The 101,142-nt window shown below is 44.3% G+C and carries 74 protein-coding genes, 1 pseudogene and 1 riboswitch; of the genes and pseudogenes, 24 read left to right on the top strand and 51 right to left on the bottom strand.

What is annotated here, in order from left to right; translation table 11 throughout:
* Positions 1 to 374 precede the first annotated feature (374 nt).
* Positions 375 to 698 (top strand): hypothetical protein, encoded by a 324-nt coding sequence (locus K4039_RS08600; RefSeq protein ID WP_265234741.1) that lies wholly within the window; start codon positions 375 to 377, stop codon positions 696 to 698.
* On the opposite strand, the gene K4039_RS08605 is transcribed toward K4039_RS08600, so the two are convergent.
* The 18 genes and pseudogenes from K4039_RS08605 to K4039_RS08695 form a co-directional block, all read right to left on the bottom strand.
* Positions 614 to 1,081, bottom strand: coding sequence for a hypothetical protein (locus K4039_RS08605; protein ID WP_265234742.1), 468 nt, complete (start codon positions 1,079 to 1,081; stop codon positions 614 to 616). The two genes, K4039_RS08600 and K4039_RS08605, sit on opposite strands and share 85 nt — an antisense overlap.
* 80 nt (positions 1,082 to 1,161) lie before the next feature.
* Positions 1,162 to 2,493: a serine/threonine-protein kinase gene (locus K4039_RS08610; protein WP_265234743.1), complete on the bottom strand. Its 1,332-nt coding sequence runs from the start codon at positions 2,491 to 2,493 to the stop codon at positions 1,162 to 1,164.
* Between the two features lie 103 nt (positions 2,494 to 2,596).
* Positions 2,597 to 3,919, bottom strand: a complete 1,323-nt coding sequence (locus K4039_RS08615) for a hypothetical protein (protein ID WP_265234744.1) — start codon at positions 3,917 to 3,919, stop codon at positions 2,597 to 2,599.
* Positions 3,920 to 4,141: 222 nt separating this feature from the next.
* A pseudogene (locus K4039_RS29925) lies at positions 4,142 to 5,511 on the bottom strand (IS4 family transposase).
* A gap of 78 nt (positions 5,512 to 5,589) precedes the next feature.
* A complete protein-coding gene (locus K4039_RS08630; protein WP_265234747.1) occupies positions 5,590 to 5,988 on the bottom strand; it encodes a hypothetical protein in 399 nt (132 codons plus the stop codon).
* Between the two features lie 330 nt (positions 5,989 to 6,318).
* Positions 6,319 to 8,526: a hypothetical protein gene (locus K4039_RS08635; protein ID WP_265234748.1), complete on the bottom strand. Its 2,208-nt coding sequence runs from the start codon at positions 8,524 to 8,526 to the stop codon at positions 6,319 to 6,321.
* Complete coding sequence (locus tag K4039_RS08640; protein WP_265234749.1) at positions 8,510 to 9,928, bottom strand: ATP-binding protein; 1,419 nt, start codon at positions 9,926 to 9,928, stop codon at positions 8,510 to 8,512. Before K4039_RS08640 ends, K4039_RS08635 begins: the two co-directional genes overlap by 17 nt.
* A 32-nt stretch (positions 9,929 to 9,960) precedes the next feature.
* The gene (locus K4039_RS08645; RefSeq protein ID WP_265234750.1) at positions 9,961 to 10,869 is read right to left on the bottom strand and encodes a hypothetical protein; all 909 of its coding nucleotides are present in this window, start codon (positions 10,867 to 10,869) and stop codon (positions 9,961 to 9,963) included.
* An 8-nt stretch (positions 10,870 to 10,877) separates the two neighbouring features.
* Entirely contained in the window at positions 10,878 to 12,086 is a 1,209-nt protein-coding gene (locus K4039_RS08650) for a caspase family protein (RefSeq protein WP_265234751.1), read from the bottom strand.
* Positions 12,087 to 12,191: 105 nt separating this feature from the next.
* Positions 12,192 to 15,836, bottom strand: coding sequence for an ATP-binding protein (locus K4039_RS08655; protein WP_265234752.1), 3,645 nt, complete (start codon positions 15,834 to 15,836; stop codon positions 12,192 to 12,194).
* Between the two features lie 157 nt (positions 15,837 to 15,993).
* On the bottom strand, positions 15,994 to 16,209 hold the full coding sequence (locus K4039_RS08660) for a hypothetical protein (RefSeq protein ID WP_265234753.1): 216 nt from the start codon (positions 16,207 to 16,209) through the stop codon (positions 15,994 to 15,996).
* A gap of 2 nt (positions 16,210 to 16,211) precedes the next feature.
* Positions 16,212 to 16,964, bottom strand: coding sequence for a hypothetical protein (locus tag K4039_RS08665; protein ID WP_265234754.1), 753 nt, complete (start codon positions 16,962 to 16,964; stop codon positions 16,212 to 16,214).
* 16 nt (positions 16,965 to 16,980) lie between these two features.
* Positions 16,981 to 17,247: a hypothetical protein gene (locus tag K4039_RS08670; RefSeq protein ID WP_265234755.1), complete on the bottom strand. Its 267-nt coding sequence runs from the start codon at positions 17,245 to 17,247 to the stop codon at positions 16,981 to 16,983.
* A gap of 151 nt (positions 17,248 to 17,398) precedes the next feature.
* Positions 17,399 to 18,304, bottom strand: a complete 906-nt coding sequence (locus tag K4039_RS08675; RefSeq protein ID WP_265234756.1) for a GIY-YIG nuclease family protein — start codon at positions 18,302 to 18,304, stop codon at positions 17,399 to 17,401.
* Positions 18,305 to 18,688: 384 nt separating this feature from the next.
* Positions 18,689 to 24,271, bottom strand: coding sequence for an AAA family ATPase (locus K4039_RS08680; RefSeq protein ID WP_321161586.1), 5,583 nt, complete (start codon positions 24,269 to 24,271; stop codon positions 18,689 to 18,691).
* A gap of 273 nt (positions 24,272 to 24,544) precedes the next feature.
* Positions 24,545 to 26,878, bottom strand: coding sequence for an NAD(P)-binding protein (locus K4039_RS08685; RefSeq protein ID WP_265234758.1), 2,334 nt, complete (start codon positions 26,876 to 26,878; stop codon positions 24,545 to 24,547).
* A gap of 131 nt (positions 26,879 to 27,009) precedes the next feature.
* Complete coding sequence (locus K4039_RS08690) at positions 27,010 to 28,263, bottom strand: acetoacetate decarboxylase family protein (protein ID WP_265234759.1); 1,254 nt, start codon at positions 28,261 to 28,263, stop codon at positions 27,010 to 27,012.
* Between the two features lie 49 nt (positions 28,264 to 28,312).
* Entirely contained in the window at positions 28,313 to 28,777 is a 465-nt protein-coding gene (locus K4039_RS08695; RefSeq protein WP_265234760.1) for a site-specific integrase, read from the bottom strand.
* Between the two features lie 842 nt (positions 28,778 to 29,619).
* Here K4039_RS08695 and K4039_RS08705 point away from each other — a divergent pair.
* Both K4039_RS08705 and K4039_RS08710 read left to right on the top strand, forming a co-directional pair.
* Complete coding sequence (locus tag K4039_RS08705) at positions 29,620 to 30,744, top strand: hypothetical protein (protein ID WP_265234761.1); 1,125 nt, start codon at positions 29,620 to 29,622, stop codon at positions 30,742 to 30,744.
* Positions 30,745 to 30,839: 95 nt separating this feature from the next.
* Positions 30,840 to 31,073, top strand: a complete 234-nt coding sequence (locus tag K4039_RS08710) for a hypothetical protein (protein ID WP_265234762.1) — start codon at positions 30,840 to 30,842, stop codon at positions 31,071 to 31,073.
* A 151-nt stretch (positions 31,074 to 31,224) separates the two neighbouring features.
* Here the strand turns inward: K4039_RS08710 and K4039_RS08715 are convergent, their stop codons facing one another.
* The 8 genes from K4039_RS08715 to hutH form a co-directional block, all read right to left on the bottom strand.
* Complete coding sequence (locus K4039_RS08715) at positions 31,225 to 31,389, bottom strand: hypothetical protein (RefSeq protein WP_265234763.1); 165 nt, start codon at positions 31,387 to 31,389, stop codon at positions 31,225 to 31,227.
* A 167-nt stretch (positions 31,390 to 31,556) separates the two neighbouring features.
* A complete protein-coding gene (locus tag K4039_RS08720) occupies positions 31,557 to 33,299 on the bottom strand; it encodes a bifunctional diguanylate cyclase/phosphodiesterase (protein WP_265234764.1) in 1,743 nt (580 codons plus the stop codon).
* 263 nt (positions 33,300 to 33,562) lie between these two features.
* Entirely contained in the window at positions 33,563 to 34,837 is a 1,275-nt protein-coding gene (locus tag K4039_RS08725; RefSeq protein WP_265234765.1) for a response regulator, read from the bottom strand.
* A 389-nt stretch (positions 34,838 to 35,226) separates the two neighbouring features.
* A complete protein-coding gene (locus K4039_RS08730) occupies positions 35,227 to 40,677 on the bottom strand; it encodes an ATP-binding sensor histidine kinase (RefSeq protein ID WP_265234766.1) in 5,451 nt (1,816 codons plus the stop codon).
* 511 nt (positions 40,678 to 41,188) lie between these two features.
* The gene (locus K4039_RS08735) at positions 41,189 to 42,361 is read right to left on the bottom strand and encodes a 3-oxoacyl-ACP synthase III family protein (RefSeq protein WP_265234767.1); all 1,173 of its coding nucleotides are present in this window, start codon (positions 42,359 to 42,361) and stop codon (positions 41,189 to 41,191) included.
* A 43-nt stretch (positions 42,362 to 42,404) separates the two neighbouring features.
* Positions 42,405 to 43,991 (bottom strand): class I adenylate-forming enzyme family protein, encoded by a 1,587-nt coding sequence (locus K4039_RS08740; RefSeq protein WP_265234768.1) that lies wholly within the window; start codon positions 43,989 to 43,991, stop codon positions 42,405 to 42,407.
* 7 nt (positions 43,992 to 43,998) lie between these two features.
* Positions 43,999 to 44,331, bottom strand: a complete 333-nt coding sequence (locus K4039_RS08745; protein WP_265234769.1) for a hypothetical protein — start codon at positions 44,329 to 44,331, stop codon at positions 43,999 to 44,001.
* 231 nt (positions 44,332 to 44,562) lie between these two features.
* Complete coding sequence (hutH, locus tag K4039_RS08750; RefSeq protein ID WP_265234770.1) at positions 44,563 to 46,200, bottom strand: histidine ammonia-lyase; 1,638 nt, start codon at positions 46,198 to 46,200, stop codon at positions 44,563 to 44,565.
* 494 nt (positions 46,201 to 46,694) lie between these two features.
* Here hutH and K4039_RS08755 point away from each other — a divergent pair, with 494 nt between their 5' ends.
* From K4039_RS08755 to K4039_RS08765, 3 genes are all read left to right on the top strand, one after another.
* Positions 46,695 to 47,066: a helix-turn-helix transcriptional regulator gene (locus K4039_RS08755; RefSeq protein WP_265234771.1), complete on the top strand. Its 372-nt coding sequence runs from the start codon at positions 46,695 to 46,697 to the stop codon at positions 47,064 to 47,066.
* 318 nt (positions 47,067 to 47,384) lie between these two features.
* Entirely contained in the window at positions 47,385 to 48,281 is an 897-nt protein-coding gene (locus tag K4039_RS08760; RefSeq protein ID WP_265234772.1) for a pirin family protein, read from the top strand.
* Between the two features lie 357 nt (positions 48,282 to 48,638).
* Positions 48,639 to 49,187, top strand: coding sequence for a transposase (locus K4039_RS08765; RefSeq protein WP_265234773.1), 549 nt, complete (start codon positions 48,639 to 48,641; stop codon positions 49,185 to 49,187).
* Between the two features lie 187 nt (positions 49,188 to 49,374).
* Here K4039_RS08765 and uca read toward each other — a convergent pair whose 3' ends face one another.
* The 6 genes from uca to K4039_RS08795 all read right to left on the bottom strand — a co-directional run bounded on the left by uca (position 49,375) and on the right by K4039_RS08795 (position 57,824).
* Complete coding sequence (gene uca, locus K4039_RS08770; RefSeq protein ID WP_265234774.1) at positions 49,375 to 53,046, bottom strand: urea carboxylase; 3,672 nt, start codon at positions 53,044 to 53,046, stop codon at positions 49,375 to 49,377.
* A gap of 82 nt (positions 53,047 to 53,128) precedes the next feature.
* Positions 53,129 to 53,770 carry an urea amidolyase associated protein UAAP2 gene (locus tag K4039_RS08775; protein WP_265234775.1) on the bottom strand — a complete coding sequence of 214 codons (642 nt, stop codon included), beginning with the start codon at positions 53,768 to 53,770 and terminating at the stop codon, positions 53,129 to 53,131.
* 191 nt (positions 53,771 to 53,961) lie between these two features.
* Positions 53,962 to 54,687: an urea amidolyase associated protein UAAP1 gene (locus K4039_RS08780; protein ID WP_265234776.1), complete on the bottom strand. Its 726-nt coding sequence runs from the start codon at positions 54,685 to 54,687 to the stop codon at positions 53,962 to 53,964.
* Positions 54,688 to 54,857: 170 nt separating this feature from the next.
* Positions 54,858 to 55,634, bottom strand: a complete 777-nt coding sequence (locus K4039_RS08785; RefSeq protein WP_265234777.1) for an ABC transporter ATP-binding protein — start codon at positions 55,632 to 55,634, stop codon at positions 54,858 to 54,860.
* A 163-nt stretch (positions 55,635 to 55,797) separates the two neighbouring features.
* Positions 55,798 to 56,649 carry an ABC transporter permease gene (locus K4039_RS08790; RefSeq protein ID WP_265234778.1) on the bottom strand — a complete coding sequence of 284 codons (852 nt, stop codon included), beginning with the start codon at positions 56,647 to 56,649 and terminating at the stop codon, positions 55,798 to 55,800.
* 107 nt (positions 56,650 to 56,756) lie between these two features.
* The gene (locus K4039_RS08795; RefSeq protein WP_265234779.1) at positions 56,757 to 57,824 is read right to left on the bottom strand and encodes an ABC transporter substrate-binding protein; all 1,068 of its coding nucleotides are present in this window, start codon (positions 57,822 to 57,824) and stop codon (positions 56,757 to 56,759) included.
* Positions 57,825 to 57,966: 142 nt separating this feature from the next.
* Positions 57,967 to 58,118, bottom strand: a riboswitch (guanidine-I (ykkC/yxkD leader).
* A 612-nt stretch (positions 58,119 to 58,730) separates the two neighbouring features.
* Between K4039_RS08795 and atzF the strand changes: the two genes are divergently transcribed.
* Positions 58,731 to 60,545, top strand: coding sequence for an allophanate hydrolase (gene atzF / locus K4039_RS08800; RefSeq protein WP_265234780.1), 1,815 nt, complete (start codon positions 58,731 to 58,733; stop codon positions 60,543 to 60,545).
* 752 nt (positions 60,546 to 61,297) lie between these two features.
* Here atzF and K4039_RS08805 read toward each other — a convergent pair.
* The 5 genes from K4039_RS08805 to K4039_RS08825 all read right to left on the bottom strand — a co-directional run bounded on the left by K4039_RS08805 (position 61,298) and on the right by K4039_RS08825 (position 64,496).
* A complete protein-coding gene (locus tag K4039_RS08805; protein WP_265234781.1) occupies positions 61,298 to 61,816 on the bottom strand; it encodes a helix-turn-helix transcriptional regulator in 519 nt (172 codons plus the stop codon).
* Positions 61,813 to 62,259, bottom strand: a complete 447-nt coding sequence (locus K4039_RS08810) for a DUF6932 family protein (protein ID WP_265234782.1) — start codon at positions 62,257 to 62,259, stop codon at positions 61,813 to 61,815. Before K4039_RS08810 ends, K4039_RS08805 begins: the two co-directional genes overlap by 4 nt.
* A 457-nt stretch (positions 62,260 to 62,716) precedes the next feature.
* Entirely contained in the window at positions 62,717 to 62,881 is a 165-nt protein-coding gene (locus K4039_RS08815) for a hypothetical protein (RefSeq protein ID WP_265234783.1), read from the bottom strand.
* Between the two features lie 186 nt (positions 62,882 to 63,067).
* Positions 63,068 to 63,646: a Uma2 family endonuclease gene (locus K4039_RS08820; RefSeq protein ID WP_265234784.1), complete on the bottom strand. Its 579-nt coding sequence runs from the start codon at positions 63,644 to 63,646 to the stop codon at positions 63,068 to 63,070.
* Positions 63,647 to 64,145: 499 nt separating this feature from the next.
* Positions 64,146 to 64,496, bottom strand: a complete 351-nt coding sequence (locus K4039_RS08825) for a hypothetical protein (RefSeq protein WP_265234785.1) — start codon at positions 64,494 to 64,496, stop codon at positions 64,146 to 64,148.
* A gap of 28 nt (positions 64,497 to 64,524) precedes the next feature.
* Here K4039_RS08825 and K4039_RS08830 point away from each other — a divergent pair, with 28 nt between their 5' ends.
* From K4039_RS08830 to K4039_RS08855, 6 genes are all read left to right on the top strand, one after another.
* The gene (locus K4039_RS08830) at positions 64,525 to 66,063 is read left to right on the top strand and encodes a class I SAM-dependent DNA methyltransferase (protein ID WP_265234786.1); all 1,539 of its coding nucleotides are present in this window, start codon (positions 64,525 to 64,527) and stop codon (positions 66,061 to 66,063) included.
* Positions 66,064 to 66,141: 78 nt separating this feature from the next.
* Positions 66,142 to 66,711 carry a Uma2 family endonuclease gene (locus K4039_RS08835; protein WP_265234787.1) on the top strand — a complete coding sequence of 190 codons (570 nt, stop codon included), beginning with the start codon at positions 66,142 to 66,144 and terminating at the stop codon, positions 66,709 to 66,711.
* A 112-nt stretch (positions 66,712 to 66,823) separates the two neighbouring features.
* Positions 66,824 to 68,047, top strand: a complete 1,224-nt coding sequence (locus tag K4039_RS08840; protein ID WP_265234788.1) for a restriction endonuclease subunit S — start codon at positions 66,824 to 66,826, stop codon at positions 68,045 to 68,047.
* A gap of 62 nt (positions 68,048 to 68,109) precedes the next feature.
* A complete protein-coding gene (locus K4039_RS08845; protein WP_265234789.1) occupies positions 68,110 to 71,538 on the top strand; it encodes a DEAD/DEAH box helicase family protein in 3,429 nt (1,142 codons plus the stop codon).
* A 29-nt stretch (positions 71,539 to 71,567) separates the two neighbouring features.
* Complete coding sequence (locus K4039_RS08850; RefSeq protein WP_265234790.1) at positions 71,568 to 71,792, top strand: hypothetical protein; 225 nt, start codon at positions 71,568 to 71,570, stop codon at positions 71,790 to 71,792.
* A 256-nt stretch (positions 71,793 to 72,048) separates the two neighbouring features.
* Positions 72,049 to 72,210 carry a DNA/RNA non-specific endonuclease gene (locus K4039_RS08855; protein ID WP_265234815.1) on the top strand — a complete coding sequence of 54 codons (162 nt, stop codon included), beginning with the start codon at positions 72,049 to 72,051 and terminating at the stop codon, positions 72,208 to 72,210.
* Positions 72,211 to 72,223: 13 nt separating this feature from the next.
* Here K4039_RS08855 and K4039_RS08860 read toward each other — a convergent pair whose 3' ends face one another.
* The 7 genes from K4039_RS08860 to K4039_RS08890 form a co-directional block, all read right to left on the bottom strand.
* Entirely contained in the window at positions 72,224 to 72,391 is a 168-nt protein-coding gene (locus tag K4039_RS08860; protein ID WP_265234791.1) for a LysM peptidoglycan-binding domain-containing protein, read from the bottom strand.
* Positions 72,392 to 72,472: 81 nt separating this feature from the next.
* Positions 72,473 to 72,871 carry a nuclease A inhibitor family protein gene (locus K4039_RS08865; RefSeq protein ID WP_265234792.1) on the bottom strand — a complete coding sequence of 133 codons (399 nt, stop codon included), beginning with the start codon at positions 72,869 to 72,871 and terminating at the stop codon, positions 72,473 to 72,475.
* A 78-nt stretch (positions 72,872 to 72,949) separates the two neighbouring features.
* The gene (locus K4039_RS08870) at positions 72,950 to 73,315 is read right to left on the bottom strand and encodes a DUF4087 domain-containing protein (RefSeq protein WP_265234793.1); all 366 of its coding nucleotides are present in this window, start codon (positions 73,313 to 73,315) and stop codon (positions 72,950 to 72,952) included.
* A 219-nt stretch (positions 73,316 to 73,534) separates the two neighbouring features.
* Positions 73,535 to 73,750, bottom strand: coding sequence for a hypothetical protein (locus K4039_RS08875; RefSeq protein WP_265234794.1), 216 nt, complete (start codon positions 73,748 to 73,750; stop codon positions 73,535 to 73,537).
* Entirely contained in the window at positions 73,747 to 74,451 is a 705-nt protein-coding gene (locus K4039_RS08880; protein ID WP_265234795.1) for a GUN4 domain-containing protein, read from the bottom strand. The genes K4039_RS08875 and K4039_RS08880 overlap by 4 nt, the downstream gene beginning before the upstream one ends.
* A gap of 198 nt (positions 74,452 to 74,649) precedes the next feature.
* Entirely contained in the window at positions 74,650 to 75,864 is a 1,215-nt protein-coding gene (locus K4039_RS08885) for a hypothetical protein (protein ID WP_265234796.1), read from the bottom strand.
* Between the two features lie 72 nt (positions 75,865 to 75,936).
* Positions 75,937 to 76,512: a hypothetical protein gene (locus tag K4039_RS08890; protein ID WP_265234797.1), complete on the bottom strand. Its 576-nt coding sequence runs from the start codon at positions 76,510 to 76,512 to the stop codon at positions 75,937 to 75,939.
* A 2,319-nt stretch (positions 76,513 to 78,831) separates the two neighbouring features.
* On the opposite strand from K4039_RS08890, the gene K4039_RS08895 reads away from it, so the two are divergent.
* Together K4039_RS08895 and K4039_RS08900 are read left to right on the top strand one after the other, a co-directional pair.
* Positions 78,832 to 79,233 carry a mobilization protein gene (locus K4039_RS08895; RefSeq protein ID WP_265234798.1) on the top strand — a complete coding sequence of 134 codons (402 nt, stop codon included), beginning with the start codon at positions 78,832 to 78,834 and terminating at the stop codon, positions 79,231 to 79,233.
* A gap of 64 nt (positions 79,234 to 79,297) precedes the next feature.
* Complete coding sequence (locus tag K4039_RS08900; RefSeq protein WP_265234799.1) at positions 79,298 to 81,031, top strand: relaxase/mobilization nuclease domain-containing protein; 1,734 nt, start codon at positions 79,298 to 79,300, stop codon at positions 81,029 to 81,031.
* A gap of 633 nt (positions 81,032 to 81,664) precedes the next feature.
* On the opposite strand, the gene K4039_RS08905 is transcribed toward K4039_RS08900, so the two are convergent.
* From K4039_RS08905 to K4039_RS08915, 3 genes are read right to left on the bottom strand one after another with little or no spacing between them, the layout of a single operon-like run.
* Positions 81,665 to 82,066, bottom strand: a complete 402-nt coding sequence (locus K4039_RS08905; protein ID WP_265234800.1) for a biopolymer transporter ExbD — start codon at positions 82,064 to 82,066, stop codon at positions 81,665 to 81,667.
* Positions 82,050 to 82,709 carry a MotA/TolQ/ExbB proton channel family protein gene (locus K4039_RS08910; protein ID WP_265234801.1) on the bottom strand — a complete coding sequence of 220 codons (660 nt, stop codon included), beginning with the start codon at positions 82,707 to 82,709 and terminating at the stop codon, positions 82,050 to 82,052. Before K4039_RS08910 ends, K4039_RS08905 begins: the two co-directional genes overlap by 17 nt.
* Positions 82,709 to 82,918 carry a hypothetical protein gene (locus K4039_RS08915; RefSeq protein ID WP_265234802.1) on the bottom strand — a complete coding sequence of 70 codons (210 nt, stop codon included), beginning with the start codon at positions 82,916 to 82,918 and terminating at the stop codon, positions 82,709 to 82,711. The genes K4039_RS08910 and K4039_RS08915 overlap by 1 nt, the downstream gene beginning before the upstream one ends.
* Before the next feature lie 422 nt (positions 82,919 to 83,340).
* Between K4039_RS08915 and K4039_RS08920 the strand changes: the two genes are divergently transcribed.
* Together K4039_RS08920 and K4039_RS08925 are read left to right on the top strand one after the other, a co-directional pair.
* Entirely contained in the window at positions 83,341 to 84,963 is a 1,623-nt protein-coding gene (locus tag K4039_RS08920) for an energy transducer TonB (protein ID WP_265234803.1), read from the top strand.
* Between the two features lie 170 nt (positions 84,964 to 85,133).
* Entirely contained in the window at positions 85,134 to 86,138 is a 1,005-nt protein-coding gene (locus tag K4039_RS08925) for a hypothetical protein (RefSeq protein ID WP_265234804.1), read from the top strand.
* A 363-nt stretch (positions 86,139 to 86,501) separates the two neighbouring features.
* Here the strand turns inward: K4039_RS08925 and K4039_RS08930 are convergent, their stop codons facing one another.
* Positions 86,502 to 87,647, bottom strand: a complete 1,146-nt coding sequence (locus K4039_RS08930; protein ID WP_265234805.1) for a PepSY domain-containing protein — start codon at positions 87,645 to 87,647, stop codon at positions 86,502 to 86,504.
* Between the two features lie 436 nt (positions 87,648 to 88,083).
* Entirely contained in the window at positions 88,084 to 90,876 is a 2,793-nt protein-coding gene (locus K4039_RS08935; protein ID WP_265234806.1) for a TonB-dependent receptor domain-containing protein, read from the bottom strand.
* A gap of 802 nt (positions 90,877 to 91,678) precedes the next feature.
* Here K4039_RS08935 and K4039_RS08940 point away from each other — a divergent pair.
* The 7 genes from K4039_RS08940 (at position 91,679) to K4039_RS08970 (ending at position 98,612) form a co-directional block, all read left to right on the top strand.
* On the top strand, positions 91,679 to 92,068 hold the full coding sequence (locus tag K4039_RS08940; RefSeq protein WP_265234807.1) for an AMP-binding protein: 390 nt from the start codon (positions 91,679 to 91,681) through the stop codon (positions 92,066 to 92,068).
* On the top strand, positions 92,040 to 92,429 hold the full coding sequence (locus K4039_RS08945; RefSeq protein WP_332970456.1) for a hypothetical protein: 390 nt from the start codon (positions 92,040 to 92,042) through the stop codon (positions 92,427 to 92,429). The genes K4039_RS08940 and K4039_RS08945 overlap by 29 nt, the downstream gene beginning before the upstream one ends.
* 404 nt (positions 92,430 to 92,833) lie before the next feature.
* A complete protein-coding gene (locus K4039_RS08950) occupies positions 92,834 to 93,253 on the top strand; it encodes a condensation domain-containing protein (protein ID WP_265234809.1) in 420 nt (139 codons plus the stop codon).
* A gap of 409 nt (positions 93,254 to 93,662) precedes the next feature.
* Entirely contained in the window at positions 93,663 to 94,241 is a 579-nt protein-coding gene (locus K4039_RS08955) for a hypothetical protein (protein WP_265234810.1), read from the top strand.
* A 382-nt stretch (positions 94,242 to 94,623) separates the two neighbouring features.
* A complete protein-coding gene (locus tag K4039_RS08960; RefSeq protein ID WP_265234811.1) occupies positions 94,624 to 95,661 on the top strand; it encodes a M20/M25/M40 family metallo-hydrolase in 1,038 nt (345 codons plus the stop codon).
* A 150-nt stretch (positions 95,662 to 95,811) separates the two neighbouring features.
* Positions 95,812 to 98,166: an FHA domain-containing protein gene (locus tag K4039_RS08965; protein WP_265234812.1), complete on the top strand. Its 2,355-nt coding sequence runs from the start codon at positions 95,812 to 95,814 to the stop codon at positions 98,164 to 98,166.
* The gene (locus tag K4039_RS08970) at positions 98,163 to 98,612 is read left to right on the top strand and encodes an EVE domain-containing protein (RefSeq protein ID WP_265234813.1); all 450 of its coding nucleotides are present in this window, start codon (positions 98,163 to 98,165) and stop codon (positions 98,610 to 98,612) included. The genes K4039_RS08965 and K4039_RS08970 overlap by 4 nt, the downstream gene beginning before the upstream one ends.
* 84 nt (positions 98,613 to 98,696) lie before the next feature.
* Here K4039_RS08970 and K4039_RS08975 read toward each other — a convergent pair whose 3' ends face one another.
* Positions 98,697 to 99,737: a glucokinase gene (locus K4039_RS08975; protein ID WP_265234814.1), complete on the bottom strand. Its 1,041-nt coding sequence runs from the start codon at positions 99,735 to 99,737 to the stop codon at positions 98,697 to 98,699.
* Positions 99,738 to 99,772: 35 nt separating this feature from the next.
* Positions 99,773 to 101,142, bottom strand: a 1,370-nt coding sequence (locus K4039_RS08980) for an amylo-alpha-1,6-glucosidase (protein WP_321161587.1), incomplete at its 5' end; no start/stop codon positions are given.

Below are 101,142 nucleotides of genomic sequence, written 5' to 3' on the forward strand. Positions count from 1 at the left end.
TCTCGACGCAAAAAGTCTTCAAGATTGGCTATTTAACCTTCTCTCTCTTGAGTTTTTGAGCAACAGCTTGCCGGATCTTCCAAGGCAGCTACTTTTAGATGCGATCGTTTTTTAGTCTAAACTCCAGTTACTCAACGCTTCCCTTACCATCATTTCACGCTCATGCCAGTGATCGCCATCCAGAACTTGGAAAGCACAGAACATTGGCTCTAGGAAAACCGGCGATAAAAACTAACACCTCCAGCCACCGCCCCCTGGTTTTTTGAGTTTGTGACTCCAGGGCTGACCGTCGCGGACTCGAAAACTTGAGAAGCCACCGCCACACAACCACTGTTAAGCTTGCTAAATTGGGAGTAGTTTAAAAAATCAACCTTATGAATTTCATCACTTTCTTGCAAAATATCAACAGCAACATCTTCAGCAGCATCGCTATTTTATTGAATTTGGTGCTGTTCGTTCAAATGATGGACGCCTGTTGCCGGGGAATTCGTCGGGGCTGGACGATCGGTGAAGCAACCACTGGCAAAATAACCGAACTCGGTTTTTACACAGCCATGCTGTTTGGTGCGTGGCAGTGGTGGCCGCACAAGTTGGTTTTGTTAACTATATTTCCTCAATGCGCGTTTGTGGTGTTTGCTGGGGGATTGGTCGGCTGTACGGTCAAGTGGGGTGTCGATCGAACGTTTTGGCGTAGCTGATAATTTAAGGATACTGCTTCACTTGCGATCGCCTCACACCGAATCGTCCATCCATCCGCACTCCGAACAATCCCAATGCACCGGGGTATTTCGTACTTGGGGAACGGATGCGAGCACTGGGGACACCGGCCGGTAAACAAAGGGTGCGCGTCCAGTAGTTCTAATTGTTCCGCTGCCGTCCACCGCAGCCTCGGTTGCGGGATGAGTTCGCCGTTGTAGTAACTCACCCCTTCTGGTTCCCACAGTTCATCGGGTGCCGTGTTCGGATCTTCACGGAAGTCCAAGCAAGTGTCGGCTGTCGGGCCCGTGGGATGGACGGCACAGATTAAGTGGGGGTTGCGGGCATAGAGGAGACAGCGATCGCACTGGGGAAGTTTGGGCATGGCGCAGCGGTTGGGTGTTGGGGGTTGGTTGAGTTTGGCTCAAAATCTGAGATGGAGGACGATCGCTGGCGTTGTGTAGCTCAGACTCCTATTAGTTTTTTTGCTCCTTCAATATAGAAAAGTCTGAGACGTTCGTTAAAAGCAGTTAAGTCAGGTTCGCCATGTAAAGGAGTTCTTAAAAGTTCCACTTTTTCTCCATTTACTTCTGCCAACAAAACAAGTTCATTACCTGTTGCATATCCTCTAAATTTAGGAAAAAAACTATCTGGTAAAAATCCGTTGGTGATCCCGTGGTTTTCTGAGAAACTTAGCTGAGTCCAATCAATGTCAATCCTATCGAAATCACGGCTTTTTAAGTATACTTTAGTGTGAACTGTACCAAAGCCTTTTCCAAGTTCGCCTGCAACAGTTCGACTCATGTTATAAAGTTCCCGATTAAGCTGTTTGGCAAGTTCTTTAAAAGACTGGCGTTGGGCATAATCAGATGAAGTTGATACTTTATTTTGGATTTGAGCAATATATTGTTCGGCATTGTGAATGTTCTGATTTGTGTCAAGGCAAGCTATCAAGGCTTGTTGTAGCTCAGGTATAGATTGCCAGCGGTAGTCGATATGAGTTGCAAAAGCTCGGTCAAAGATTCCCTTCACTTTAGCCAGCAAATCGTTAGGGTGTTTCGACAAAGCCCTTTGACTTTCCGGTCTTTGATGAGGCATTCTTCCTTCGTGGTCGAGCAAAGTGACAGGATGCGAGCCGGCGATGGTAAAAAATAATATCCCGCAGCATTGCGTAATATCAGCCCTGGGGTCACGCTGCATACTGCTATTTACCTGAAGTTCGGGAAGTGCTAAAAATCTGTTTCCCAGTTGCTGCCCAGCGGGGGTCAAAATAGTTTTGTCAGCATCAGATTCATTAAATGATATGCCAAAATCTATCACAACTGGCTCGCTAAGGTCATCGTTGCGGATGATAATGTTATCCGGCTTGATATCTCGGTGGACTATGCCAGCATTGTGACAGTATTGTACAGTCTTTAGAAGTTTCAGAACAAGATTAACAGCATCCGCAATCTCCACAGGTTGAGCGGAGTCTAGGAATTGTGAAAGTGTTTTTCCTTCAATGAACTCACCAACCATATAAAGCGGAACATCAAGACAATCAAATTGCTCGAAATTCGATTCAATCAAGCGCGGAATGCCTGGGGAATCGAGGGTTCTCAACGCAGCAACCTCTCTGTACATTCTCCTACGTCTTTCAGGAGCTTTCTGATTTTTGAGTATTTTTAAGACAAAACTCTGAGACAAAGTTGCAGAATCTTTAGGTTTGACAAGAAAAGTATCTCCCTGCCCGCCACCCCCAATAGACCTGACAATTTCCCATTTTTCATCCCAAGGTTTGTTTTTCTGTTTGACCACATTCTTTATCCTTCTTTCCAAACTTGGGTTGCTTATCTGTTTCTGATACCCGCAGTACGCTCGTTCCCTCAGAGCAAGCCAGTCGGCATCAAGCACGAGAGAGCTAAATATAGGGGTAATCAAACAGCTTTAGCAGGACAATCTCTAGGTAGCGCAGACCGAGACTCCATGCTTCCGTTCCGATTTCTTGCGAAGATCCGCATCCTTTATTATGGTGATTTTTCGGGTTGTAATGAACGATGGCGTTCCGTATTTCAGTAATCGCCTGCGGGCCATCTACCCAATTTAGTTGATTCGCTAACTTAGTCAAATTAATTAAGTCAGTGGGTAGTTTTAAGTCTATCCCCAAAGATGACAGCAAGAGTCTCACTTGATCGGCGGCTGGGAGCTTTTGAAACCCATTTTGACTGAGGCTGCGTTTATCTTGTACCAATAAGACCCATGCCAGTCGTTCTAATGCTGTTTGCTGTAAAACAATCGCACCATTTACTCCTCCAGCTTGCTTTTTACTCTCCACATACCAGTGAATAGAGTCTTGCACCAACTCCCGCCAGTTTTTATCCTGCCATCGGCGCATAAAACCGGGAAAGGCTTCAACTAGCTCGGTTGAATCTGTATCAAACCACGTATCAGTGTTTTGCCACGAGTCAGCCCGACAAGCTGACCATTCCTCAAAAACCTGCGTCCCTTCGGCATCAAAACCAGCAATCAGCATGGGAGCCAGCCACAGTCCTCTGGCAAATGAAAGGTAATAGGAAAATGCTTCTAACAGGTCGCGAGCATCGTTCATTGAGAAGGGGGTTCGATCTAACCGCTCCAGTTGACAGATATGGGTTAGACTATAGCCACCTTGAGACTGAAGCAACTCGTAAATATCCCAACTGTCGGGAAGAGTTGCTAATACTATCCGCCAATCTCCAGTCTTAAAGGCCAACTGCCCGTCAAACCTCCATTGCAACCAACCTTTTCGTTCTTCTTCTTCATCTTCATCTTCTTCATTCATTCCCAATGTGTTGAAAATGTTGAAGAACAGAAAGTTAGGTAAGTGAAACACTAAGAATGTTAATTCCTGACCCTTGCTTTTTACAATTGTTTCGCAAGAATAGCCTGATATTACAGACCTATTGTCTCCAGAATATATTGTCCTTTGTGAAATGCGAACTTTTACGCTGCTGCCAATCTCTGTCAGTATTAGGGTAATATCATTCCCATCAATCCGCGTCTCGGTGAAATGAATAAACTCAAACTTAACGCATGGAGATGGGAACCACCCAAAGGTTGCGGTTGCTTGACCTTCAATGACCTGTTCATCTTTAATCAACTCAGCAAAACCTTGGTACAGTTGTATCGGCTGATTGGGATAGTGCCCTAAATAAAGTGTGGGCTGAGGGAGATGATTGCTCGAAACCGAATTAGCAGAACTCATATAGATTTTTTCGGGAGTTTGATTTCAGTGTACTACACAATGTACGACAAACTCTAATTTGATACAACAAAATCAGTTAATCCCTTTGGGAAAGTACAAATCATCCCCCGGAAGCCGTCGCTCGATAACTTCTTGTCGATTCTCAAACAACACTGACTGATAGGTCTGAGTAAAGCGCAGATTATACTCAACCTGAGTGCAATGGCACTGAAAAAGACTTAATCACGTTCGCAGTTTAGCTTTCAAGACAGAGCGAGGTTCCTGCATTCGAGGATACGGTTTCGGTCTGCGTTTCAAAACTCGCTTGTTCAGAACGGTCGGGTCGAATCGTGAGTAAATTAGTTGCCACCTGTTCCAAAAGTAATTGACGCCATTGTCGCTGTTGACATTTTCCTGTAGTTGCCAACAGCGTCAATAACAGATTAAACTGCTGCCTGGTTGATTGGAATGAGAGTTGAAAAACTGTATTTTTTGACGAAGATACAGCCTGCCACATAATGGTACGCAACAAAGTGTAAGCTAATAAATGTGTCCAGATTTCTTTTCTCACCATCACCGGAGTTTTAGCTGTTAACATCTCCATTTTCAGCGTTGTTTTGACATAGCGTAAATTTACTTCTGCTGCCGACCAACGAAGTCCATATAAAGAAGTCAACCTTTCAACAGTATACCGTTTGGCATCCACCAATGTGGTCACTATAATAATACGCTCAGCTCGGAAGCCTCGGCGTTTAATTCGCAGGCATACTTCTCGGACGATGAAACTAGAAGGTAATGCCTCGAATTCCTCAATAGTCATATGGTTGGGACACTGCCGGGGCTTATTCCAGACGACTTTATGGTCGCCAATTCCCAACTTCTTTCCCCGTCTAAAGTCAGTTTTACGGAGATGATTTTTCCGAAAAACAGCATCGGCGCCTCGCTCTTTTACGCTTGACTAAATCGACATAATTACCATAAGCTTGATCCGCCAATATCACATCGTCGGGGACTAAATTTGCATAAATTAAACGGCTCATCACAATCTCACTGCTTGCCAAGGATGCTATGCCAGCAGATACCACAGCCCCTGTCACCAATGAAAAGAGTACCACCATTTTAGCGATGGGAAACCCACACCCTGGTTTTTGATTGCTGTGTTGCGGATACTCGGCTTGATTTTCAGGAGTATCGCTCATCAACACTGTTGTTCCATCTAGTACCCGCACTCGTCGTCCACACCATTGTTGTTCTATGGGAACTTGCGCTTCTAAAGCAAGAGCGACTATGGGTACTAACTGTTGAACGAGTTTTTCTGGTAATCGCTTACGAGCTTTACTGTATGCCCCGGTGTCAGAAGAAGGAGGCTTGAGTCCGGCCGCACTTAGCCATGTACTCATCCGCTTCACGGCTTGACTCAAGCTTTTGTCGGGATCGAGTACCTGGGATACCATCGCCCACAAGGTGACTATCGGTGTGTAGATGCTTTGGTAGTAGGTGATTTTCTGATTCGCTAGAAGCGAATGGACTAGCTCATCTGGCAGTAGCTTCTCCCAAGGTGAGGCAACGCTCTGCAAAAATTGTTGTTTGAGAATGCACGCACGATTTGGCATAATGGAGAGAGATATTTTGGTTTGTAAGGCAATGATCTATATATATATTGCCTTACAGATTTTTTTTTGCTCACTTTTTCAGTGCCATTGAACCTGAGTGCGCTTGATTTCAAATGCCACATCAGCCCGCCGTTCTATGGATTCTGCCATGCTAGCTTGGACTAAAGCTTGGGCTTTCTGATTGCCTTTGTTTGCTTGATTGAGCCAGTATGCCGTAGCTAATACAATGGGAATAGGCTTGATTAATTGAGCGTCACCTTCTACGGGAATGCTTTCAGCTTGGGTAAAGTTATAGCCGCTAAAAGGCAGAGCTAATGGTGATTTGCCATTGATAAAGCGGGTCAGCGATTGTTTTTGCTTGTCCACAGCACCCATAACGCCAATCGCATCGACTTTATAGCCGCCATCGGGGAGCTGGTAAACAACCAGCGGAATTACACCTAAAAGGATGGTGGCAGAAATAGCTTTAACTGTCATCTGTTAGTTCAAATAAATTGTAATTGCTAGAGATTAGCCCCTGTTTGACTAATTAATCAATAATACTTGTGAGCAAAGAATTTAGTTTGCGGACTACCGAACCTAGTTAGTTCGGTTTACTGCACTATGACGTTGCATAGCTCAAGCGATTGCCCGTCCGTTCGCCTGATGTTTCAAAAACTCTGCCTCGCCTCTCGTCGCGTAGGATGCTACAGTTTTGGCGATCGTACAAAAAAATTTGCCTCCGTTGAAGGTAATAGTGGAAAGCACTTTACAGGAATTGGGAAACATGAGTTCAGCAACCGGTTTTGAGCGATACCTGGAAAATATTCATGACAGCGATCGCTCTTTGAATCCATCCATGCCTTCCAACCGTAAAAAACTTATTCTATCTGAGCGTCCACCAGCAACAATGGTCACTCCATCAGGAGAAATAGCACAAGCGTTTACCTCTCCCTCACAGTCAAAGGTTGTAAGATCCTCACCACTATTTAAATCCCAAACTTTTATGGTTTTATCCCATGAACCCGAAACGACAAATCGCCCATCCGGTGTAATCGCGACTGTCTTCACCCAATAGTAGTGACCAATCAAAGTATTCAGTTCTGTTCCATTATTGATATCCCAGACCTTAAGAGTATTGTCATTAGATGCTGAAACTGCTAATTTTCCGTCTGGAGTAATGGCTACTGCATTTACTAAATCAGTATGTCCAGTAAGAGTATGCAGTTCTGTTCCACTATTGATATCCCATACCTTGAGGGTTTTATTTCGTAAAGCTGAAATAGCGAGTCGTCCATCAGGAGTAATGACAACTGCTGATGCAGACTGTTCATTTATCACACGAAGTTCTGTTCCACTATCAAAATCCCAGACTCTAAGACTTTTGTTGGGAGATTCAGAAATAATCTGTTGACCATTAGGAGTAATAGCAAGTACCTCTCCGAAATAGTATCCAGTTATAGTACGAAGTTCATTCCCACTATGTAAATCCCATATTCTAATAGTGCGATCGTCAGAAGCGGAAATAACGTGTTTGCAATCAGGAGTAATCACCACTCCATTTACATGGTCTTTATGTCCAGTTAAAGTACGTATTTCAGTTCCAGTTGCTAAATCCCATATTTTGAGAGTACGGTCTTCGGAACTGGAAACAGTAAGTCGTCCATCGGAACTAATGACGACTCTATTTATCCAGTCTTCATGCCCGATTTTACCAATATCTTCTGCTGATAAATCCCAGACTCTAAGGGTATTATCTGAGGAAGCAGAAACCGCCCATTTTCCATCATGGGTAATAGCAATTGCATTCACAATTAAGCTATGTCCAGAAAGAATTCGGAGTTCTTGCCTTGTTTGCAAATCGTAAACTTTAATAGGACTGGCATTTGAACCACAAATAGCTAGTTTTCCATCTGGAGTAATAGCTACTGAGTGGAAACGATAAGCCTCTTCTATGACAATAGATACTTCATTTTCACTACTTAAGTCCCAGACTCTGAGAGTATCATCATCAGCAGCCGAAACCACCCATTTCCCGTCTGGAGTAATAGCCACTGCTCGTACTGCGCCAGTATGTCCAGTGAGGATACGCAACTCGGTTCCTCTCTGCAAATCCCAAACTCTAAGAGTTTTATCCCATGCGCTAGAGACTGCTAGTTTACCATCAGGGGTAACGGCAACTGCATTCACCGACTCCGTATGTCCGATGAGGGTATGTACTTCGTTTCCACTATTCAAATCCCAAATTTTGAGAGTATGATCTTGTGAAGCAGAGATAATAAGTTTACCATCTAGAGTAATAGCAACTGCATTTACCCCATTTTTATGCCCTGTTAGGGTACGCAGTTCACTTCTATTATGTAAATCCCAAACTTTGAGAGTACGATCGTTGGAAGCGGAAATCGCTAATTGTCCATTAGGAGCGATCGCAACCCCATTAATCTCACCAGCGTGCCCAGTGAGGGTATACAACTCAACTCCAGTGTATAAATCCCAGACTTTGAGAGTGCGATCGTCTGAACCAGAAACAGCTATTTTTCCATCAGGGGTAACAGCAACTGCTTTCACCCAGTCACGATGTCCGGTGAGGGTGCGGACTAATGTTCCTTCTGGTGGTGTCAGATTAGATGTCAAAGGACGCAACCAGGGATATCCCAATTCCTTTGTTTGAGCAAGCATTGCTTGAAGTTCAGGCTGTTTGAAGGACAGTAAACGACCCCAGAGTTGTCCTGGTAGTTGTGCTGGATCATCAGCCAAAACATTTGCCGCTAAGTTAATTGCACTTTTAATTAATTTCAGACTAGCTTTTTTTTCATCAGATATCAGAATATCAGGTGCTAAAGCTAAATCATAATCTTCAATTAATACCTGTGGTGTTAAATCATAAACCTTAGCCTCAATGAAATCAAAATCAGTCAAAAAGCGAAATAATTTATTGTTATGACCAGCTTGTGCCATGTGAAATGGTAAGTTTTTCAAGGCATAATTTCGATTGTCATCAGATAAACTGGCTAACCAATCAAATATCTTCATCATTATCAAACAATCCTTTTGTTAAACTATTGACTATTAATTGATTTATCCCTGGGATTGTCAGCCCTGTTTCCTCTAAAATGTCCTTACGGTGCAAAAAATCCCGAAAACTGGTGTGGTAAACGCTATAGCGCTTTTGATGCTCTTTGATGAAATTGTGCAAAAACTGTTCCCACTCATTCAATACAGGTTGCACTATACGACTATCCTCTCCCGAAAAATCACAAATTTGTTGGCGAGAAACAGGTTGCTTCACCTCTCCTAGAATGTAGACAATTTTAATTTTTGCATCTGGCAAGGGATTAGCTGTCATTCCCATGCGTCGCCAGTGAAAACTATAGTAACCTTGCAGACCTTGGGGAAAGCTTTCGAGAGTTAAATCTTTATATAATCCTTTTTCAATGTCTAGCAGAACATAGCACAAGTACATGAAATTGTTTTCACTTTTATTTGCTATGTTATCAGTAAATGCAATGATTGTTTCTTGGCGTTCATCAATCTGCTGCCGCAGATTCTCACTGCCATCAACTCGGTTCTGAATGTATAGACGCACATCACGCTGGCTATCAATCTCATAGTCCAGCAAACTGATAATCTGCACGGGTGCGTAGGTTGTAAAAGGCACTTCTACACCCCGTCGCCTGGTCATTATGAAGTACACCCCATCAGGTAAGTGAGGTGGCAGGTATAAGATATTTGCATCCCTGTAACTGCCTGAGTCAACTTCATCCAAAGCATCAATAGCTATTACTACAGGTTGACCATTCCTTCTTTGGGCTACTTCGTCCAACAAATGCCCCAGAAATTCTCCATCTTGTGTTGCATTCGATGGTAAAGGGTCATAAGGAAGTTGGTAACGGGCAATCAGTTGTTTGCTGACACTTTCCAAGAATTGGTCTGCTCGATTGGGCCCTTGCAGTTGCACGTTGAAATGGGCGATGCACCCAGTATCTTGCACGTACTTTGCCAAGATTGCGCTTTTACCCTGCCCGGGGTCGCCAATAATAGTGAAGTAGCCCTTTTTGTTTTCTTGTATGAAGGTTTGGATGGCATCAAACACGTACTCGCGCCCAACGAAACCTTCTGTTTTGTCTTGGATTAGTGACTGAAACTGGCTCAAAGAAGTAAAACTTGCAGATTGTCCTGAACCTGAACGGTGAGACAGAAGAGATTGTATTATTTGTGCATCAGATCCATAAATAACAATGTTGCCATCGCCAGTCACATTGTTATTTCCTGGTACAATCTGCGAATTTGTCACATCTCCACCCACACCCACTGCTCCAGGGGCACTAGCTAGAACAAGTTTCCCTGTTTGAATTGCAGCCGCAAGCGCTTGAATATCTGTTTCATTGCGACTCCCTGCTTTTACTCGTTCAACGATTTCTTGAAGATTGTCTGACATACCTTAACTCACCTGTTCCTTTATTTGTATTTTTATAAATTCTCAAAAGTTGGCTCTGGTTCAGTGAATCCTCGCCAAAGATAATCCGTTAATGCTTGCCCCATTCGTTGTTCTTCCGTTGGATTTGTCGGTAACTTCCACCGCAATGACTTGTAGAGAGCCGTGCGATACAGGTCAAATACTGACTCCAGCAAGTCTCCATAAATGACAGCCGCATCTAGCATCCAACAATGAGCAAACCATGCTGAAACGATTCCCACTGGAATTGCCCACCACGCCCAGATGCCCCACACCAGAAATAATACACTCCAAATCCAAACCCGAACCATTGTGTTGAGTTGAGTTCGAGCCTCAGTTAGTTCTGTCTTGACTTCATTCGGTAACAGTAGCCATAATCGCGGAAAACAAACTACAGCTTCCAACCCATACTTTTCAAGCGGACGGCGCTCCGCAGCACGCAGGATATTTCCCAATCGAGTAGGCATTAAGCGATCGCTCTGCGTTGGAGTTTGCTTCAGTTGCCAATCCAACCGAACATATTCATCGGTTTCATCAGGCGTTAGCTGTTCTAACCCTTTGGCTGCCAATCCCTGAAATCGTTTCTCTGCTCTATCTTTTAGAGTTACCTGTCTTTTGACGAACCAGCGTCGCAGGGGCTGCATCCAACGGGGCCAGTAGCCTTCCAGCAGCCGCAGTACAGGTAATTCAAACTGCCGAAGTGCGATCGCAGAAACAGCCACTACCAACAAACCTGCAATCAGTTGAGCAATAGGTAAAGCCGCCGACTTTTGAGTTAGTACCTGTTCCAATTGTTTGAAGCCAAACCGCCAACCCCATGCCAGCAAACCTCCAAACCAAAAAATACAAGCTGGGGTAAGGACTTTAGCAACCCATTCCTTAGCCAGGTTGTCACCCAGACTCTCCAAAAATTTCGGTAGCATGGCAATCCTTAAGATTTGAGAACTGGTATTAACTCAACATCACGATGAATTGAACATTTAGGAATTGTCTGTCCAACAGAGCGCCGAATCCAATACATATCGCAATCTGTATGGGGACAAACGTATTTTGTAGAAGCTATTGGTTGTGCCTGTCCCGGTAATGGCTCAAAACTTTTGGCATTTCCACCCATTTCTGAATCTTTTGACTTTTCAGAATTAATGTTTCTGCCTTGTTGGACAATATTACCGCTGCCTACCACATTGCGATCGCCCGGAAGGATTGTGCTGTTGTCAGCCCTTCCTCCGATTGCCACGCTTCTTTGCCCTTCTGCATGAACAATATTATTGCCAGCAACATTTATTGGTAATTGCTTGACAGCCTCCCAACCTTCTGCCGGAAGTCCCTTGCCACCACGTAGGAGGGCGATCGGAAAATTTGTTGTCTCACCCCTAAACCAAGGTTGCTGGATTGCTGAATGTTCCTGAGATGCACTTTTCGGTACAGCCTTATCCAGATGTTTCATAATATCCGCAACACCAACCTTTGTCTCTCCCGGCAGATTTGCAGCTCCCTCCAACGCTTCAATTAGATGATAAGTATAGATGCTCATAGAGTCATCCTTACGAATCCAGGATTTTTGGCTTCCCCCACAGGATGTAAACACGGCGCGACCTTTGCCTTTAGCTAATTCATCAAGCCGCCCTTTGGCCGGAACTGCTGGCACAAAACCCGGCGGTAATTTTAGGTCAGCCTCCCCAGTCTTAGCGGCAGCCATTCCCTGAGCGTGGCAACAGTCAATTATAACTAGCAGACGCTGTGACTGTATCTCCGACAGTGCATTGGTGAAGTCAACAGCAGACAGGGCTGAGGCAGAGATGTCAAAATCAATATCGTGTGGAATTAGATAATAGCAATCTGTGGATTGGTCTAACCAACCATGACCGGAGTAATAGATTACAACTGTTGATTCTGGATGGGCAGCAACTTGTTTCTTAAGCCAAGCGAGACCGTCTAAGATGGCAGTGCGCGTTGCTCCAGCATCGTGTAGCAAGCGGATGTGCTGGTCATCATTGGGGTAAGCACAGAGGTTGGGGTCGATAAGGATCTTTCGGAGCGCCTGAACGTCTTTGACTGTAACAGGAAGCGAGTATTTTTGGTGAGCGGATTCGCCAACACCGATGAGCAAGGCATAACCAAGAGTGAATGTGTCTGACATACAAAGGGTAGATATTGTGGGTTTAAACTCAGCCATTTTAGATAGTTTATCTTTTTTTCGGAAACCTACCGAGGTAGAGGCGATCGCTATCGCGTCTGAGTATTCCTACCCGTTGCGTTCCTCAAATTCCTCACGTCCTAATTCACGTTCCAAGTCTTGCTCTAATGATTCCTTCATTTGCTTTGCAAAACTGCGAACTCGAAAGTTTTCATCTTGAAGCCAGGGAGTTATCTCTTCTAAACGCCTTCTGTTGAAGGCAGAGAATCCACCAAATATAGCCCCTGGTGTTGAGCTAATAGAACAAGAAATGGAGTCTAATACAGCCTTATCATTAGTACGGCAAATTATTTCTCGACACAAGCTGTAGAAAAGTTGACCACTTTTAAACTCCTGCAAAATTTTAGCTACCGCATGGACTTTTTGAATGTCTCCTGATTCAACCCACTCCATTAACACACTATAGAGAGGCTCTTCTAAGCTACCATTAATTTCCTTCAATACGTCAGGAGCCTCATAAAACCAAAAACCATCTCGCAGCATCCAGTCCCGCACACGGCGCAGGATATCAGGATATTCAAAACTAGAACGTATGCTTTTTGGTGCAATGGAATAAGAAAAATGGATTGCATTATAATACCCTGTCCTGCCAGAATTTTTTGCTTTATTTATGAGTCGCTGTTCGATAAAGTTTAGCAGTTGGATTGGGGAAATCTTTCCTAGCCGATTTAGACAGTTTTCGACATTATAGTTGAATGTAGAAAGGCGTTCAAATTTTTGGACAATAGCAACAAAGTCATCATTTTCTATAAACTTTAGTCCCCAATTATCTCCGCAAGATTCAAAGGATGAATACAGAACATCTGCTACACGCAGCAGTACACTTTCATTAGAGCTAGCAGCAAATAATTTTATAAGCTTAATTGCTTCCGGGGGATTATGGGGTGCAAATCGTGAGATAATTTTAAGAATTTCGCAATCAACAGATAAAGAGTGTTTGGTTGTCAGGTAGTGCAAAACTTCCCATTCTTGATTTTGGAATCGACTCCAATCCATAAAATGGTAACTTTTTGCAACAGCAAACCAGAGAACTAGATCGTCACTATCAGTCCAAGACTTGACATAAGACCAAGCTACTTCTAAATCTGATTGATACAACCCTCCAATAACATGACCAAGGTGATGCTTGATACTTAGATTTTCTGTAATTGCTTTTTCTACCAGTTGCTGTGCAAGATTGGGATATTTTTCTCCTAGCTTATAAAACAATAAATTAAGCCAATGTGTATTACTTTCGCCTGCCTGTAGACACTGTTCTACTATTTTTTCTATCTCGCAGATAACCGATTCCATTGTAGCCGGCAAAATGCCTTCTAGATACTGCTCAATTACCTCTAGCTGGCGTTTCTCAATTACTTCCCAGTCGGAATTATCGTAGTCTGAATCACCCAGCAAGCGATTGCTAATCAAGACCCGATATAGCTGATACAGCTTATTATTTTGTAAGTGCTGTTTCAATTGTTCAAATTCATCTAACTGGTAGCGACTGAAGCGAGGAGCATACCAGATCCACTCGGCTACCGCATCCAAAACAGGTAATTCTGCTTGAGGTATTACCCGATCTAATAAAAACTTAGCTGTCTTTTGGCAGTCTGATTGTAGCCACGCCCAAGTTTCAGTGGCGATGTCTTCAGCACTGATGGAACCAGGCAAAAACACGGAACCATTTAAAGCTTTAATAATCTTTAACTTATGTGACAATTGATCGGATTTATTATACGATTGGTAGAGAATTTCTAAAGCTTGTTCGCGAATTTGACGTAAAGGTTCAGAGGGTGCCAACATAAATTGTCGTATAAGAATGTGCCGGGGCTTAGTCGGGTCTATTCGAGTACCATCAAATTCCATATTGAGCATCGGTCGAATCAAGGAAAGGCTAAGCTCTAAGTTGTTGGTAAAATCATTTTCGAGCCAGACCTCTAGCTTCTTGAGAAGGGTTAGTTGCATTGCATACGGCTTATTTAATTTAAATTTACCCATCTCAACCAGCGCTTTACTTGCTTGTTCGCGTACTTGAGCATACTCTGCGACATCAAGCCGATATCCGGCAAGTTTGTGCAGATAGTCTATAGAATCGTTCAGGCTATTCCAGTAGGTATGGCTTAAAACATCTACTGCTTCACGCAATACCATTTCGTGCTTTATTTCTAAGCAATTTTGCCAAAGTAGTTGATAAGATTCAGGGGGTAATTCTTGCCCATCCACAATATCTGCTACAATCAACAGTACATCATCAGAACGCAAGTAATCTACGTCTCGTAACCATTTCAGCACTAATAGTCTGGCAATGTTTCCCCGATTATTTACTAGATCGTGCAGTTCCCGCAATTTCGGCCCTAGTAACAGACCCGCTTGACGTTCACCTTTGACTTCTGCTTGTGCCAAAGTTGTCATAATCTGTTTGGGTTTTAGTTGAAAAAATGGCTCAATAATTTTCTTTTCATAGTCTGCTTGTTTGGTCTGGAAAAAGTGGTGAATTAAAATGTGGTCAGCCAGAACTTCAGAAGTAATCTTTAGTGTCATCCAGTAGCGATCAATTAAACCAGCTTCTACCAATCGCCAAATAATACGGTCTTCATCAGGTTGTGAGATACCGACAACTAACTGTACTTTCTTTCGTAACTGCTGATTATTGAGGTCAAGCGTACCTAAAGCCGCTAAAACCTCTAGGTAGCTGATATAGCGATCGCTAAACTCAGATTCATCCAAATCGCGAATGATGTCATTCAAGTAGCGGGTAAGTACATCGTCGCGGTTAATCTTTATTATCGACTCGCCGCGCTGAACTAAACGAGCGGCAATACCAGCAATAAGCGGTTCCCCTTTAGCAAAACTGACTATGGCATGGCGGGTATATTCGTCAGTAATTTCGTAGGGTGGGGTTTGCAAGAGTTGGTCTATGTCAAGGTTTTTTAAAGCTTCAACCTCGATTTCCTTGAGCTGATAGCCAGCAGGTAGACCTAATTTATCTTTGACTGAATCTTTGAAAACGCTGCGCGTAGCAAGAACAAGCGTGATTTTGCTAGCTAATTCGGGATTAACTAATACTTCACCTAATTGGTATAAAAGTTGAAATCGATGAGCATCGTCTACAACGATTACATGATGGCTATTGGGATCTAATGAAGCAAGGTCGTACTGTACAGACTCAGCGCGGATGCGAACGTACCGCAGAGATTTTTCACTAGGAATAAGTTTGGGAAGCTCTAGTAACAAACGAGTTTTGCCAATCCCACCTGCTCCATGCAGTATGATCGCATCGGTTGGCTCAGCTAGGAAGGATTTAATCTGAACGAGCTGTTCGTCTCGTCCTACAGGAACTTCCCAATAGCCAGCCAATTTTTCGGCAGCAGCTACCGCCGATTTAGAAAATTCAGAGTGGGTGAGTAAGGCGGAAGGCTTAAAGGATTTTAGAATCTCTTGAACCATTTTGTAGATGGCTTCAGCATCGGAACCTTTATAGACGACTTGATTGTTATCGCCAATCACGTTGTTATTACCAATCACGTTGTTATTGCCAGTGATGATGATAGAATCGGCGATACTGCCATCTACAGCTATAGCCCGTTCCCCAGTAGCTAACATAATTTGTCTGGTTTCCAGAGCTTGGCATAAAATCTGGTAGTCAGCGTTGGTACAAGTCTTTGCCGCTAGTCGTTCTATGATTGCTCTGAGTTCATTAATATCTATCACAGATTTTGCCTCTTAGTTCAAAAATTAAGCATTATCCTTACTTTTGTCTGTGTCACCATACCTGATTGGGAATTGTTGGCGATCGCTACTTTCTTATCATAGCCAATTTTTGCTGCACTGCTTTTAACACATGACGTTTAGATTATTATTGCCAGCGTTAATAATGCCGCTCACTTTGCCGCCAGTAGCAGTAAAGCGATCGCCACTCGCAATAACAGAAAAGGCGGTCAATTTCTACCTGTTTACCTTGCACTTTACTTTCGATCTTGCGATCTAATAACCTTTCACCACTTAGCACGCGATCGATTATTCTGCCAGCTCTAATTACTTTTCTATTCTTCATAGAATGTAAGTCTTTGTATAGGTTATTCATAGCTATCTACTATTAAAAAAGTAGTTGATAATTTTCTGAATAAAATAGATATGAGTTTGAAAAACAGCCCAGAAAGGACATACTATGCAAAATAATAAATTTTCCATGATTTTTATGCTCTTCAACTGAATGTAGCACGATCCTATAATTGTATAAGTAAACAGAATTATTCCGAAGCCATAAACACTATTTTTAGATGTAATTATGTACAGATACTCAAAAATCACTGCCAGCAAAAATTGATAGCAATAAAGAAAAATAATAAACCAGATTGGCAAGAGAAGAGTTTTTGACCACAATCGTCTACTATTAAATTGAAGTATCATACAAATCCCTATAAGGATAATAATGAATTGGTAATAAATAATAATTAATTGATTAAATCTTACAATTATATTCCCCAAAATACTTGCTGTAATAGAAGTAATATTCCGATAAAGAAATGAAATTAAGATACTTATAAATACCCAACCGATAAGCAGAAATAAGAATGAAGTAAATTTGTAAAATCTGTTTTCTTTCGGCCTATTCGGCCTATTCGGCCTATTCAGGTGATCGATAACTTGAGCGATAACTTCAGGAGGTAAAATATAAGATATCTTGTTGTGATCGCCAGTTATGATGACGGAGTTGTTAGCATCGCCTGCAATCGCAACTGCCCTTTCTTCATATGCAAGCGCGAGCTTTTCAACATCGGCTTGACTGTAATCTTCTTTTTCGATACGTTTAAGGATGGCATCTAGCTCGTTTTGCATAGCGTAAAACACATAATTATACAGTAGTCCGTGTACGAAGTCTTGAAGTCCATTTTAGTCGAACAGCAATACCAAAACCAAAACGCTCTTGCACTAAAGCTAAATTGTTAAGGATGGCACTTTGCTGAATAAACTCTCCAGCTTCTTCTGCTAGCTGGCTTGCTTGTTCAAATAGAGTAGTGCCACCCTCTAAATCACCCTCGGACAGTAAAAGATTAGCTTCCTCTACCAAATCCACATGGTTTTTAGACGTATTATTTGATATTTTGTCAGATTTTTGCATGAAAGTTCAATTGTGTAAATTATATTTTTTAATATCTTATGTTCCGCAATAATGAGAACGAGCCAGTTTTTTGTGCGGCTCAAATGTGCTATTTTATCGATTGTTGTGGCAGACAAAGGAAACTTATTCATAATTATAACTAGATTTGATATCAGTAGCCACCGAGCGCATCCACCTCAACATCACTCAGCACCTTGGGTTCCATCTCATACAAATCATTCAAAATGAGCTTGACATTGGGAAAAACAAAATACTCGGTCAGCTTCCCAATCCGATAATTAAAAGGCTGATATCGGTGCTTAAAATACAGTTCCACATTCCCCCGGTGTTTCCACAATCCCAGCAGGTTTACCACCACATCCGAATAATGCGATCGCATATCCCGCTGCACTTCGGCGATACGTTGCTCAATCTGACGAGTAGTAACACCAATCTTGTAGAACGTTTGACCGTCAGCTTTCACCTCAAGAAAGTACAGCGAATTGATGAGAATCCGTCGAAGCTGCGATCGATAAATCTGTAAGTCAGCCAATCTCTCGCCCGCACAGGAAAGTTTAGCCGCGACCGCCACCGCCACAGAGTTCTCCAATCTCGTCAACTCCGATAGCAGCAAAGGTTCCTGAACTCGATTGAACAACGCCAGGGGAAGCGCACCCACCGGGATTTTTCCGAGATGAGTGAACTGATAAGTGCGAACGCCCTCCGACTCCACCAACCCTTTGAGTTCCCACCGAAAGCTGATTAAATCTTTGGGAATAGCGTAATCCCGTGCACCGTATTCTTTCCACAGCACTTTTAATTGTTCGAGTTCATCACCCTTGAGTTGCACATGAAAGTTGTCATAGAGGGGCAGCGCGGGAAATGTTTTGGTCTTGATTCTCTGAGTGACCGGTTTGCAAGTTTCCTGTGTGTGAGAAAAGTGATGCTCTTTCACAGAGCCTTTTTTTGCCGTGAGGAAACCGCCACAGTAGAGACACGCGAGGTTAGTTTTTCCGCGCGCAACATCATCTATGCCCGCCAACTCGCCGCTGGGAGCAACACCGTATTTTAGCCACATCGCTCTTGAATTCTCCTAAAAGCAGGTTTTTGTAGGTGCACCCACTCAATGATTAGAAATTCTCACAAATCAGGGCTCAAAGACCTTTGTCTTTGCTCATTAAACTAAGTATGAGCCAAAAACAAGCGAACCATAGTGTTTTTCTCGCAGTCAGTCAGCCATTATTCGGCTACTTTTTGACTACGGTGATTCGTCTTGTAGAGATTCTTTGCTTTGAAACTGGGGTCGTCAATCTCAGCCCAATGTAGATGATTTTTCGTTCAACTAGCTTCATATTCTGCCTTCTTCTTTGCCCGACGACGATCGGCTGAACGTTTGCCGTTAATCATCTACACCGCATAGATATGTAAAGTTTAAGCTAGTTTTGTGCAGAAAATCAACTAACTATTCTATACTCTGTGACAGCGGAATCTCCATAACAAACTCAGCTCCCCGCCTCGGTGCTGAAATGCACGTTAGCTTGCCACCGTGTTTTTGTACAATAATTGAGTGCGAAACAGACAAGCCCAGACCAGTCCCCGAACCTACAGGCTTAGTTGTAAAGAAGGGGTCAAATACCCGCAGGCGGACTGATTCATTCATTCCAAGTCCATTGTCCGCAATTGAGACGATCGCGCTAGTGCCTTTTACCTCTGTGCGAATCCGAATCGCAGGTGTTGGGCACTGTTGGTTATCCAGCAGTGCCAGCGCATCGATCGCATTGCCTAGAATATTCATAAACACCTGATTGAGTTCACCTGCATAACACTCGACCAAAGGCAGGTTCCCATATTCTTTAATAACTTGAATTTCTCTATCCGTAATGCCGACAACCTCACCGCGCTCGTCTCCATCTTCCAACTGTACCGTTGGATGCAAGCGGTGTTGCAAAATCAGCAGCGTACTCTCAATCCCTTCGTGAATGTCAACCTGCTTCATCTCGCTCTCGGAAAGGCGCGAAAAATTCCGCAAACCTATCACAATATTGCGGATGCGCTCAACTCCCACCTTCATGGACTTCAAAATTTTAACCAAGTCTTGTTGGAGGAAATCAAGTTCAATTTCCTCTGTTACTGCTGCCAATTCAGGAGTAAGATTCGGGTAGGTTCGCTGATAAATATTGATTATTTGCAGCAAATATTGCATATATTCAGTTGCGTGAGTAAGATTGCCATAAATGAAATTAATCGGATTATTAATTTCATGAGCAATTCCTGCAACTAGCTGTCCCAAACTTGACATTTTTTCAGTTTGAATCATTTGAGCCTGAGTCTGCTGCAATTCGATCAGAGCAATTTCTAGCTGAACTGCTTGTTCTTTTAACTGCACTTCTGACTGCCTCAAAGCCGATTCAGTAGAAATACGCTCCCTAATTTCCTGCTTGAGGAGCGCATTTTTTTCTGTAACTTCCCGCGTTCTCTCTTGCACTTTCACCTCTAAAGTCTCGCTGTACTCCTGCAAGTTTTCATTAGCTACCGACAAACTTTTATAAAGAAAAGCATTTTCTAAAGAAATTGCAGCCTGAGTAGAAAGAAGCTTTAAAACTTCCTGCCGTTCTTCTGTAAAAGCACCCGTTACCAGATTATTTTCCAAATAAAGCAGAGCGATTAAACTGCCGCGATTAATGATAGGAACACATAAAAGAGACTGGGGATTATTTTTGACAATGTAAATATCATTTTTAAATAATTCATCCTTCCCGGCATTATTTAAAACAACATCTTTTTTCGTTCGTGCTACATAATTTATTACAGATAGGGGCAAATCAGGGCTGAAAGCGATGGGGAGGGACTGCTGCACTATTACCTCATCTAGCTCAACCGAACCAGATGCTTCTATGAGCAAATCGCCATCTTTTGCTAAAATCAAAATACCGCTTTGTGCGCCAGCGTTCTCCATCACAATTTTGAGCAATTTTTCTAGCAATTTGCTCAAAACAACTTCGCTCGCTAAAACTTGCGAAGCCTTCATCACTGTTGCTAAATCGAGGAAAGAGTTACTTGTGCTACTATTTGTAGCTGTTGTAGTTGTTGTAGAGATGGTTCCCTCAATGCTGGTGTTCCCAGTAGCAGATATCAAAGAAAGAAGTTGCGGATATCTTGACTCCAAATCTACCACCTTAGTCTTCGCTCCCCACCGAGCGTAGCCGTAGTAGGCTGATGCCATGTAAGTCTGACCAATCTCTTCTCTTCTGGCTGCTAAATAAAATTCAGCCGCCCGCTCGTAAGCTAAAGCTTCCTCCTGAATGTACCCCTGTTTTCTAGCTCCTGCGATGGCGAGATCGTAATACTTCATCGCTTCCCAATTTTGCCCTTTCACCCGCGCTATTTCTGCCTCCACTAGCTCGTATTTGTGCTGATAATTAGCCGGAGCACGATCGGCCCAGTTCTTCATTTTTTCCTGATTCAACTCCACAATAGCCAAAGCTTCTTGTCGCTTTCCCTCCCTGCCAAATTCAGCCTGAGATTGGGCATTGGCATACTGACTCCCAGATTCAGCCTGAGATTGGGCATTGGGATACTGAGCCAGAAGAGCTAGCGAATAGTAGAAATTGTGGACAGCAACCGTCATGTGCCCAGGTGCTGAGGCTTTGTATTTCTCAGCGATTGAAGCATTTTCAATAGCAGCAGCAAACTCTTTAAATAAGTAAGACAGAATTGCTTTAGCAAGATATGTAGCAAAAAGGGATAACTGATTATTTGCTGTTTCTAATATCGGCAGCATTTCTTCTTCATCAAAGCTCTCGCCAATCAAACAACATTTGTCAGCAGTAGGTCGCGATAGATTCAAAACTAACTGCCTCCATATCTTAACGTAGTAGATGCCAAATTCTTGTTTAAGTTTCAGCAATAAATCGAGGTAATAAGCTTGGCGCGACTCTACAGAGTCTAGGTAGTTTCCAATTAAAAATATATGAGCGCAAGAGTTCAAAGCACAATAGCCAGCATATTCTACATCTCCAGTATCCAGACCGCTTTGAACCCCGAATTGCAAAGCATCTATTGTTTCCCTAGCGTGTTCTTTCCAATGCCTGATAGTAACGTTGAACAGAGTGTAAACTTTAGCTGTGAGTTCTTTAGCATTAAATTGCTCTAATAGCTTCAAAGCGATCTGACCCGAATAATATCCTGTTTCGGTTTCTCCCAGTGCTGCACATAGCAGCAAGCCATAAATGCTGTAGGCGTAAGCTGCTAGCGCTGAATGACCGTTTTCAATGCAGAGATTAATTTGAGTCAGTACGATCGGCAAAACCATCTCTGGATTGGCAATCGAAGCGGGAGCCGAGATAGTCATCAGCAACCGCATCGCCGCCAGCTTATCAGGATCTGTCATTTCGGGAGCCGTTTGCAAGTCGGTCAGCGAAGGCAATTTCACTGCGGCATTCGGGTCTGTTAGCAACCTGGGAGACACGCCCAGCATTGCCAAAACTTCCCAACCCGTATCAATAGCTTTGATGAGCTGGTTTTGAGCAATATAAGATTGAATTTTTAGCTCGTATACTTTCACTTTGTCAAGGAGATTTTTTGCCTGTTGTAAAACAGAGTTGGCTAGTATTTCCGCTCGCTCGAAATTAGTGGTTAAAAACTCGGCTTCTACTGCTTCTACATAAATATTGAGAGTCAATTCATACTCATCATGCCAGCTATTAGCAGTAAGGAGCTCTCGACCAATATTCAGATACTTGGCAGCAGATTCATAAGCGGTCGCTGCCTTGGCTTTCTGACCCGCAATTAGATTTAAGAAAGCTAATTCATCTTTTTCTATTTGCTCAATCATTAAGTCAGTGCCAAAATTTAGTTGATTGACCAAAGCAAAGATATTTTCTTTTCTATCTTCCGGGCTAGTTTTTTGCAGCAGTAGTTTGCCAATGCTCAGGTGAGTCGATTTTTTATCCTGCTCTGGAATCAAAGAATAAGCGGCTTGCTGCACGCGATCGTGCAAAAACTTATACTCAACTATAGAATCGCTAAGGATAAGTTCGCCCAGTTCTTCCTGTCCTAAAATTAGGGGAATTTTGTAGTTTTCAGTCAGAGGTAAAATTAGACCGGACTGAAGTGACGGCCACAACTGAGAAGCCGTCCTTAATTCTGATTCTTCATTGACAATTGCTAAAATGCTTAAATTAAAATTGCTGCCAATACAAGCCGCCAATTTTAAGAGTTTTTGGGTTGAGTCTGGTAATTCTTGAATATTTTTGGCGATCAGTTCAACGATATTGTAATCGGCAATGCCAATGCTTTGAATTTGTTCGATGTCCCAGTGCCAAATACCGCTAAAAGTGTCGTAAGCTAGCAGTCGTTCTGAAAACAGGACTTTCAGTAGTTGAGTCAAAAAGAAGGGATTGCCTTGGGTTTTGTTGAAAAGTAGTTCTGAGAAAGATTTTATACGGCCCGCGAGTGGAGATTCATGAAAGGTGTCGGCAATTAGCTGTTGGACATGGTTTAGCTGTAAAGCTTTAACAGTAATATTATTGAGGGTTGCCCTACTTGATCGAATCTTTTCTAATGTCTGAGTTAAGGGATGAGTTGAACTGACTTCGTTATCTCGGTACGCTCCTATAATTAACAGATATTGACTCTCACAGTCGCCAATCAGCATTTGGATTAATTTTAGTGATGCTGAATCAGCCCACTGCAAGTCGTCTAAAAAGAGCACCAGGGGGTGAGAAGGTTGACAAAAAACTCTGAGGAACTGTTGAAAAACGCGATTGAAGCGGTTCTGAGATTCAGACGAACTCAGTTGTGGCACTTCTGGCTGATCGCCAATAATCAGTTCTACTTCTGGGATAACATCAATAATCAGAGAGCCATTTTGACCCAGTGCCGTTAAAAGTTTTTCTCTCCAAACAGCTATTTTTTCAGAATTTTCTGTTAATAGTTGGCGCAGCAGGGACTGGAAAGCTTGAATCAGGGAAGCATAAGGAATATTGCGCTTAAACTGGTCAAATTTACCAGCAATAAAATATCCGCGCTTGGCTACAATCGGTTTGTGAACTTCATTCACTAAACAAGATTTGCCTATTCCTGAATAACCGCAAACCAGCATTATTTCTGCTGTACCGAGGCTGGTTCGCTCAAAGGCTTCCATTAATGCAGCTACCTCTTCTTCCCTACCGTAGAGTTTCTGCGGGATTAGCAGTTGATTGGATAAATCTTTGGCTCCTATAGTAAAATGGGTAATTGTGCCCCTTTCCTGTAACTGGGTTAGGCAAGTTTCTAAGTCAGCTTTTATTCCGTCAGCAGTTTGATATCGCTCTTCGGCAGTTTTGGCTAATAATTTGAGTACGATGTCAGAAACTGATGAGGGAATTTCGGGATTTAACTGAATCGGCGGAACTGGTTGTTTTGCTAAATGGCAGTGAACCAATTCCATTGGGTCAGTGGCTGTAAAAGGTAGGGAACCTGTCAGCATTTCATAAAAGGTTACACCCAAGGAGTAAAAGTCAGTGCGATAGTCGATCGACCGATTCATCCTACCAGTTTGCTCTGGGGATATATAGGCTAATGTGCCTTCTAGAGCATTAGGATTGTTAATTGTTTGGTCTTCTCTGCTCAGGCGGGAAGAAATGCTAAAATCTGTAAGTTTAACTAACCAAGTCTCGGTATTGATAATAATGTTTTTCGGTTTAATATCTTTATGAACTATCTGCTGTTTGTGCAATTGACCTAAAGTTTCAGCTAACTGAATTGCTATTCTCAAAAAACCGATTATATTGTTCTTGAGAGCAGGAAGGATGTAATTTAAAGATTTACCGCCAAAATCTTCCATAATTAAGGCAAAGCTATTCCGGTATCTTTCCAGATTCAAGGAGTCAACCACTCCTGATAGCTTCAAGTTTTTGGTAATTTCATATTGATACTTTAAATTAGCAACATCAATAGGAAGGGGATACTCAGAGTTGAGCAGCTTAATAATAACAGGTTGTTGGTTCTGAACGTTCAGCCCCCGATAAACAACTGTTTTGACTCCTTCATTGATTTTGTTCAAATTTATGTAACCCGGCAGATTTAGCATATTTTGTGAAGTTTTTAGCGAACTTAATTATTGATGGTATTAGACATCGGAAAGCCAATACAGATTAGACTTCAGCTTTCTTGTTTTTTCGCAGATATTACTGTAATTCGTCATTACTAAGCTGTACTGCATTAAAAAAATTGCGTATTTAGGATGGGTTCGCGTGCAACGGCTCGCAAGAGTTTGATTGCTTCTGGAGATGCAATGTTTATTTGCGCTCGCGAGCTTGCATCCCTCATACAGCTTTCACAACCAGGAATCCCTCTCGCCAATAATTTTTTTGGCATACTCAATTCCAAAAATTTGTTTCAAAATAGCACGAGCAGCCTGCATCGCTGACATAACGGTTGCTTCGACACAGCCGGAATTGTAACCGTTGTCGATCCAGTCGCCAGTCAAGTAGAGGTTATCGAAGCCAGACTCATCAGTTTTGAGCCGATACTTGGTACTTCCGGGAACCGAGAGCACGTAACGCTCTGAAGGATCGATGTTAACTCGCCAGTATTGGGAATAGAAGCGTTTCTGTCCCTGCTGGTTTTTGAGATCGACAAGCAAATCCCAATTTAAACCTTGAGGATTTTCTGGAGTGGTGGCTTGAGGCCACAGGTGACCAATGTGGTTTTCAAGGAAGTTGATAGCCTGTTTTTCTACTTCCTCCTGTTCCCTTTTTGGGAAATCGCGCTCGCTGCTGGGAGGAATTCCTGAGTCTGCTATTACGCCTGTAAAATAAGCAAGATTGTAGGGATAATGTTCAGAAGACCAATTTTCGCGCTGGATCAAATCGCTCATATCGGCATAAGTATCGAGGGGTTCTACATAAGAACCGACCACAGGACTGCCCCCAGCCCATCCCAACTGCTGTAAATTAGATTTAAGCCACAACTGCCCGCCTTGAGTGGGAACTGTTTCGATCTGATTCACCATATTTGCCCATTTTTGATGAGCGGGATTTTTTTCAGCATTAATCAAGTTGTTACAGATAAAGGGTAAAGCTCCTAAAGAAATGCCGAGAATTACCAAGTCAAAATCTTCTCCAACATTGAGAGTGACAGGGGTTTCATTATCTTGCCACGGAGTCCAGAAAGACTCCAAATTTACCTGCTGTTGCTGAAGTTCTTCACCTTCTACAATTTGCTCGTAGAGGGGTTGGCTCGGCCAGCAGAGAAGTCTCTTAACTTTAATCAGCGGGTCGTATTCCCCTTCCGGTTCTTTGAGATTCACCTGGCGTCCCAAAGAAATGCTAGCGATCGACTGCTGCGAATCGTCGAGGTGCAACTGTTTCACGCGATGGAAAAACTCAAACTTGACACCTCGACGTTTCAGCACTTTATAAAGCGGAGCAAAAATCGTATCTCCCATACCAGCTTGCATTTTCCACATAATCGCTCCGTTGTACTGGAAAATTACGGTTGTTAGGATGCGGATAGCCGTTCCTGCTGCTAGTCTGGGTTGCTGAACGTTCCCCTTTGGGAAGGCATAAACAAGGTCGTACAAAACGCGGATAAATGCTGAATTGATGCTGGTTTCAAGCGCGCCGTGTTTTTGCAGCCACTCTCTATAATCATACTCGTCTAAAGAGTCTAAAGAACCAGAATAAATTATTTCTTCTGAAAAGAGTCCCCGAATATTGGCAAATGCTAAATCTAACAAAACTAACAGCCGAAATGTATCGTCGTCTTGCTCAATTTCTGATTCTATCAAGCTTTTCAACCGCTGCATAAATCGCTCTAAAAGCTTAAGAATGATCCTGTGGTGTTCGGGGCGGTGAATGCGGGTATCGTCCGGCATTGATTTTGCTAACTTGTAAGCCAGATCGAGAAATGTTCCTTCTGATGTTAAATCAATCGTGTCTAAGGTAGTTCCTATCTGTTTCATCGCATTTTCCAACCATAAGCACCAGCGACCTGGTTCATTGAGAAGTAGCTGAACCAGTTGGTCGGGAAGATGAAGCGGTGCAATTTCTGACGTAAGTTTAATAGTTTCTGTGCCAATATCTATCTGTTTGGCAAGAAGTTCTAACCAGTTTGGGATTTGCTGATTACTGGATAATCTGTTAACTGAACACTGAGATTTTAAAGAATTTGAACCTTCAAATCCATCATACATTAATTTAATCAGGGAGCAGATATGCTCCCACATCGAGAAATAGCCCCCTCCTTCCCAAGGAAGCAATTTATTCGTGGGGAAGTTGAAGGGCCATTGAACCCACCGACCGTTAATATATTCTTCAAGAACTATCAGACTGTGAGGCTTAAAGGCATCTTCAATGCTCAAAAATGGGCCATCTTCTCCTAATTCATCGTAGCACTGCTTCATCACTCGAAAAGCATTCTCGTAGAATCCAAAGAAAATGTGCAGTCCATGTTCTTCAATGCGGTAGGTTGGTTCATGGTACGGTGGGTTCGCCTCCACATTACGTCCTGATGCGCCCTTACCTCCCAAACGCCAGCCCTGTTGGTACACGGTAATGTCGTAGAGGGCATTCCATCCAGGTTTGCTGGTGAGTTCAAAAGCTGTGGTTAGGGAGGCTACTCCCCCTCCCAAAATGGCAATCTTTTTGAGTTGTGGTGCTGATGTCATGTGTTTATTAAGTAGATTCTCTACTTGGAAAAGTACATCCATTGAAAATGGAGGTGGTCAGCCAATGGTGTCATGCCAAAATGGCAAGTTATTGTACGCTTTTGTACAATTTTACTCACAGAAAAAATTACCTAAGAATGCGCTTTCCAAACAGTAGTACCGTTTTCGACTGTGAAATCAAAGTTGAGCCAGAAAGCTAACTTCGGCTGTATGTTTACTGGTTGTTCTGGTTGTGTACTACCTTTATATAGTCCAAGTTCCTTAACAATAGGGTGGCTGGCAAAATCGTAGAATGTCACATCGAACTGAGAACCCAATGAATCAAAACTCAAAAGGCATCCTGCATGAAATTTTGACACTTTCATGGGAATTTCTACGATAGATTGATAGCAAGCTTTTTTGCCGTTTTGTTCATCGCGAAACTGCTTGAGCATGACTACAGGAATTTCTGCATTGAGCAGGTAATTCAAGAGATTGAGCGGCAGCCCCAAGCCGGGAACTTCAATGAGGCCGTCGTTCTCGAAAAGTAAGTGCGTGATGTTAGTTACTGCTTCAGAATAACTAGCCCAGGTTTTAGGCAATTGGCTTTCGCTCTCTACCTTATTTTTGGATGATATTCTGATGAGCTGCTCCCATTGGGCTTCTGTTTGAGCCGTTAAAGTTTTCCACGTATAAGTGTGCAAACTGAAGGGTTCTTGGAACTGACTAATTGGGGGAATTTTGAAACTGCCAATTTCCTTCGGGATGCCGTACACCTCACGACCTGAAACTAAAGCCGGTGAGTTGCTGACAAATATGTAGGGGACGAACCAAGCAAAGCGGTCTATTTTAAAGACTGGGCCACATTGTTTCCCGACCATAGTCAAGACCCAAATCACAACTTCTTGCTCGTCAATATAACCTCTGTCGCGATCTGGCTTGTCTCTAGAAGCAAGGGAGTCTATAGTTCCAAAGGTTAGTAGGATATAGTGTGTGGCTGGTCGATACTCGATTTGTGGGCTGGTTAAATTATTGAGGTATTTGTCGCACAAATTCTGGAGTTGGTGCAAAGAACTTTCTAACACAAATCCATAGAGGTTTGTGCCTTTGATGTCGTAGGGTTGCAGAAAACACTGTTCGTTAGCTCGTTCAATGTATTGCGGAGGTTTTGAATGATTACTGCCGCCCGATAAAAAGGTTTCACCAAATTTTTGTGCTTCTTGTTCTATGCTTTCACCTCTGGCAGCAAGGTCTTGGAGCAGTTGCTCTGGTGAGGATTGCGGCCCGTTGGTGAGGATGTCTGCTAATTTTTGCGGGTTATGGAGCAGTTCCGCGATCGCGCTGCTTGCCCCTAGTGCTGTGCGAAAGCCTGTTTGCAGAAGTTGAGCGGCGCTGTTAACATTCATTGCTTCATAACCTCATAGTGAGTTAGCTTACTTCCTTCTTATATTTCAGTCATATCACAAATAAACTAGCAGACCGTTGCCAACGCGGTAAGAAATCATGGAAAGTTCCGCGATCGCTCCTCTGACTTGTTCTGGCCGCCACCAGGCCAGAGGCTGCCTCTGGATTCATGTGCTTCCAGCGGTGGTTGAGGTGGCGGCTGGGGAACAGGTAGGGGTGATCGGGATGCTTATAGGTTTCTAGCAGCAGTTTCAAATCTTGAATAATCGGGATAGTCCGAGTGCCGAGCTTGCCTTTGGTGTTGCCCTTGCGAATGACCATTTCAGACCGCACGACACCCGCCGGGGTAAAAACATCGATGACTCTGAGGCTGCACGCTTCCGCTACTCGGCAGGCGGCGTAGAGGCAAATACCGAACACAGCACGATCGCGATGAGTCTGCAAACCATCGTTAAATAACAGTTCGATTTCCTCTTGAGTAAGGATTTTTGCTTGTCCGTGTCCCTCAATCTTCATGCTTTGTGTACTCTACCTGACACCAGAAAGTTTGCCGCAAATACTGCATTGCTGCATCAGTCTGAGGGATTTCTTAATGCGGTGGTGGCGGGCGATCGCTACAGATTAGCTGAGTTGCTAAGCGTTGTCTTTGCGTGGTGACGCTAGTTTGAGTGTGTCAGCCATAAGAACCGTTAGCTCAATCAACAAAAAGGTAGAGGGAATGTTGGGCTTATTGGCATAAAGTAAAAAGCGTCAGCCAAGTATTTTAAAATAATGACAAATACTGCATTCGATCAAATATTCCGGGATAGCAACGGCGAAATTGTGAGAGCTGCGGCCGCCAAACCTACCGTTGATTGTCACGATAGCAGCGAGTTTGCTTAAACTTGTTTTAACAACCGGTGAAATCTATACAGCGTTAGACTTGGTAGCTTTTGGCTCTTTGTTTACTTGGGCGTGGGAGGAATTATTTCAAGGTGTGAATTATTTTCGGAGAGCGCTAGGTTTCTGTGTACTGATTGGTGCGATCGCATTCAAAGTCCTCAAGTTATATTAATAACCTTTCAAGCGCACGGTAGCATAAGCGTGGGAAATACATTAGATTGACTCTGCGTGGGATAAAGGAAGTGGTAGTGCAAACTGCGATGGAGTTATTGGAGCGATTGTCAAACAACATCCGGTTGTAATGGTATACGGTGAGCTACTTCAGACGTGCTGGAAAAGTTGAGAGTGTTGCATTGCTGCATCGGTTCGAGGGATTTCTTAACGAGGCGGTTCAGAAGTCGTCAAGTTTTGGAAGGCGATCGCTCCGGGGATTTGATATGTTTGGTTAAGGATACAAGTGTTGCGTTTGAGGTGAAATGATGCCGTTGAGAGCATTTTTTGCAGGCCGAGAGCTATTAGCCCCTGTGATGTCCGATGAAGAATGGCTCAATTTGAAAGCTCAGCGCCCACAAGTTAGACTGTGCTGTTGTGACTCTACTGGGTACTTACGCACATCTAAACTCGGCACCAAGCATTTTGTTCATGGCAAGGACAAGATTTGTAATTGGGCACCGGAAACGTGGCAGCATCTATTAGCCAATACTGAAATTGTTCGAGTCTGTCAGCAATTTGGCTACGATGCCAAAACAGAAGTTTCAGGCTCTGATTGGAGAGCGGATGTTCTAGCCACCCAAACAGACCGGGGACAGTTAATCAAGCTAGCTTTTGAGGTGCAGTGGAGTTCGCAAACTTTAGAAGAAACTGCTGCAAGGCAAGCCAAATATCAGCGGGACGGCATCCGTTGCTGCTGGCTGTTTCGTAAACTTCCTACATCTCCTGATTTTAGTTGCCAAGACTTACCTATGTTTAAGTTGTGGCTGGAATCAAAGGATGCTCTAAGGGTTGATGCCCCTAGCAGAACCCTGACACTTTCTGAATTTATGGCAGCGCTGCTGTCAAGGCATTTTAAATTTGCTTCTCATTACCGAGTCCGTCAAACTCAGCAAGTTAAGGTAGTTTTTTTTGCTGTGTTTTGTTGGAGATGCCAACAACAGCACTACCTTTATTACATCCCCAATCCTGGTTATTATTCAGAATGCGGAATAAAAATAAATGAGGGAGCTTTTGGGGATTTCGACAGCAACTTTTGGCTGTTTAGACCCGAACTTATTCAAGCAGTCAAAAACTATTTAAAAACAGAGGGTGGTCAAACAATCCGCATGGGAGAGATTAAGAAACGGTACAGCAAGACAGTCAGGCGCTCTTATATGTCGTTTGGATGCCAAAAATGCGATGCCATTTGGGGCGACCATTTTTATTTTGAGGCTATGTCAGAAGCTTGGTACGGTTATATTCCTACCATCGAACAGGATTTGCAAATAAGCTTAAATACTCCCCTTAATTTGAATTCACGACCTCATTGGTGCTATTCACCCACAGGTAGCTTTTGCGATATCATTGAGCATGAAACAAAACAAGCAACAGCTTGCTACTGCCAATAAAATCAAAAAGTGGATTCAAGCCACTAAGGAAATTGAAAAAACTCGATTTGCCATACCGATAACCAGGCTGACGAGTATCAAAAGTCTGTGCGTTGATGAATGAAGTCGCCGCCGAAAACTTTGCGCTCTACATTGCTCAACGGGTGCAGCAGCAGATGAATCAGGCGACTTGTCCCGAACACTTCAGCGGAGAAGAATGGACACACCAACAACAGTTAGTGGATGAGGCAATCTTGCTGATGCAAAGTTACCGAGAAAACCCTAGTTACGAAAGCCGACAATTTCTGAGAAGCTTATTGAGAGACATTGATGGCTTGCAAGGGGAGTAGAACTGTTTGATGTTTGATGAGGTGCGGTTTTTTAGTTTCTTTTATAGCGGTTCTCAGAAAGATGAGGATAGCCCTATGCCTACGGAGGCCTATACCCAGTCGTACCTCACCTTTTTGAGAAAGGCTATAACTGTTCAATCTCCTGTTGCTGCTATTCGATGTGGTGTTGTTTTTCTGCCAGTTTTCGTTGTTGTTGTTTTAGCTGCTGCTGTTGTTTGAGTAGCCATTCTCCGAAAGACAACACTGCAATGGCCATCTTCTCTACTACAATGGCTATCTCTACTGGTTGGTTTGTCACCGCTGTTGGATTGGGCATGACAGCTACTATACTCTATTTTTACCTATTTGGCTCAAACTCTTACCACACTTGCTCTCCCGCAAGCTATGAGCCATCATTGGCTATATCGCAACGCAGTTGCGGTGAGCAGTTACCTTAATAAACCAAGAATAGGCTGTATTAGTTAGCCTTGAAATATCCGCCGTTTAAGCATCGCCCAAGAGCGTTGCAGCACTCAACAGAGCAACAGCCCCTTCCTCATCCAAAGGTCGCGAGAAAAAGTACCCCTGATAGGAATTGCATCCCAAAGAACGGAGTATAATTAGTTGCTCTTGCGTCTCCACCCCTTCTGCGATGGTCTCTAATTCCAAAGAACTCGCCAGATTTAGAATCGCCTCCAGCAAAGTCAAATGTTTCCCTCCTTTCTCCAGGCTGGAAACAAAAGAGCGGTCAATTTTGAGAGTATCAATCGGCAGCAATTGTAAGTAAGATAAATTAGAATAACCAGTACCAAAATCATCCAGACAAACCTTAACCTGTCGAGCTTTCAATAGCTCTAGCACCCCAGCGGCCTCCTCAGCATTCTCCATTAAAACACTCTCGGTAATCTCTAACTTCAAAAATTCGCCCTTCAAATTATGCACTCGCAGCAGTGAGTCTAAATGCGGTAACAAATTAGGAGCAAATAGCTGAATTCCCGATAAATTAACACTCATGTTTAAAGGCAAATAGTCAGGGAATTGCAATTGCCATTTACTTAAACAAGCCACTGCTTCCGACAGTACCCACTCCCCTAGTGCCACAATCAAACCCGTTCTTTCCGCCACTGGAATAAACTCGCTCGGAGAAACCAACCCGCGCGTCGGATGCCGCCATCTTGCCAACGCTTCAAACCCCACTATTTTACCAGTTACAAAAGATACAATTGGCTGATAATTCAAGTAAAACTGTTGTAAATTAATTGCATTTTGCAAGTCATTTTCTAACTGGAGTTGCTCTAAAGCTCTCGACTGCATACCAGCATCAAATACCACAGTGCTACTAGCACCTCGAACAAAAGCCTCATGTCTAGCCGCGTCAGCCGCTCGCAGTAAATCTTCCGGCTCTTCTGTGCCAATTGCACCTAAAGCAATGCCAATACTAACGCTAGAAAAGACCGCAGTTCCATTTAAGTTAGACGGTATTTCTAATGCTTGACGAATGTGTTCTGCTGCATCTAAAGCTAACTGAGAATTAGTAATATTTTCCAGCCAAATCGCAAACGCATCTTCTCCCACTCTTGCTATAAGATTCATATTCAAACCCCAAGCCTCTAACCGCCGTGCTACTTCTACTAGCAACTGCTCTGCTCTAGAATGACCTAAGCTATATTTAACAATTTGATAACGGTTAAGAGTCAGAAATAAAATAGCTTCTAAATGACCCATTTCTATTATAGAATTCCTGCCACTACGCATCTCCTTTAAGAGCAAATTACGGTTAGGTAAACCTGTCAGCTCGTCGTAAAATGCTTGGTAGCGGATTTGTGCATTCGCTGTAGCAAGTTGCTGCTCTTTTTCCCTAGCAAGTCGCACAAACTCTAAAGTTTTATTAATTGTAATTTTTAAGTCATGCAAATCAATCGGCTTCGTTAAAAAATCAAAAGCACCCCTATTCATAGCTGTCCTAATATTTGGCATATCCCCATAAGCTGAAACCACTACAGCTTTGAGCGTCGGGTCAATAGCTGGCAGATTCTCTAGCAAAGTTAAACCGTCCATTTCGGGCATACTAATATCAGTTAGCACTAAGTTAAAGGAGCCATCAGCTTGCAGTTTATCTAAAGCTTGGACTCCATTAATTGCAAAAGAAAACTCAAATTCTTGAGTGCTGATTTGACGCCGAAATAGCTGAAGGATTAGATATTCTAAAAGTGGTTCGTCATCAACTACTAAGATTTTAGCTGTCATGGAATTGCTCTTGTTAGCAAGTAACCAGGAGTTTAATTCTCTGGTAAGGACAATCCCCCTGTGATTGCCCCTCTGGGTTGCACCGTAAGTAAGTTTTGGGCAGGCAGGAAAGCACTGCTCCTACAGAAAACTCATCATTTTCAGGACTTACGCTCCTAAACCGGGTTTATCTACAAAATTGAAGATTCTCACTAGAAACCTACGAAGAAACCCGGTTTCTAGCCTAGACGTGCGTAAGTGTTGATTTTATCAGTTCCCAACCATTAAGTGGGAATTTCAATAATAAATTCCGTTCCCTCGCCTGGTGTAGAGTTACAACTGAGCCATCCCTCGTGTTTTTCTTCAACAATAGACCGCGAAATTGATAAACCCAATCCCGTCCCTTTACCCACAGATTTTGTAGTAAATAAGTGGTTAAATACCCGCTGTTTCACTTCTTCTGTCATCCCCATCCCGTTGTCAGCAATAGAAATTATAACATGAGAAGTTGAATTGTCTTTCATATTTTTTTCACTATCATTGGTAAGGAAAGTGCGAATCGTAATTTTATTAGGATTCGCCTTAATTTCATCGCGACTCCGCCCTGCATTCCACTCTTCCAATGCGTCAATGGCATTAGCAATGATATTTAAAAACACCTGGTTTAACTGTCCGGGATAACACTCTACTGGGGGTAATTCTCCGTAGTTTTTTAGCACTTGAATTTCGGGTTGACCCTCATTCGCTTTGAGCCGATGTCTCAAAATTAATAAGCTACTATCAATTCCTTCATGGATATTGAAACGAACTTTGGATTTAGTATCTGCCCGCGAAAAAGTCCTCAGAGAAATGCTGATTCCCCGAATGCGCTCAGTTCCTTCTCTCATAGAACTGAGCATTTGTGGCAAGTCTTCTAAGAGAAAAGGGAGGTCAAGAGCTTCAATTTGATTTTGTAATTCTGGATTATTTAGGGAGCAGTGTTGTTGATAAATATTGAGAGCAGTCATCAATTCTTGAAAGTAGCTTTCGGCGTGTTCAATGTTTCCTATAATGAAGCTGATGGGATTGTAAATTTCGTGGGCAACTCCGGCCACTAACTGGCCGACGGAAGCCATTTTTTCGTTTTGAATGAGTTGAGTTTGCACCTCTTGAAGTTCTGTTAAATTTTGTCTGACTTGTTTAACAGTTTCTAAGGCTCTTTGGATGGTGATTTCCATGTCCTGAAAATCAATGGGTTTTGTCAAAAAGTCAAAAGCTCCCCGGTTCATGGCAGTTCTAATGTTTTGCATATCTCCATAGGCGGAGATGACGACTGCTTTTAATGTATTGTCGATTTCTGAGAGTTTTTCTAGTAAAGTTAACCCGTCCATTTCGGGCATATTAATATCTGTTAGCACTAAATCAAATGGTGGAAATTCTGCAATTTTTTCTAAGGCTTCTCTGCCATTGTGAGCAAAGACAAATTCAATTTCTTTGCTCCGAATCTTTTGCCTGAATTTTTGTTGAATGACGTATTCTAAGAGTTGTTCATCATCGACGACTAGGATTTTGGCTGTCATGGGGAGCTATTCTGTATCCTATGGTAAAAATAACTAGGGTGATTAGCTTACTATACCGCGTTGTTTAAATTTTGTGAAAAATTAAATTAATTGATCGGTATCGATGCCCGTAGTAGGGACACGGCAATGCCGATTGGTGTCAACTTAACGTCAAACCCTTAATCCGTAAGGGACTTAAGTCCCTGCCTCAAAGCTTAAGTCCTCTAAAGAGGACTAAATAATTCATTAGTCCTCTTTAGAGGACTTTAACTATTAGACAGGGATTTAAGTTGCTGGCGGGTTTCACCTTAAGTTGACACTAATGGGTATTCCCGTGTCCCTACCTCTTCTTAATCTAAATATTTAACATTAAATTAACACCAATGGTTGCACTTTAGCGCCAAAACTATTCAACTTTTGGGCAAAGTAATGATAAATTCGGTGTAGTTTTCAGTTTCAGTTTGCACTTCCAAATTACCTCGGTGTTGCCCAACAATGATATCATGAGTGATGGATAAACCTAAACCCGTTCCCTGTCCGGGAGGCTTGGTAGTGAAGAAAGGGAGAAATATTTTTTGTTGATTTTCTTGAGGAATGCCGATGCCGTTGTCACGAATGCGAATTTCTATTGCAGTGCCTAGATTTTTAGTGGTAATAGAAACTGTGGGATTGAAATCTGCGGTCACTTTAAATTGTTTAATATGGGAGGCATAGCAAGCATTATCGATAATGTTAATTAAGGCGCGGCTGAGGTCAGAAAAGGCGACATCTAGTTCTCCAATTGATTGGTCATAGTCGGTTTCAATGGTAAGGTTGAAGGTTTTATCTTTGGCACGAATGCTGTGGTAAGCTAATTGTAGGGCTTGAGCGACAAGGGCATTGATGTCGGTTTTTTGGCGGGTACTGCCCTCGCTGCGAGCGTGCATGAGCATACTTTGAATTATGCTGTTTGCCCGTTGCCCTTGTTCGTTAATTTCTGATACGTTGCGCTTAAGATAAGTCAGGTTTTCGTTAATTAATTCCAGGGATTCTGAGTCTAAATTTTGGAATTGGCGGTCTATTTGTTCTGCGATTTCAGAGGTTAATTCTTCTGAGAGAGTAGCCAGAGAAGTGACGAAGTTGAGGGGGTTGCGGATTTCGTGGGCAACACCTGCGGTGAGGGCTCCGAGGGAGGCGAGTTTTTCTGAGGCTACTATTTGTTTTTGAGCTGTTTTTAATTCGGCGGTTCGTTCTTCAACTTTCTGTTCTAGGTTTTCCGAATGTGCTGCAAGTTGTTGGTTGGCTTGTTCTAAATTTTGGTTTAGTTGATTGACTTCTGCGTAGAGTTTGGCATTGGTAATGGCGATCGCAGCTTGTCCCGATAGCATTTGTAAAACTGTGAGTCTGTCAGCGGTAAAGGCAACGGTTGTCAAATTATTTTCGAGATAGATAATTCCTGTAAGTTGACCTTGATTGAGTAGAGGCGTACACAAGATTGATTTGGGCTGATTTTGTTGGATGTAAGGGTCTTTTTTGAAGATTCCTTCGTGGCTGGCATCGTTTAAAACGACTGTTTCTTTAGTACGGGCAACGTAGTTAATAATCGCGACTGGAACTGCATTTCCTAGTAGAGGAACGGAAGTATTTTCTTGTTCTGGTTGTTGAGAATTGGTCAATACGGTGAGGTCGTTACCTTCCACGATACCGTTAGCTGAAATCACCCACTGATTGTCGCTTTGGTTAGATGAAAAAGTTGGTTTGGTGAGCAATGAGCCGCGAGTAGCGCCAGCATTTTCTATGACAATAGTCATTAATTTATTTAGCAGTTCGCTGAGAACAATTTCCCCAGATAACGCCTGTGCTGCTTTCATAATTGTACCGAGGTCAAGTGATGTTGAATGACCGGAAGTAGAGGTTGTTGTCCAGTTTGAGGTGGTTGTGCTAGTGGAGTCGAGGCTGATAGTTTCAGGCTGCTGGGTGCGGGAGATGAGATGGGGATATGTTTCTTCTAAGTCTCTGACTTTGGCGATCGCTCCCCAGCGAATGTAGCAGTAATAGGCTTCGGTCATGTAGGTTTTGGCGACTTTTTCTCTACCGAGGGCTAGATAAAATTCGGCGGCGCGTTCGTTAGCAAGGGCTTCTTCTTGGATGAATCCTTGTTCTTTGGCTCCGTTGATGGCTCGTTCGTAGTAGGTTATTGCTGTCTCGTTTTGTCCTAATACTCGTGCTTTTTCTGCTTCTACGAGTTCGTATTTATGTTGGAAGTTCATGGGGGCGTGGTGCGCCCAGGTTTTCATTTGTTTTTGATAAAATGCTACTTTTTTCAGGTATTGTTTTTGTTCGGTTTTGGTGGTGGTGGGATAGTGAGCGAGAAGGGCTAAAGAGTAGTAAAAATTGTGTTCTGCTGCGTGCATGAGCGCACCCAGATTTTCTTTGTATTGTTCTGTTAATTCTGCCGTTTTAACAGCCTGAAGGTTATTTTTAAACAAGTAAAATAAAATTAATTTAAAAAGGTAATAATAAATAATTACCAAGTTATTATGACTTTTTATAAAAACAGGCATCATTTTTTCTTCATCAAATTGATCTCCAACTAATCTACATTTATCGGCAGTTGTATCCATAAAATTCAACACGAATTGATGCCACATTTTAGCATGATCGCTCACCATATATTGTTTGTATTTTAGCATCACATCAATATATTGCTTCTGATTTTTAGCCACTAATTCCAAATGCTCCCCACTCCAAAAAGGATAGTTAGCGTAGCCCCAACCTGAGTAACAAGCATATTCTACATCTCCAGTTTCTAACCCACTTTGAAATGCCTCTATAAAAGGTTGTACTGTTTCCTTGATATGCTCTTTCCAATGCCTAATGAAACTATTAAAATGAAACTCAATTTTAGCCTTGAGTTCTTTAGCAGCAAATTGTTCCACCAGCTTGACAGCCAGTTTACCAAATTGATATCCCGAATCAATGTCAGACAGCACTCCACAAAGCAGCATCCCATAAGTCACATACCCAAAAGCAGACAGGGGCGAATTACCATATTGAAGAGAAAGATTGACCATCTTAAATACAATCAGCGGAAAAAGCATAGGGTTTGCCATAAAAGCAGCCGGAATTATAGCGATTAAGATCCGCATGGCTGCAAGCTTATATGGGTCAGTCATTAAAGGGAGAAAAGCTAAATCCTCAATCTGTTTACCGCCTATTGCTATTTTGTTGCGAATCAATCCCATCATAATACTAAATTTTGTTGGATTTCTAGGGAGAGATACTCCCAGAATTATTAGGACTTGCAAAGCTGTCTCTAGTGCTGCTTGTGGCTGGTTTTGCTGTAAGTAAAATGGGATTCTGAGTTCATAAACTTTGACTTTTTCTAGCTGACTTTTAGCTTGCAACAGAATAATTTTCGATAAATGTTGTGCTCGTTCAAAGTTAGTATTGAGGTATTCGGATTCTAGTGTTTCTAAGTGGAGATTCCTGGCCAAATCGTACTGACTTTGCCAGCTAGATTCTGGCAGAAGTTCTAACCCTACATTCAAATATCTGACAGCAGCTTCATAAGCTGTCGCTGCTTTTGCTTTTCGTCCAGCAATTAAATTAAAGTTGGCGAGTTCATCTCTTTCTGACTGCTGCGCGATGAATTCCACGCCAATATTTAACTGGTTAACAATATCAAATATATTCTCTTCTAGGGCGTTTTCTGCGTATTGATGCAATAAGAGCTTACCAATTTTCAAGTGAGTTGCTTTTTTCTGATTTTCAGGAATCATTGAATAGGATGCTTGTTGCACCCGGTCATGTAAAAATCTGTAGCCAACTCTCGATTCATCAAAAAGTAGCGGTTTCTGTTCTTCTGACTGAAAAGCTAGAGGAATTTTGTAGTCGTTACTGAGGGGCAAAATGAGACCTGATTGAAGTGCTGACCACAAATCATCGGCTGTCTCTAGCGGAGATTTTTCATTGATAATCGCGCATACATCTAAGTTAAAACGGTTGCCAATACAAGCGGATAATTGTAATATTTTTTGGGTAGCTTCTGGCAGTTTTTGGATATTTCTGGCTACCAGTTGGACAACGTTATAATCAGCAATTCCCAGGGATTGAATCTGGTTGATGTCCCATTTCCAATAACTTTTGATAAAATCAAATTTTACCAGTTCTTCAGAGTGGAGAGTTTTGAAAAGTTGTGTTAAGAAGAAGGGATTTCCCTGAGTTTTATTGAAAAGTAAGTCGGCTAATTTGAGTGAATTGTTATCTTCCTGAAGAGTATCGGCGACTAATTGACGGACGTTGCTAATATCTAAAGCCTGGAGGACGATATTATTCACAACCGCACCTGTTTTTTCAATCTCTTCAATGGTTTGGATCGTCGGATGAGTTGGGCTGACTTCGTTATCTCGATAAGCTCCAATTAGTAACAGATATTCGCTATCGGTGTCTGTTATCAAGAGTTGGAGCAATTTAAGGGAGGCTGAATCTGCCCACTGTAAATCATCTAGGAACAGAACAAGCGGATGTTCTAGTTTAGTGAATACATGAATAAATTGTTTATAAACTCGGTTGAAGCGATTTTGAGATTCTGTTGGCCCTAGCTGGGGAACTTCTGGCTGTTCGCCCATAATCATTTCTACTTCAGGAATTACGTCGATAATTACCCGTCCATTTTGTCCCAAAGCTTCTACAAGTTGCTCTTTCCAAATTTCTATATTTTCCGAGTTTTCTGTTAACAGTTGTCGGATTAATTCTTGGAAAGCTTGAATTAAGGCTGCATAGGGAATGTTCTTTTTAAATTGGTCGAATTTGCCGGCGATAAAATAACCTCGCTGGCGTACTATGGGTTTATGAATTTCTTGCACAACGCAGGTTTTTCCAATGCCTGAATAACCGCTGACGAGCATCATTTCTGTTGAGCCAACGGCAACTCGTTCAAAGGCTGTCATTAGGGTTGCAACTTCTGTTTCTCGTCCATATAGTTTTTGAGGAATGAGAAATTGACCGAATCGATCCAATTTACCCGCTGTGAAATCTTTAATTTGTCCAGATTCTTCTAATTGTTTAAGACATTCTTCTAAATCGGCTAAAAGTCCACGAGCGCTTTGGTAGCGGTCTTCAGCAGTTTTAGCTAATAATTTCATTACGATGTCAACAACCGCGTTGGGAATTTCTGGATTTAGCTGATTTATCGGTGCGGGTTGTTTGGCGATGTGGCAATGCACCAATTCCATTGGGTCGTTAGAATTAAAAGGTAGCTGACCCGCAAGCATTTCGTAGAAGGTAATGCCAAGGGAGTAAAAGTCTGTGCGGTAGTCTATTGACCGATTCATTCTCCCAGTTTGTTCGGGAGACATATACGCGAGAGAGCCTTCGATGTGGTTGGGGTTACTGATGGTAGGATTTTCTTTTTCTAGGCGGGTGGCGATGCTAAAGTCGATGAGTTTTATTTCTTTGGTTTCTGGTTTTATGAGGATATTCTGGGGTTTAATGTCTTTGTGAATAATTTGATTTGTATGCAGTTCTCCGAGAATTTGGGCGAGTTGACTGGCGATTTGAAGAAAGTTTATTAAGGAAGTTTTTTGGGAGGTAATATATTGTTTGAGGGTTTGGCCGCCAAAATCTTCGAGAATCAGGGCAAGTCCGTGTTCGTAAGGTTTTAATTCGATGGGCTTGATAATGCCTGGGATGTTTAAAGAGTGGAGGATTTGATATTCGTGTCTGATTCGGGCGATTTCTTCTAGGGTCGGATACTCGGCTTTGAGAGTTTTAATGATGACAGGAGTGTGTTCTAATTCGTGGCGACCTTGATAAATAACGGTTTTTGTACCTTCGTGGATGGTGGAGATCAGTTGGTATCCGGGTAGAGGGGTTCTCATTGTATTTCTTTAAGAGGGGTACAGTAGTGAAAAAGCATAATACTGATGAACCATGAGTTAAGTAACCACACAAAATTAATTACATGAAGACTCCTTGCTAGGCAAGGGTTTCAGTAGAAAGATTGTGTAATTAATTTTGAACAACTACTTAATATATTATGTTATCAGTTTTTGAAATTTTACCTTTGTATCGAAGATTACTTCTCATATAAAACAAAAACTTAAGATTTAATTAATTAAATCTTAAGTCAATACTCCGGACAGTTTTTGGAACGAGACTACAAGCTTTACAGGGCAAGGATCATAAATAGAGTCGAATTAAAAGCAAGTCAGGGGGTGGAGCTGACATTGATTTAATTATCCACAGTGGCTCAAAGCTAAGCGAGAATAAGCCATTGGGCCATATAAAACTGTCCGGACTATTGTTAAGTATGGATAGTCCCCCGAAATGCCTGTCGCATTTTCCTAAAGGTGAGCTGTTAAAGCGATGATCTATTAGGCTGCTTAGTATCTACCGCACCCCTACAGGTGTGCGTATTAAGTTTGCTGAGGGAGCAGGTAAAGGTCCCAGCGCAACATCGCCCCAGCGCATCACTACTGCGGCTGCGCTAGCTACAAAGCCATGATTATAAACAAGAACTAAGTCGTTAGGGCGAATTTTATCCAACTGTGCGGCGTGGTACAAAGTGGCAACAGTAGATGCTGCGGAAATGTTTCCATACTGGGGATAGATGTCAATTGTCCGCTTTGGATCTATACCTAGTTCGCGGACACAGAAATTTCCATACCAAGCAGTAGCCGTGTAGAAAACAAAAAAGTCGATTTGATCGAGGGTGACATTGGCAGCATCAAGAGCACCTTGATAACACTCACGAAAGTATTTCAAAAACAAATGAGGCATCTGTTTGCTGGCGTTTTTATTTGCTCGTATAATCATTCGTGGATTCCCCTGGGCATCTGTGGTCAGTTCATTATAGAAAACACCACATGATTCTTTAGTATTGATAATTTTCTTGCCAATGATGCCCTGGTTTGCTTTAAGTGAGCTGACCACAAAGGCTCCAGCACCGTCACCTACAAAAAACGAGAGGGTGTCATTCTCATCCCAAAAACGAGAGTATGTACATGAAGTAACTACAAGTACATTACGGTACTCTCCACTTCGCACTAGGGCACAAGCATTATGGAGTGCAACTATGGCACTCGCACATAGTGAATCGAGATTCCAAGCAGCACCTTGTAAACCTAGTTGACTAGCAAGAAAGGCAGCATTTCCAAGTTCGATATGCTCGGGAAACATGGAGGCAACGATCATCAGATCAACTTCTTCTGGAGAAAGTTTTGCAGCGTCGAGAGCATCATAGGCTGCACGATATTCTAATGTTAATGAAGACTCATTACAGTCAAGTACCCGTCGCTCAATAGCACCCCGGAAGGGATCGGATAAGTACGGCATCATCTCTTGTGTCCACAAGTCAATTTCTTTGCTTTCAGAGATAGGTTTAGCAGGTGAAAAAGCTCTCGCTAAGCCTTTTTCTTCCGCTGTGGCAATCAAATCAGGGTAGTTTTCTCGGAAATAATCATTGGTGCGGATAACACTCGGAAAACTGACAGCAAGTGAACGAATTCCTACAGGATGATACATGATGATGAACTCTTTTTTACAGTGTAACTTTTTGTGCAACTATACTCGGAAAAAATTGACTGGCAAATCAATGTTCTCAGCTTTACTCGCTAGCACTCAAAGGCGCTTGCAGCAATGACGCTGCTTCAAAAACAGGTAAAGTCTCAAATTTCTGAACTCGGTGCTGGCTGGGTTGGGTATGGGACTCCCGTAAAACTCGTTTTAACACCTTACCCGCCGCATTCTTCGGAAGGGAATCAACAAACTGGACAAGGCACGGCACCTTGTAAGCGGCGATCCGCTCCGAACAAAAAGCGATCGCATCTTCGGCTGCCAGCAATTGACCGGATTTCAGCAAAATATTTGCCTTGACGATCTCACCCTTAACCGGATCGGGAACCCCATAAACCGCCACTTCAGCCACCGCTGGATGCGTAGTAAGCACCCGCTCAACTTCATTGGGATACACCTTAAAGCCAGAAACATTGATCATGTCTTTCAAGCGATCGACAATGTAAAAATAGCCATCATCATCCATCCAGCCGAGGTCGCCTGTATGAAACCAACCGTCTTTCAAGACTTTGGCCGTTTCAGCAGGGCGATTCCAGTAACCCAGCATCACATTCGGCCCGCGAATGACAAGTTCTCCCACTACCCCTGGCGCGACTTCTTTACCATCGCGATCGATGACCTGCATTTCCACATTTTCAATCGGCATTCCAATCGAACCTGGTTTATATTTCAATTCGTGGTTGTAGCAGGCAAAAGGAGAAGTTTCAGTTAAGCCGTACCCTTCATGAATCACCAAATTGTGAAGCAATCGCCACTGCTGAACAATCTCCCCTGACATAGGAGCAGATGCAGTAAAGTAGTAACGGACTGAACTTAACTCGCACTCAGATGGGTGCAGTTCTAACAGTTTGATGAAAACTGCCGGCACGCCAAAAAACATCGTGATCCGTTCGCGTGCGATCGCTTTCAGAATTTCCGCAGGAGCAAAACGGCGCTGCAAAACAATCGTTGCACAAGCATTAAAAGCGCTATTGAGAATAGCGTTTTGACCGAAACAATGGAATAGCGGTAAGTACAGCAGCAACCGATCTTCTGGCTGCATTTTACAGCAGCGGTTTTTGGCATAAATATTGGAAATGACATTGCCGTGCGACAAAGTAGCTCCCTTGGGAAAACCTGTAGTTCCCGATGTATAGAGAATCGCTGCTGGCTCATGTCGCCCCATTTTAATAGCCCGTGCTTCCGGCGAAGCATTTGCCATCATTTCTTCCAGACTGGTTCCTTTGTTCGCTTCACTTTCAGCAATCAAAATGTGTTCGAGATAAGCTAAATCCGCATCTGGGACTTGTCTACTCAATGATTCGGTGGTAATAACCACCTTAGCTTCACAATCATTAAGGATAAATCGAACTTCATCACATTTGAGCATCGCACTAATAGAAACTGCGATCGCTCCAATTTTGAGAATGCCCAAATAAGATATGACAAATTCAGGAATATTAGGAAGGAAAAGAGCGACGCGATCGCCCCGCTTGACTCCCAATCCTTGCAAACCATTAGCAGCGCGATTTACCAATTGGTTAAGCTGCTTGTACGTGAAAGATTTGCCTTCAAAAATTAAGGCGGGTTTGTGAGGGAAAAACTTGCCTCCTCTCTCGATATGCTCTGCAATGTTCATCCCTATTTCATCCTCGGTAAAAATGCTGCCAAACAATAGGCTTCGTGTTCATGATTTGGATGCACTGGTGCATTGTCGCTAAAGCCAATAGAAAACCACTACGTAAAGCTTTTGAGCGATATTTTTTTTCTGAGAAAACATCCCCTACGCAACCAGGATGAATTGCCTGATAAAATTGTTGCCAATCACTTGGTTCAAGTTGATAGATTTTGACGCACTGGCGAACAGTATCCGTCAAAAAGTGTTGCTGATTTGACAATCTCTCTGCTTTTTTAATTCGGTAAATATCTACCTGAAAAGCAGTTTCAGAGATGTTAGCTGAAATATTGTGAGTAACCATTTTTGTGTCTTTGTGTAACGTTTAACAATCCTTATGCAGCAGAAATATTGCGAATGCTTTTGTAACAGACAAGCAGCGCTGAAAGAGTTAAATTGTCAACTCATTTTTTACACCGTTTTGCAGGCTATTATTAGCTACAAATGGATTGTTTTACGCAGGGAATAAAGAGCAAAAAAGAGAAAAAATAATGTGAGTTTTTTTCAAAACTTCTTACCCTTCTCCTTCCTCTTCCTACTTCAAACTTGATAAAATCTGGTTCACAGCTTGCACAATCCGTCCTTCCTGTGCAATGTCAGCAGCAATCATGGCAATGTGTATATCCAAAGATTGCTCGTTGTCATTCCAAATGTAAGATTTTTCAACATTAGGCGGCTGTCCCACAACTTCGCGCACAGCCTCATATAGCGGCAAGCTAAGTGGCGACAAACATTCCCGTGCATCATAATGACCGGCGACTTGATGGGTTCGCAAGTCAACAGCTTGGACAGCAAACATTAGAGCTACTGCCATATATTGCTGGAAGATTTCAATTGAGCGACGAGCTAAATTAGCTGAAGCGAATCCTTGGCTATTGATGTTTTGATTGAATTGTTCGGCGTGAGTGGGAAAGCGATCTGCTATCGAATTGCCATAAAAAGTCAACAGCGGCATAATCGAGTTTCCAGTTATTTGCAGAGCTTTTAGACCCATGTTGACCTTACGGCTCGTGTTACCAACTAAAGACGGTGACAGCCCGTTATTAAATTCCGGTGCAACCAACAGCGCTATTTGCACATCCAAGTGCTTAGATAGCAGACCTAAGAGATACCGCAAACGATCCATTCCCACACCAACATACTGTCCCAGAAAATTGCCGCCGTGATAGCTGGCTTGATTCTCAACGTCGATCAAAGGGTTATCTGTTACCGAGTTTATTTCTACTTCAATTTGCTGAACAATCTCTGCCAATCCATCAACAATTGGCCCCAGATATTGAGGCAAGCAGCGAAGCGAATAGCGGTCTTGAATTGGATCTGCACCCCGGTAGTTGTGCTCACCATCTAACTCGTTTCGGCTCAAGCACGAATCTTTAAGGAGTTCGACCATTTGGGAAGCTGCCCATATTTGACCAGAATGAGGTTTGAGCGCGTGAATAAAAGGATGAAACGATTGATTAGTACCCCCTAATCCTTGAATCATCAGGGCATGAACGCCCATTGCTAGGGCAAGCAAGACTTGCGCGTCGCGGAGGCACAGGGCCGCGATACCAGTCATAACAGAGGTACCGTTCATCATTGCTAACCCTTCTTTGGGGCGCAACGTCAGGGGGGGTAAGCCAAGCTTCTCAAGCGCTTGTACGCATGACATCTCCTCACCTTGAAAGTCAACGGTAAAGGATTTGTCCAACCCAATCAGCGATCCAGTAATGTAAGCTAGGGGTGTAAGGTCGCCGCTAGCGCCGATAGAGCCAAATTCGTAAACGTGAGGTGTTACTCCTTCGTTGAGGAAGGTTGTCATGCGCTCCACCAGTTCCAACCGGATGCCAGAGGCACCGTATAGATGCGAGTTGATCCGCAGGATCATCGCGGCCCGGACATCAGCGATCGGCAACCGCTTACCAGCCCCAGCCTTGTGATACCAGACGAGATTATTTTGTAGAGAAGTCGCATCTTCAGTAGAGATTACAGTATTGGCCATCCCTCCAAATCCTGTTGTCACGCCGTAAATCGGCTTTCCCGACTCGACAGCATCCATAATGTAGTCGCAGGATGCCTTTATACCATCGAAAATTTCATCCCGATTCGTTAAATAAACTTGCGAGGAGTTTCTGGCAACGTTGACTACTTCATCTACAGTCAGCGATCCGTTCCCCACAGTTACGTTACTCAAATTAGGCTCAGGCCATTTGGGTAATTTTAGAGAAATCGGCTGTGTTAAGTTTCTTGACACTTCTTAGATCCTAAATTTATAGATAGATGCCACTAAAATGTGACTTTAGTCACAGCACACTCGAAACCAGGATGTTATTTTGAATTCAATGACGGAGAAATATGACTCGACACCATACTCTGCCATTGCTACTCAAATCTTTCACTTCGTTTCGTAAAACAAGCCGTAGCCATTAGACATCACCGATAATGAGCCTGCAAGCCTTATTGCGTTAAGGCTGGAAGCTTAAATTCGGTTGGTGTCTAATGTTCTCAGAGCAAAATAAGACTGCGCCGACGCTACATTATGCGGGCAGAGTTATAATTGATTGAGTTCTTAAAGCTGGTAGGCTGTTACAGGGGCTATTGACCGATAACTAAATGACATTACCACCGTTAAAGGGTAATCATACATTTTTGTAACAAAACTTTACAATGATTTCCGAAATTTTTAGGATGACTATTGAACGCTACGGGATATCTGGAAAACAGTTATCCAAGTTTTCAGGCGTTAGCGAAAATCATATTTCTGAGTTTCGGCGGGGGAAGACTGGCATCTCTACGGAGGTGCTGTGGAAATTAATTCAGGCAATGGACGAGATTAAGCCGGGAGCCCGCGTTTACTTCTGTAATCGGCTGACGGGGGGAGAGGGATTTGGCAACAGCAGCCAGATGTCAGTGCCAAAGCAACTAGAGTCTTTGTTAGATATGCAGATATTGGTTGATGGGTTCTCTGACGACAGTTTGGCCTTGCTACTGATGGTGGTGGCGGCGCGGATCAAGAATGGTGTTTCCTCTGATGCGAAGGGTTTTGAGCTCATTGGCTAATAATTTAACCGCTAGTTTGTCAAGGCAAGAATCCACAGATATAGCCTTTCTCAGAAAAATGATGTATGGCGAGGTATGCTGCAACCCTTACATGATCAAGCTTTTCATGGCAAAATTGGTATCTCACCTTTTAGAGAAAGGCTATATTGCCCCATTTCTGAAACCCTTGCTAAACAAGGATTAAGAGAGATTACGCTGATTTCACTAATTTTTTTATCTTTGAAAAATCAGTGAAATCCTTTGAAACCTCAAGAATTAGAAAAGAGCGGACAGTCTCCCTTAAGACAACTTTAAAAGAAGCTAAACTTTATCAATATCATGACAGATAGCATCCAGCATCTCATCGAGCCACACATTCAAGATTTGGGTGGATTCCAAGCCCGTCGCCTGCTTCCCTCAGACGTTGTGACGTTGGTAGGCCCTTTCATATTTTTCGACCATCTCGGCCCTGCGGTGTTTGCACCCGGTCAGGGCGTAGATGTCAGACCGCATCCGCACATCAACCTAGCAACCGTAACCTACCTGTTTGAAGGTGTTTTGCTGCATCGCGATAGTGTCGGCAGCGTTCAAGAAATCCGTCCCGGTGCAGTGAATTGGATGACGGCAGGGCGAGGTATTGTTCACTCCGAACGCACACCTGATGACGATCGCAGCAAAGAAGCTATCCTGCACGGCATCCAAACCTGGGTAGCACTTCCCGATGAGTACGAAGAAACTGACCCCTGGTTTAGACACCATCCGGCAACTGATTTGCCTGTTTGGGAGGATGCAGGAGTTTCGTTCACCCTGATTGCGGGTGAGGCATACGATCGCACTTCCCCTGTTCAAACATTTTCACCCATGATTTATTTGGACGTGCAACTTGCCGATGGCAAGCAATTTACCTTACCGGGCAGTTACAGTGAACAGGCGGTTTATAGTGTAACAGAGGGGTTGGCGATCGACGGAGTGCCTTTGGAACAACATCGGTTGGCGGTTCTCACTTCAGGCGCATCGGTAAGCATTTCTGCCAATGGCAACGCTCGCTGTATTGTGATTGGCGGTGAACCTGTGGGTAAGCGGCATAAATGGTGGAATTTTGTTTCGAGCCGAGACGAGCGCATTGAGCAAGCTAAACACGATTGGGTGGAGGGGCGATTTGCTCCGGTTCCTCAAGAAACAGAATTTATTCCGCTGCTCAAGGAGTCGCCGAATCAAACGGAACAGCCGTTGTAAATAGCGCCAGCCATCTAATTATTGATGAACTGTTTTTTGGATTCATTCTCAGGTTTTACAGAATTGCATTGAGAGGGTCAAAAAAGCTTTTGACCGATATATCAAGGCTGATAAATCTGGCAAGCACTCTGGGAAACCTAGATTTAAGGGGCGTGGTAGATATCACAGCTTTACCTATACCCAGATGAAACAGGATTGCATCAAAGGTAATCGCATTACTTTACCGAAAATCGGTGATGTGAAGATAATTCTGCATCGTCCTATCCCTGATGGGTTTAAAATCAAAACTGCTCAAATTGTCAAGAATGCGATGGCTATTATGTTGTGCTGACATTGCAAGATGTCACAGTGCCCACAATGAGCCTCGATGTCAATCTTGATAATGCTGTTGGTATTGATATGGGACTGAAGGATTTCTTGATTACCAGTGATGCTGAGACAGTCCCTATTCCTCAGTTTGCCAGAATTGCCCAGAGCGATAAAAAGCTCCGAAATAAGGCTGTTTATCGTAAAAAGAAAGGCAGTAATCGTAGACGGAAGGCTGTTAAGCGTCTTGCTAAACATCATCTGCATATTGCAAAGCAACGTAAAGATTTTCATTGTAAAGCTGCAAAGCGATTACTCGACAAGTATGATGTGATTGGCTTTGAAGATTTGAATGTCAAAGGTTTGGCAAAAACTAGGATGGCAAAATCGATCCTAGATGCTGGTTGGAGTGAATTCCTCGATATTCTGGTTTGTAAGGCCGAAAGTGCTGGCAAATTAGCTATAGCTGTGAATCCAAATGGTACTACCCAAAACTGTTCTAATTGTGGTACTCGCATCCCTAAAACCATTGCCGACAGGTGGCATAGTTGCCATGTTTGCGGCAGGCGAATTGGATCGGGATGTAAATGCCGCGATTAATGTTAAGAACTTGGCTGTCGGGCGGACAGTCAATAAAGCTCAGCGTGTTTCCGATGCAGACGCAGGATTAGCCCAGAAGCCCACCCTATACTCGTCCGCGAGTTAGGGCTGGGAGTCGTCACGATTAATTTGATACCAATCGGTGCAGCGCGCACCCTACAGATAGAGTGCCTGCATCCAAGACTGCTTAATCGGGTTGAACTGCCGCTAGAATTTGTCCGGCTGTTACGGTTTGTCCCTGTTGGCAAAACAACTCTGCCACAGTACCCGCCACATCAGCAGTAATAGCAATTTCCATTTTCATCGCTTCCAAAATTAACAGGCGATCGCCCTCTGCAACCGCATCTCCAATATTAACCAACACCTGCCACACATTCGCCGAAACGTGAGCGACAACTGCCTCACAACCAGCAGGCAAAGCAACATCCGCCGCTGCCTCAGCAAGCATATCCACCGACGCTTCTGCTACAGATTCAGAATCAAATTCCCCGGCGGCAGCCCATCGATCGCGCTCTGCATTAAATGCGGCCTGCTGATTCGCTTTAAACTCAGCCGCACTGCTAGCAATAGAATGCAAAAACTCATTGTATTCTCTCAACTTAAAAGTGATTTCCTCAACCTTTAATTGAAACTTACCTTCGATAAATTCTTCCCGACAGCGCAGCAATTCCTCATGAGAAACTGGATAAAATCGGATTTGGTCAAAAAAGCGCAACAGCCAAGGTTTACCAGACTGGAAATCCGCCGTTTGTTTAAACCGATTCCACATTTGTACCGTGCGGCCGACAAATTGATAACCTCCCGGGCCTTCCATTCCGTAAACGCACAAATACGCGCCGCCAATGCCAACTGCATTTTCGGGAGTCCAAGTGCGGGCGGGATTGTATTTAGTAGTAACTAAGCGGTGGCGCGGATCGAGGGGAGTTGCGACTGGTGCGCCTAAATAAACGTCTCCCAAACCCATCACTAAATAGCTAGCATTAAAGACAATTTCTCTGACTTGTTCGATGCTGTCAAGCCCGTTGATGCGACGAATAAACTCAATATTGCTGGGACACCAAGGTGCATCCGATCGCACAGACTGCATATATTTTTCAATCGCCAACAGCGTCGATTCATCTTCCCAAGATAAAGGCAAGTGTACAATCCGCGCCGGCACTTCCATATTCTCGATCGCCGGAAGTTCCGTCTCCGCCGCAATCAGCGCCTGCATTAGCTGCTGTTGCGAAATCTGGCGGCTCTCAAAGTGAATTTGGAGCGATCGCATCCCCGGCACTAATTCGATAACTCCCGGCAACGGATTTGCTGTCAGCCATGCCATCAAGGAGTGGGCCCGGAAACGCAAATTTAAATCAAGCACCAACGGCCCGTATTCAACTAAAATATATTTATCGCCAGCTTGACGGTAAGTAACAGCAACCTGTCCCGAAGATTCAGAGATTTTGTGCAAAACAGGAGAACCGAGAAGCTGAAACAAACCCTCAGATTTTTCATCAGAAACCGGGAGACAAAAAGTAGAAATTTGCCTTTCTTGCTCTAATTCCTGCTGCAAAGCTTCAGCAAAACTCAAACAGTAAAAGCGAATACTGTCCCCCGGTTTCAGTTGTCCGATTTTCCACAATTGGGACTGCACAATAGTAGCAGGACAGACAAAACCCCCCAAACTCGGGCCGTCCAGACCGAGAATTACAGGCATATCGCCCGTAAAGTCGATCGTGCCGATCGCATAAGCGTTATCATGAATGTTAGACGGGTGCAAACCCGCTTCTCCGCCGTCTTGACGCGCCCAGGTAGGTTTCGGGCCGATCAGCCGAATCCCCGTCCGCGTCGAGTTGTAATGCACCCGCCATTCTGTTGAGAAAAACATTTCGATGTCTTCCTCAGTAAAGAAATCCGGCGCGCCGTGGGGCCCGTACAAAACACCAATTTCCCAATTATTGCTGTAAGTTGGAATCAGTTCGGAAGGCAAAGATAATTCCGCTTCCAGAGTTGCCGTTTGGTGCAGTTTCAGCACATCTCCAGGGCGCAGGGTGCGACCAGCGTGACCGCCAAATTTTCCCAGTACAAACGTTGATTTGCTGCCCAAATATTCAGGTACATTAAAACCGTGTTTCACCGCTAAATAAGTGCGATAGCCGCCGCCTTCAATGGCTTTTAACTTGAGAATGCTGCCCGCTTTTACAGGAATTGCCCGCCAAAACTGCACCGATTCTCCGTTGAGCGTTCCCTTCATAGTTGCACCAGTCAAACTAATAACTGTATCTGCATTAAATCGCAGAGTTGGGCCTGTGGCTGTGAACTCCAATCCTGCTGTTGATTCGGGATTTCCTACTAAACGATTTGCCGATCGAAATGCAAGATGATCCATCGGGCCAGAAGGCGGCACGCCAACATCCCAATAGCCAATCCGCCCCGGATAATCTTGAATGCTGCTGTAGGTTCCACCATCCAATACATCGATCGTTAAAGGGGCGTATTCAAAAGAGTTTAAAAAGCGCGTGCTCAGTTCGCCCCGGTTGAATCGGGAATCGTCCAAAATCTGGCGGAGGTAATCTAAATTAGTTTCAATTCCCGCTATTTTACTGGCATCTAAAGCAGCTTTGAGTTGGGCGATCGCCTGCGCTCGATTTTCCCCGCAAACGATGACTTTGGCTAGCAGCGGATCGTAAAAAGGAGTAACCTCCGTTCCGGTTTCTATCCAACTGTCGCAGCGGACGTTTTCGGGAAACGCAACTAGATTTAGCAACCCGGAACTCGGATGAAAATTCTTGGCGGCATCTTCGGCATAAATCCGCACCTCAATTGAGTGTCCTTGCGGCTGATATTGGTAATTTTGTATAGGAAATAAATCCCCGGAAGCCTGTTTTACCATCCACTCAACGAGGTCGATGTTGTTGACAGCTTCAGTCACGCCATGTTCGACTTGCAAGCGCGTGTTGACTTCCAAAAAGTAGAATTGTTTCGCATCAACATCAAACACAAATTCTACGGTACCTGCTGATTGGTAATTTACCGCTTTTCCCAGCCGCACTGCTGCACCGTACAACTGATTTCGCTGTTCGTCGGTAATCGCAGGGGCGGGGGTTTCTTCTATTACTTTTTGATGGCGCCGCTGCACCGAACAATCTCGCTCGCCCAAGGCTATGACATTGCCTTTGCCATCTCCAAAGATTTGGACTTCAATGTGTCTGGCTGTTTGAATGTATTTCTCTAAAAAAACGCCGCTTTGTTTAAAGTTGCTTTGGCTCAAACGCTGTACTTTTTCAAATGCTTCTGCTAAATCTCGATCGCCAAAACAAGCCTGCAAACCGATACCGCCGCCGCCTGCGGTACTTTTGAGCATCACCGGATAGCCGATCGCCCCAGCAGCCCTTTCCGCATCCTCTAAACTTGCTAAAAGTTCGCTTCCGGGAGTTAGCGGCACTTGATTTGCAGCGGCTATTTCCCGCGCGGTGTGCTTCAATCCAAAACACCGCAACTGAGCCGGAGTCGGGCCAATAAATGCAATATTTTCGCTGATACAAGCTTCGGCGAATTCCGCATTTTCGCTCAAAAAGCCGTAACCCGGATGAATAGCTTGAGCTTTTGTTTGGCGCGCCACTTCGAGAATGCGATCGAACCGCAGATAACTCTCGGCGGCGGCTGCTGCGCCGATACAAACGGCTTCGCTGGCGGTGAAAACGTGCTGGGCGCGCGCGTCTGCTTCTGAATATACTGCTACCGAAGCAATTCCGAGGCGATCGAGAGTGCGGATAATTCTGCAGGCAATTTCGCCGCGATTGGCAATCAGAACTTTGTTAAACATTATGGGGGGAATTGGGAATTGGGAATTGGGAATTGGGCATTGAGAATTGGGCATTGGGCATTGGTAATTGGTAGTGAGGACTTTATTACTCATCAATAAGGACTGAAGTCCTCACTACAAACCTGGTATTTTCCGCTTACACAGCATCCCAAACAATCAACTGAATCGGCGTAGGATTGTAAGCATTGCAAGGATTGTTCATTTGCGGGCAGTTAGAAATTGCAACTAGCGCGTTCATTTCGGCTCGCAAATCAACTGTACTTCCCGGATCTGAGATGCCGTCAACAATTTCTAAAGTGCCATTTTTGCTAACTGGCACATTCATAAAAAAGTTGATATTGCTGACTAAATCTCGCTTGCCCAAACCGTAGGGAAGAATTGCGGCGAGGAAATTTTCAACGCAGGCGTGCTGGTATTTTTTATCTAGTCCAAACCGCACTGAATTGCTCTCGCAGCTACACGCGCCGCCGGAGGTATCGTGCCGCCCGCAGGAGTCAGCAATTATGGTCATCATGGTTCGCCCTTCGTTGGAAATGAGTTTGCTGTTTGTAGTGACAAAGATGTTGCCTTGATTGACGATTGTATCGGGGGCGCTATAGCGTTCTGAAGGGTCATCGGCATTGTAAACTAAAAAGTCTACTGCTTGATTTCCGCCTAAATCTACTATGCGGAGAATCTGTCCTTTTTTGATAACGCGAGACCAAGGATGTCTGGCTGGTAAAACTTCGTTGTAAATGGCTTTTTTGGGATCGAGGATTTGTTGAGTATTTGCAGTCATGGTTCACTTTTGATTGATTTACAGCATTTTTTACCGCTGATTAGTGCGGATTAGATATAGTTTGAAAATCTGGTTGATTAGGTGTCTTGCATCAGTTTTAGATTGCTCTTTTAACCGCAGATGTTAGGCAGATGCAACACTGATAAACGCAGATGATTGCGGGAATTGGAGGCGATTAAATGCAGTGCAGTCTATTGCAGGAACAAAGCATCGGTGTTGGTGAAGCCGCGCACAGCTTCCGGGTTGGCGGTGCGGCACAAGTCGTCTGCTGCGGGTGCGGGGGATTTCCAAATCTGAATTTGGATGGGTTTTGGATCGTAAATGGGGTTTGAATGCAGGATATGGGGGCAGTTTGAGATAATTGTTAATACGTTCATTTCGGCTCGTAAATCGATAAAACTACCTGGTTTTTCGCTGCCTTCGCGAAACTCCATCGTGCCGTCGGGTTTGATGGCAATTCGAGTAAATAAGTTGAGGTTTGGCATGATGTCTTTTTTGCCTAAACCCCACCGAGTTAGGGCTTTGAGGAAGTTGTCGCGGGAGTTTTTCCAGTCTCCAGGGCCGTATTTTTTACTATTGCTAATGGCGTTGCTGCATCCGGCTAGCAAGTCGTGACAGCCTGATGTGTCTTGGGTGATGGAAAATAGGATGCGTCCCATGTCTGTGTAGATTACTGTGCCTTGTTTGAGAAAGGCGTTGAATTGAATTTTGGCGGTGTCTGCTGCGTTGAAGCGTTCGATCGCATTGTCGGCATTGTAGCACAGCAGGGAAACGCCGCGAGAGCCTTCTAGATCGGTGATTCGCAGGGTGTTTCCCCGCTTGATGATTCCCGACCAGTACGCGCCGCCCGGTACGGTTTCTTCGATTAATACGAGGCTTGAATCGATTTGTGAGTTTTTGTCGATCGATAGTTGCACTATAAATTCCTCCTGATATATTGAGATAGTTTAGCGAAACAAAACAATAGTATCTTGTCGCTATCAAACCCGCCCTCTCCCAAAGTAATATTTATTTTCCCTTACTTAAGTTTGCTGTTGCACGGCGTTGCGCGGGTGCAAACGCCGTGCAACGGCAAACCTATGTCTATTTAAGCAGCCATTGCAACTGCTTCCTGTCCGTGTTTCCGCATCAAATCCATGAGTTCGTCGCGGTAATCGTGGAATTTGGCGTGCCGTTTAATGCTGGGAGTGCGATCGGGTAAATTAATCGACATTTCCTTTCTCACTGTACCGGGACGAGCGCCCAAAGCATAAATCCGATTGGAAAGAAACACCGCTTCTTCGACATCGTGGGTAATCATAAAGATTGTAATCTGAGTGCGGCGCCACAAATCGAGCATGAATTCGTGCATCGATTCTTTAGTGTGGATATCCAATGCGCCGAAAGGTTCATCCATTAATAACACTTTAGGTTCAGAAGCGAGGGCGCGGGCGATCGCCACCCGCTGTTTCATCCCGCCCGACAATTCCTTCGGCAACGACTTCGCAAACTCCGTCAATCCTACCACACTCAAATAATAACTCGCTTGTTCGCGCCGCTTTTGCTTGGACAAGCCTTGAAGTTTGAGGCCAAATTCGGCATTTTCCTGCACGTTCATCCAAGGATAAAGAGTGTAATGCTGAAATACCATACCTCGATCCGGCCCAGGCGAAACAACTTCCTTGCCATCAATTTTAACTTCCCCTGTTGTCGGCTTGTCCAATCCCGCAATCTGCCTCAACAGAGTAGATTTGCCAGAACCGGATGCGCCTACCGCGCAGATAAATTCGCCTTGCTTGATGCTCATATTGATGTCCTTGAGTACCACTAATTTACCGTTTTTCGTTTCAAAGTTTTTGTGCAGATTGTTGATTTGCAGAAACATGAGTTTATCCTCTGTATTGTAAGTAAAAAATTGATTTTTTCATTCCCAAAATATGTAAATTTTAGGACTAGCAACGATATCTAGCGTGGGTTTCAATTTTATTTTAGACCACTGCTTTCTTCCTTCTTCCTTCTTCCTTCTTCCTTCTTCCTTCAACATCTGGTTACTGTTTCTGGCTTGACCATTTACAAGAAACCCGCAGCAGATATTGAAAAAGCAAGTCAAAAGTCAGTCCGATCGCCCCAATAACAATCAGCCCCACAAAAATTTCATCGGTTCGGAGAAATCGACCTGCGACACTGATTCGGCGGCCTAAGCCTTCGGTTGCCGCAATCAATTCCGAGACAATTACCAATTGCCAAGCCGCAGCTAGGTTGATGCGGCTTGCATCAAGAATTCCCGGCAAAACGTGGGGAAAAATAACTTGAGTAAGGATTTCCCAGCGATTCCCGCCCAACATATAAGTAGCTTCGATCAAGTCTTTGGGAACAAACTTGACTGTATCCATCACCATCAGCGAATTGAAGAAAAAGACGCCGATAAATATCAGCATTATTTTGGGTTCTTCGCCGATTCCCAAGTAGAGAATTAATAGGGGAATGAATGCTGGTGCGGGCATATATCGCATCAAGCCGAACATGGGTTCCAGCAAGGCGCGAATACTGGAAAAACTGCCCATCAGCACGCCAATTGGTATGGAAAAAACCAAGGCTAACAGAAAGCCCACTCCCACCCGCCACAAACTCGCTACTGTGTCTTTCAAAAGTTCACGAGTGTTCCACAGCCGACCAAATGCCTCTAAAACTTTGCCGGGTGAAGGTAAAAATTTGGGGTCTACGTTGGCGAAGGTTGTTACTAGCCACCACAGCAGCAGCGGCAGTGCGATCGATGTGACAGTTAATCCAATATTGAGGGGTTTTGGTATCTCTTCCGCAATCCGCCAAAAAACCGTGGGATTTAGGCTTTTTTGCTTGAGGTGGGATTGGATAGATCCGGGTTCGGGATTTGGTGGCATAATTTAGTTGCAGAACGGTTAATCGAGTAATTTGAGTGATTTATGCAATCCCAGAAATAATATTTGTGAAATTTTGATTTATTTGCGATTTGCTTACTTTGTGCCTTTTAGCTTTTACCTTCGGCGTAAGCTTTGATAAAGCGATCGTCAAATAACTTGCTAATATCTGGTTGGGTTTTTGCTAAACCTACATCTACCAAAAATTTAGTCATTTCCGCCGCCGCAAACTGCAATGATGTCATGTCATTTCCCGGTTGAAAGGCTTTCAAGTTTTCCTCGACGGTAAATATTTGAGTGCCGTTTTCATATTCCTTGTATTCCGCAACGCTAACTCCGGCGCGGTTGGCGAGAATTTCGTAAGATTTCTCTTTATTGGCTTTCATATATTCTAAGGTTGCAAACCATGAATTAACCAGGGCTTGCACTCGATCGGGGTGTTCGTCGATAAACTTTCGCGTAAATACCAAATGGTCGGAAATTGCCCCAGGAAAATCTTTTGAACTAAACAATTCCTTGCTGTTCGATCGTTTTAATGCCTGCGTGGTGAACGGTGCAAATACTGCCACTGCATCGACTTGACCTCCCACAAAAGCCGCCGCAGCTTTCCCGGTTTCCAGCGGTACAAATTGAATGTCGCGCACTGATAAACCTGCTTTTCTTAGCCCCAAAAGCAAGAGGAAGTGATCGACTGTACCTTCCTCTGCTGCAACTTTTTTACCTTTTAAGTCGGCAACGGAATTGATGCCTTCTGCGACAATAACTTTGTCATTTCCCGTCGAGTTGTCGTTGACTAAAACAATTACTTGATCGGCACCACCTGATATAGAGTTTACTGTATCGCCGAGGGTTTGGCTGTTAGCATCTATCTGTCCTGCTGTGAGGGTACTGATCGATTCTAAGTAGCCGTCAAACCATTTTAAGTCTACTGCAACATTGTTGGCTTCAAATATCTTTTGTTCTTTGGCAATTTGCCACGGAAACCAGCCTGGCCACGCGCTGAATCCGAGGCGAACTGCGTCAGCACTTACTGAAGAAGCTGCTTCTGTTTCTGTCGTGGTTTTGATATAAATTGCTGGGTTGACGCAGCCAACAGCGAAAAACAAGGTGATGAAAAATATGGCGCAGTAGGATAAGGGCGATCGCGTTATTTTTGGGGAGCAATATCGGATATTCATAGCATATTCTGGTTGCTGGTTAGAGGTGAATATGTCGATCGAGCTTTTGCACCTTCGTTGGTTTCCTTAGCTCCCGCAAAACCCCGATATACAAGGATAAAGCCCGAGAGCTAACGAACCGATCCTGCAAGATCGATCGCGTTTCTCCCGGGCTTTTATCCCGCCGTGTAACTGGCTAGTGTTTCCCAAAAATTAAAATATTGGGACAACCAGTCTGCTTCTCTCGGACCAGCACTTGAACTGTCTAAGCTGAGTTAGAAACTCGTTCAAATCGGAACCCTAGAAGCTGTTATTTTTTTTCGATTTTTGTCTGTATAAGTCCTGTTTGCAACCCAAGGAGTTATGCGAGACTGTCGGTAACAACAATGCACTTAGCTTTTTTAAAGGTAAGCATACTGTAGCTTGCAATCTTACTAGATTGCTACGTTTCAAACGGTAACAGCTAACTTGATAGTAAAATGTGTAAAATGTTACAAAAAACGTTTTTTCTGGGATTTATCAAATTAAGATTTTTGGAAGATTAAACCGGGCGATTGTGCATCGCGAAGTTGACCTGCACACACTGACCAAACTCGCAAGACAAGGATTGAATATTTATCGAGAAATACTTCGATCGCCCTAGACTGGATGCGGAGGCGATCGCCAATGCGGTAAAGTAACGTCCTATTTGTAATAACTGAGATGTTCCACCATTCTCAATAAGCCTTTTATGGGCGGGTAGGATGCCCAACCCCTACTCCCCACAAGAAGAAAGAAATACACTCTTTGTGGAACAGGCCGGAAAGCCTGTTAAGAGAGAATGGTACTCTGGGCGTGAGTAATAACGATCGCCAAACACAGCCTGTGAAGTCAACTCTTCAATCTAAAATCTAAAATCTAAAATCTAAAATCGACAGACGGTGCATTATGGAAAAAGTTAACTACAGTAACAATCTCGACATTCATTCGCTGCTTGATCGCTACCGCACAGGCTCGATCACGCCCGCAGATGCGATCGCTCAAGTTTACGATCGGATCGAACGCTATGCAGATCCGGCCGTATGGATTTATTTAGCACCGCTGGCGGAAACCCTCGAACGCGCCAAAGCCTTGCAAAACCTCGACCCGCAACAATTGCCACTCTACGGAATACCGTTTGCGATCAAAGATAACCTCGATTGGGCGGGCGTTCCCACTACGGCGGGATGTCCGCAGTTTGCTCGCACCCCAGCGCGATCGTCCGCAGTCGTAGAGCGCCTGTGCGCGGCAGGTGCGATCGCGATCGGCAAAACAAACATGGATCAGTTTGCCACAGGATTAGTGGGAACCCGCACGCCTTATGGAGTTTGCCGCAATCCGTTCGATCGGCGCTACATCCCCGGCGGATCGAGTTCCGGTTCCGCCGCAGCAGTCTCGGCCGGATTGGTGAGTTTTGCTCTGGGTACCGATACCGCAGGCTCGGGGCGGGTTCCCGCTGCTTTTACCAACATTGTCGGGCTGAAGCCAAGTTGCGGCTCTATAAGCACTCGCGGGCTGCTGCCGGCGGTGCGATCGCTCGATTGCGTTTCTGTGTTCGCTCTCACCTGTGCGGATGCGGCCTCCGTGCTGCAAGTAGCCAGCGGTTTTGACGCTGAGGATGCGTTTTCTCGCCACCCTGAAACCAAAGTTTTGCCGGATTTATCCCGCTTGCGGGTGGGAGTTCCCGGAGACGGCGAACTCGAATTTTTCGGGAATGCAGAAGCTGAACAGCGCTACCGAGAGGCGATCGGGCGCTTACAATCATTGGGCTGCACGATCGCACATATTGATTTCAAACCGTTTGCGGATGCTGCCGAACTGCTCTACGGCGGCCCTTGGGTAGCAGAAAGGTTGGCGGCGATCGGCGATTTTCTCGACGCGCACCCAGAGGCGATCGATCCGATCGTCTACGAAATTATCAGCGGCGGCAAGCGCTACGATGCCGTCGCGGCTTACCGCGCGTCGTATCGGTTGGCCGAACTCCGCCAACAGGCAGAAATTCAGTGGCAGTCAATGGATGTGTTGGCGGTTCCCACGACAGGTACGATTTATACTGTCGCAGAAGTTGCAGCCGAGCCGATCGCCCTCAACACCAATCTCGGACGCTACACGAACTTTGCCAATTTACTCGATTTGTGCGCGATCGCAGTTCCCAGCGGGTTTCAAAGCAACGGATTGCCCGCAGGATTGACACTGATGGCTCCGGCGTGGCACGATTTATCGCTCTGCCGCCTGGGATCTGCTTTCCACGCTAGCTTGGGGGGAACTTTGGGCGCAACCAGTCAGGCGCTGCCAACAGTCCCGGAATTCGCGATCGCACCAAAATCTTTGTCAGAAGAACGAGTCAAAATAGCCGTGGTTGGCGCTCATTTGAGCGGTGAGCCGCTCAATTATCAACTTATCGAACTCGGAGGCATTTTGGTTCGCGCCTGCCGTACCAGCCCGATTTACAAGCTGTACGCTTTGACGGGTACTGCTCTGGGCAAGCCGGGATTGGTGCGTCAGTCAGAGGGCGGTAGCGCGATCGAGGTGGAAGTTTGGGAGTTGTCGATCTCCGCTTTCGGCCGATTTGTGGCTCAAATTCCGTCGCCGCTGGGAATTGGTACGCTGGTGTTGGAGGATGGCTCCACGGTGCAGGGCTTTTTGTGCGAATCTTATGCTGTCGCAGGTGCGATCGATATTTCTCATCTCGGCGGTTGGCGAGCTTTTGACTCCGGCTTTTAAGCTAAGTTAGAATGGCAAATGGCATTGCTGAATCAAGGTATGGATACCTTGATTCAGCAATGCCGGGGAGAAACTGCAACATTTGTACAAGCTTTTAGCAGCTTACAGACAAATTGTCAATCAGCGGTTTTTGGGGGGAAATGTTGAACAGTTGCCGACTGTCGCGTAAAAAACTAGAGGAATTGACACTCTCAGGGTTAAAACCACGCTCGATTCTTAATTCAGCGAATGACCTTTAAGCGTTACGTCCTTTCGGCAATACTCCGACCTCTTAACCGTAGAAACCTACCAATTAACGAGCCTGATTCGCAGCCACCCCAGAGAGTCTATCTCCAAAAGCGTACTAGGATATTAGCCTAGAGTTTGGGTATGCCCTACCCTACTTAACAAAAAGGAAATTATTTTGTTTACTGGATTTAGGACTGTTTTATTTAGTCCCCGACTGTTTATAGAGTTTTCGTCGCTCTTTGTCCCTCAGTTTATGCCTAAAAGTGTGTCTTAGTCTCTGTTTCACTTCGGGCAAAGGAGTTTAACCTTGACTATTACAGTATAGCACAATTGCTGAAATTTCCCGTAGTTTTAGGAATAGATTCACAAGAAAGATTGAATGGGACTGAAGTCGCTCGCCTCGCTTACATCGAGCGAACTGAAGTCTCTGAGTTTTCCGCTTCCCGTATTTCCTTTTATAAGTTTATATTGTGTGAGGCTGTTTGAGAAGCTTAATATCAGGAATAGCCACTCCAGCCTAACATTTATGATGCTTTAGCTGTCAGGTTGATTTTTTCCTTTCGCCACTTCCTGGCACTCTGTTTAACAGCTTCTATTTCCTCAAAATCCACTCTAATCGCGGCAATTTCAAATTCTACGCCTAAAACCGTACTAACTTCGAGGATTTCTACAAAACTAGCACATTGATAATCTGTATCTTCATACTGCCTAACCCGTTGTTCTTCAATTCCTAGTATTTGAGCCAGTTCTTGCTGGCTGATTTTGGCAGCTATTCGAGCTTTAATTAAAGCATCTGGCAGCTTATTTATGCTGTCAACTTTAATTAAAATCGGCTGACTTCGCGAGCAGTTAATTAGTGTTTCGTATTCAGCAATTTCTGCTTGTAAAGCCGTTAAATGAGATTGTTTGACATCGCGAGAAAGTTGCCAACCATCTGGATCTTTTTTCTTCAGTTCTTCATCTTGCTCTAACACCTTAAGAGAATCTTCAAATCTGCGGGCACACTCTTGGCTGGATTCGTACTCTTTTGCGTTTTTAATCATGGTTCCCACCTTATTAAATCTATCGCTATAATCCCTTTGGGATTTAATTCTCTGTCGCGCAGAAAGAATTCTAAAGAAGTTAATCCGCTATCTCCTACAGGTTGATCCGAACGAAAAATTTCACCTTTATATTTAGATTTCTGCGCGCTGCGGTCTAAATTATTTAGCAATTTCGGAGCATTTTTTCGCAGATAATCGTAATCCACATCTTCCGGTTCCCAACACGCATCAAAATCACCTGGTTTGGGCTTACTGCTAACAAAACTACCGTTAATATAAATAGTTCTACAGCCGGCTGCTTTTAATTGAGCGAGTGCCAATTCCAAACCATCTATCATTCGCTGCCTCGTAGAATTAGTACCAAATCTCTCTTTAAACTCCTCCCATTCACACCAATACACTCCCGGTGGCAGATTGCCGTTCTCATCAAATTCTGGAATCATGCCCTCACACCTTTACACCTTAACACAATTTTATTGTCAGTTTTTAATGACTGTTGGTTTGCTCAGCATACCTGAATGTTTTGGAAAAAGCGATCGCCCTTGTGCGATAATTAATAAGTTGTAACAGTACGAGAGACAATCTCCGGTTCTTAAACAATAGAACGAGTGCCACCGACGGCAACCCCCTCATACCAATTTAATATGAAGCTGCATATAATAGGGCTTCAAGAATAAACTTGTAAGATGACAACGAACTAATTTGCTTAGGAGTGATTTTTTCAATAACTTGTTTCAAGCGCTCTCGTAATTGCTCAAGTGTTGTGATCCACATTCCGCACTTCAATTTGTAGTATACCAAGGAATACGATAATTCTGAGTTATTTGACGTTTTGTTTGCGTACAAATACTTAGTTTTTTCTATTTTGGTGTTTGCAAAACCACCAAATGAGTGTAATAATTACATATTACATTCCGAAGTGCGGAAGGTGGGATTAAATGTTCTCGCTTCGCTCAGTTCGACAGATTCAAAGTTTTCTAGATTGTCTACTGGGGGATTCTTATAAAGGATCTCGGCTATTTCTTGGATATTTATTTTGATTTTCTGCTGTTCTTCTGGGATCATGCTTTCCTTGGATTATGGTAATTTATCTGCTTTCTATTATCCCATCAACTTAGACAGACAATTGTCTGAGTATTTATACTGATTGCCCAAGTGGGATGCTCCCAACTCGAAATCTATAAACCAATGCTTAAATAAAGTTTGCGCGATCGCTTACTCATTCCAAAACTAATTAGAAATACTAGCGATTTATATTAATTCCTCAAAAACAATATCCTCATAAACCGACTCAATGGGAAAGCTTAAATCAATACTTTGTAGATAGATATTATCCCCAGACTGATAATTAAAAATCTCCCAATTACCGCGATCGTTTTTACGGTATAAATCGATGGCTATTTTCTCAGCATCAACCAAAACATAATCTTGCAAACTAGGATTGCGACGATACAATCTAAATTTATCCCCTCGGTCATAACTGGCCGTACTTGGAGATAAAACCTCAACAATTAAACAGGGAAATTGAATCGCTTGGATTGCAGTACGATCGCGATCATCGCAAGTAACGCTCACATCAGGATAAATATAATTTTTCGTTTCAAAAACATTTACCCGACAATCGGAATTGCCAACCTGACACCCACCGCCCCGTAAATGACCTTTAACAATGAAAATAATATTACTAGCAATTCGTCCATGATTTTGAGTCCCCCCACTCATGGCGTAAACTTCACCATTAAGATACTCATGGCGAAGCAGTTGTTGTTCTTCCCAAATAAAATATTCTTCAGGTGTTAACTTAGGAAACTTGTCTTTTACAGCAATCATTTTTTGTTACCTCATGGGCGATCGACACAAATTAATATAAACTTTCTATAACTATGGGATTGAGCTTTTTCAAAATAACTTGAGTCATATTCATCTCCTTAAAAATCAACTAACTCGTCATTACAAATAGAGGCTTGAAGCCCCGATCGCCCCTAACACTTTGGAGGGTAACACCATTCAATCAGCCCCGATCGCTCAAAATACAACCCAAAATTAAGGGGTGAACGGCTATAAACCAGACGATCAGGGCATAACGGAGGGTCAGATTATACATTATACCTCTTGCGAAACTAGCTGAAACTCGCATAATTCCCTTCGCAAATCATCTCCCATTACCCCACAACATCAGACAGCCCCTCTTTAAACAGTCGCATAATATCAACCTTTTTGCGTCCAGTCCCCGCGGCTCATAAGGAAAGCTTACAATACAGTTTCAATCCCTACTAGGGAATCTGGGGTTTATTGCTGCTGAAAAATAGGAGTAAAACCATTACAGCATCTACGTTACAGCCGAAAAATTTGACTCTTGAAATTTTAAACCTACTAATTCCCCAGCACTTGGATGGGCGATCGCTGAAGTTAAACGATCGCCCATGTCCGTACCAAGCGTATAGTGGTTTGAGAGTTTGTCTAATGCGGTTGAGTGTTGAGGAGGTAAGTGCTGGCTGGCGATCGCCAATTCCGAGGTCAGTTTTAGTCTGAATTGTCCCCTGCAAATATTAATTGCATAGACTTCAGAAGCCTTCGATCGCACAAAATTGAATTCAACTACAAGCAGCAGATAGATTTGGGCTGCATATCTCCAGCACAACCCCATCCAAGGTAAACTGATAATTACCGGAATTTTCACAATTATCTATGGGACAAAGAAGCGCGATATGATATCAGGGGAAATTAAAAGTCAAATAGATAAAATCTGGGACGCCTTCTGGTCTGGTGGTATCTCCAATCCCCTCGAAGTCATCGAACAGATTACTTATTTGCTGTTTCTGCGTCGCCTCGATGACCTGCATACACTGGAAGAAAACAAGGCAAATCGGCTCAAGCGCCCAATGGAACGCCGGATTTTCCCAGAAGGGGAAGATATCAAAAAACGCTCCTATGATGATTTGCGTTGGTCGAGGTTCAAGAATTTTGCACCGAAGGAGATGTTTGAGGTCGTCAACGATCATGTTTTCCCTTTCCTGCGGACTTTGGGGGGGGATGATTCGACCTACGCGCACCACATGAAAGATGCCCGTTTCACAATTCCCACACCGGCTTTGCTTTCTAAAGTGGTGGATTTGCTGGATGGTGTACCGATGGAAGATAGGGACACCAAAGGCGACCTTTATGAGTATATGTTGGGCAAAATTGCCTCGGCTGGACAAAACGGACAGTTTCGCACACCGCGCCACGTTATTCAGTTGATGGTGGAACTGACTGCACCCAGCCCCGGCGATGTAATTTGTGATCCTGCTAGTGGGACTTGCGGCTTTTTGGTGGCTGCTAATGAATATCTGCGATCGCACTACCCGGAAATTTTGAGCGATACCAAGATGAAACAACATTTTCATCATCAGATGTTTCACGGGTTCGATTTTGATAATACCATGCTGCGAATTGGCAGTATGAATATGCTTTTGCATGGTGTAGAAAACCCCGATGTGCGTTACAAAGATTCGCTAGCACAGGAACATTCTGGTGATGAAGAATCTTATACCCTTGTCCTGGCTAATCCGCCTTTTGCTGGGTCGTTGGACTATGAAAACACGGCTAAGGATTTGCAGGCGATTGTCAAAACTAAGAAAACTGAGTTGTTATTCTTGGCTCTGTTTTTAAGATTGCTGAAACCAGGGGGACGGGCGGCGGTAATTGTGCCGGATGGGGTGCTTTTTGGCTCTTCTAAGGCTCATAAGGAATTGCGCCGTTTGTTGGTGGAGGAGCAGAAGCTTGATGCTGTGATATCTCTGCCTGGTGGCGTGTTTAAGCCCTATGCGGGTGTTTCTACTGCTATTTTGTTATTTACTAAAACTAACTCCGGTGGAACTGATTTTGTTTGGTTCTACAATCTAAATGCTGATGGGTGGAGTTTGGACGATAAAAGAACGCCTTTGCTTTCTGATGATAAATTAGGTGCAGTGCCTACTTCTGAGTTAACAGCAGAGGAACATATTAAGAATAATCTACCGGATGCGTTGAGTCGTTGGCGATCGCGAAATACTACCGAACGAGAGCGATCGCCCACTGATCAGAGTTTTTGTGTGTCAAAGGTTGATATTGCTGCTCAGGGTTATGATTTAAGTTTAAATCGTTATAAGGAAGTAGTACATGAGGAAATTGAGCATTTACCACCCCAGGAAATTCTGGCTAATTTGGCTAAGTTAGAGGTAGAAATTCAGCAGGGGATGGAGAATTTAGAGTCTTTGTTAAAATAGTACAAAGATCAAGAAAGACAAAGAGCCCCGATTTTTTTAAGTTGGGGAACTAACACACTTTTTATAGGAGAAACAGCAATGAGTGTTGCAATTGCGAAAAAAATGACTTTTGAAGAATTTCTTCAGTTTGACGATGGAACGGAAAATTTATATGAATTGGAGAATGGAGAATTAATTACTATGCCTTTAGAAAGTGAGATAAATCGGCGCATAGCGATGTTTTTAGTTGCCTATTTTTTGCAATTAGGTATTCCCTATTACCGATTGAGTATGAAAACAGAAATGGCTGTGAATAGCCGACAGGTGGGGGTGCGTGTTCCTGATTTGGTGATGTTTTCTGAGGAGTTGGCTAAGGTGATGGAAGGGGCTACACGTTCTCTAATTTTAATGGATATGCCGCCGCCGTTGTTGGTGGTTGAGGTAGTAAGTCCGAGTCAGGAAAATCGGGATTATCGTTATAAGCGTTCTGAGTATGCAGCGCGGGGAATTGCTGAGTATTGGATTGTTGATCCAATTGCTAAAAAGGTGACTGTTTTGGAATGGGTGGAAGGTTTTTATGATGAGCAGGTTTTTACGGGTGAACAGGTGATTTGTTCTCCTTTGTTTGCTGATATTAAGTTAACTGTAACTGAGGTTTTACAAGGGTGATGTTCCCTTCGACTTCGCTTATGGGACGGCTTTCTCGCTCAGGGAACGGCTTTCTCGCTCAGGGAACGACTAGGGAAGGGTTGTTTATTACATCAGTTAGCTGAGTGTCAAAATGAAACTCATTACAAAAACGCTCCCTGAGCGAAATCGAAGGGAGCAAATCAATGATAAAAGAATCGGAGGAGATGTTGGGATGAAAGCTGGATGGGTAAAACTTCCTTTTGTTGATGTGATTTTAGACGAATCAGGGGGCAATATAAAAACTCCGCAAAGAGAGTTTCTTATCTCAGGACACTTTGCTGTTGTAGATCAAGGGAAAAATTTGGTTTCCGGCTACGTTGACAACAAATCATGTCTTTGTAAAGCGTCATTACCCGTTATTGTTTTTGGAGACCACACTCGCTGCTTTAAATTTGTAGACTTCCCATTTTGTATGGGAGCAGATGGAGTAAAAGTGCTTCGACCAAAAGTTGAAGCAGATGTTAAGTATCTTTTTTACTATCTGCGACAGCTAAACCTACCTGATGGCGGATATGATCGGCATTTCAAGTATCTTAAACGCAGCCATGTCTTACTTCCCCCCTTAGAAGAACAAAAACGGATTGCAGAAATACTCGATCGCGCGGAAGGACTTAGGGCCAAACGTCGGGAGGCGATCGCACAACTCGACACCCTCACCCAATCCATCTTCTTAGAGATGTTCGGCGATCCTGTTAGAAATCCGAAGGGTTGGAAAATACTAAATTTTGGTGAAATAGCTCTTGAAAAAGGATTAATTGTTGACGGGCCTTTTGGATCAACGCTAAAACCTGAATCCTACGTAGAAGCTGGAGTTAGAGTTATCAGAAACTTTAACATTAATGATGCTTTTTTTGATGGTTCAAAATTTGTTTATATAACAATAAAAAAATTTGCTGAAATATATCGAAGTCATGTTTGCACTGGTGATATTTTACTTTCGACTAAAGGAACTATTGGCGACGTATGCGTTATGCCAAATCTTTTAGGCGATTCTGTATTATCAGCTTCAGGAACTGTTCGTATTCGCCTCCCTATAAACTCCCCTCTAATTGCAGATTTCATTGTCTATCAAATGATTCAGTCAAGCTATAAGCAATATATGAAAAGCTTTGAAGCTGGTACGAATCAAAAATATTTAAACTTAAGTAGAATTCGCCAAATGGAGTTGATAGTTCCCTCTCTCAATCTCCAACAAGAATTTGCCCGCCGCGTCGAAGCTGTAGAAAAACTCAAAACCGCTCACCGCGCCTCACTGTCAGAACTCGACGCCCTCTTTGCATCCCTGCAACATCGAGCATTTAGAGGAGAATTGTGAAATTTTTATCTAGTCACAAAAGTGCGATTTAAAGAACTATCACCAAATACCCACATAAATATATGAGCCAGTTTACCTTCCTCCAATCCGAATTCCTTACAATTTATGAATCCGCCAACAAAGCTATTGATGCAGTCCATCCAGACCCTCGCACAGCCTGCTTTTATGCCCGTCGAGCCTTAGAATTAACCGTAAATTGGTTATATAAATACGATAATTCCCTAGAACTGCCTTATCAAGATAACCTAAGTAGCTTGATTCACGAACCTACTTTTAAAACCTTAGTAGGTGAAGCAATCTTTAACAAAACAAGAGTTATTATCAAACTAGGAAATCAGGCAGTACACAGCGCCAGACCTATCTTAGTGAATGATGCTATAAATGCTGTACAGGAGTTTTTTCATGTTGCATACTGGTTAGCATATACCTATGGACGCAGTAGCAAACCCAATGCGGGGCTTACCTTCAACTCTGACGCATTGCCCAAAACTGCACCAGTTCCTAAGCAAACCATTGAACAACTGCAAAAACTAGAAACTCAACTAGGCCAGCGCGATGAAAAGCTGTCAACACTTCTAGCAGACAAAAATGCCCTTGATGAAGAACTAAAACAACTACGGGCAGAATTAGCCGCAGTCAAGAAAGCCAGTGTCACCCAACCCGATACCCATGATTATTCTGAAGCAAAAACCCGCGATATTTTTATCGACCTTTTGTTAAAAGAAGCAGGATGGAATTTAGATCAAAAACGCGATCGGGAGTTTCCGGTTACAGGGATGCCCAATTCATCAAATCAAGGTTTTGTTGATTACGTCCTCTGGGGCGATGACGGTAAACCTCTGGCAGTCGTAGAAGCCAAGCGTACCCGAAACGGCCCCCGCACCGGGCAACAACAGGCTAAGCTATATGCCGATTGCCTAGAAAACCAATTTAATCAGCGTCCAGTTATTTTCTACTCTAACGGTTACGAGCATTGGCTGTGGGATGATACTAATTACCCACCGCGACAGGTGCAAGGATTTTATAAAAAAACTGAATTACAATTACTTATACAGCGCCGAACTATCCGTAAATCTTTAGCAGCAGGCACAATTAACCCTACCATTGCCGAACGCTATTATCAAACTCGTGGCATCCGTCACATTACCGAAGCCTTGGAGACTGATAAAGAGCGCAAAGCCCTGATAGTTATGGCAACGGGTGCAGGCAAAACCAGAACTGCGATCGCCTTAGTGGATATGTTGATGCGTTGTAACTGGGTTAAACGTGTTCTATTTTTAGCCGATCGTGTAGCCTTGGTAAATCAGACAATCAATGTATTTAAGAAACATCTCCCCGATGCCGCCCCAGTCAACTTAGTCACCGAAAAAGATACCGAAGGACGAGTATTTGCTTGCACCTATCCCACAATGATGGGATTAATTAATGATACCCGTGACGGTCAGCGTCGTTTTGGCGTTGGGCATTTTGATCTAATAATTATTGATGAAGCTCACCGCTCGGTTTTCCAGAAATACCGCACCATTTTCAACTACTTTGATTCTATCTTACTAGGGCTAACCGCTACACCAAAGGATGAAATTGACCGCAACACTTACGGACTCTTTGACTTAGAAAACGGCGTACCTACCGATGCTTACCCGCTAGAAGATGCCGTCAAGGATGGTTATCTAGTCCCCCTGAAAGCCGTATCAGTGCCGCTTAAATTTCAGCGAGAAGGCATTAATTATGGCGAACTTTCTGAATCGGAAAAAGAAAAATGGGATGCGTTTGAATGGGGTGAGGAAGGTAAAGCCCCTGAGCGCGTAGAAGCCGAAGCCGTCAATAAGTGGCTATTCAATCAGGATACCGTAGACAAGGTGCTAAAACATCTGATGACTAGGGGCTTAAAGGTTGCTGGGGGCGATCGGCTTGGCAAAACCATTATTTTCGCTAAAAATCAAGATCATGCAGAATTTATTGCAGAGCGATTCAATGCCAATTATCCACACTTTAAAGGTGAATTTGCCCGCGTCATTACCTTCAAAACCACCTATGCTCAAAGCCTGATTGATAACTTTTCCCAAAAAGATAAAGAACCTCATATCGCAATCTCAGTGGATATGCTCGACACTGGGATTGACGTACCAGAAGTAGTTAATCTGGTGCTGTTCAAAATTGTTCGCTCCAAAACTAAGTTCTGGCAAATGATAGGACGAGGTACGAGGCTATGCCCCGATCTCTTTGGATTAGGGCAAGATAAACAATTTTTTTACCTGTTTGATTATTGCCAAAATTTAGAGTTTTTTCAACACAACTCAGAAACTGTTAATGCACCAATAACTAAATCATTGGGTCAGCAATTGTTTACCGCTCGATTAGAATTAATCGGAGAGCTAGATAAAAGACAATCGGGAAATCAACCAACTAATCCAGCACAATTGAGCAAAATTCAAGACTATCAAGCTGCTTCAAAAGAACCCACTACCGATGCAGAATTACGCCAAGAACTAGCCAATTTACTAAATACCGAAGTTGCGGCCATGAATACCGAAAACTTCATAGTGCGACCAAAACACCGATTCGTAGAGAAATATGCTAATTCCGCAGCATGGGCATCATTATCGAACGATGATTTTCTGGAACTTAGTCAAGAAATAGCTGGTTTACCCTCCCAATTGGCAACAGAAACAGAAGAAATAAAAAGATTTGATGTGCTGATGCTGAAGTTACAATTAGCAATCCTGCGCTCTGAGTCTACGTTTAAGCGTTTACAAGCACAGGTAAAGTCACTTGCAGGGTTGTTAGAGGAGAAATCTGCGATTCCCTTCGTACAAACACAGTTATCTCTGATTCAGAATGTACAAACCGATGAGTGGTGGCAAGATGTGACATTACCCATGCTGGAGGTGTTACGCAAACGCCTACGGGGGTTAATCAAGCTAATTGAGAAACAAAAACGACAACCTATTTACACCGACTTTGAGGATGTAATGGGGGATGAGATAATAGTAGAGCTGCCTGGTTTTACAGCATTAGATAACTTTGAGAAGTTCCGAGCTAAAGCCCGTGCTTTTTTGCGATCGCATCAAGATCATGTGGTCATTTTTAAGCTACGAACTAACAAACAACTCACTCCATCCGATCTATCTGAGTTAGAGAAGATATTGCTAGAAAACAAATTAGGCGTAGAGGAGGATATAGACCGTGCAAAAGAAGAGGCGCATGGGTTAGGTTTATTCGTCCGTTCTTTAGTAGGACTTGATCGGGAAGTAGCGAAGCAGGAACTAGGTAAGTTTATATCTGGTAAAAATCTTAACTCAAATCAGATTGAATTTGTGAATATGATTGTGAATCACCTAACCGAATATGGCGCAATGGATGGAGCAATCCTCTATGAATCCCCATTTACCGATATTACACCACAGGGCCCAGACGGATTATTTACTTCGACTCAGTTAGATCAATTATTTTCTATTCTTGAAGAAGTTTCTACACGGGCTGCTGCATAAGACACAGCCGTAAAACTTGGGCTACAATCTTGGCTGAAGCACAATTATATAGCAAAACTCACACCGCTAACTGGGTTTCGTGGCAGTTGAATCGTTCGTGGATCATTACAGCCGATCGCAAAAACGATTTCCGCCCCGACAACGCGCTCACAACGAAGCGGACAACAGCGCTACATTCAAAGGTGACGAACATGATGCCACAGTCGCCAGAGTTGAATCGGGGCGTGTGGAGAGACTTAGGAATGAAAATTTAATAACTTAAACGATTACTCGTTACCAGGCTCTGCCTGGTAATGCAGATCCAGAGGCTCTGCCTCTCTTTACCTCGCGGCTTCTGGAGAGAGGACTGTAGGATGTGCTGAAGTTATTAAATTTTCGATCCTTAGAAGAGTATTGTCGATCGCTGGTGCAGTAGGGCAAAGAGCTCTACATCGTTGCCGGGCCCGTGGGGAGTCAGGGAAGTATCGGCAACGCCGGAAAAGATTACAGTGACGGTAAACACTCTTAGCGATCGCTGTTTCTATGCCCAACGATGCCAGCGTCAAGGGTAGGGGATGGAAAAGTTTTAGAGTTTCCGTGCGTCAGGTGGAACGGGAAACAGGGCTGAATTTCTTGTCAAATGTACAGCCACAGGTTCAGCAAATCATTGAGAGCAAGGTAGACAGCCAGTAGTAAAAGCTATTAACTAATCAGGAATTGTTAATTGCTGTCCGGGTTCAATGAGATCCGGGTTGTATCCAATAACTTCTAGGTTGGCTTGATAAATCTTTTCCCACTCGTTGCCGTCGCCGTAGAATTGTGCGGCAATACCGTAGAGGGTGTCGCCTTCTTTGACTGTATAAGATTGAGCCATAGATTCCTCTGGGTTGATTAAAGCTCCTTAAGTTTCACTATTTGCTCCAGCTTTTTTCTCTACCTTGAGACTGAAAAGCTGTTATGTTTCCACTACCTGAGTTGATAGCCCAGCCCACTCACCACCGTCCGTCACCCCAACAATGTAGGCATCGATGCTGCGATCGCCCACTCGATAAACCTGCAACTGCGATAAGTTATGCTTGAGGGTGCTCACCAAGTTCTCAAAGCGCTGCACTGTTTCCCGTTCCTCTTTGTCGTGCCAGTCTTCTTCTGCGGTGGCGATCGCAAAGAACTCCTCAACGCTCACCACTTGTATTGGAGCGTCGGGTGGATGTTCGGTGAGTTGCAGCAACTTCGCCGGGGTGAGTTCTCCTTGTGCCGACCAATGAACTATCTCAAAAGGCGCGTCGGTTTCACTGAGGAAGAGCAAACCCTGAGCAGCAGAAGAGAGTTGGGTGGTGATGGTGCTGTCGGTCATGGCGTGGGAGTTAGGAGTTGGTTTCTAAAGTTGTCCAGATTCTACCAAGCGATCGGCGTTGCTACCGATTTACTGAAACTAACGCATTGGGGGTACATTTGGATCTTCCCGACAAGTTGACAGTGGCAATGCTTCACCGCCTCGGATTTCCATAATTCTCATTAAATTGCTATTAACCGTAACATTCAAACAAGCACAATTATATCCGTGATTACCGTTAGTTAGCACAACTTCTTTGTCGCCAGCATCGGGAATGTTTTCTATCCCTTTGGCTTGATATCCACCTTGCGCTCCAATAGTCCAAGTGCCATCTTTGTCGGTCAAATACCAATTAGCCGGTGTAGGATTCTGCAACCATCCGCACCTAGTTTCAACCGCATTAGCAGGAAGGGCAACGATAAAAAGAGATGAAATAATAACGGATATAAACAAGTTTTTCTTCATAACTTTAAGTTTATTTAGTTTTTACTCACTTATAGCAAATTTATCAGCAATGATTAATGGAGGTAAAATAACAGCCCACTACCGCAATCTCTACTTGTTTGACTCCGAGAAAAGCTGGAGTTCCTGCAACTGCTGCTTATAGACGGGGGATTAACGAAGGTAAGAGTAGAATCGCACCCTAATTTCCTCACAGTTACTCAAGCATAACGCGCCTTTTTATCAGTTTGAGCCTGTACTATTGGACAATAAGCCAAGGTGTACGAGAGTGGCATAGCGGAGTGTGGCGTTGCTACAGCGGGCTTGGAGGCGATCGCTCTGCAAATCCTGAAACTCCTGAAACTGCCTGCGGTGATGGCGCTGGGTAAGTTTTGGTGTTGAGAGGCGATCGCTCAAAAGTACAATCAGTTTGATTGAAGTTTGATTGAGGAGCGTCAAGGTAGCTTGCAACTATCCATGCGGGATACCAAAGATGCGACGGGACGACCAAAGCCAGCCAGTACCATGCTACGCCGCCACCACAGAGTAGGTAAGTGACCCGCAAGAGCACTCAGGTTGAAGGTAACGCGCTTGTACTCTATCAATTCACCATCCACGAATTGTCCGGTAACTTCCCCAAAACGTTGACCCGCATCGTCTACGTTTGGATTAGTAGCAATGGTACTTTTCCAAATACGCTTTTGAACGCTGAAGCCGAAGTGACCGCCAGAAGATGCCAACCATAGTTTGTCTAAGGCATGGAGGTCGGAACAGGGAATTTGCTCGATTTCCCCTGGCTCGAAGGAATCAGCAAATTCTCCTGGCCCAACGTTTTTGAGCATGAGTTTGGCTGTTTCTTCATCCGCTTTTTGCCACTGCCTAGCGCCTAAGAAATCTCGCAGTTGGGCATAATCTTTGTAGAGCGCTTCTACAGTAAGGGAACCAACTTGACCATCAGCTATAAGATTTTGGTCTTTTTGAAAAGCTTTTACGGCGGTTTCAGTTTTAATGCCGAATTTACCATCTGGGTTGCCGGGATGCCAGTGGGGGCGCTTTGATTGTTTGGATAAATCAATCAACCGCACTTGCAATTCCCGCACATCTTGTCGCGCTGTTGCCAACCCATCGCCTGATTTAAGAATACTTTTCCATACCCACATACTCTGAACCTCGTTATTTTTTTTGTACCTGAACCCATTCTGAGCAATCCTATGGGCGCATGACCAGTCGCATCTTTGAGTGTCACTCATGTGAGGAACAAGAAATGTTGGCTCGATTATTCTCAATACGATAAAGGGTCTTTTAGGATAGCAAAACTTTTCTTATAGCTAACTGCCCCATACTTCTCAAATAGACTGCTAAGCGACACTAATTGTTTGACCGTTGGCTAGACTGCTGAAATCATAGGTTGTGCTACCAGCTATTAGTTTTTCAAACTCGGAAGTTTTTACAGTGCCACTACTACTCGTAAAACTCACCGTTGTCCCCGATATTTCAATCGTATAGCTGCCTGACGTTAATTCCAGCGAGTCTTCGTCCTTCCCGCCATACAAAGTACCATAACCAAAACCCCTGATATAGTCTGTACCTTTTCCTAAAAATATGTTGCCCAAGTTAGAAAAGCCGCTATCAGTAATGATGGAGTCCACGCCCTTACCAGTATTAATGGTACCGCTGTTGGCGATAGTCGGGCCAAGGCGATTATCAGTCCTAATGCCAATGATTGTATCGTTGCCATCCCCGGTATTGATGGTGCCGGTATTGGAGATGGCGATGCTGTAGGTGCTAGTGCCAGTGATTGTATCGTTGCCATCCCCGGTATTGATGGTGGAGGAATTAAAAATGGCCTCGCCCTGAGTTGAAATGCCCGTGATTGCGTCGTTACCCTCACCGGTGGTGAGAAAAGAGGAGTAGAGAAAGATGCCGTAATAGCCACCAGTGCCAGTGATTATGTCATCCCCTTTCCCAGTATCGATGATGGAGCCGCTGATGGAGCCAAAACGTATGCCAGTGTATTCGCCAGTACCCGCGATCGTGTCGTTACCGTTGCCAGTATTTATGGTGCTGGGGCTTTGCAAGTTAGGGTTAGTAGAGTTATGCTCGATCCCTATGCTCAAAAAACCCTGAGCAATTCCCGTGATTGTGTCGTCACCGTCACCCGTATCAATGGTGCCTCCTTCGTTGAAAATGCCATTACTATCACGATCGCTGTACCTGAATTTTCCTTGTGTGTAACGCAGGCCAAGGATTAAGTCGTTACCCTCACCCGTATTGAGCGTGCCCGTGTTGTGGATGCCGCTGATTCTGTACTCGTCAGTGTCAGGGATTAAGTCGTCGTAGTCTACTGTAGCAATGATTAAGTCGTTACTATCACCAGTATTTATGGTGCCACTGTTGTAGAAACCGCTAATCCTTGTGAGAGTGCTGCTGATACTGTTCTCACTGTTACCGAGGGTTAAGTCCTGGCTAGCGAGAGTATTAGCGAAGCCATTATTAAGTATTTCTTCCTCCCCAGACACGCCGATCGAATCACCCTGCTCGGTAAAGGTTATATCTGAAAGTTCGATTGGCATAAAAAGACCTCGGAATTAAAATTAACACGGCTATTCACACTTTATGCCCTAACAGCCTTGGCGGTTGCTATACTATTGCCTTGGCATTGTAAATCTTAGCCCGTTAACAATCTGGCGAATGTGTTCCTTGTCGGCAGACAACATAAGGTGATTGTAGTTTGCCCCATTCACGCGAATCGGTGTGGGATAGCGGACAATCAGGGTTGCCATTTTTTCCATTGTCTGATTTTGGTCAGAGGAAGGCAAAATTAAACACGCTGGGCGGCCCTGGATTTGTAACCTCTGCACCTGGGGACGAGTACCGTATGGCTTTAGTTTATGATTCATTGTATCCTTACACACATTCTGAATCGTTGACCGTGGCGGTGACGACAACCCCATTACTTGGAAGAATCCATCCGCCCCACTGAAGCGTTCTTTATAGCCCTTTGTAGGTTGCCAATTGCTGGGGTAGCTAAAGGTAACACCATACGTCGAATTATTGTATCGCTTTTTACTTGCAGCAGGTTTACGTGAAATTTGCTTTTGACCAACTGATGGGGAAAGCTGGCTGCTACTGCTACCTGGCGAAAGTATTCCCGTTAGTGGCACAAAGGTTAAAACTCCTAGGGTAAACAAGAGTGAATATCGATAAACAATGTTTTTCATGGATTTTATTGAAATAATCTACATGGCTTTCGCAAACAGCCAGAAATCGCCCTTTTTTTAAGGACTGTTTAGTTATTCAATTTCTGTGAATTGGAACAATCCTGAACTGTTTTAGTAATATCTTCCACTCGAATTTACCTAAATCCGGTTTAAATAGCATTTCTCAGATAGCAATACTTCGGACAGTTTTTTAACTGCCCTGTAAGCCTTACGGACTAAGCCCTGCCCTTTTTTACGCATTTTCTGAAACTTAGGGCTGAACTTAAACATTGAAACAATAGTCCAACATATAGCCAGCAATGGTTTCGGAGACTCGACTATATCTAAAACTGTCCTTCGTATTGAGCAGTGATATCCCTTTTTTATGGAAAATAAGCGGTAGCTTCTTCTTCATTTGGACTAATGCTTTCGTATCGTCTTGTTCTATTGGTTTGTTAGCCATGCCCGAAAGTACAGGGATTTTTGCAGTTGTCAAAAGCCAATATTGCTGTGCATCAGGCTATCGCCGTCACTTCTCAAAAAACCGAGGGGCAAATGATTAAAGGATAATTTGTTACCCGACTGTCAAGAGGATAGGGTTCTCCTGAGTTTGTAGTGTAGACGATATCATACAAAACATTTTGCAAGCCTGTGATGCAGTGTCCGCAAACATCTACGTTTTGTTGAGCACCACAAACTCAGAAAAGCCAGGGATAGCCAGACAACAACAGTAGACAAAAGTGCAGTTGAAAGTCGCAAACTATCTTTAAATTATCTGCATTGCATCTGACTTGAAGGAGCGGTTTCGATATCTATCAAAGATTTATGCAATAAGTCTAGTTTAGCCAATTGTCTGGGTTTGTCTGACAACATTTTAGCAGTCTGACAACAACAGTTTAGCCGATTGCCATAGTTAATCTGTCAATATTTTACCCGACTGTCAGGGTTTGTCTGAAAACAACAGTTTAGCAGATTGTCAGGGTTAATATGACAACAGTTTAGCCGATTGTCATGGTAAATCTGACAACAATAGTTGAGCCAAATGCCTGGGTTAATTTGACAACAACAGTTTAGCCGATTGTCATGTTTACTCTGTCAACAGAGTACCCGATTGTCATGGTTAATTTGATAACAACACTTGAGCCGACTGTGAGGGTTAATCAGACAACAACAGTTTAGCCAATTGTCAGGGTTTATATGTCAATACTTTACCCGACTGTCAGGGTTAATCTGTCAATATTTTATCCGACTGTCTGGGTTTATCTGTCAACATTTTACCCAAGTGTCAAGCTCGATCTGACAACAACAGTTTAGCCGATTACCAAGCAAAAGCCTGACAACAATATTTTACCCAACTGTCAAGGCTGGCATAAAGGCTGCTGTATTACCAATTTTCTCACACTTCATAAAATTGATTTAATAGTCAACCTACCTACAAAAACTTGACTATTAAATCAATTCAGTTTTGTTGAAAAGCGCTAAAAAATAGCTAATTTTTGTATCCGCTAAAATCAGTCATTTGCTGCATATTAACAGTCATTTGCAGTACAATATCAGTCAGAATACAGGCAATTGCAGCAAATGCGCTCTACCTGTTTTTATACTGCAAACCACTGTAAATGCCTGCTTTTTCATGTCAAATAACTGCTTTTGTATGCAAGAACTACTTTTGCCTGTTGGGGCTGGTTATTGCAGTTCTTCGTGGGTAGCAAGCAATGCTTTTGTGATCACAAACCCCGACTAATAAGTGCAGAACGAAAAATAATGCCCCTCCTTTTGCGGAATCCCAACCGCAACAAAGGATTTAATACTTTTTTAAGCTTTAATGACAGAGTGTAATAAAATGTACTACAGATTTATCAATATTATTGATTTACGATAAATTTAAAAGGAAAGGGGTGCTTCAAAAGTAAATCAGCAGACTGACTAATTAGTAGGCAAGCTCGTCACTTATTCTTAGCGATCGCACCTAGACCTACTATTTCATACAAATAAAGAAAATTCTGTTAGAGTTGGGTAACGGTCAAGCTCTACTCTGATAAACCCTCTAATACAGTGAGGTACATAGAGATAGAGGACAGGGCAGTGCTGTTTCGCTACAGAGATGGATCGCTTAGGGGTGTACTTCCTCAACATGAAATCTGTTGTAAGTAATCGGACAAAGTTGATTACACAAAGGCTTTTGACCTTGACCAGGCTTTTAGGTAAGATTTTATATAATTAATTCTGTACAACTACTTAACCCCCTCCAATTGGAGGGTATAAAATCACCTGATTAGCGGTTGATAATTACAGTTGTTAACTTGTATCTTGGTAAGATGTTTTTACTGATTAAAAGCTATGAAAACTTTACCGTCCGTCCAACCCAGAGAGCTGCTATCCAACCACATTCACATTCGCCTAACAGACTCGGATTACAATCAAATTAAAGCAAGAGCCTCGCTAGTCAATTTGAGCATGAGCGACTTCATGCGCCGTACAGCTTTGAAGAGAACCATGCCACGCCCTCTAGCTGCATTTGACTTAAAAGCCTATCAAGTTTTGTGCAAGATTGATGCTCAACTTAGGATTGCAGGAAACAACCTCAATCAGATTGCCTCATCTTGCAATAGTGTTGTGGCATTGGGAGAGCCAGTTGTTGTCAATACAGAACTCTTAGAAAACGTACAGCAACTGATTCGCGATCACCAAACTGCAATTAAAGCAATTGTTGCAACACTCGCTCAATCTACAGTACGCTAATTATTAACCAGCCTGGGCTTTACCGCCTGAGCAATCGATGCAGTAAACTGACACCTTTTCGGTTATGATCGGCAAACAAATCAAAGGTACAGGCTTTCAAGGCTGTTTGAACTACGTACTGGGCAAAAAAGACGCCGCTCTAATTGGCGGTACTATGTGCGGACAAACTCCTGAAGAACTCGCTACTGAATTTGCGATCGCCCGACAACTAAGACCAAGCCTGAAAGTAGTAGTTTTTCACGCCTCCTTATCTGTCGCAAGCACCGAAAAACTCGAAAATTCTGAAAAAAATGACCAACGCTGGCTGGCGATCGCAGCCAACTACATGAAAGCGATGGGATTTGACAACAGCCAGTACGCAGTTGTCAAGCACAGCGATACAGAACACGACCACATTCACATCGTCGCCAGTCGCATTCGCCTAGATGGAGGTGTTGTTGACGATAGCTGGGACTATTACAAAAGCCAAGAAGCTATTCGCCAGTTGGAACAAAACTACAATCTGGAAACTGTTACACCCAGTTGGGAAACAGACAAGCGAGCTCCGACTACAGGAGAACACAGGCAATTAAAAAGTAAGGGAGACAAGAGTGTCCGGGTGCAATTGCAAGACATAATTGATGAAGTCACCCAAGACAACCCAAGTATGCCCGAATTTGTTGAACGGTTGCAGCAACAAGGTGTAGAGGTACAAGTCGGACTGACTCGAAATGGGTTCAGTAAAGGCATTTCTTACAATTTAGATGGGGTAGCTTTAAGTGGCACTCAGTTGGGTAAAGCCTACACTTTTTATGGATTGCAGAAGCATCGGGGAGTTAGTTATGACAAAGGGCGAGATAGCGCCATAATTGAAGCTTTAATGCAGCCACAACACTTAGCGATGGCCCCCGGCGAAGCTGAGGAAAATGAGTTAGAGTCGCCATTATCTGAGCCAGCAGCAACCGCACCTCTAACTCCTGCTACAGCAATTAAATTAGAGTTACCACCATCTGAGCCAGCAGCAACCACACCTCTAACTCCTGCTACAGCAAATGAGTTAGAACCGTCACAATCTGAGCTAACAGAAACTGCACTTACAACTCCTGCTACAGCAAATGAGTTAGAGTCGCCACAATCTGAGCTAGCAGCAACCGCACCTGCAACTCCTGCTACAGCAAATGAGTTAGAGTTACAACTGTCAATCCTGCCTGAAAAGAATGAAAATCAGTGGCAGAAAGTGAGATCGCATCTAGCCACCGAGTACAGTTTACCTTTAGAATTGCTCGACAAATTGCACTCTTATTCTTGGCTGTATGCCGATCGCTCAGAAAAGGCCGTCTTTACGGGACGAACGCTTGACGGGGAAGCTTGGGAAGCTTTTATTCTCGATGAAAGAGGCAACTGGACTACAACGTATCCCCTGCCATCTGAAGCTGCTTTCTGGGTAGCCACTACCGGAGAAATTGAGAGAGCTGTGATTACCTGTAACCCAATAGAAGCCCTTTCAATTTTGCTGATTGAACTAGAAAATAATCCGAATAACTCTGCAACAGAACTCACCACAATTTACATAGGAATTGAACGAGCTTCACAACTGCCTACACAATTTTTACAAGAACTTGATAGCGTTCTTATAGCACTTGCAGAAGATTCTCAGCTCGCTCAAAATGCGCTCGCGTTGCTGCCGAATGCAGAAGTTGTCAGTCCACAGTCAAGTTGGAATGATATCTGGACACAATTAATTGAGCGAGAGCAGCGAAGTCATAGACAAAACAACCAACAGCATAAACAGCAAAATCCAAATATTGAACTGGATTAATTGTTGCTACCTTAAATTTGTCTAGGATTTAAACAAAGTGCTTACTTTGATAAAATTAATCACTATTTTTGATATAATTTGTTGATGTCTGTGCCAATAAAATTACTAATGTATCACAATATTTACTAGCTTTATATGCTTAATTACGAACTCCATGAAGACTGCGCTAGCTCAAACACTTTGTGATGCGAAATTCATGACCAAGCCAAGTATTTAATAAGTCTGCCAGCCTGACCTTAAAGTCCCTCGCCCAAGTGTGATAATCGAGTGCTGAGCGGGTTCTCACGCCCTGAATTCGATGTCGAAATGCCTCATCAATTAATTCCAAGAACGCAGAGGCGACGACTGTATTGTTACCGTGACTAAGAAGAAGAACTTTCCTAAAATGTCGCCGTAGATGGGCTAGACATTTCTGCTGTGCTCCCACCACAATACCGTTATATATAGCCTTTCTCTGAAAGATGAGGTATGTCCGGTAATTGGTAATTAGTAATTAGTAATTGGTAATTAGTAATTGGTAATCGCTTGTGCCTATAGGCACCGGTCAGGTTTCTGGAGGTAAAGACGCTTCCGTGCGAAAACCAGATCCCAGAATTTGGCATACCTCATGTTCATGACAACCGCTATAACTCCCTACTTGATGGTAGCAATCCCTAACTTAGCTCCCTTAATTCGGCGCAATCGATCCATAACTTCCACAACACTTCCGTGATTGACACTTTTATCCGCGTTCAAAATAATTAAAGAAGTCTGATTAGAACCCATCACCTGCCGCACCGCACTCTCAATCTGGTCTAAATTGACTGGCTTTTTATCAACCATTAATTTTCCCGATTCCTCAATAGTGATAGTGATTTTAGCAGGCGAGTCCTGAATCTGAGAAGTTGATGCTTTTGGTAAATTGACCGGCAAACCCTCAGATTTGGATAAAGACAGAGAAGAAATGATTAAAAACGTCAATATAGCGAATACCACATCAATCATTGGCACGATATTGATCTGAGCAATGTTATCCGGTTCATCGGGTAGACGCATAGTTAGATTCTCTCGGTAGTTTTTCGTAGCGGTGACGGTACAATAATTCTAACTGCCCTCCAGCTTCCTGAATAAAAGCAATTTGTTGTAAGTAAAACCCGCGAAACATATTGGCAAATAGGAGCGTAAAAATTGCCACCACTAACCCCGTTGCCGTAGATACCAGAGCTTCGCTAATTCCACCGGTAACGCCTGCTGCATTGCTGCTGCCGGCTTCTCCCAGTTTGAGCGAGCCAAAAGTGGTAATTAACCCCAAAACAGTGCCGAGCAACCCAAATAATGGGGAAAGGCTGATAATGGTATCAAATATTGTATTAAATCGCTTCAGAATAGGGATTTCTGCCTGAGCGCCACTTTCTAGGGCCAAACGAAATTCTTCGATGTTGGGCGAGTCTAATTCTAAAGCTTCTAAAAAAATCCGGGCCAAGGGCAAATCGGCGTTTACTTGTAATTTTTTGAGGGCGGAATCGGGGTTTTCGCGGTAGAGATTTAGAACTTCTCGCACGACTCGCCGCTGTCGCCGATTTACCCGAAACCAAAAGGCAAGACGCTCTATAATCAACGCGACTGCTGCGATTGACGAGGCAAACAGGGGCCAAGCAACAATGCCCGCAGCACGAAAAATGTAAATCAAAGTATCCATTAGAAAGTATCCATTGGTTTGTAGTCTCGCTTGCTCTGTTGATCGATCGCAGGCTGTCTAATGCTGCAACGCCCCGCGACAGAAGGCTGGTAGAGTTTCTGCGTCAAGTCGGCACAAGTGATTGAGACGGAGAATTGTTTCACTCCTTGGCGCGATCGCGATCGCACAAACGCACTACCTGTATGTGAGTATCTTTGCCTGTACTCCAAATGCTCCTACTGTTATCCCTACCGATTTTTCGGTCAGTGCTTTGTTGCTAAATCTTTGCATTAGAAGTTGATAATAGTTTTCAATAATTTAAAAGATTCTCCACTAGAATTTCACGATTTTTAGGGAATGTCAAGCGATCGTGTCTGAAATAACATACAAATAGATTATAGTATTTTTTTTAAATATAAATAATATTTATAGCCTAAAAGGCTTGAGAATACTGATTTTTTTTGGTACAGTATGGCTTAGAGTATTGCAGTTAAGGAATTTGGGAATGTTCTCTGCCCGAATTCGACCGCAGACAGCGCCCGCCTGAGTAACACAGACAGCCAAACAGAATGCTAGATGATAGGATAAACTCGCTATATAAAAAATCAATAAATGACAATAATTATAATCTAATCAAGGAGATTCATCAGGAATGAGTTTTTCAAACGTTTCGGCGACGCAAAGACAACAAGAAGAAGAGGCTCTCAAAAAAATTCTGGCGATCGGTCTGCTAGCCTCAACCGTACTGCACGCTGTTGTACTGCCGTTGAGCCTCAAGTTGGTCAAACCGGCTGAATTTGCAAATGACGATGCCATTGAAATTGTCATGCTGGATGAACCGAAAGTAGAGGAAATCAAGCCAGATCCAGCTATTCCAGAAAAGGTATCTCCCCCGCCTGAGACATTCAAACCAGAACCGCCACCAGAGCCAACTCCCCCAGAAGAGCCACCCGTAGCGGTAACGCCACCGCCGATTCCAGAGGAACCTCCCGTAGCGGTAACGCCACCACCGATTCCAGAAGAGCCACCCGTAGCACCACCGCCGATTCCAGAGGAAGCCCCGGTAGCGGTAACGCCACCACCGATTCCAGAGGCAGCCCCGGTAGCAGCAACGCCACCGCCGATTCCAGAGCAGCCTTCTGCGATCGCACCTAAACAGGATTTGATTCCCCCAGAAACTCCTCCAAGCCCGATCGCCAACGAACCCAAAACCCCATCGCCCGATCCTCCCAAAAACGATCGCCCGATCGCCAGCGAGGAACCTCCTAAAAGCGAACCACCCGTTACCCAATCTCGCCCCAAGGGCGCTGAGAGTGCCGCAGATTTTACTGCTGATGCTGGAAATCCCAAGTCCTCGAATAGTCCTGAAAACAATAACTCGCCCTCGCCATCCTCAGAGGCATTAAATCCTGCTTCTGGGCCCATAGCCCGATCGCCCGCAGCCGGCCCACCAGTCACAACTACCAGGCCTGGAAGCGGCAGCAATTCGGGAAGTGCGATCGCGGATGCCACAAACCCCTCCTCTGGCCCCGGAGGCGGAAGCCCCCAGAGTGAAAGCGGAAGCTCTTCCTCAGAGCCCTTTGCAACGGGTTCTGGCCCCATAGCTCGATCGCCCGCAGCCGGCCTCCCAGTCACAACTACCAGGCCTGGAGGCAGCCGCAATTCGGAAAGTGCGATCGCCGATCTCACAAACCCCACAAGCGGCCCCGGAGGCGGAAGCCCCCAGAGTGAAAGCGGAAGCTCTTCCTCAGAGCCCTTTGCAACGGGTTCTGGGCCCATAGCTCGATCGCCCGCAGCGGGGCCGCCAGTCAAAACTACCAGGCCTGGAAGCGGTCGCAATTCGGGAAGTGCGATCGCCGATGCCACAAACCCAGGAGGAAGTCCCTCGAACTCAGCATCCGGTGGGAGTGGAACTGGTGGGGGGGGTTCTTCAGAGCCCTTTGGCAGTGGTTCGGGCTCAGTGCCAAAACCGAAAAACCCTGGTGGAGGGGGGAGTCCTTCCCGTCCTTCGGGCCCTGCACCAGGCACTTGCATTAGCTGCGGTAAACCTGAATATCCCAGCGCCGCCAGAAAAGAAGGGCGTCAGGGTCAAGTAAAAGTCAAGTTTGATATTGACCCCAACGGTAAGGCCTTCAACATCGCGATCGAGATTTCTAGCAAATACGACGACTTCGATAGCGCTGCGATTAAAACAGTAGAAAGATGGAAATTTGCCTCATCAGACAGCGGCATTCAAGGAAAAGTAGCATCCATTACCTTCCGGCTCAATGAGTAGGGATTTTCTGGAAACCTAGCAATTTTGCTGGGAATTCAATAGCACCAAGAAAGCAACTGCCAAGTTAAAAATTGAATTTTGTGTAAATTATGAATTTTGGAATGTCGTCAGCAACATTAAGTAAAGTTCAGCGATTTGGATTCGCTCTATTACTTGGCTCCAACTTGGGAATGGCTGAGTTATTCGTAAACCCTCACAGCGCAATGGCCGGAGTGATTACTTTACCCGATGGCGGACGTTGTGAGGGAGAATTGAGCGAGGGTAAACTCAGCGGGCCTGGTCTCTGCGAATATGCCAATGGCGATCGCTATGAAGGGCAATTTCTCAATGGCCAACCTCACGGTAAAGGTGTCTATTCTTTTAAAGCAGAAGGTCGATATCAAGGAGAATTTGCCTCTGGTGAATTCAACGGTCAAGGTGTCCGCGAGTTTGCTAACGGCAACCGCTACGAAGGAACTTTTAAAGACGGCGAATTCGACGGTACGGGTACTTTTACTTCCACTAACGGCATTCGTTATGAAGGCTCTTTTGCCAAGGGTTCTCCCAGCGGGCGGGGGGCTTTTACATTCAGTGATGGCACTCGTTGCGAAGGAGATATTAAAGAAGGAAAAGTTAACGGTAAAGGAGTCTGTCAATATGCTAATAAGAACCGCTACGAAGGAGAGTTGCTGAGTAATTTGCCTCACGGACAGGGAACCTATACCTTTGCGGTCGGAGGTAGTTATCAGGGGCAGTTTAGTGAGGGGCAATTTGATGGCAAAGGGGTTCGCGAATATCCGAACGGCAACCGCTATGAAGGAGAGTTTGTCAAGGGCAACCCTCAAGGTCAGGGGTTGTTAACTTTTAAAGAAGGGGGACGTTATCAAGGCCCGTTCGAGAATGGAGAATTTAATGGTGAGGGTGTCCGCGAGTTTGCTAATGGCAATAGCTATAAAGGCATTTTTGTCAAGGGTAAGATGAGCGGGAAAGGTGTTTATGTTTTTGCCAATGGCGATCGCTGCGAAGGCGAATTTAGCGAGGGTCAGTTTAACGGTAAAGGTATCTGTACTTACGCCAATGGCGATCGTTATCAAGGTGACTTTCTCAACGGGCAGAAACACGGTCAAGGTTCCTACATTTATGCAGATGGAACTAAGCTAGAAGGTAATTGGCAACAGGGTCAACTTCAAAAATAATTGTTTTTCCTGTTTCGCGCTAAGCTGTGAGAGCATCCCAATTGTGTATGGTAATTGAGGGGGAGAGGGGGAGAAGATTTTTGATCGATCGTCGAAATATACAATTTAAATGCACAACAGCTTACTCTTTTTCTAAAGATAGGCGATTGATATCAAATCCGGTAGCATCGGAATGATTAGTATCCGAAATTAGGAGACGGCTTGGCCGTGTCCCTAGGATTAATCACGGTAGGGACACGGCACTGCCGTCTCCTCTATATCATTCCGGTGTTACCGGATTTGATATGATAGAATTGAGAATTCAGAGAGTAGGCACTTTTCAGCAGAAAAATGATACTTGCCTAGAACCGCACGCCGCTCTCATTAAAACCAAGGCCATTGTTGACTAATTGGATAGAATTTGTCATATTGCTGCCTCGCATCCTTACGGTAAAATTTCGCCAAATGTCGCTGCCACCACATCAGTACACCCGTCATAAACAGTACAATCGCTGCTAATCCTGCGATCGCGTGTACAAGTCGCAAGTAAATTCCGCCATAGCTGCCAATATGTAGCGGATAAAGCGAGTTGAGAATTCGATTTGCTACAGAAGCTGAATTTACACTATCAGCCCGCAATATCTCGCCACTGTATTGGTCGAGATAAATGGTGCTAATCCCGTTTGGGTGTGGGTCATTGGGAAATTTTTTCCTGACTTTAAAAGTTGCTTCAGGTGTCAAAGGCAGAGAAATAAAAGTGGTTTTAGCTTCTGTCCAAACGGTATTAACTTGGTGTAATATTTCATCAAGGTTTTGCCTCGAACTGCTAGATTGGGGATGAGAAGTCAATGCTGGCTGTGGCTTTTCATTTGTTACCCAATACAGAGCAGATTCAAACGGAGTGTAAAAAATTATCGCTGTTCCTGTAGCAGAAATTATGATAAGAAAAGCGACCGATATAATCCCAGAAACATTATGTAAATCAAATATAGTCCGCTGCCAGTGAGCTTGCCAATTAATAGAAAATCCGCGAGCCAAATTGCGCCAACCAGTCCACAATACCAAACCAGTAAAAGTTAGTCCTAGCATTACTAGACCGCAAATACCTACCACAAGATGACCAAATTCTCCTGCAGCTAATTCCGCGTGTAACGTAAACATAAAACCTGTAAAAGTTTCTTTGTCAAGGCGCGCACCCTTAATTTTGCCGCTGTAAGGATTGACATAAACGCTCACTACTTCCTCACTCTTTGACAGCATCGAAACTTGACAAACTTCCTTCGCTGAACGCGGCAGCAAGATACTAAGAGCTTGATTTTGCGGATAAGCTTTTTCAACAATCTGCAGGACATTTTCCAGCGGTATCCGTTCGGCTTGAGGAATAACTTGCAGGAGTTGGGGATTGAAGAACCGCTCGATTTCGGACCCAAAAACCAGTAAGCTGCCCGTTAAAGCAATTACTGCTAGAAATATTCCTACCACCAACCCCAAATACAAGTGCAGTTTGAATACGAGTTTGCGGAACTTCATCTCAAAATTTTCCTCGAAGCCGTTAACTGTTCTCATTAAAGTAAAACCGATAGTCCGACAGGGAATGAATTCCCTGTCTCAAAGCTAAAGTCCTCGCTATGAGGACTGAGAAAAATACTTTTCAACTCATTAGTCCTCTTGAGAGGACTTTAGCTATTAGACAGGGGTTTCAACCCCTGGCGGACTGGCGGACTGGGAGCATCTCAGTTTGGCATTTATAGTGCGAGCGTCCTCGAAGAGCGAGTTGTTAAAATACGCTCTTCGGGGACGCTCGCACTATAATAAAAAAAAGCTTTTTGCCAAACTGAGATGCTCCCGGCGGACTAGCTGGTGCGAGGACTGGCAGACTAACAGCTTAAATTAACACGCCTTGGGTTCTTGGAGTGTCCCTACAGGGGATATTGAATCTACTTCATAAACCTGCAATCTGTTGTAATTACCAGTTAAGGCGGTAATTAACACTGAGACTTAAACCTCTGCCTGCATAATTAGAGCTGTCCACGCCAAATCCAGCTAAGTATTGCGACAGCACGGGAAAATATTGATTATTCAATAAATTTTCAACTTTGACTTGTAGTTGCCCTTTTCCCAGTTTAATTGTGCTGATGTAATCCACTGTGAGATAGCTGCTAATCGCGCCGCCATCGGAGCCGTCTTTGAAGGCTATATCGCGATTTCCAGAATATAAGAATTGTAACCGATTGTTCCATCCCTCCAAAGTTTCGTTTTGGAGATAAGCTGTTAGCTTGAGCGGTGGAATTCGGCTGCTATCGAGGGCGATGTAACGGTTTTCCTCCTCATATTCGCCTTGAATATAAGTAGCAGTACCGCCGAGCGACCATGCTGGTGCAGGTTGCCAATCCACCGTCCCTTCTAAGCCGTAAATGCGTTCTGGGGCGCGGATTAGTTCCAGGCGACCTGTGTTGCCAACTGGTTGAAAATTCACTCCTAGATCCGAGGTATTGTAGAAAGCGGCAAGCGACATTTGCACGGATTGCCACCCTCCTCGAATGCCAATTTCGTAGTTGTTGACTTTTTGCGGTTGAGTTACTTCTAACGAAGATTCAATTCCGACAAAATCGTCGGGCGGTTCGCGGAGGATGCGCCCGAAATCTGGAACTGAGAAACCTTGAGAAAAGTTGCCAAATACGTTGAAGGTGTCATTAATTTTATAGACAGCCCCTGTATTAAATAGGGTGGCGTTAAATTTGCGATCGCCTCCTTGGATCTGGCGATCGTTAAAAGTGGTATAATCATTGACGTTTAACCCGATGCGTTCGTGACGTAGCCCGCCACTTAAAATGACGATATCGTCAATATTCCATTCCAATTGACCGAAAAGGCCAAGGCTGTTGTAAGTGTAAGCAGGCACGAAAGGACGCTCGGAGATTTTCCGGTAAACCCGGCCACCACTTGTGTCAAATCTCTCCGGGTCGTACAAGTCGAAACGCTGTCTGCTATCTTCAGTAACATAGTCAGAGCCCCAAGTTAATCGAAGATTTTCGGCGCGGGATAAAGGAGTGGTGATCGCCAATCTACCTCCTATTTGTTCGTTCTCGGCTCGCGATCGAGTAACGCCGAGAAATGGGCCAAAGAAATCGGACGTGCGGTAATCTGAAGGAACACCTACATTGGAATTCGTTCGATAGTAAATTTGACTTTGAAGGCTGCTGCCAAAAAGGTTTTGGTTGGTGTAACTTAGGTTGATCTGTGTACTTTTATTTCCGGCTGTTTCCCCGTCGATATCCAAATTTCCGGTTCGGATGGCGCGGGCTTTTTGTCGTCCTTCCTGGTCGTCAACGCTAAAGTCTTGGATCACATTGGGGTCTTGGGTTTCCCGATAGTGATTGACTGTTAGTTGCAGCCGCTGTTGGGTATCCAAATCTACCCCGACTTTGCCCATCACGTTGAAGAGGGTGCTGCTATCTCCGCCGAGTTCAAAAAAGGGAATGCGATCGCCCCCGGCATCGTAAAAAGCTCCACTTCTGGCGATCGAGACAGTGCCGGTGAAATCGAAATTGCCACTTCGGCCAGAAATCGTCTGCTGAGCGTTAAAGCCTAGACCATCTTCTGTGTTTGTTAAAGCGCTATTGACGCCCACTTCAGTAACAGCAGTTAGCCTTTCCTCCGTTGGCCGACGAGTAATAATATTAATCACGCCACCTGTAGCCTGAGCGCCGTAGATTGCGGTAGACCCCCGCACTACTTCAATGCGTTCGATCGCGCTGGGATCGATGTTTCTAAATTCTCTGCCAAAAGATTGAAGATTCGTCGTTTGTGGCACGCCGTCAATCAGAACGGAAACGTCGCGACCCCGCAAAGTTTGTCCATAAGTGCTACTAAGTTGAGTCGGGGGCGCGAAACCAGGAACTTGATTTGCCAGGGCTTCCCCGATATTTCTCGATGCCCCTACCTGCTGCTGAAGTTCTTCTGAGTCTATGACCGTTATAGAGCGCGGCACGTTTGTCACTCTTTCTGCGGTTCGCGTTGCAGTGACGACGATTTCAATCGCGTCTCTCCCCACCTGTGGCGTTATAGCGGGTGGCTGTGTCGATGTTCCTGGTGGCTGCGCTGTAGGTGCTGCGGGTTCTCCGGGTGTCCCTGGTGGCTGCGCTGTAGGTGCTGCGGGTTCTCCGGGCGTTCCTGGCGGCTGCGCTGTAGGCGGTAAGGGTTCTCCGGGTATCCCTGGTGGCTGCGCTGTCGGTGGGAAAGGTTCTGCGGGTATCTCTACCTGCTGTCCTGTCGGTGCTGCGGGTTCTGCGGGTATCCCCGGCCGCTGTGTTGTAGGAGCCGATGCAGGCGGGCGAGAAGTCATCTCCGAGGTGGATTTTAAGCCCAGAATCAGACCCGCAGCATTAGGAATCACCCGTGCCACTGGTTGACCCCTCTCGCCAATGACTTTGATTCGGATGCTGTTGTTATCTAAAGGAGTAACGGTGACAGAAGCAATTCCCGCAGCCGGTTTGTCTTGACGAAACTCATTTCCCCCCGATAGTCGCAGTTGAGCGGTAATGACATCAACTTGTAAAGTTTCGCCAAAGCTCGTGCTGAAGACTTGCAGGGGTCTTCCATCTTCAGTGTCTAGGATGATTTCAATGCCTTCTGACGTGGGGTTGAGGCGAACTGCTGTCACCTGCGCGATGTTGGAAGCGCACGTCGGCCCAGCGACTAACGCCGACACGATTCCTGCCAGCCCAAGGCTGCTTAATAATAGCTGCGATCTTTTCATTACTGTTGAATCAACAATTGATAGAACTTCGGATATGTGGTTTGCGTTGCTTGCACAACAGGATTTTTGGCAGGGTTGCTGCTCTTCTGGGGCGGAGTGAAACTAACCTGCGGCAGATCCGGCCCAGTTTTCGGACACAGTGCGATCTGATTCTCCGGTCGCTATCGGCCTTTGTCTGGCAGGAAGCGCTTGAGGGCGCGTGACTCAATCGGGTTGAGCCTTTGGGCGAGTTGCCACGGTTGGCACTTTCCTCGGTTAAAGGAAGTAGTCGCTGGATGCTTAATGAGAAAGTCACTTAATTAGATAACAGAGCACTTGCATCTGTCAAGAGTTAACTAATGAAAACTTATTGCATTTTAAGATAGGGGGTGTCACCCCTCTATCTAGTTAGGCAGCACTTGACTATTATGGTTGATTGTCAGGGGTAGACAAACGAGCGCCTAAAATGCTATGGCAAGAGTTAAAAAAATTGTCATATAGGAAACGATAGGAGTCAAAAAATTATCTCAAGAACTCTTGACAATAAATATCATCTAGCCTACTATGCTTAAAGTCGATAGCCGTAAAGCCCCTGAAGCTGATATCAAAGCTGGCTCGGACTGAAATCGCCCCGGAGCCATTGCCGAATAGCCCGATCGACAACCAAACGTGAAAAGCAGCGCTAATACCCGGATTGAAGACTCAAACGCGCTGATAGGAAACTCGTAACGCCCGAAAACTGTTCACAAAACGTCTATGTGGAAAGAATTTGGCGGAACTGGTTGGCGTACTGCAAACAAGATTTATAGGTAAAAAAGAATCGATGAGTGACGAAAGCATTAAGGGAAACCAACTCACCGAAAGTTGTACCAATTTAGTAGAACTCCTACAAAACAGAGCGTTACACCAACCTGAGCAGAAATATACATTTCTGTTAGACGGCAAAACTGAAACCGCCAGTTTGACTTATCGAGAGTTAGATGCGATCGCCCGATCGCACGCGGCGCGGCTTCAGGCCTTGGGCCTGGGCGGCGAACGAGTCTTACTGCTTTTCGGGCCCGGATTGGACTATCTCGCCGCCTTTTTTGGATGTTTGTACGCCAAAGCGTGCGATCGTCAATCCCGAATCTCTAACGCAATGCCAGCCGCACGAAGTCGGAGAAATTTGGGTAGCTGGCGAAACAGTGGCGCGAGGCTATTGGAATCGCCCTGAAGAGACAGAAAAAACCTTTCAAGCATATCTTTCAGATACCAGCGAAGGGCCATTTTTGCGAACCGGAGATTTAGGCTTTTTACGCGACGGAGAACTGTTTGTTACAGGGCGACTCAAAGATTTGATTATCATCCGAGGTCGCAATTTTTACCCCCAAGATATAGAAAGAACGGCAGATCGCAGCCATCCCAGTTTGCGGCAGGGGGCGATCGCGGCATTCTCGGTAGAAGCTGATGGCGAAGAACAACTGATTATCGTGCAAGAATTAGAAGCTCGCAAAGCGCCGAATGATGCTGAAGAAATTATCAGCGCATCCGCTCCAGCATTGCTCAAGAATATGAAGTGCAAGCCTATGGAGTAGTGCTGATTAAGCCGGGAAGCATTCCGAAAACGACCAGCGGTAAAATTTAACGTCGCGCCGCCTATGCTGACTTTATAGCTGACAATTTGGAAGTTGTCGCCAGTAGCGTTTTAGAGATATCTGATTTTGTTGAAATAGAGAATCACTTCACGCGAGAAAATCTGCTAACAGCCGAGTTAGCAGAACGGCAGTCGCTTCTTGAGGCTTACCTTTGGCAGCAGGTAAATCGCCGGGGAATTCATTCCCCGGCTAATAGCCAAAGTCGGCTAAAGGCGACTGAAGATGAATCTTCAATCCACTTCAGTGCCAGGGGGAAAACGCAAAATATTATTGATCAACCGCTTAGTAGCTTTGGACTAGATTCTTTAAGAATTTTTGAGTTAAAAAATTAAATAGAGAGTGACTTGGGCGTTACTGTATCGGTTGCCGATTTGTTTGAGGATAGGAGCATTGCTCGACTGGCAGTGCAAATTCTAGAGCAACTGACAGGAAATACCAAAGCAGTCGTCATTGGGCCAGTTTCTCGCTCACGCCATCTTTCCCTGTCTTTTGCTGAAGAGCGCTTATGGTTCTTTGACCAATTGGAACCTGGAAACCCCCTTTATAACCTCTGCGGTGCAGTTCGGATTACAGGACAGCTCAATGCAGAAATACTCAGGCAAAGTATTGAGAAAATTATCGAGCGGCACGAGGTTTTGAGAACTGCGTTTGCCGCTGTGGAAGGGCAACCGATACAGGTTGTCGCTGCTGCGGGCGATTGGACGCTGCCACTGATAGATTTGAGCGATCATCCCCTGCACTTGCAGGCAATTTTATTGAATTAATGCAATATTTAACACCAAAAATAGCAGCATTTAAAGATGCAAAAATCAATTAGTACGTAATCTTTATTTGCTCCAGTTTCTAAGTTTAAATAGATGCCTTCATGTCTCAATAAATATGAAGATTTTGAGCATATATTGAGGAATGATATGAAAAATAGCACCGGAATTTATGTGGTCTTTGTAAATTGAATATCTCAAAAATAAGAATTTAGGCTCGTAACTAATTATAATTTTAATCTTAATTTAAAATGTGTGATCAGCCATTGTGCCACAAATTATCCGCCATTATGCCTAGACATCGGCTGGGATCGCGCTAAAATTAGAGAATCGCCGCCGAGAGGTGGCGGAAATTTGTTAGAAAAATAAACAATTAGCTTAAAATCGATGCAGAGATCTACGAATTGAACCAATGAGTCAGACGATCCCAGAACTCCAAACAGAAGTCCACGCGCTACAAGCAGAAGTTGCCACCCTGCAAGAGTCGCGGGCAAAACTTTGCGTACAGCGCTCAGAGTGCCGAGTGACAGTCAGTTTTCCCAAGAATAATACTCCTGAGGGACTTGCCGAATTCCACCAGCAAAATGCTGCCTTTGGGGAGCAGTGGTTGCAGCAAATCCAGGAAATTGACCGAGAAACTCAAATTATTGAAAAGCAACTGCAAGCAAAACAGGCGGTACTCAATTACAAACAAGACGAACTAGACAAATTGCTGGCCGGACAGCACTGGCAAGAAGTAGAAAACCACGTTCAAACCGGAGAAAAGCGCTTGCAAGCACAAGCTCGCAGAATCAATCAAGCAGCAGCGCAACTAGAAGCAGAGATCCAAGCTTTGAAAGCCTTGTATGACGAACTCAATCCCAGTTATTCCGAGTGGTTTCAACAACCAACTCAAATTGTTGAATTTTCTGCAACAACTATTCCTTATGCTGCGGGTAGCAGCAGCGGGTTGATATTGGCCAATAAGGAGATTGAGTGGGATAAAAAATAGTTGTAAATGATGAATTTTGGAGGTAAATCAGTGGGGTTGAATGTCGCCGTTGAGTTGGCAAATAAGTGTGACACCTTCGACGGCGACATTTATAGCCTTTCTCAGAAAGATCAGGTACGCGAACGGCATAGGGCATAGGCTTCCGTGGGCATACCTGACTTTTTTGAGAACCGCTATAAAGGTTTTTACCTAATTTTTTAGGTGATCACTTCGGCAGTTTCATGGCTTGCGCATTGGTGGCTAGAAACCCGGTTTCTACCAGTTTTACGTTGAGTGACAAGAAATATAAAAAGAAACCGGGTTTCTGAGTTAATTTTTTTTAACTCTGATGTCAAGGTAAAATCTAAAATCTAACAGTCTAAAATTTCAAATAGACTTACTGATGAAACAATTGATTTGGATAGCGCTATTTATTCTGGTTGCGGTGGCGGCTGTGGGTTGGGGTTCTGACTCATGGCAGCGATTGTCGGCTGTACCGGAAGTTTGGATCGATCGCAAAATCAACATTTCTCAAAACCCGTCTCCCTCGCCGCTGATGGCTGAAAACAATACAGTCAATCTGCCAAAAGTTGACGCATCCCGGTTGTGGAAACACGTCGAGATTTTAGCAGGAGAACGGGTGGCAGAACGCGATCGCACTTTCACGAGAGACTACATTTCGCAACAACTGAAAACTTTCGGATTTTCCCCAGAATTGCAGCCGTTCGATCGCGGAATCAACGTTTTCGCCGAAAGAAAAGGTAGTGACTCAAAGGCTGGGGCAATTCTCGTTGCTGCACACTATGATACTGTAACCAAGTCCCCCGGCGCTGACGACAATGCGACGGGAGTTGCAGCAGTTTTAGAAGTCGCAAGATTGCTGGGTGATCGTGCGACTTCTCGGACATTGCAAGTGGCATTTTTCGACCGGGAAGAAATCGGGCTTTTAGGTAGTTTAGCATTCGCGGGTAGCGCGGCACGGTTAAAAAATTTGCAGGGTGCGATCGTCCTGGATATGATCGGTTATGCCTGCCACACGCCGGGGTGTCAGCAATATCCCGAAGGATTGACACCGCAACCTTTTCTAGATGCAGCGGGGGTGACTTCTCCCGATAAGGGCGAGTTTATCGCTGTGATTGGGGATGCGGAACATCCGCTGTTGTTGGGTACTTTTGCGGAGTCGCCAAAAGCAGATTTACCGCCTGTGATGACGTTGCCGGTGCCACTGAAAGGGGTGCTGACTCCTGATGTTTTGCGCAGCGATCACGCGCCGTTCTGGTATAAAGGAGTTGGTGCTGTGTTGGTGACGGATACTGCAAATTTGCGATCGCCCCACTATCACCAGTCTACGGATACACTCGCAAATATCGATCGACCTTTTTTCGCCGGTTCCGCTCAAATTGTTGTCAATGCCACAGCTAAACTATTGGAAATTCGGTAATTGGTAATTGATAATTGGTAATACAAGTTTAAGGTTCGCAATGGGCACTAGATATTTAGAAAAACTCCAGAAGTTTTAAAATAAATAAGTTAATTGTTGCCTGAGTTTTGATATGCTGACAAACGTGAGTGTAAAAAACGCAATTTAAATATGATAGGTAAAATAGGACAACCGACTGCTGTCAGCGATCGTCCTTATTTAGTATTAACGTGTCAAGATAAAAGCATACAGTTAGAGTTAAAACAGTCGCAGCACGTATTGGGGCGCGATCGCACTCGTGCTGATTTAGTGCTTCCCGAACCGTGGCGGGCAGTTTCCGGCGTTCACGCTGTGTTGCGCCAAATTGGGGATAATTACTGGATTTACGACGGTGACGGGCAGCGGCCGAGCACTAATGGCTTATTTGTCGATCGCACTCGCATCACTCCCAACGACGGTTATTGTCTGAAAAACGGTACAGAAATTAACATCGGTCTCGATCCCAAAAATCAAGTTTTGGTGACTTATTTTAATCCGCTGGCGAATCAAATCTTTCCCGCCAGCAAACAGTCAATTCCTCTCAGCAATCGATCGGTTTTGTTGGGTCGCGATCCAAATGCTTCGCTGCAATTAGATGCGCCACTGGTTTCTAGACGACACGCGACAATCGATGCTGACAGTCGCGGCAATTATATTTTACGCGATCACAGTGTTAACGGCGTTTTTGTCAACGGTCAGCGCATCACAAATTCTGTACAGTTGGCCGAGGGAGATGCGATTCGGATCGGCCCGTTTACTCTAACTTACCGCAGCAATACGTTAGAGGTGCAAGACCGAGGCAATCAAATTCGCTTGGATGCTGACAGTCTGGTGATTCCCAAGCGTTTGGATTGTATCACTTTGGCGATCGAACCGGGGCAGTTTGTGGCTTTAGTCGGCGGTAGCGGTGCGGGAAAATCTACTTTAATGCGGACGCTTTTAGGTATCGAGAAAACTACTCAGGGCGCTGTGTTTCTCAATGGTGATAATCTGCGCGAAAACTTCAATATTTATCGTAATCAAATTGGTTACGTGCCTCAAGATGATATTATTCACGCAGATTTGACAGTAGAAGAAGTCTTGAGTTATGCAGCTAAATTGCGCTTACCTCCCGATACAGATGTTAAGCAAGTAGTCACAAAAACTTTAGAAGATATTGAAATGACTCACCGCCGCACTGCTTTTGTCAAAGAACTTAGCGGGGGACAGCGAAAACGGGTCAGCATCGGAGTTGAACTGTTAGCAGATCCGAAACTTTTCTTTTTGGACGAACCGACTTCGGGGCTAGATCCGGGTTTGGACAAGAAGATGATGCAACTGCTACGCAAGTTGGCGAGTCAAGGCCGGACGGTGATTCTGGTGACTCACGCGACGGCAAATATCACGATGTGCGATCGTATTGTGTTTATGGGGCGTGGCGGACGGCTTTGTTACTTCGGCCCACCCACAGAATCGCTAGATTTTTTCGATATCAAAACCGACGATTTTGCCGACATTTACAACGAATTAGAAACAGGAGAAACCAATGTTCAAAGCTGGGCAGAAAAGTTCAATAAATCTCCATACTATCAGCGCTACATTGTCAACCACTTCAGCAGCGGCAACGCAGGAAAAAAACAAGCACCTCCCAAGCCAAACTCTGTATCTTTTATCAAACAACTCGTTCTGCTCGCCCAGCGCTATTTTCAGCTTATTTCCCGCGACTTAGTTAACTTGAGTTTAGCTCTTTTAACGGCTCCGATCGGGATTAGTTTGCTGCGGCTTGCCGTCAGAGATAAAGACCCATTAATTGGCGCGCCGGAGGCAACTTTAGCACCTTTAGCGATGCGAGTTTTGTTTGTATTTACCTGTGCGGCTATTTGGGTCGGACTGGCAACTTCTCTACAAGAAATTGTCAAGGAATCTGCTATTTATTTGCGCGAACGTTTGGTAAATTTAGGATTATTTGCTTATTTGGGTTCAAAATTTTTCATACTTTCCGGCTTAGCAGTCTTGCAAACGCTGTTGATGGTAGGAGTTATTCTGATTGCTTTTAAATCCCCAGAACCGAGTTTAATTTCCTGGCCAGTGGGAGCAGCTATTACCACATTTTTGACCTTAATGAGCTGCATAAGTCTCGGATTGCTGGTTTCTGCGATCGTCAAAAATGGCTCTCAAGCTAACAGCGCTTTACCTCTAATATTGCTACCTCAGATTATTTTCTCTGGAGTATTGTTTAAGATGGAAGGTGTGGCGAGCAAATTTTCTTGGCTGATGTTAAGCCGCTGGTCTGTGGGCGCTTACGGCTCTTTAGTTAATGTGAATTCGCTGGTTCCCGCACCTACTACATTGCCGGACGGAAGCACACTTCCTCAGCCGTTTGTGCCTACTCCTGTTTACGATCCAACGTGGGAGAATTTGAGTTTAAATTGGGGAATTTTGTGCGTGCATATTTTGGTTTATTTGATGTTGACTCTGTGGTTGCAGAAGCGGAAAGATATTTTATGAATTATTGGCTGATGAAGTCGGAACCGGATGTTTATAGTATTGCGGATTTGAAGGGCGATAAAATCTCTATTTGGGACGGCGTTCGCAATTATCAAGCTCGCAATTTTATGCGGGAAATGAGTCCGGGAGATTTAGTATTTTTTTACCATTCTAATACTAAAAATCCGGGAATTGTCGGGTTAGCGCGCGTCGTGGAAACTGGGATTGCTGATCCGACTCAGTTTGATATGAATAGCGAATATTATGATGCTAAATCGCAGATTGATGCTCCTCGCTGGCAAACTGTGAGAGTTGAGTTTGCTGAGGAATTTACTAAGTTAATATCTTTGGATGAACTGAAAGCAAAATTTACTGCTGATGAGATTTTGGTTGTGAGAAAAGGTAATCGGTTGTCGGTGATGCCGATATCTGAAAGTGCGGCGCAGAAGATTTTGAAGGTGAGATAATCATAGCTGAGTCGGGTGCGTCAGCCGATCGCCATTTTATCAAAAATTGAGCAGATTCAAGCTGACACACCCTACAATTATTAACTAAAGACCGGCCGCGCAAACGGCCGCTCCAATTAACCCTACATTGTCATTCAAAACTACCTGAACTGGCATCATTTCTAACAGCGAATCCATCCGACCTTTGTGAGTAAAAGCTCGCATAAAACCCCCTTCTAGAATCAGTGGCAAAATCTTTGCAGCGATGCCGCCGGCGATGTAAAAACCGCCATAAGGTAGAAGTGACACAGCCATATTTCCCGCCACCGCACCGTAAGCTTCTACAAACATTTGCATTGTTTGTTCCGAAAGCCGATCGCACTTTTGGAGTGCAGCCTGCGCAATTGTCGCCCCTGGATCGATAGTTTTCTCGCTTTTACCAATTTCGGACTCCCATTTTCTAATCATTTCCCCCACCTCGGCTGATTCAGGAGCAAACTTTCTGTCCCGCAAAAACTGGTAAATTGAAACAATCCCCTGTCCCGAAACTACACGCTCGATCGATATTCTTTGAATGTCATGTTTTGCTAACAAATATTTCAGCAAATCAAACTCCAACTGCGAGCGAGGAGCAAAGTCAGCGTGTCCCCCTTCCGAAGAAAAAACCCTGATACCATTTGCTTCAGGAATTGCAAAACAATTGCCCAAACCAGTACCCGCACCAATAACAGCAATTGGATCGTGTTGGCGGGGTTTTCCTACTTGCAAAGTGTGCAAATCTTTAGCCTCCAAACCACACACACCGTAGCCAACCGCCACAAAATCATTAATCAAACTGACGCGGGATATGCCTAATTCTTGTTTCAGACGATGAGCTTCCAGCACCCAAGGCAAATTAGTCAGTTTGGCGGTGTTGTTGACTACCGGCCCGGCGATCGCAAAACAAGCTTTTTCCGGTGCCGGCGCCAAATTCAACTTAATCGCAGCTTCCGCCAAAAACTGCTGAACTATCGGCACTAAATCTGGAAATTCTCCGCTCGGATAGCGACACTCATAAAGAGCATTCATTTCACCATCAGCAGTCCTTTCTACCAATCGCAAAATAGTTTTAGTTCCGCCAATGTCACCAGCTAATAATAATGCCATAAACTTCTTATTGAATTAAAGATCGCATTCCCCATTTAAACACCCATAGTATTAATTGCCAACCAAGCCCGCAGCACCTCAGCCACAGTCCAAGCTTGAGCCGTGCAGCCCCGTGGCGAGTGCGGGGCGTCGCCCTCAAAAATTTCGCCCAAACTGCCAACTCCGCTGGCCATTATATGATGTGCCATCGGTGCGAGGAATTCGCGAGCTTGTGCTGGGTCTTTGTATACGTGCAAGTGCGCCAAGACAAACGGGCCAATCAGCCAGCCCCAAGCTGTGCCCTGGTGATAGGCGCTGTCGCGCTGCAATTGGTCGCCTCCATAGGTGGCGCGGTACTGCGGGTGTTGCGGCGAGAGACTGCGGAGGCCGTGGGAAGTGAGAAGCCCCTCAGCGCAGCCGTCCACTACTGCGCGCTGCTGGATGGGCGTGAGTAACGGTATATAGCGGGTTTCCTGGCGCGTCCCCGCTGACAAGGAGTTGGCGGAGTGCGGATAAATCGAGTCCAGGGGCAGGGAAACGGCGAATATTTGATTGGGGCGCAGGGAGCTATCATGTCCGTCGGGGCCGTCCAGAACGTCGTAGCAGTAACTGGTTGAGTCGTTCCAGAAGCGAGGGAATCCGGCGGCGGTGCGATCGCCCAACTGCTGATATTCATTGTGAGACTTGCCCAATTTTCGAGCAAAACTTGCCATAGCTTGTACAGCATTGTACCAAAGCGCGCTGAGTTCGATCGGCTTACCAATCCTAGGCGTGACCACCCAATCGCCGATTTTCGCATCCATCCAAGTCAATTGCACGCCAGTTTCCCCCGCGTACACTAAACCGTCGTCAGGATCGACGCGGATGTTATACCGAGTTCCCTGTACGTGCCAGTCTACAATCTCACATAGTGTCGGCCAAAGTTCGGTCAAAAGTTCATCGTCGCCGGTGCAGTCGTAGTAAGCGCGAATTGCCTCAAAGTACCATAGCGTCGCGTCTGCGGTGTTATATTCCGGTGCGCCGCCCGCATCCGGGAAGCGGTTCGGCAGCATTCCCCGATCGACATACCGCCCAAAAGTCCGTAAAATCGATCGCGCAATATCCCATCGCCCGGTACAGATTGTGAGGCCGGGTAGGGCGATCGTGGTATCGCGTCCCCAGTCGCTAAACCAGGGATATCCGGCGATGATCGTTTTGCCCTCTGGTTCCTGGGGCTGCGGGCGGTTGACGATAAATTGGTCGGCTGCTAGCACTAAGTGATTGATCCAGTCGGGAGATTCACTCACTTTTGACCACTTTTGCAGCAATGCTCGATCGCCCGCGCGGCGCGTTTCTAAAGCTGCATCGCCGTTTAACACCAAAGCCGAGTTTACTCCCCCCTGAATGTTAGTCGTTAATTTCTCCCTCTCCCCCTCTCCCCCTCTCC

It is taken from the genome of Lyngbya sp. CCAP 1446/10 (assembly GCF_026130175.1).
Classification (GTDB): domain Bacteria; phylum Cyanobacteriota; class Cyanobacteriia; order Cyanobacteriales; family Microcoleaceae; genus Microcoleus.

What these genes read in the sequence shown, in the direction of transcription:
- K4039_RS08600 (WP_265234741.1), top strand. Translation starts at nt 375, where the DNA reads ATGAATTTCATCACTTTCTTGCAAAATATCAACAGCAACATCTTCAGC.
- K4039_RS08605 (WP_265234742.1), bottom strand. Translation starts at nt 1,081, where the DNA reads ATGCCCAAACTTCCCCAGTGCGATCGCTGTCTCCTCTATGCCCGCAAC.
- K4039_RS08615 (WP_265234744.1), bottom strand. Translation starts at nt 3,919, where the DNA reads ATGAGTTCTGCTAATTCGGTTTCGAGCAATCATCTCCCTCAGCCCACA.
- K4039_RS08630 (WP_265234747.1), bottom strand. Translation starts at nt 5,988, where the DNA reads ATGACAGTTAAAGCTATTTCTGCCACCATCCTTTTAGGTGTAATTCCG.
- K4039_RS08635 (WP_265234748.1), bottom strand. Translation starts at nt 8,526, where the DNA reads ATGATGAAGATATTTGATTGGTTAGCCAGTTTATCTGATGACAATCGA.
- K4039_RS08640 (WP_265234749.1), bottom strand. Translation starts at nt 9,928, where the DNA reads ATGTCAGACAATCTTCAAGAAATCGTTGAACGAGTAAAAGCAGGGAGT.
- K4039_RS08645 (WP_265234750.1), bottom strand. Translation starts at nt 10,869, where the DNA reads ATGCTACCGAAATTTTTGGAGAGTCTGGGTGACAACCTGGCTAAGGAA.
- K4039_RS08650 (WP_265234751.1), bottom strand. Translation starts at nt 12,086, where the DNA reads ATGTCAGACACATTCACTCTTGGTTATGCCTTGCTCATCGGTGTTGGC.
- K4039_RS08660 (WP_265234753.1), bottom strand. Translation starts at nt 16,209, where the DNA reads ATGAATAACCTATACAAAGACTTACATTCTATGAAGAATAGAAAAGTA.
- K4039_RS08665 (WP_265234754.1), bottom strand. Translation starts at nt 16,964, where the DNA reads ATGCAAAACGAGCTAGATGCCATCCTTAAACGTATCGAAAAAGAAGAT.
- K4039_RS08670 (WP_265234755.1), bottom strand. Translation starts at nt 17,247, where the DNA reads ATGCAAAAATCTGACAAAATATCAAATAATACGTCTAAAAACCATGTG.
- K4039_RS08675 (WP_265234756.1), bottom strand. Translation starts at nt 18,304, where the DNA reads ATGTGGCTAAAATACGGTGTTGCTCCCAGCGGCGAGTTGGCGGGCATA.
- K4039_RS08685 (WP_265234758.1), bottom strand. Translation starts at nt 26,878, where the DNA reads ATGACATCAGCACCACAACTCAAAAAGATTGCCATTTTGGGAGGGGGA.
- K4039_RS08690 (WP_265234759.1), bottom strand. Translation starts at nt 28,263, where the DNA reads ATGAATGTTAACAGCGCCGCTCAACTTCTGCAAACAGGCTTTCGCACA.
- K4039_RS08695 (WP_265234760.1), bottom strand. Translation starts at nt 28,777, where the DNA reads ATGAAGATTGAGGGACACGGACAAGCAAAAATCCTTACTCAAGAGGAA.
- K4039_RS08705 (WP_265234761.1), top strand. Translation starts at nt 29,620, where the DNA reads ATGATGCCGTTGAGAGCATTTTTTGCAGGCCGAGAGCTATTAGCCCCT.
- K4039_RS08710 (WP_265234762.1), top strand. Translation starts at nt 30,840, where the DNA reads ATGAATGAAGTCGCCGCCGAAAACTTTGCGCTCTACATTGCTCAACGG.
- K4039_RS08715 (WP_265234763.1), bottom strand. Translation starts at nt 31,389, where the DNA reads ATGCCCAATCCAACAGCGGTGACAAACCAACCAGTAGAGATAGCCATT.
- K4039_RS08720 (WP_265234764.1), bottom strand. Translation starts at nt 33,299, where the DNA reads ATGACAGCTAAAATCTTAGTAGTTGATGACGAACCACTTTTAGAATAT.
- K4039_RS08725 (WP_265234765.1), bottom strand. Translation starts at nt 34,837, where the DNA reads ATGACAGCCAAAATCCTAGTCGTCGATGATGAACAACTCTTAGAATAC.
- K4039_RS08730 (WP_265234766.1), bottom strand. Translation starts at nt 40,677, where the DNA reads ATGAGAACCCCTCTACCCGGATACCAACTGATCTCCACCATCCACGAA.
- K4039_RS08740 (WP_265234768.1), bottom strand. Translation starts at nt 43,991, where the DNA reads ATGAACATTGCAGAGCATATCGAGAGAGGAGGCAAGTTTTTCCCTCAC.
- K4039_RS08745 (WP_265234769.1), bottom strand. Translation starts at nt 44,331, where the DNA reads ATGGTTACTCACAATATTTCAGCTAACATCTCTGAAACTGCTTTTCAG.
- K4039_RS08755 (WP_265234771.1), top strand. Translation starts at nt 46,695, where the DNA reads ATGACTATTGAACGCTACGGGATATCTGGAAAACAGTTATCCAAGTTT.
- K4039_RS08760 (WP_265234772.1), top strand. Translation starts at nt 47,385, where the DNA reads ATGACAGATAGCATCCAGCATCTCATCGAGCCACACATTCAAGATTTG.
- K4039_RS08765 (WP_265234773.1), top strand. Translation starts at nt 48,639, where the DNA reads ATGAGCCTCGATGTCAATCTTGATAATGCTGTTGGTATTGATATGGGA.
- uca (WP_265234774.1), bottom strand. Translation starts at nt 53,046, where the DNA reads ATGCCCAATTCTCAATGCCCAATTCCCAATTCCCAATTCCCAATTCCC.
- K4039_RS08775 (WP_265234775.1), bottom strand. Translation starts at nt 53,770, where the DNA reads ATGACTGCAAATACTCAACAAATCCTCGATCCCAAAAAAGCCATTTAC.
- K4039_RS08785 (WP_265234777.1), bottom strand. Translation starts at nt 55,634, where the DNA reads ATGTTTCTGCAAATCAACAATCTGCACAAAAACTTTGAAACGAAAAAC.
- K4039_RS08790 (WP_265234778.1), bottom strand. Translation starts at nt 56,649, where the DNA reads ATGCCACCAAATCCCGAACCCGGATCTATCCAATCCCACCTCAAGCAA.
- K4039_RS08795 (WP_265234779.1), bottom strand. Translation starts at nt 57,824, where the DNA reads ATGAATATCCGATATTGCTCCCCAAAAATAACGCGATCGCCCTTATCC.
- atzF (WP_265234780.1), top strand. Translation starts at nt 58,731, where the DNA reads ATGGAAAAAGTTAACTACAGTAACAATCTCGACATTCATTCGCTGCTT.
- K4039_RS08805 (WP_265234781.1), bottom strand. Translation starts at nt 61,816, where the DNA reads ATGATTAAAAACGCAAAAGAGTACGAATCCAGCCAAGAGTGTGCCCGC.
- K4039_RS08810 (WP_265234782.1), bottom strand. Translation starts at nt 62,259, where the DNA reads ATGATTCCAGAATTTGATGAGAACGGCAATCTGCCACCGGGAGTGTAT.
- K4039_RS08815 (WP_265234783.1), bottom strand. Translation starts at nt 62,881, where the DNA reads ATGATCCCAGAAGAACAGCAGAAAATCAAAATAAATATCCAAGAAATA.
- K4039_RS08820 (WP_265234784.1), bottom strand. Translation starts at nt 63,646, where the DNA reads ATGATTGCTGTAAAAGACAAGTTTCCTAAGTTAACACCTGAAGAATAT.
- K4039_RS08830 (WP_265234786.1), top strand. Translation starts at nt 64,525, where the DNA reads ATGATATCAGGGGAAATTAAAAGTCAAATAGATAAAATCTGGGACGCC.
- K4039_RS08835 (WP_265234787.1), top strand. Translation starts at nt 66,142, where the DNA reads ATGAGTGTTGCAATTGCGAAAAAAATGACTTTTGAAGAATTTCTTCAG.
- K4039_RS08840 (WP_265234788.1), top strand. Translation starts at nt 66,824, where the DNA reads ATGAAACTCATTACAAAAACGCTCCCTGAGCGAAATCGAAGGGAGCAA.
- K4039_RS08845 (WP_265234789.1), top strand. Translation starts at nt 68,110, where the DNA reads ATGAGCCAGTTTACCTTCCTCCAATCCGAATTCCTTACAATTTATGAA.
- K4039_RS08860 (WP_265234791.1), bottom strand. Translation starts at nt 72,391, where the DNA reads ATGGCTCAATCTTATACAGTCAAAGAAGGCGACACCCTCTACGGTATT.
- K4039_RS08865 (WP_265234792.1), bottom strand. Translation starts at nt 72,871, where the DNA reads ATGACCGACAGCACCATCACCACCCAACTCTCTTCTGCTGCTCAGGGT.
- K4039_RS08870 (WP_265234793.1), bottom strand. Translation starts at nt 73,315, where the DNA reads ATGAAGAAAAACTTGTTTATATCCGTTATTATTTCATCTCTTTTTATC.
- K4039_RS08880 (WP_265234795.1), bottom strand. Translation starts at nt 74,451, where the DNA reads ATGTGGGTATGGAAAAGTATTCTTAAATCAGGCGATGGGTTGGCAACA.
- K4039_RS08885 (WP_265234796.1), bottom strand. Translation starts at nt 75,864, where the DNA reads ATGCCAATCGAACTTTCAGATATAACCTTTACCGAGCAGGGTGATTCG.
- K4039_RS08890 (WP_265234797.1), bottom strand. Translation starts at nt 76,512, where the DNA reads ATGAAAAACATTGTTTATCGATATTCACTCTTGTTTACCCTAGGAGTT.
- K4039_RS08895 (WP_265234798.1), top strand. Translation starts at nt 78,832, where the DNA reads ATGAAAACTTTACCGTCCGTCCAACCCAGAGAGCTGCTATCCAACCAC.
- K4039_RS08900 (WP_265234799.1), top strand. Translation starts at nt 79,298, where the DNA reads ATGATCGGCAAACAAATCAAAGGTACAGGCTTTCAAGGCTGTTTGAAC.
- K4039_RS08905 (WP_265234800.1), bottom strand. Translation starts at nt 82,066, where the DNA reads ATGCGTCTACCCGATGAACCGGATAACATTGCTCAGATCAATATCGTG.
- K4039_RS08910 (WP_265234801.1), bottom strand. Translation starts at nt 82,709, where the DNA reads ATGGATACTTTGATTTACATTTTTCGTGCTGCGGGCATTGTTGCTTGG.
- K4039_RS08920 (WP_265234803.1), top strand. Translation starts at nt 83,341, where the DNA reads ATGAGTTTTTCAAACGTTTCGGCGACGCAAAGACAACAAGAAGAAGAG.
- K4039_RS08925 (WP_265234804.1), top strand. Translation starts at nt 85,134, where the DNA reads ATGGCTGAGTTATTCGTAAACCCTCACAGCGCAATGGCCGGAGTGATT.
- K4039_RS08930 (WP_265234805.1), bottom strand. Translation starts at nt 87,647, where the DNA reads ATGAAGTTCCGCAAACTCGTATTCAAACTGCACTTGTATTTGGGGTTG.
- K4039_RS08935 (WP_265234806.1), bottom strand. Translation starts at nt 90,876, where the DNA reads ATGAAAAGATCGCAGCTATTATTAAGCAGCCTTGGGCTGGCAGGAATC.
- K4039_RS08940 (WP_265234807.1), top strand. Translation starts at nt 91,679, where the DNA reads ATGAGTGACGAAAGCATTAAGGGAAACCAACTCACCGAAAGTTGTACC.
- K4039_RS08955 (WP_265234810.1), top strand. Translation starts at nt 93,663, where the DNA reads ATGAGTCAGACGATCCCAGAACTCCAAACAGAAGTCCACGCGCTACAA.
- K4039_RS08960 (WP_265234811.1), top strand. Translation starts at nt 94,624, where the DNA reads ATGAAACAATTGATTTGGATAGCGCTATTTATTCTGGTTGCGGTGGCG.
- K4039_RS08965 (WP_265234812.1), top strand. Translation starts at nt 95,812, where the DNA reads ATGATAGGTAAAATAGGACAACCGACTGCTGTCAGCGATCGTCCTTAT.
- K4039_RS08970 (WP_265234813.1), top strand. Translation starts at nt 98,163, where the DNA reads ATGAATTATTGGCTGATGAAGTCGGAACCGGATGTTTATAGTATTGCG.
- K4039_RS08975 (WP_265234814.1), bottom strand. Translation starts at nt 99,737, where the DNA reads ATGGCATTATTATTAGCTGGTGACATTGGCGGAACTAAAACTATTTTG.